Here is a 109940-nt window from a genome sequence, read left to right on the forward strand (position 1 = left end):
TCTTGACGACCATAGAGCGTTGGAACCACCTGATCCCATCCCGAACTCAGCAGTGAAACGATGCATCGCCGATGGTAGTGTGGGGTTTCCCCATGTGAGAGTAGGTCATCGTCAAGATTAAATTCCGAAACCCCAATTGCGTAAGCAGTTGGGGTTTTGTTTTGCCTGCGAGAAAGTTTTTCAGAGACATGGCGAACAAAATTGCACAGTTATTTTCGAAACAGAACACTAGAATAGCCCCTTCTTTTTCGGAGTCAGAGCCTGTATGTCAGAATCGGTTGACACCCCCGGGCTGTCAGATTTACCGCTGGAAGACTTGATAGCCTGTCATGAGTGCGACCTGCTGATGCGCAAGCCGACGCTTGCCCATGGTGAGAAAGCCCTCTGTCCGCGTTGTGGTTATGAGTTGTATGCCCACCGCCATAACGTGGTGCAGCGCAGCCTCGCCCTAGTGATCGCGGCGTTATTACTTTACGTACCGGCAAACTTTTTACCCATCATGCAACTCAATATCCTCGGGCAATCTTCGCAGGATACCGTCTGGAGCGGCGTGGTTGGCCTGTTCAACACCGACATGCAAGGTGTGTCGATCGTCGTCTTCCTCTGCAGTATGGCGATACCGTTGCTCAAGTTGCTGTGCCAGCTGTTTGTATTGCTGACGATTCGTTTCGACGTCGGCCGTAGTTATGGCTTGCTGCTCTATCGTATTTACCACCACCTCAGAGACTGGGGCATGCTTGAGGTCTACCTCATGGGCGTCCTCGTCGCGATTGTCAAATTGGCGGATATGGCGGCGATTACCGTCGGCCTTGGCCTGGCGTGTTTTATCGGTTTGTTGCTCGTACAAGTCTGGCTGGAGGTAGTGATGTCACCGCATCAGATCTGGCAGGCATTATCAGGAGAGGATGCCCATGCGGGCGATTGATGCGGGCATTCTGGTGTGCACCGAGTGCCACGAGCTGAACAGGCAGGAAGCAGACACCGATGAGCAGAACTGCACCCGTTGCGGCGCTCAGGTTCACGCTCGCCGCCCCAACAGCCTGACCCGAACGTGGGCGCTGCTGATTACAGCAGCAATCATCTATATCCCGGCCAATGTCTTGCCGATCATGACGGTCAGCTCTCTGGGCCAGGGTGAGCCGAGCACCATCATGTCCGGAGTGATTGAACTGGTGCAGCACGGCATGATTCCGATCGCGAGTGTGGTGTTCATCGCCAGTATTCTGGTGCCGACTTTCAAACTGGTCGGCATCGCGTTGCTGCTGTTTTCGGTACAACGACGGCAGCCATTGTCGGCCCGTCAGCGCATCTGGATGTACCGTTTCATCGAGTTCATTGGTCGGTGGTCAATGCTCGATATTTTCGTGATCGCCATTCTCGTGGCGGTCGTCAACTTCGGCCGGATTGCCAGCGTCGAAGCCAACATGGGCGCCGTCGCCTTCGCCTCTGTGGTGATTCTGACGATGCTCGCCGCAGTAACTTTCGATCCCCGACTGATTTGGGATAACACGGAGTCGGACGACGACCATGACTGATTTGCCTGTAGCGAAAACCCGACCGGCTTCGAACTGGTCGGCCATTTGGGTGCTGCCTCTGATCGCGCTGATCATTGGCGGCTGGCTCGGTTGGCGTGCCTGGTCGCAAACCGGCATCGAAATTCAGGTGCGCTTCGAGAGTGGCGAAGGTATCCAGGCCAACAAGACTGAGGTGGTCTACAAGGGCATGCCGGTCGGCAAGGTCAAGACGCTCAAACTTGACGATGAAGGCAACTCCAAAGGGGTTATCGCCACCATCGAAATGAACAAGGACGTTGAACAGTATCTGAAAACCAGTACGCGGTTCTGGCTGGTCAAGCCAAGCGTGACCCTGGCCGGTATCACCGGTCTGGAAACATTGGTTTCGGGCAACTACGTGGCGATCAGCCCCGGTGAAGGCGAGCCGGTGCGCAAGTTCAAGGCACTCGCCGAAGAGCCGCCGCTGTCCGACGCCAAGCCGGGCCTGCACCTGACCATCAAGGCTGATCGTCTCGGTTCGTTGAATCGTGGCAGCCCGGTGTTCTACAAGCAGATCAAAGTCGGTCAGGTCAAAAGCTATGTACTGTCCGAAGATCAGAGCACTGTTGAACTGAAAGTCTTCATCGAGCCGACCTACGCCAAACTGGTGCGCAAACACACCCGTTTCTGGAATGCCAGCGGCATCAGTATCGACGCCAATCTGTCCGGGGTAAAAGTGCGCAGCGAATCCCTGGCCAGCATCGTCGCTGGAGGTATCGCGTTCGCCACGCCGGAGAATCGCAAGGACAGCCCGGCGACGGATCCAAGCCTGCCGTTCCGTCTCTATGAAGACTTCGACGCCGCCGCTGCCGGGATCCGGGTCAAGGTCAAGCTCAGCGATTTCGAAGGCCTGCAGGCCGGTCGCACGCCGGTGATGTACAAGGGCATTCAGGTCGGCAATCTGAAAGCGCTGAAGGTCGATCCTGACCTGAACAGCGCTACAGCCGAGCTGACCCTTGATCCGCTGGCCGAAGATTATCTGGTTGAGGGTACGCAGTTCTGGGTGGTCAAACCGTCGATTTCCCTCGCCGGTATCACCGGCCTGGAAGCGCTGGTGAAAGGTAACTACATCGCCGTGCGTCCGGGCGACAAAGGCGCTGCGCCGAAACGCGAATTCGAGGCGCGACCGAAAGCACCGCCGCTGGATCTGCGTTCGCCGGGCCTGCATCTGGTGTTGTTTACCGATTCGCTGGGTTCGATCGATGTCGGCAGTCCGATTCTGTACAAGCAGGTCAAGGTCGGTTCGGTGCAGAGCTACCAGTTCTCCAGAACCAAGAAGCAACTGGTCATCGGCGTGCACATCGAGAAGGAATACGAAAACCTGGTCAACGCCTCCACGCGTTTCTGGAACGTCAGCGGCATTACCCTCACGGGTGGCTTGACCGGCGGCATTCAGGTGAAGAGTGAATCCCTGCAAACGCTGATGGCCGGCGGGATTGCTTTCGAAACGCCGCAGGCCAATGCGCCGCTGAAGAAGCACATCCCACGCTTCCGCCTGTTTGCAGATCACGATGAGGCGAACAAGAAAGGCGCAGTGGTGACGATCAAGGTCGACCGCGCCGACGGTTTGAGCAGCGGCACGCCGGTGCGCTTCAAGGGGCTGGATGTCGGCAAGATTGAAAGCGTCGATCTCACCGACGACATGCAGTCTGTGATCCTCACCGCGCGGATCACCGAAGTGCCGGAGAAGATCGCCCGGGGCGGCAGTCAGTTCTGGGTGGTGAAGCCGGAACTGGGGCTGATCAAGACGCAGAATCTGGAAACGCTGGTTACCGGCAAATACATCGAAGTCCAGCCTGCGGTGAAAAATCTCGGGCCGCAGAAAAACTTCGTTGCTTTGGCTGAAGCGCCGGAAGTCACTAAACAGGAAGCCGGTTTGAATCTGGTCTTGAGCGCTGCACGTCGCGGTTCGCTCAAGCCTGGAGTGCCGGTAACTTACCGTGAAATCACCGTCGGCAAGGTCACCGGTTATGAGTTGGGCCAAACGGCTGACCGAGTGTTGGTGCACATCCTGATCGAGCCGAAGTACGCGCCGCTGGTGCGCAGCGGCAGCCGCTTCTGGAACACCAGCGGCGTGGGCTTCGATTACGGTTTGTTCAAAGGTGTCACGGTGCGCACCGAATCGCTGGAGACGCTGATTCAGGGCGGCATCGCCTTCGCCACACCGGATGGCGAACGCATGGGCAATCCGGCGCGAGCCGAGCAGACGTTCCCGTTGTTCGACAAGTTTGAGGATGAATGGCTGACCTGGGCGCCGAAGATTCCGCTGGGTAAGTAGTGGCGTCTGTCGAATAGCCTGCGCGCGAAGGGGCCAGCCAAATCAACACAAAATCCAGACCATAAAAAAGGGCCGCGATCAGATCGCGGCCCTTTTTTTTGCCTTCAGCTAAAGCCGATCAAACCGCATCCAGCTCCGGCTCGTCCGCTTGCACGTTCAACGTGGCCTTCACCACATCATGGCGACGGATGTATTTCCAGTCCGCCTCATCGATGTAGATCCCCGCCGGGCCGCTGCCGCCTTCCAGGTCGATCGCGACACTGGCGCAGACCTGCGGCTTCACACTCGCCAGGATCGGCACGAAGCCCAGTTGCAGACTGGTCTCCAGCAATGCGGCCTGGTTCTTCTCGTCGATGTCCGCTGCCTCGTCGAGGTAGTACGGCAGGCGCACGCGGCCGGCCAGGTCACGGTCCATCAAGTGCAGCAACAAATACATGTTGGTTAGCGCCTTGATGGTCATGGTCGTGCCGTTGGAGGCCGCGCCGTCGATGTCGGTGTGGATCACCGGCTGACCGTTGACCTTGGTGATCTCAAAGGCCAGTTCGAACAAGTCCTTGAGGCCGAGCTGGTTGTGGTTCGCCGCCACCAGCCGTGCCAGGTATTCCTTGGCCTCTTCGTTCTTGTTGTCCTGCTCGGCGCTTTGGCTGAGGTCGAACACCGACAGGGTTTCGCCTTCTTCGTACTGACCGGCGCTGTGGATGATCTGATCGATGTGCTTGAGCGCTTCCTTGTTCGGCGCGAGGACGATGCGGAAGCTCTGCAGGTTGGAGACCTGACGCTTGTTGATTTCGCGGTTGAACAACGCCAGTTGATGCTCGAGGCTGTCGTAGTCGCTGCGGATGTTGCGCAGGGTGCGTGCGATGTCGGTGACCGCCGCGCGGCGCGCCTTGCCCAGGGTCAGCGCTTCATCGGTGCGGTGCGCGTAAGCGTTGATCAGCAGCGACAGACGGCGCTCCATGTCGTCTTCGCTGTCGAACTTGGCCACGCCTTTGAGGCGCACCTGGGCATACAGCGCTTCGATCTGACCGTCAGCGCGCAGCAAGCCCTGCCAGCTGTCCTGATAGTCGTTGAGCAGCGGCAGCAGGTTGTCCATCGAGTCGTCGACCGGGTCCATGAACGGTGTGCCGAACGGCAGATCCGCCGGCAGCAACTGACGACGACGCAGGGCGTCGTCGAGCGTGCGTTGCTTGGCTTCCATGTCTGCGATCTGGCGGCCGACCAGTTGCAGCTTGGCCGACAGTTGCTGGACGCGTTCGGTGAAGGCATCGCTGGAGCGCTTGAGTTCGTCCTGCGCGGCTTCCATCTGCGCCAGTTGTTCGAGCTTGTCGCTTTCTTCGGCGCTCAGGGTTTGCGTGCGACGGAAATCCTCCAGCGCTTTCTGCGCGTCCAGCACCTGCTGGTACAGCGCTTCGGTCTGGGTCTTGCTCGCGGCGCGGTCGGCAGCCACGGCTTGTTGGGTTTTCAGTTGCTTGAGTTCTTTTTCCAGACGCTCTTTCTGATCGCGCAATGCGGCGCGGTCGGCCAGCGCTTGCAGGGCCGGCGGCTCGATGTGCGAGATGTCGATCGACAGGCCTGGCACTTCGAAACGCTCGCCCTTGAAGCCATCGAGAATCAGCTCGACCGATTTGACCCACTCGCCGTTCTCGTCGAGGGTGATGCCGTGTTCGCCCAGCGGCAGGCTGAACAGCGCGCTGTTGAACAGACGCATCAGGCGTTCGACGTCCTGTTGCGAGAACTCTTCGCGCAGACGAGCGTAGCTGTTGTTGTCGGCATTATCGAGTTGCTGCTTCACCGACTTCAGGCGTTTTTCCAGATCGCGCAGACGCTCTTCGAGATCCTCGGCGCTGAACTGACGCGACTGCGCCAAGGCACCGGCCAGTTCGTCGTGAGCGTCCTTGGCGGCAAGCAATTGTTGCTCGAGCACTTTGACGTCATCGACCAGCGCGAAGCGGTTCTTCAGCACCGACAGCTCGCCGAGCCAGCGCTGGATCCCGGAAATCTCCCGCTCCAGACGCATCAGTTCCTGAGTGCCGCCGCGCTGATCGTTTTGCAGATCGTCCTGCTCGCGACGGTAGTGCTCAGCCTGAATCGTCAGCTCTTCCTTGCGCGCAGTGGCGTAGTCCGACCAGGTGCCGAGCAGGGAATCGAGCAGCGGCGACAGGCGATGCAGTTTGCCGCGCAGCACGTCGCGCTGTTTCACGCCGTTGGCCAGTGCCTCAACCAAAGGGCCGGCGGCAACCAGCGAGTTGTAGTCCTGTTCCATGCGGCGTACATCGCGGAAGGCTTCTTCGCAGGCAGCGATGTAATCGACGCTGCCAGAACGCAGGCTGTGTTCGAAGGCATCGAGGAACAATTGCTTGAGCTTGGCCGCGGTGATTTCGCGCATGTGCAGCAGGTTGATGAACAACGCGCGGAAGGTCTTCAGGCTTTGCTCGCTGGTCGAGCGCAGCGGGATCAGCGTCAGGTCGAGCGGGATCGACGTGTGACCGCCGACCAGCAAACGCCGCAGTTCGTCAGGCTTGAGTTCGTAGGCTTTCAGGCCTTCTTTCTCAAGGTTGCTGAAAAGCTCTTTCTGGCGCAGGCAGGTATCGTTTTTCTGATAATGGGCCAGATCGAGCTTGCCGGCGTAGGCGAAGAACTGATGACCGAAACCACCGCCCGGGCCACGACCGACCACACCAATCACGTGCGGGCCATGTGGCAGATTGACTTCGACGAGGATGTAGCTGGTGTCAGAAGCAAAGTAGAAGCGCCGCGATTGTTCAAGGCTGTACTTGCCGAAACTCATGTCCGACATGCGCGCCAGAATCGGGAACTGCAAGGCGTTGATCGATGCCGATTTGCCGAGGTTGTTCGCGCCGTAAACCGACAGCGGTTCTTCCAGCGGGAACAGGCCGAGGCTGTAACCGGCGGTGTTCAAAAGGGCAAAGCGGCGAATGCCGTAGCGTTCCTGGCTCATGCGTCGGACTCCTGTTCTTCGGCAATGGCGCGGGCCAGTGCGTCTTCTTCGCTTTCTTCTTCAAATTCGCTCAAATCCAATGGATCGTCGGTTTCGAGGAATTTCGCTTCGGCCGCTTCATCGATCAGCACCGGTGCCGGCAGCGGCAGAACGCTGTGCACGCTGGCCGCGAGATCGCGGTCCTGCTGGACCGACAGGCACACGTCGAGGAAACGGTGCATCGGTGGGAGGAAGCGGTACACGCCGTTTTCTTCGCCGGCGAAACCCAGTTGAGTCATGCGGCGCATGATCTTTTCTTCGAGTTCTTCAACGGTCTGCACTTCGGCCTGAATGAACAGGTCGCGGTATTTATCCAGCAGCGACGGCAGTTCTTCACGGCCGAGGCTGCCGCCGTCGAGCACGGCGATCGGGTCGCGGCCCTGATCGGCCAGATGCTCGACGAGGATGAAGGTGAACAGCGCCAGACGCTGGGCGGTCTTGTTCACCGCCGCGGCGGCCATGTCCGGCACGAAGTAATAAAAGCCACGGGTGTCGCAGACCAGTTCAAAGCCCAGCGCCTTGAACAGCGTGCGGTACTGGTCCTGGAAGTTCGACAGCTGGGTGTACAGCTCCGGGTCGCGGCGGCTGACGTGGTAACCCTTGAACAACTCGCGGAAGATCGGCGCCAGTTGCGACAGTTCGGAAAGATCAAGATGCATGGGGGATGCTCGCAGAATTCTCGGCGGCGGTGTCGCTGGCCGAGAGCAGGGCGAAGGAGCGCAGGCTGACCTGATGCTCGTGAGTGTGGTATTCGCGGCGTTCCAGACGCTCGCGCTTGAAGCGTTTTTCCCGCGACAGGCGCGAGAACCAGTAGAGCAATTCGTCGGTCGCGCCGTCCGGTTCCTGCTCCAGCAGCCAGGTCATCAGATCCGGCATCGGCAGGGACTCTTCGCAACGGTCGACCATCTCGCGCACGGTGCGCGGTGCACGTGGGGCATCGCCAGCCTTCTGGGTCTTGTGCGCCTTGGGGAAGCGCGCCGGTTTCGGCTCGAAACGCGCCAGCGCATACACGTACGCTTCGACCTGACTGGCGCTGCCGAGGAAGGTGCTTTGCGGGCGAGTGAACAATGGCATCGCCGCTTGCGGCACGGCGTCGATGCCTTTACGGCGAATCGCCGCCAGGGCCAACGCAGCACCTCGGGTCACGGCGTTGTGCCGGCGTGCTTCTTCACGCAGCGGCAGCAGCAGTTCGCGGGCGTGACGCAGAGTGAGTTGGGCGCTGGTCTGCATTTCGAGAATGCGCGCGTGGGTGCGCAGGAGCATGTCGTCATCGACCAGATGGCCAAGGCGCTGCTGTTCGCTGAGCATTTTCAGCAGCACCGTTTCGACCTTGCGCACGCCCTGTTCGAAGGCGCCGTCGGCGTTGACCAGATCGATCATCGGCTCGACGTATTCGTCCCACGTCGCCAGTACTTCGGCGTAACGCTGACGCAGCGGAATCTGCCGGTCGCTGGTCTTGGCGCGTTCAGCCACGGCGACCAGCGCCTGTTCGTCGTTGTCGAGCTTTTTCAGTACGTCGCGCACGCGCATGTCGAGCAGGCGCAACTGGCGGGCGAGGTCGTTGCCGTCGCGTACGTCGAAGGCGTCCTGGATGTAACCGGCCAGCCGTTCGAGGTGACGCAGGTAGGCTTCGATTTCCAGGCACAGGCCCAGCCGGTGTTCGCGGCGCAGGTAGGCCAGGAAGTCGTGGATCTGCGCGTTCAGCTCGAAACGGTTCGGGCTTTTCGCCACCGGCACCAGTATGTCGAGGCGGATCCACACATCGAGCAGGCTGGTGATGTCCTGCGGCGTGCTGTCGAGTTGTTGGGCGGCCAGTTGCGTGCGCAGTTCGTTGAGGCTCAGGGTGCCTTGGTCGAAGTGCTCGCACAATGGCTCCAGAAGTGCCCAGTGTTCAGCGAGGGCGCGCAAGACGCGCTTGGGTTCGATCATCGGAATGGCCGGCTGGTTGGCAATTAAAAGCGGCGATTGTACTGCATCACAGGCGCGGCGATTCACTCTCGGGACGGGCTGTCGCATTCTTTGCTCAAAGCGCAGCGGCGCGGTGCAGCACAGGCTATCGATCAACAGCAAGCGATCTTGCGCGAAGGGCGGTAGAATCAGCGCACTTTCCGTTATCCACAAGTGGCCGACCTTTGCTTATCGAGTCCCGCCGCCGCGCCTATCTGAACGCCATGCAGGTGGTCAACTGGCTGCCGCGCACCGAACTGCCTTTCGCCGCACCGTCGCGGCCCGAGCTGCTGGAAATGCCTGAGCCTGAGCTTGAGGTCCCGGTTGCACCGGCGCCTCAGGCCCAAGCACCCGGGCAGTCTGCCGCGCATCCGGTGGAGCGGCCGGTCGAGCGGCCGAAAATCGAAGTGCCGCGTCCGTCGCTGGCCAGCACCCGCAACGGCGCGAAACCGGTGGAAGACGTCGACGAGACGCCGGTGGTGGCCAAACCTGCGCCAGTGCCGCCGCCGCGTTTCGCCCTGCAACTGCTGCGCGCCGGGCGCTGCCTGCTGCTGGTCGAGTTACCCACAGGCGAAGCGTTTCAAAGTCGCGATCCCGCCTACCTGCTGCTCAAAGACATGCTGCGCGCCGCCGGTCTGCCCGATGCACCGCAGATCGTCGGCGAACCGGTGCGCTGGCCGTGGCTCAATCGCGGCACCCTGGATCAAGGCCCGGAAGCGGCGCGCGACTTTGTGCAGGGCTTCCTCTCGGTACAGATGGAAGCAGCACCCTGCGCCTGTTTATGGTTGATCGGCTTGCCAGCGGTGAAGTTCGCCGGTGAAGCGGACGCCGAAGCGTTCAATAGTCAATTGCAGATCGAAGGTCTGGGCCTGGCCTGGGCCATTCCCGGTCTGGAACTGTTAATGGAAGAGCCACAGCGCAAGGCTGCTGTGTGGCAAGCCATGCGTCGGCTGATGGCGCGCTGGAAACAATCCGATGAGTGAGGCTGTAACCTTTCGCCCGATGACCGAGGCGGACCTGGACGCTGTGTTGAAGATCGAATACGCCGCGTACAGCCATCCGTGGACCCGCGGGATTTTTCTCGATGGCCTGGGCAAATATCAGATCTGGCTGATGTTCGAAGGGCAGCAGCAGGTCGGGCACGGCGTGGTGCAGATCATTCTTGATGAGGCGCATCTGCTCAATATCACCGTCAAACCGGAAAATCAGGGGCGTGGGTTGGGGCTGACCTTGCTTGAGCATTTGATGTCGCGAGCGTATGCCGCTGAGGCTCGGGAGTGTTTTCTCGAAGTGCGCGACAGCAATACTGCCGCGTTCAAGTTGTATGAGCGTTATGGCTTCAATGAGATTGGCCGGCGTCGCGATTACTATCCGGCGGTGGGTGGACGTGAGGATGCGGTCGTGATGGCCTGTACCCTCATCGACTGATGCCATGTAGGAGCTGCCGAAGGCTGCGATCCTTTGATCTTGTTTTGGATTTTGCAAAAAAAGTCAAAAGATCGCAGCCTTCGGCAGCTCCTACATGGAGCGACTTTCAATCAGCTGATCAGCGCTTGCCATTCAGCGGATCCAGGTCCGCCAGTTCCGCCTCATCCAGCCCGTCACCGCCGCCGATGTCATTTTCCCCGACCTCGCTCAAATCCCAATCCGCCGGATTACCCTCGCCGACTTCCTCGGCATCGCGTGCACCGTCCTCGCGAATCAGCGTTTCCGGGCTCAGGTCATCGTCAGTCGGCTGGTGATCGTCCACCGAGGCCCCGGTCAGACCCGCCTCACGCACCCGCTCAGCCGGCATCAGCTGTTCTCGTTCACGCTCGGGCAGCTCATCACCGATCTTCGCGCTGGGCTCTTCGTCGTCGAAATCCAGCTCGTGCACCGAGCCCATGCGGTCTTCGTTATCATCGATGGGTTCCGGTTGCACCGCATCATAAGGGCGTCGTGAATCAGTCATGGCAAATCCTCATACTGTGGGCCTTACTGAGTGGACTCACCGGGCGCGCGAGAATTCCAACGGAAACACTTTGCGCTGGCGGCGTGACTTCGACGGGTGGTCGTCTATCAAACCTGCGCATCTTTCTGGAGGCCTTAAACATGCACGATCTACAAGACCTGATTGATAACAACGAGCGTTGGGCTGACGCGATCACCAAGGAAGACCCGGACTTCTTCGCCAAACTGGCGCGCCAGCAGACACCGGAATACCTGTGGATCGGCTGCTCCGATGCGCGTGTCCCGGCCAACGAAATCGTCGGCATGCTGCCGGGCGATCTGTTCGTACACCGCAACGTCGCCAATGTCGTGCTGCACACCGACCTCAATTGCCTGTCGGTGATCCAGTACGCCGTCGACGTGCTCAAGGTCAAGCACATCCTCGTCACTGGCCACTACGGCTGCGGCGGTGTGCGTGCGTCGATGCAGGATCGCCAGTTTGGCCTGATCGACGGCTGGCTGCGGTCGATCCGTGATCTGTACTACGAGAAACGCGAAGAGCTGGCCAAGTTGGCGACCGAAGAAGAGCAGGTCGACCGGATGTGTGAACTCAACGTGATCCAGCAAGTGGCCAACGTTGCGCACACCAGCATCATTCAGAACGCCTGGCATCGCGGCCAGCCACTGTCGATACACGGTTGCATCTACGGCATCAAGGACGGTCGCTGGAAAAGTCTGAACACCACCATCAGCGGTTTCGAGCAATTGCCGCCGCAATATCGCTTGCGCCCGGTCGGCGCACCATAACCGCGGCTTTTGCCGTAATCCCGGGTCAGCATTGGCTGGCGCGAGGTTGCTCCGGCAACGATTACAGAGCCGGCGCGGCAGCCGCAGGCAGTGGCGCTTTCAGCTGCTGCAGTTGTTTCTTGACCGCTGGCGTGGCGCACTTGGCGGCGGCCTGTTCGGCACTGAGATCGCGGATCGAGGTGTAGAACAACTCGCACGTGGTGACCTTTTGCGTCACCTGCCATGTTTGCGTGCAACTGTTCAGCGTGGCCTGCGCATTGCTGCCCGGTTCGCTGCCCATCCCGGCCTGCCAGCAAGCCGCGCTCAAATCCTGGCCCATGACTTTCAGGCCTGCGGCGTCAGCCTTGGCCTGGGCATCGTCGCCGGTATAGCTCTTCGGATCAGCGGCGTACCAGATATAGCTCGGATGATTCGAGCCGAGCACCGGCACATTCACCCCTTCGCTCGGACTGATGCTTGCCAGACCCAATACGCCGACCGTCGGCCCATATTGTTCCTTGATCCAGTTGCGCACCGGCGCCCCAAACGCGACCATCGGCAGCGTCGCGCCGCTGGCGGTCTGGCTGAACTGCTTGACCAGCGTGGTCTGGTAGGCCTTGAAGTAGTCGTAGACGTCCTCCAGATCCCCGCCGGCACTGGACGGCGCGGCGATCGGCGCGATGTCGATGATGGTCTGATAAGCCGGCGTCTGCCCGGCAGGGATGCCGTTAGTGGTCAGCAAAGACGCCCAGCGATCGGTGGTGTTCGAACGCAGATAGTCCTGCGCCTGGGTCAGCGAGTAGTCAGGCGGAAAGTGCAGCAACTCGACGCTTTTGCGATTTTCCAGGGCCATGCCCAGCGGCAGGAAAAAATACCAGCTGTAGGTCCATTTGCCCTCGGCATTGAGCTTGCTGGCGCCGGCGTAAGCCAGATCGCCGGCGTCGAGCAACGCCGACAGCGGCTTGTCATAGCCGTCCGGCACTCCGGTGATCTCGGCGTAGAGCTGATCGTTATCGGTTTTCACCAGCACCTTGGCATCGGCGTAGCCATCACGCTGCACGCTCTGGCTCAGGTAATGAGCAACGGTCTGCTCCAGCGTCCAGTTGCGGAAGCAGATCACGCTGCAATTGTTGGGGTAGGCGAAGAGGCGGGTGACGCGCTCTGTGCTGCCCAGTTTCACGTCGACATCGGCGTGAGCGGCGGCGCTTAGCGTCAGTGCAACGAGGGTAAATCCTGCGAGTTTGAACATGCTCAGATCCATTTCAGCGTGGGTTCCCCTCGATTTGGGGGCGCGTCATAGTGGATCAGCGGTGTTTGACAGAAAAGCGGTCGAGTGTGGATTTCATGATTTCCACGCCAGACCTGTGCAAGCGAGCGCTCGCTCCTACAGGCCTGGCTCGTTTGCGCTACGGCATCACCGGCGGCGTATACGCCAATGTGGTCCCCAGCGCCCACAACAACAGCAGCACCAGCGGCGTATGCACCAGCAGTTGCACGAACGAGAAGCCGATCAGATCCCGCGCCTTCAACCCGAGCACGCCCAGCAGCGGCAGCATGTAGAACGGGTTGATCAGGTTCGGCAGGGCTTCGGCGGCGTTGTAGATCTGCACTGCCCAGCCGAGGTGGTATTGCAGGTCATTGGCGACTTGCATCACGTAGGGCGCTTCGATGATCCATTTGCCGCCGCCGGACGGGATGAAAAAGCCGAGAATCGCTGAATAGACGCCCATCAGCAGCGCATAGGTGTCGTGGGAGGCGATGCTGACGAAGAAGGTCGAGATGTGATGCGCGAGGGTTTGCGCATCGGCGCCCTTGACTGTGGTCATCAACGCAGCGATCGAGCCGTACAGCGGGAACTGGATCAACACGCCAGTGGTGGTCGGCACCGCGCGGGCTACCGCATCGAGGAAACTGCGCGGGCGCCAGTGCAGCAGCGCGCCGAGCATGATGAACAGGAAGTTGTAGGTGTTCAGCCCGGAAATCGCGGTGATCGCCGGTTTGGTCGAGAACTCGTGGAACAGCCATCCCGCTGCCAGCAGCACCAGCACAATGATCAGTAACGGGCTGTGTTCCAGCCATTCGCCGGGGCGAGTGCGCGGTTGCAGCGGCGGCAGGTTGAAGGCCGGGTCGATGCCGCAGGCCTCGGCGTCGCGTGCCGAGTTCGGACCGGGCGCAGTGGCGTAGGCGATGATGATCGAGATCACGATCAGCGCCAGCAGCATCACGCCGGACTGCCAGAGGAAAATGGTTTCGGTGAACGGGATCACGCCAGTGATCGACAGGATCGACGGCGGCAGGCTGCCCGGGTTGGCCTGCAACTGTGCGGCCGACGATGACAAGCCCAGCGCCCACACCGCGCCAAGTCCCAGGTATGCCGCAGCGCCGGCGGCGCGGTAATCCATTTTCAGATCGGTGCGGCGGGCGAGGGCGCGCACCAGCAGCCCGCCGAACACCAGCGACAGACCCCAATTGAGCAACGATGCAACCATCGAGATCAACGCCACCCAGGCCACGGCGGAGCGGCCGTTCTTCGGGATGCGTGCCAGTTTGTCGATCAGTTTGACGGCAGGCGGCGAGCTGGCGACGACATAGCCGCCGATTACCACGAAGGCCATTTGCATGGTGAACGGGATCAGGCTCCAGAAGCCGTCTCCGAAGGCCATCGCCGCAGCGGTGGGTTTGGCGCCCATGGCCAGGGTGGCCAGCGCAACGATGATGACGGCCAACGCGGCGAACACCCAGGAGTCGGGAAACCAGCGTTCGGCAAAATTTGAACAGCGCAGGGCAAAGCGCGCGGAGCGGCTATCTTCGATATCAACGGCCACGGGAAGTACCTCGGATTTTTTATGGTTATTTTGGTCTATGGCCACAATCTCAGCATTGACACCGCCTCTGTGGGAGCGGCGAGCTTGCTCGCCAACGCGTCAGGTCAGTCAACAGTGATGCTGAATGTACCGGCCTCTTCGCTCGCTCCCACAGGGATTTATGGTGGTTTGTAAATTGTGCTCCAGCAGACAGGCACTAACAGTAAATCAAGCGCGGCCATTTTGTTGAGCGGGTTTTCGCAAACCGAGACGATGGTCTGACGGGTTGTCGATCCGCGTATTTGCGTAGACCATGGGCGCCTTGGTTTTTGCCGATATCTGAGTTCTTTGTCATGACTGCCACTTCTCCAGCCCGACCGGCGCCGTTCAGCCGTGCCGACTACAAGACCCTCGGCCTTGCGGCGCTCGGTGGGGCGCTGGAAATCTACGATTTCATCATTTTCGTGTTCTTCGCGCTGACCCTGAGCCAGCTGTTTTTCCCGCCGGAAATGCCCGAGTGGCTGCGTTTGCTGCAGAGCTTCGGCATCTTCGTCACCGGTTATCTGGCGCGGCCACTGGGCGGGATTCTGATGGCGCATTTCGCCGACCGGCTGGGCCGCAAAAAGGTTTTCAGCCTGAGCATTCTGATGATGGCGCTGCCTTGCCTGCTGATCGGGATCATGCCGACCTACGCGCAGATCGGCTATTTCGCCCCGTTGCTGTTGCTGGCGCTGCGCATCCTGCAGGGCGCGGCGGTGGGCGGCGAGGTGCCGAGCGCCTGGGTGTTCGTTGCCGAGCATGCGCCTATCGGCCATCGCGGTTACGCACTCGGATTCTTGCAGGCCGGACTGACCTTCGGTTACCTGATCGGCGCACTCACCGCGACTTTCCTTGCGCAGGTGTTCACTCCTGCGGAGATTCTCGATTACGCCTGGCGCTATCCGTTTCTGCTCGGTGGCGTATTCGGCGTGGTGGGCGTTTATCTGCGCCGCTGGCTCAGCGAAACCCCGGTGTTCATGGCCATGGAGGCGCAGCGCGAGGCGCGGGTCGAGCTGCCGTTGCGCACGGTGTTGCGTGAGCATCGTCTGGCCATGTTGCCGGCCATGTTGCTCACCTGCGTGCTGACCTCGGCAGTGGTGGTGTTCGTTGTGATCACCCCGACGATGATGCAGAAAACCTTTGGCATGACTGCCAGCCACACTTTCGGCCTCAGCGCCCTGGGCATCGTTTTCCTGAATATCGGCTGCGTGATCGCCGGGCTGCTGGTCGATCGCATGGGTGCCTGGCGCACGGTCAGGCTTTACAGCCTGTTGCTGCCGCTGGGGATTGGCGTGTTGTATGGCTGTCTGATCCTCGGCGGACATTGGATCGGCATTGCCTATGCAGTCGCCGGTCTTGCCTGCGGAGTCGTCGGTGCGGTGCCTTCGGTGATGGTCGGGCTGTTCCCAGCGCGGATTCGCGTGTCAGGCATTTCCTTCACCTACAACATTGCCTACGCCGCCTGGGCGAGTTTCACACCACTGCTGCTGATCGGTCTGATGCCATGGAGCCCATGGATTTGCGTGATGTTCTGTGCAGTGATGGGTGCGGTGGGGATTCTGACGGCAGCGTATTTCGGTGCGCGCATGCCGCGCACGGGGCCGTGTCAGGCTGCCGGTGCTGCCTGAGCCGAGAGCGCTGGACTATTTTCGACTGACGGGTCTTGCGCTGGCTTTAGAAAAACTCCGCCAGGCCGACGGCTAGGTTGTACGCCGCTTTCAACCCTGCCATCGGTGCTTTCCCATGTTCAATAAACGCTTGAAGCAAGAGCTGGCCGCTCTCCGCGAAGAACTCTCCAGCCTTGTGCAAGTGAAGGAAAGCCTGGAAAGCGAAATGCTCGCGCTGACCCTTGAGCCCGACGGGCGGATTCGTTCGGTCAACCAGAATTTTCTCGATGAAATGCTCTACAAGAGCCAGGACCTGGTCGGCCGGGCAATTGAAGACATCGTCCCGGCTCACGTCAAATCCGACGAATTCCATCAGCGTTTCAAGAACTCGATGAGCCGTGGCGAGCATTTCGCCGGCGCCGTGCGATTGTTGCGCGGCAACGGCGACGAAGCGTGGTTGCGTTCAATCGTACAGCCGGTGCGCTCCTCTGATGGCCGGATCAGGCATATTTCCTTTTACGCCAGTGACCTGACCCGCACCATCGAAGCCTCCCGCGAGCATGAAAACCTGATCGGCGCGCTGGTGCGTTCCACTGCTGTCATCGAATTCGACCTCAACGGCAACGTGCTCAGCGCCAATGATCGCTTCCTCAACGGCATGGGTTACGGCCTGGCACAGATCAAGGGCAAACATCACCGCACGTTCTGCGCCCCGGAAGAGTACAACAGCGCCGAATACCAGAACTTCTGGCGGCGCTTGAACAGCGGCGAATTTGTCGCTGGCCGCTTCAAGCGTATCGACAGCCATGGTCGTACGGTGTGGCTGGAGGCGTCCTACAACCCGGTGGTCGATGCCAACGACAAACTGTACAAAGTGGTTAAGTTCGCCACGGTGATCACCGATCAGGTCAACCGCGAGCAGGCGGTTGCCGACGCGGCCAGCATCGCTTACAGCACCTCGCAACAAACCGACAGCACCGCCCAACGCGGCACCACGGTGGTCACCCAAGCGGTGAACGTGATGCGTGACCTGTCACGGCACATGCAAGCCGCCGGCGAAGGTATCGAGGCGCTGAACGAGCAGTCGCTGGTGATCGGCACGATCGTCAAAACGATCAGCGGCATTGCCGAACAGACCAACCTGCTGGCGCTCAACGCCGCCATCGAAGCCGCCCGGGCCGGCGAACAGGGCCGTGGGTTTGCCGTGGTCGCGGATGAGGTTCGGCAACTGGCCTCGCGCACGAGCCAGGCGACGGACGAAATCGTCGGCGTGGTACGGCAGAACCAGGAAATGGCCCGTAGCGCCGTGGCCCTGATGACCGACGGCAAGCTTCAGGCTGAACAAGGCCTGGCGCTGGCGGCGGAAGCGGGCACGGTGATCGTCGAGATTCAGGACGGTGCGCAGAAAGTGGTGGATGCGGTGGGCCAGTTTGCCAATCAGCTCTCTCACTGATCGACACAGATCAGGTGTGGGGGCGAGCTTGCTCGCGAAGGCGGTATGTCATTCAGCAGTGAATTGACTGATCTGACGCATTCGCGAGCAAGCCCGCTCCCATAAGTCTTTTCGTCAGCGATTATTTACGCGATCGGGGGCTCCAATCGGCTCCTGCGGAGCAGATAGCCGAGCGACGCCCACCGACGCCCGGTTCCCTGAACAAAGCCTAACGCCTGCTTAATCATGGGCCCGCCGTTCTGGTCAGTGCCGCCCGGGCCGACGAACGAGCGTTCGGCGATGGCCGCTGGCATTTCGAAGGACACGCTGGTTTGCACACGCTGCACCATGTCGCGGGCGGGCATTTCCTGATGATTGGTGATGGGGTGGACGGCAGTCGCTGGCGGTCTGATTTACTCCTGCGAAGAGGCCTGCCGCTCGGCAGGCCTTTTTCAATGCAGTGTTTCAATCCCCTACCGCTACGCCCTCGCGCCGGGGATCGGCCCCTCCCGTCAACGTTGCATTGCCCTGCGCGTCCTTCACCCGCACGATCGCTTGGGTGCCGCTGGTCATGTCGATTTCGCTGACGGTATGGCCCTTGTCCTTCAATGTCTTGATCAGCGCCGCGCTGAATTGCCCCTGTTCCAGTTCGGTCGGGCCGTTGCGGCTGCCGAAGTTGGGCAGGTTAATGACGCTTTGCGCGTCGAGGTTCCAGTCGAGCAGACCGATGGTGGTTTTGGCGACGTATTCGATGATTTGCGAACCGCCCGGCGAGCCGACCGTGGCGACGAATTCACCCGTGTTGCGATCAAAGATCAGCGTCGGTGCCATCGACGAGCGCGGGCGTTTGCCGGGTTCGACGCGGTTGGCGACTTTGTGGCCGTTCTCTTCGGGGATGAACGAGAAGTCGGTCATCTGGTTGTTAAGCAGAAATCCCTGAACCATCAGGTGCGACCCGAATGCGGCTTCGATGGTGGTAGTCATCGACACAGCGCCGCCGAGGTCATCCACCGCAACCACTTGCGAGGTCGAGATGCGCAACGGCGAACGGTCCGGCGCGTAGGCCATTTGTACGCCCGGTGGTGTGCCCGGTTTGGCGCTGCCCATGCTGCGCTCGCCGATCAGGCTGGCGCGGCTGGTCAGATAGCCCGGATCGATCAGGCCTTTGACCGGGACCGGGACGAAGTCGGTATCCGCCACGTATTGCGCACGGTCGGCGTAGGCCAGGCGTTCGGCCTCGGCGATCAAATGAACGGCCTGTGGATTCGGTTCGATGCCGGCCGGCTTATTGGTTTTCACTGGTTTAAGCGGGGCCAGCGACAGGCGTGGGTCGCGCGTCTCCAGCGCCTGCAACGTGCCGAGAGTCTGTGCCACCGCGATCCCGCCCGACGACGGCGGCGGCATGCCGCAAACCTGCCAGCGCTTGTAGTCGGTACACAGCGGTGCGCGCTCCTTGGCCTGATAACGCTGCAAATCGTTCAGCGACAGGCTGCCGGGGTTGGCGTGCTGTTGAACCTTGGCGACGATTTCTTCGGCGATCGGGCCTTTGTACAGCGCATCGGCCCCTTCGCTGGCGATGCGTTTGAACACGGCGGCCAATTTCGGGTTCTGCAGGCGCGTGCCCACCGCTTTGACGCTGCCATCCTCATTCAGAAAGTACGCGGCCATATCCGGTGACTGGCGTATCAGTGGATCAACGGTCAGCAGCGAATGCAGGCGCGGGGAAATCGCAAAGCCTTGCTCGGCCAGTTTGATCGCCGGCTCAAACAGCTTCGCCCACGGCAGGCGACCGTGTTGCCGATGCGCCAGCTCCAGCGCGCGCAACACCCCGGGCGTACCGACCGAACGCCCGCCGATCTGTGCTTGCGTAAAGGCCATCGGTTTACCGTCGGCATTCAGAAACAGCTTCTCGGTGGCCCCGGCCGGCGCCGTTTCGCGGCCGTCATAGGTGCGCACCTGTTTGCCGTCCCACAACACGATCATCGCACCGCCACCTATCCCGGAAGACTGCGGCTCAACCAGCGTCAACACCGCCTGCATCGCAATGGCCGCATCAATCGCGGAACCGCCCTGACGCAACATCTCCCGCCCGGCTTCGGCCGCCAGCGGATTGGCTGCGGCAGCCATGTGTTTATTGGCGTGGCGGGTTTGCAGATCAGTGCGGTAGCCGGAAGCAGCTTCTGGTGCTAGTGGCAAGGAAGAAGAGGGTGGGGCGTTGCATGCGGTGAGGGTCAGAGCGCTGACAAGCAGTGTCAGGGCTGGCAGGCGAAAGCGGCTCAAGGGCAAGGTTGGAAACACGTGGGCTCTCCGTCCGTGGGGTAGAAGTCCTGGGGACTTTATCGACCGGGCGGGCGGGGTGCAAACCGGGTGGGGATTGCAGCACTCCCGCTCAGCGGCCGCGCCAATCGATCGGCCGAAAACGATGCCCTTGTGGGAGCGAGCCTGTCCGCGAAAGCGGTAGCTCAGGCGGTGCGATCTTCTCGAGAGTAGTGCAGGGGTAGTGAGTCAAAAATTTATTGCTTGAAGCCCGGCAGACCACGGGTAGAGCGCCAGTCTTTCACAATTTTGGTAATGCCCTCGGCTGTTTGTTGTTTCATATCCTCGGGCCAATAGATGAGGTCAGTGCCCGCTGGGTGCTCACACAGACGTACAAATTCAAACAATAGCGGATCGAGAATCTCGTCTGGGCTTGTGTTGGCTGCAAGAACAGATTGCACAAATATCAAGAATTCTGCTTCGGTGTAGTCGGATATGTTAGTCACGTTCTCAAGTTGAAGTTCCACAGTTCAAATGAAACGGGCGGCAGGGTTCATGTCTTGAACCCAGGTAGTCGATTCGCTTCGCGCCATGCCATGACTGTACGAGCTATTCCGGCAGATGTTGTATCTGCTCCGGGCTCGGGGTAGTAGATCAGATCCATCCCGCTCGGATGTCCTACTATCTTGTTGAAGTGCAGTATCAATGCATCTGCACGGAGATCTGTCGGCGCTATATCTTCCTTTCTTATTTCATCTATGAGATCAATGAAATCCTGCTCGGTATAGTCGGAAAAGCTGCTTTTGATGAATGGGTCGCTCATGGTATGCCCTTATTTACGGTGTACGTCGACATGGTTTTTGGGTGTGTAGACCCATAGGTTATCTACGTTGTAGATATCACCACCTTCGGATATCGGCTCCACATGATGAATCTCATGAGAGATCCTTTTCCCTGCTGCATCACCTAAGCGGGCGCGGGGCGCATTTCCGTTGCGCATACGTCGTAGATTATCTTCGCTGACCTGTTGTGCCACTGCGCTGTCTTTTGAGGCAACGGCCCAAAAAGCCCGCCTAAACGAATCAAAACTAGAATATTCGCTCCCTCTGAGTTTATCGGCGATGCTGGTTGGAATAGGGGCGCCACCCTGAGCTTGAGCATGGTCAAGCCAAATACCGCCCATATCCTCCCCCACCCCCGTAACGATCCCCGGCGTCTGCCTCGCCGGCCTCGAATAAACCACATACAACGACTTCAGCCCGGTGTCCGCCGGGAACACCAGAATACAATCCTCGGCCGCTACATCCTCGCCCGGCAGACCCTCAATCTGGCTATCGGTATTGTCCGGGATCGGGTGGACGAGGATCGGGTCGAGTGCCTCGCCGTGGTCGGGGTAAACCAGCGGAGGCATCGACCCCAGCGGCCCGCGTTGCGGCGTCCAGAGAATGGTGATGCCGTTGAGATTGGCCTCCATGGCGGTCTTGTCGGCGTTCCACTTGACGTTCACCGTGCGTACGGCGTCGTCGCCAGAGGCGCCGGAGTGGATACCGTAGACCCGCACGACGCCTCCGGCATCTCGACGAAACTGGAAGCGCACGCGCGTGGTGGCGCGGCTCATGCGGCGTAGTTCTTCGTCTGTGTGAAGCGTGCCGTCGGCCATTTTGCTTGGCAGCATTCCCAGCACGAACACGCTGGCCGGCCCGCCGGCGCCACGGATGGCCCAGTTCAGGCGCTGTTGCAAAATCCCGCCGCCGGCCAGACGCCCCAAAGCCAGGTCGGCGCCTATTGCCGTCGCGACAGCGGTACTGGCGGAGGGCATGAGCATGGCGCCGGCGACCATGATCTTGCCGAAGTTGCTGGCTGGCTCCTTGGCAGTGCCAGCGTCCGTGCGACACCAGTTGTCTGGCGTGCAGGACTTGGCAAATACCCTGTCGTCGCGAGGCTTGGGCGCAGGCCACTCATCCTTCTCGATATACACCGGCTCCTCCGGCGCTCGAGGTGGCAACCACCCGCCCCATGACGCACCGCCGGAGTCGCGTGCCCATGCCCAGTCTTCGTCGAAAAGAGATTTGAATCGAGGCATGCCAACTCCCTGTATGGCGCTGAATCGAGCCAGGGGAGCTTGTCGGTCGAAGGGCAGTTCGGGGAGAGAGGGATGGGTGCTTGAAGTTATGAAAAATCCAGTTCTTACGTGAGCAAAGCCTGCTTCCTACAGGGCTATCTCAGTCCAGCGGTTTTGCGCCTGGTTCAGGCGAAATTATCGTCGGTCGCGGCTGTAGTCTTTTCGTTTGAATGGCTGATTACGCCGGATTTCTCTTACAGTTTATTCAGGTCGACAGCCTACACGGCGTTGCCTGAGGATGGTTCCTGCAGTTTTTCCAGGATGGATATCAGATGAAGAGGATGAGTCCGTTGCCATTCGATTTTATTTTCAGTCGGCCGCTGTCATGAGCATTTCCAATGAGGATCGTGATTTTCTGGTGGCGCTGGGCAGTCGCATTGCACATTTCCGCACGGTGCACGAGATCACACAGACTCGGTTTGCACGGGCTTTAGGTCTTTCCAGGCAAACCTTTCAGGGCTACGAGGAGGGCACGCGCAGCATGCCGCTCACGACACTGGTGAAGATGGCATTTGCGCTTCGCGTTCCCGTTGAAGACCTGCTCGGGGTTCCCTCGTACATGGAAACGCCCAGACGCAGCTTGACCTCGACGTGGTATCGACGGCTGCAATCCATCAATGAGCTGCCGAAAGTCCAGCAGAAGGTCGTAGCGCAGATGCTCGACGCCCTGATCGCCCAAGCAACGAGCAAGACAAGCAACGAAGAAAGAGAAGTTTGAAGTAACTCAAAGAACGCGGAACCAAGGTGCTACCAACACTTTGGCCCCGCTAACCACAAGCAGCTAAGAAGGAGCTAATTATGGCTAAGGCCGATCATACGTCATCAACCCCCATCACTGAACGCCGGTTGAAAATCGCCGCAGACTTTTACCCGGTCAACATAAAGGATAAACCTCACAGCCCCGCCAAACCGGTGCCCTGGATCAGGCTACGCGGACTGTGGTTAAGGCAGGCGGGATTCGAGGTGAACGAGAACGTCAAAGTGCGAGTGATGAAAGGGTGCCTGGTGATTACAGCGGAATAAGAGTCGCGTCGACTTTTCTCGAGGCATAAAAAAACGGCCTACCTTTCGGTAAGCCGTTTTTAGTACTTGGTGGCTACACAGGCAATTGAACTGGTTATCTAAGCTACTGTATTCATTAGATATTTTTCTGTGGCGATATTAAAGGGATACACCAGGGGATACACGGCGCCGTCTGCTGGGCTGTTTTCGGTGTGTTCAACGTCGACCTAAATCCACCATCGAAGCTGCTCACCTGTCGCCGACGAACGGTACAGGCTCACGTCCAGATCGCCCCAGCGCAAGTCCGTATCGGTTGACAGAGATTGAGTGCTCCCAAATCCTACGCCGGCTTTCGAACGGGTTTTCAGTCTGACCCTGCCGACTCACTATACCGTCTCACTCACAGGAATCAGTGCCGTGTTGGATAAATTGTCAGGGATGCTCAATGGGGCGCTTTTGGTTGTAGTCGTCGTGCTGGAGTTGATAATAATCATTCTTGCCAACGGGCTCCAAGGTGGAATTGAGACGCTGGATCACGTTGGATCTTTCTTGGGAGGCATAGCCGGGCTGATTGCCGCCTCCGTCGCGCTTCTTGGGTTTAATGTCTGGAAACGCCAGATCAGGCACGGAAAGTATCTCGCCCTGATATGGGAGGCGATGGTGGCATTTCACCGCCTCGAATCGCATCTCTCACTTTCTGGAATTAACCTGTTCTTCCGTTTCCAGTCCGATCCCGATGGCCGTTTTACGAAGGCTGTTGCTGACGATCGAATTACCACTGAAACGCTGTTCAAGCTTTTGCGAGAAAGCTGCGAAGCGGTAGACATAGTTGCAGCACGCAACGGCGTTGAGCTCACCGTCATATGCGGTTTTATGAAATCTAGAGTGCTTTCGCTTTACCGTTTTGCCGACGAGTCAGGTTACGTGAATACACCAGCCGGGGTTATCGCGTGGAGTTCCGCAATTTCGGAACTCAACGCACCGGTGACGGCTGAGGCGAACAAGTTGCGAAGTAAACTTGCAAAACTGGAGCAGAAGTTCGGTTGAGGCTGATGCCGCAACTTCTCCGCTCCCATTTTGGTAGGGCAGGTACTACCAGTATTCCGGACAGCATGCCGCTACCGGTCACAGCCTCATTTCCCTGATGACCTTCCGCGGGTCTGCGCCTTGCCTGAGCGCTCGTCGCGCGTCCTTGGTCAGTTGATCGAGCGCCTGCTCCTCGAAGGTAGCCGCCATGGCGCTGGCCTTTCTGATGATCAGCAGCGCCAGCTCGGCGGGGATCTTCACTTTCTCGGTTGGCAGGTAATCGCAATCGATCACAGACACGGCGCTGTCCTCTGGCTTGCGGAATGCTGGCGCTGGACCGGATCGGCGCCAGCGATGATCTGCAGAGTTTATCAGTGCGCAATCGAACTACCGAGAAATCCTCGGTAGTTAGATGCCGCCTGCTCCGGCCTGCTGTCAGGAGGTAAGGCGCCCGCAAGAGACTAGACGAGACCGGAGCGCGTCGGCATGCCGTCACCGCCAGAAGCCGCGAACCACAAGCCCTCCCGGCAACTGATCGGTATCCTGCTGGCCGGAATCCGTCTAATGCCTGTCTAATATTTGGTGGCGCGGCCGGCTCTTGGGCGCTGGCCTGTCCATCTACCGTTCATCCTTGACGGGCGTGATCTTGAATTCTTGACGAGACGGGCGTCGACGGGGCCGCGCGAATCGCCGCAGGCCATGCTATGCGCGGGTTTGTCGTGCCCGGTTGTGGTCTGCCCTAGGGGAAACCGTCAAGACCTGTCCAAAGTTTGGTCAAGGCTCCGTCAAGGATGGTCAAGGATTTTGACATCGCCTGCGCGGTGACAACCCCATCCGTTCTGGACGCCTCGGCTATCGCTGTCAGCATTCAGAGCTGGCCCGGCCTTGATGGCCGTAGCGCCCGTCCACCACCAATCAAAATGCGCCCGGTCAATCCGTCCAAATCCTGTCCAGAATCCGTCAGGGATCTGTCAGGGGTGTGAGACGGTCAACCTCCCCACTTTGACGTGGCCAAGGCGGAACAAGCCCCTGACGCCCGCCGGCCTTTGATTCCGTCTCATGCCTGTCTCACATTCCGTCAAAGCGTGGTCAAAGTAGCCACGGCGCTGGGGCGTGGCAAAAGCACCACACTGTGTTGAGTCCACCACCCGAGATCGCGGCTATTGCGCTCATTCATGGGGTGTTTCCCCAATGGGGGAAAACGTTCACTCCGTCCTGAAGAGCAATATGCCGTTCGGTTCGCAGGTTTCCAGAAAAACCCACTGCTTATGGTGGAAACCATAGTGGAAACCTTCAGGCGCCAGCCATAACTTTGGATAACGGTGACGCCGGGGCGCCAGACCGGGGTTTTACGACTTTGTCGCGAAAGGTCGGCACGGGGGCGACGGTTCGCGCGCAATGGTGGTTGCGAACCAGGTGCGAACCATCGGTGCGAACTTGGTGGCGGCTCCAGTGCCAGGCGCGTACTGATCGTGCGTACCGGGCTGCGTACCAGCGTTGGGAATCTCGCTCCCACAGGGGATATCCGAGTAATGCTCGCTGCCATCAAAGATGATCCAGTTTTGGATCATCTTTCGCGGGCTTCTGGGTGCGTGAAGATCGTGCGTGAAGACGTGCGCGAAGGTTCATTCGGTGACCGGTGGGAGTGGTCACTACTGATGGTCACCGCGAATGGTCACTGGCTGGATGCCTGGCCCAAATGCCGACCTGAGATCAATGCTGCGCGTACTAACTTTTGCTAACAGATGGTGGATACCAGCGTGGATACCGGAAACCATTCGTCAATTCGCCTGAGTCCGCTTTTTGCTGGCTCGGTCTTCTGTGAACATCTGTGACGTGAAATCGATGGCCCCGGCTTTGGACGAATGGAAAAATGACGAATAATTTGATCGCCGCCCGCAACCTCTTCGCTGAGGCTCAGCAGGCCAAGAGCCTGCGGGCGGAGGCAATATCTCTCCGCCTGGCAGTTCGTGCTGTGCTGAGACAGCTCGAGGCGCAGCGAGGCCTTTACCTCGTCCGGATGCTGCAAGTGGATGATGTACTGCAGAGACTCGATTCAACTCATCGAGCGCGTACGGGCCAGCTATTAGGCTGGCCACCAAATGCGCGTTGTTCGCGCTACACCAGCAGCCAATCACAGCCCCACCCAGACGTGGAAACGCATCAATAAACCGTGCAATCGAACCGTTTGGCGTCCATGGTGTAGTTCCATGGAGAGCGCGGCTTATGACTTCCGGTGATCGGCTTCACGATAAAGTTCTGAGTTACGCCCACGCGGAAATCCAAATCATCCTTGCTGGATCGGCGAATCCGCAGTTTCACTTCGATCAGCTGCTCAGGACCCTGGGAGCGTTTGTTCATTGCGAAATCGTTACCCAAGATGAAGCGGACAGTATCCTGACGGAGGCGAAAGTTGCCTTGAGTGTCGCTGTGCAAAATATTGATGACCTGTCACGTCTATCAGCGGTTGCACGCTCGGATGAACCTGACAAAACCTGACATCGCACGACGCGTTCGGGAGCCGACGTGACAATTGTTGACATCTCAGCCTGCTCAAGCCGCACTGTGCTCGTAATTGTTTCCAAGGCCGGTCAGGCCTTTGGCGTGCTGCTCGATTTAGATTCCACTTCGATCACGTCGAATATCGATCCGTCCTTCAGCGTCAGTACCAGCCCTTCGACATAACCCGCGATGTGCTCCGGGAAGGTTGGCCGACCGTCGTCCTTGCTCTCGAAATAACGGAAGGCGCCATCATCGTCGATCTGCCCGACGAGATTATTGCCTTCGTAGAATCGTCCGTTGTAGAAGTGTCCATCGATGTAGGCGTCATTCCCGCGTTGCAGAGCTCGGTAATATCGCTTGGGGGTCATGGTGTGAGCCATAGAGTGTCCTCGGGCAGAGGGTGGAGGAATGGTTACCAACGGTGGTTACCAACGGTGGTTACCACGCTTGGTTACCAACTTGACGAAGGGGCGGTGGGCGACTCAATCCTTGGAGCCGCCCGGTGCTGCAATTGGGTCAGAAGGAGCTGGGGCGAATATCGGTACCGTTTTGCGTACCGGACACCCTGAACTTCTGTACATCCCCGGCGCCGACCTGTGTGGCCGTCTCCTTCACCGGCTGACCGATCTGTAGCGCGCATACGCCGTTACCGTCGTCGTCACCCGCTATACCGATGATGTGACGGCCAGGCTTGACCTGAAACGCCACAATCTCGCCTGTGTCGATACGCGCGGCTTTCCTGCCATCGACCAACACCGTTGCATAGCATCCACCGGACGCCCAAAAACCACTATCTCGACTCACCACCAGCTTGGCGCCGCCCGGAATGTCTGACTGAAACGCAAACGTTCTGGATGCTGGCACTTTCTTCGCCGACGCTTGGTCGACCGGTGTACTGGAGCAGCCGGCCAGCACGCCGGCGGCGATGAACGCGAGAAAAATCCTGTGCATCTGGTTCGTCCTCAAAAGTGAATTGTGACTTTACAACACCACGCCTACATTTTGTCTTCTGCGTAGATCGAGGCTGAGATGATCATTCCGCCCCACCGGCGTTCGCCGATGCAGATCGGTACCGGGTTGCCGCTGGCCGTGGTGTTCTTGGCGCTGCCGAAGGCGTAGGACGGGGCGTTTTCTGGCCCGGCGCTCTGCCTTAGGCCTGAGGCCTGCGGACTGAGCATTTGGATCACGCCGCCGGCGGCGAGGGCTATGCCCGGCGCGAGTGTGGCTCCGTTCGTGAACGGACTGAGCACGATCAGCACCGCCCCCAGCACTGTCTGCAATAGTCCCGCCCGCTTACTCCCATGGATGACTGGGACGATGCGGATCTCGTTTGCTCGCCCCATCCCGAGCTCCTTCTCGCCGATATTGCGCCGGTTTCGAAAAATGGCGAACTCCAGGCCGCGAGCCTTTGCGTCGGCAAGGTATTTGGCAAATCCCGGGTGATTCACGTCTACTGCCTTAACCGCCTCGCGGACATCCCCCGTTGAGAGTTCGTAGAGGTGTTTGCGGCCAAAGAGTTTGCCAGCGCTGCCGCCCAGTAGGATCAAGGTTTTGTTGCCGTAGTCGGTTGCCATTGCCATTTCTTACTCCTGGGCGCCTTGGGCGCTGTGTTTGGGGATTTCCATGCCGAGCTGGCCGGCGAGGATCATGCGGGCGGCCATTGCGTCGTTTCGAATGGCGACCTCGCGGTTTACGTCTGGATTCCAGGCTGAGGTGTGAGTCGATTGGTAGGCCCGGGCTCCCCGATACTCGATGCGCATCAGCTCGGCGGAGATCCTAGCCTCCTCCTCAGTGAAGAACGGCCCCTCGATCTCAACCCGCTCGCCGTCGCGCACGTGCTCTACCGTCCAGACGATGTACCCGCCGATCGTGCCGGGGTCAGTGGTGAAGTCTGTGTCCTTGCACGCTTCCGCGAAGCGTATGTGGTGTGACATGTATTGCCTCCTTCGACGCCGTGGCGCCATTGATGGGCGGATGCCCGGTTGTGTCGCTCCGTGTCGCGACACGTTTTCGTGATTCGCAAAACGTGTCGCGTAATGGGTTACCTACTTGCCGACAATGCTCAGGGTGGGCGGGATCTTTGGGCCGAACGGCGCGCCAGGTGCGAAAGGGTCTGGTCGCAAGTGTGCTGGGCAGTCCCTGATGAAATTGGCAGTCGCGATCTGACAGGCGTTGAACAAAGGGGCGTCGTTCCATTCCTGCCTGCGACGCGCGGCGCTGTCTTCCAGGGAATGGGCGAACACCAATTCCGCCAAACCGTTCACGCCGTCCTTCCTCGCCGCCTCCCGCTCCACGGCGTTCACCGCCAGCAGATCGCACACCCGGTCGAAGCCCAGTCCATCCATCAAGCCTTCGGTGTCCAGCACCAGCGACCGTCCGAACGCGCCCAGCACTTTGCGCACGTCATCCCATTCAGCGCTCCGATGGCCCGAAGACTTCTGCTGAATCTCGTAGATCTTGTTGGCGGTGAAGGGCAGGTAGTGGCGCAGCTTGCTGGCCTCCCGCCGTATGGCTCGGCGCTCGGTTCGGATGTCGTCTGCTCTCTGGCCGAGGATGCGACAGAGCCGGCGGGTGGTGATCAAGCTTGTGCTCTTGCTGGCGCCTGGCTTCTGCGCGATTTCCAGCAGGGCAATGACGATATTGGCCTTCATAGTTTTGTCTCCATGGGCGTGCGGTCGTAATCAGCGCGCAACTCGGCACCAACGCCGCAATAGCGATTGGTGGGCGCGTAGCACGATCGGCAGGCCATGATGTGGTTGAGGTATGCGTCGCGCGCCAGCTGCCATTCGGGCGTGGCCGTGGCGGCGCTTGCGTGCGGCCCAGTGACGAACTGCGGGCGGCGCTCCACATGAGTGACGAGCGCCAGCGACGGACGAGGCGCAGGGCGACGGGGTTTCTCCGGGGCGGTACCCACGATGGTCGGCGGCATGTGATCGAGCAGTTCGGACAAGAGGCTCATTGCGTCACCTCGCCCGGATTACTCACATACACATGTTGCTGTGATTTCAAAAACGGTGGGAACAGTGGGAACAGTGGGAACAACCCAGGGAATTCGCGGCCTCCAGAGGTGTTTTTCTGTTCCCATTCTGTTCCCACTCGGGTTTTTGTGGGAACAGTGATAACCAAAAAGCACAGTCTAGCGGCGCGCTTATATTGGAAAGTGATTGTGTGTTCCCACTTGTTCCCACTCTTTTTATTAGGTGGGAACGGCTGAAAGCCCCGGCCCTGCTGGCTGTTCCCACTGTTCCCACTGTTCCCACCGATTCTAGGTTCCTGTGGATATGGGCAATCGTGGTTTGGAGTAGTGGCGGTCATACAGCACCGCCTTCACCGTCCAAGGCTTCGGGGTCGATCACATACAGCCATGGCGATCCGCCACCAGGGACGCGGTATTTCTTGGCGTGCCGTTTCCGATCAGCGCCGCGCTCGGCAATAGCGCCAGCGCCTTCCAATGCCTTGATAACGCGGCTCAGGCCATACCCGTGCGCCGCCTCGATCAAGGCCGACTTGTTGAACAGGTACAGTTGTTTGCCCCCGGATAACTTCCAGTACCCAGCCCGGTTAAACACCTTGGTGTCTGGCATCTGATCGTTCGCGTCGGAGAATCGGCTGCTGCCGTGCTTGTCGATAAAGTCGATGATGCCGGCCAGGATCTGGCGGTCTTCGGCGTTCCCTCCGCCGACACGGGAAAGCCATTCGCCGTAGAGCAGGCGGCAGTCGGCGAGGGCGGTACCTGGCTCCCACGGGAGCAGTCCGTATGCAATGGCCATCTCGCCAGCCAGCGCGATCACGGCGAACCGGTCAGCGACGCGGCCGGCTTGGGCGTTGTCTTCCACGAACTGGGCGCGAATGCCATCGAAGTCACTGAGCAGGCCGGGTTTATCGTCTGCTGCGACCAGACGCTCCACGAACGCAGGTCCAAGATGTCCATGGTGGGCGCCTACCGCCACGGTGAGCTGCCGATGGAAGTCAGCGCCCTCAAGGCCGTGTAACTCGTCAAAGGCGCGATGTGTGCGGGTGCCGGCGTTCACGTCGACCATGCGGAGTTCGGCGCCAGCATGGGCAGCGTTACCGGATATGGCGGCGTGCTCGGACAGCGACCGCTCGCCGCTGGAGAGCGTGAGGAGGCGCCAGCTCAGTTTCGCCCGGCCTTCACGCTCTCTGGTCATGGTGCCTTTGCCCTGACCATTGGCGAGGGAGTAGGCCATTTCCTGTACCCGCTTGGGGTCGGCGCGCTTGATTTCGTCCAGCGGCAGGATGGTGTCGTTACGACTGGACGCCTCGATCTCAAGCCCGCCCTTGGTCATATCCCAACTGGCGGCGAAAACGCCCGGGTCACCCCACACGGAGGAGCCGATCAGTTGAGCCAGCGACTTGCCGCTCGAGCTATCGCCCACCAGGTGAACACCACCGCCCAGCACGCCGACCAAACTGAGCAACGGGCCAGCCAGCGAGCAGCCGATCGCCAACGTCAGCACGGGATTGCCCGCACATTTGGCTGCCACTTCGGCCTGCCACCGCGCCAGCTCGCCGCGCTGACTGAACAAAACTTGAGCCCTGTTGCTCGCCTGATATCGCACGTTGGCGGTGCCGATTGTTCGCCCGGGTAGCACGAACGCGCCTGACTCGTGCCAGCCCGGCCGGCCGGTGGTAGCGAACACCTCGGCGGGGTGCTGGTCGAGAAGGTACTCCATGAACGTGCCGCGCTTCTTGAGCGCGATGATTACGCCCATGCCGAAGAGTGCCCGGCGAGCGTCCTCGCCGCTCCCGCCGAACACCTCCATGGCGATGATCCATTCCTTGATGCCGCCTTCCGTGACCAGGCGGAGCAGACGCCCTTCGCTGCCGTCGTCGCTGTTGGTCGTGCGCGCCACAACCGTGACGGGGCTGGAGATCCATTCGTCGGTGATCGGGCGGTCGGCGGCGTCGCTCTCCGCGTCGTCCTGATCGGCGGCGGTGCGCTTGAAGCTGTGCCAGTACACCCCGGGGCGCAGCTTGCGGCCGTTCTCGTTGGTTACCCAATGCTCGTACACCGCCCAGCAGGGACGCGCTGGTGCAATTGTGGCGGCTTCCGGCCGAAGGGTGATCACGTTGGCGTCAGGCTTGGCCATTGGCGAGTTTCCAGTTTGCGAGGTCGTTGAAGTCAGTCAGGGATTCAGGTGCGTTGTCTGGCCAGTCAGGGAAAGCGACCTCACCACCCACGGCTGCGGCTGCTGCGTTTGCAGCGGCGCGGCCTGGGTTGCCTTCGGTAAGGCGATCATCGTCGCCAGCTACCACAATTGGCTGGGCTGGGTAGCGCGAGCGGAGACCCATAGCGGCCGGCATCAAGTTGCCCGCGTTCATGGCTGCGGCAACCGCGTATCCGCCGTGCTGATGGAGGCTGGCGCCGGTCGCCCAACCTTCGCAGATACAAAGCACCGCGCCGGGCTGGATGATGCCCAGCGGGGAATAGGTGCCCTTGATCCGCCCGCCAAAGAGAAAGCGCTTGCCGCCGTCCGGTGCGATGCGTTGTAGGTTGACCAGCCGACCGTCGAGGTACAGCGGAACGAGCAATTCAGCCCCGCGCTGGCGCAAGCCGTAGGAGCGAACGCCCTTCGCCACCAGATACGGATGGTCTGGTGATGCCCGGCGCGCGTTGCGCCACAAGTGATTGGCCTTTGCCGCCGCTCGCTCATGGCGCTGGCGCTGTTCCGCTTCGCGCTGGCGCCTGGCCAGTTCAATTCGCTCGCGGATCTGCGCGGCTTCGCGGGCGTCCACCGGCTCGCGGCTACACCAAGTGCTGGTGGTGCCGTCCTTCCAGCTTCCGAAAGCCCCGGATGCGATGTTGTCCAGATACAGCACATACCAACCGTTTTGGCTGCCGGGCTTATCGCTTGGGACTTGAAAGCGGTGAATGGCACCGTCTGGATCTGGAAGCCAATCCAAAGGGCCATAGGCGGCCTGGAGCGCGTCGCGGAAAAGGATCGTCGCTTCTGTCATGCCGCGCCCTCCGGTTCATAGCGCGCCAGCACCACGCCGATCTGCTTAACGACCGCATCCGTTTGCTTGCGGCTATGGGCGTCGGCGGCGCTGTCGCGCAACGTCACCAGATCGCTAAAAGCGCACAGCAACAGCGACCGCCCGTAGTCGTCCATGTGGGCTGGCTCGCTCTCGCGTCCGGTAGCGGCGTGCGGGTCGAACTGAATTACGTCACCCATGGCTGGCGCTCCCTGCGAAGGCGCGGCAGATCCTGCCGTTGTTTAGTGCGTGCCAGTGGGTGAAGTCGTCGATGGAATCGACCAGACACGCCGTGACCTGGGCGTCGGCGCTACGCATAACTACGCGCCCACACTCGGCGTCGGCTTCGGTCAGGAACGGACCGAGCAACGCTTTTGGCGTCTTCGGATGGGTCACATAAAACAGCTCGTTGGCTTTCTTCAGGCAAGCCGATCCCGTCGACGCTGATGCGCCGTTTTGAAGTTTCATGGTCTTAACCCTTTATCGAATCAGCGTTTCGCGCCGAGTGCGCGTCGTTCGTCTGCGTCCGGCGTGCCCGTTCTGCAGCCATAAATCCAAGCCCTTCATTCGCCTTTTTGAGCGCGGCCTTGTCGTCGACCTGGGAAAGCCGCGATCGCGAGCCAACAGCCGACGCCTCGGTGAACTTGCCGATCTCTGCCATGAACCCCATGACTTGCGCCTTGAGCGTCTCCAGCTCCTCGGGGGACGCCTGGCTGGCGCGGTCGATCCACGAAGCGGCGATGTATTTGAGGTGGTCGCCATCAACTCGCTGGGCGTAATTGCTCATGTGTTTCAAGGCGATCAGCGCCAGCGCGCCGCCAGTTGCCCAGCCATCGCTATAACCACCGATCAAGGGAACATCCCAGTACCCGATGCGCCCCATCGGGTCGGTATAGACGGTGTTGCCGACGTAGGGGAGGCGGTGAGCCGGAAGGGTTCTGCGGCGTTTGAACATCATTGGCTGAATCATTGGGACGCCTCCTGTTCGGCGATGACATCACCGAGGAGATCGGCCCAAGCCATGGCTGTGTGCTGTGCGAACACGGCCGTTACGCGGGCCACAAGGATGTGAGTCGAGGGCGAGGCGATCAGCGCCAGCGACATTGCCAGAAGCAACAGAATGTCCTGCGCATCTCGCAAATCGTCGACCACGCCTGTGTTGGTCTGGAGTGTGCCAGTCATGCCGCACCTCCTAGGCTCGACAGGTCGTCACTCAGAAGCTCGAACGACTGCTCGACATCCCCAAGATGCGTTTCCGCCAAGTACACGCCGAGGTTCGACAGGCCGGGAGCGTTCTTCCCATCAGAGTGTTTTTTGTCGTCACGAATGGCGGTCATCAGGGCCAGCATCCAGTCGCTGAACTCGCGGCAGCAATCGAGCTGGAAAATTGCCTCTTGGGCCACCTGCTGGCAGTTGTCGGCTTTCGATCTGGTCGTCATTGCACCCCCCCTTCGCCCATTTCGGCGCGCTTGCCTACCACGCCGTGCGAGGCGCCTAGGTGGCGATGGCGCCAGCAGAAATTACCGCTGAAAGTGCGGATCTGCTCAATATGGCGGGCAATGTCACACGCCAGCTCATTGTCGTAACCACCCATCGCTGGAATCACGAACGTCAGCAGGATTTTCTCCAGCTTCTTGTGCTCTTCGCGGGCGAAATTCATGGAGCACATATCGCGGGCGTCTATAACCGCCTCGCGCAGCACTTCCCCTTCGATAGCATCATGGTCGATGACGCACAGCTGACGACTCATTGCGCACCCCCAACACGACGGGCATTTGTGTGCTGACGTAACCGGTCTTTCTGGCAGTCCTTGCAGTGCGATTGAAGCCCCGTGTTACCTGACTTCCGCATCTTTTTTGGATAGAAGTCGCCTTCCTGTTTCAGGTTGCCGCAACAGGTACATTTGCGCAGCCCCAGCTCGACGGACATCGCGTCGACCGTATCGCCGAGGTTGATCAAGGCGTGATTGCATTTGCCGCAAATCACCGCGAGCGGGTTCTGGTCGCTTTCAGATGGGAGAAAGTGTTGGATCGACGGGTGGCTCCCATAAGCGGCCCCCGTCCTACGCACAAATTCAAATTTCACCTTGCAGCGCGGGCAGGCATTGTCTTCCGGCCAAGCCCGCTCCAGCTCAGCAAAGCTAGGCACGTACTTGCCGGACAGGCGGCTTCCAGTGCGCATAATGGTCATAGCTCGACGCTTGGATCGATAGCTACCGCTGGCACTTCCTTTGCTCAAGGACGCTTCAGCGCTTCCGGGGGACGTGCGCGGTAATGCCCGAATATTGGGGGTGTTTGTATTGACGATCATTTCGACACCTCCCGCGCTTCTAGTTCGCGAGCGATCTCGGAGTGATGGTTGTAGCGCTTCAAGCGAACGGAAAGGGATGAATTTGCGCGGAGTGCGCTCAAGGCCATGCGACGGTGAGCAAATGCGCGGATTTTGGACGGAATGAGGGCGGACATAAGTGGCGCTCCAAGTTCGATATCGGAACTGCCACGGTCCTTCCTACGGGATTGGGTGGCAGCCGTGCGTGGGGTAGGAATACCGGGAAACTTGGAACCCGGCCAGGCCGAAGCCTGCCCACACACGGCCGCCATAACACTTAACTGCGGGCGTAAAAAAAGACGCCAGCAATCGGAATGGGGGCGCCTGTGCGCCAAGTTTTCTGATGGGTTCCTACACCCGGCCATGGATTTTGCCATGACTTGGGGCGAACCATACCGACGGCCGCGACTGCTGGCAAGAATACTTATCGACCGTTCATCGCAGAACATTAGTGGCGCGTTCATGCTGCCGCCTGCCGGCGGGATGCGCCCGTCTTCTCAAGCATGGCCAGAACGTTGCGCCCACGCTTGTGTTCGGAGGCTGGCAGGCTGTAGCGGGTCACCAGGCAGGGCAGGCCCCAATGGTTCGGCACGCGCTCCATCAGGCGGCTGAAGTTCAACCCGTAGCCGTTCGCCAGGCTGCTGATCGTCGAGTGAAGGCAATGGTCGCCCAGGCGCTCGGCCTCGAATCGATTTAGGCTCCGGTCCTGTAGCAAGTGGCCCAGGACGCGACTGATCTTTGTCGGCGCTTTCCCGGTGCTGGTGGTACTATCGGCGTGTGATTTTTCCGGGCTGGCCTTAATGGGTTGGCCTTTTTTTTGTTCGCTCATTTATGCGGCCTCCCCTCGCAGGGCGATGCGCTGACGCACCCATGCCTGGACCTCGGCCAGTACGAAGCCCACCGGCGAGCCGCGCGACTTGCTGTTGCTCAGCGGCACCGGGCGCGGAAAGGTCGGATCGTCTTTGAGGCGTTTGTACACAGTGGGGCGGGCGAGGCCGGTGATGGCCTCAAGGTCCGGCATACGAATCAGGGTGATCGCCGGGTCAAAATTATGCGAGGCAGAGGGTTGGTGCGGTGTGTGAATGGTGTGCATTATGCGCTTCCCGTAATAGCTGTAGATGACGGGAGACACAGTGCTAAGAAATCGCCAGCTAAAAAATTTGCCGGCAGCAACGGATAACCAGGTATCCGTTGCTGAAAAGGTAATAGGTGGGACGGTTATGGGGTTTTTCTGCGGCGCCCACCCTTGCGTGCGTACTCTGGAGCAATGGGCTTAATCCATTCTTTAACTCTTTCCACTGTTTCAGGCAGCGTCTCTGAATAGCCTTCAGCCGCCAGCGCCCTATAGGCGCTTTCAGCCATATCTCCTATTCGAATTTTCCGTTCCGTATCGTCACCCCAAAGTTTAGAAGCAATCGTTCGGGCTCTTTCTATGGTTGAGGCCTTCGCGGCGTGCTGGGCCGCCAGTGGTCTCATTGAGGCAAGCTGTTGGTCATGTCTCGCCAACAGATTCCCTCCGAGTAATACGGAATCAAGCCCGAGCAGGTTGAAGGCGATATCCAAAATTTTCTGTGCCGCTTCTGGATGTTCTTTCACCAAAACTGCGACCTCGGTCAACGTGGTGTCGTAATGCGACGCCGTTTTGCGAGCGTCCTTTTCTCTCTGGGCGCAAGCCAAGTTATGTGATGCCAAGCATTGCAGATCGGCTATGTCCACAGGGTGACTGTGATCGCGATTGACCTTCTTCCTACTCTCGTTGGCTCTGAGCAACTGTCTCATCGCAGGAGTGAGCATTTGTGTATCAATGGGCTTCATTCGTCACTCCAATTAAGCGCGCTTGGAAAAATTACCTTGGATGACGACTCCGCCGGCCAGCCCGTCGAGGTAGTTCGCATACCATTGCATCATTACCGTGCGCTGCGGCAGGTACTTCGCCTTGTTGTAGACCCCCGCGACGCCGGGCTTCTTGTGGGATAGCTGGGCCTCGATGTGGTTTTCATCAAACCCGTTTTCGTTGAGGACCGTCGACGCGATGTGTCGGAACCCGTGCCCGGTCTGGCGCCCCTCGTAACCCATTCGCCGCAGTGCCATCAGGAACACCGTGTCGCTGCGGGGCTTCGTGCGGTCGCTGCGCCCGGGGAAAAGCAGGGGATTGCCACCGGTGTACTTGCGCAACTCTTCCAGCGCCTCGATCGCCTGAGTGGAGAGGGGGACCAGATGCTCCAATCCCTTTTTCCGCCCCTTCCTATTCACCGGGACGGTCCAGATCTTTTTATCAAGATCGAACTCTGACCACTCCGCCTCACGCAGCTCGCTGGGGCGCACGGCAAAAAGGCTCAGCAAGCGCAGGCCGAGGCGGACATCGTGGGCATGTGGATATGCGGCAATCGCGCGGATCAAGCCGGGCAACTCGTCCTGCGTTACGTGGGCGTAGTTCTCGGCCTTGCCTGACTGGAGATACTTCTGCAGGCCTTCCAGCGGATTGTGCGTCGCGCGACCGGTAACCCGGGCCAAGTCGTAAACGTCGCGGCAGTAGGAGCGAACCCGGCTCATTTGCTCAAGGATTCCTTTCTGCTCCATGCCGCGCAGGAACTCCATCCATTCGAGTGGGGTGATATCCACGAACTGGCGCTTGCCGAACACAGGGAAGACATGACGCTCCAGGGCGCCGATGATCCGCTTCGCTGTTCCGGCATCCCAATTGGTCAGGCGTGACGCGTACCACTCCCGCGCCAATGGCTCGAACATCTCGCCGGCGATATCCCGATCTGCCTTTTTGCGAGCCTGTTTCGTGACGATAGGGTTTTTGCCGTCGGCGGCATCGGTGCGTAGTTCGGCAGCTTTCTGCCTGGCGGCCGATCCGCTCACCTCTGGGTAACCGCCGAGCCCGAGCCACGACCATTTGCCGTCTGGCTTCTTGTAACGGAGCTGCCAAGACTTTTGCCCGTCAGGCTTCACGCGAAAATAAAGGCCGCTCCCGTCGAGCTCGCGGTACTCCTTGGCGTCAGGCTCAAGGCCGGCCAATGCGGTATCGGAAAGGGGGCGACGTTTTATCTCGGAGCGCTTCATTTGGGCTTGTATCCCCTCGGTTCAATTATTTGTCGAGGATACACAGAGGGATACACGGAGGGAAGGTATAGAGGGATACAGGGAGAGATAGCCAGAAACAAGAAAGCCCGCACTAGGCGGGCTTCTTGAGGTTGTTTAGAGACTCATAGAGACATCTGTAAACAGGTACTTGGTGGCTACACAGGGACTTGAACCCCGGACCCCAGCATTATGAATGCTATGCTCTAACCAACTGAGCTATGTAGCCAAGTGGCGCGCATTATTCCCCTGAAATGGAAAAGCGTCAAGCGTAAATCCAAAATATTTCTTCTTATTTTCAACCGCTTATCCTCCGGCCCCGAAAATCGGGGCCGGAGAGGGTGTCAGCGCAGGCGGAATCTGGCGGTATTGGCGCTCAAGGCTTCGCTGCCCTGGCTCAACGTGTCCGCCGCAATGTTCACCGCCCGTGCGCCTTCGAGCAAACGAACCGCCGCTTGATCGACTTGCTGGATGTTGCCGCTGACCTCATCGGCGGTGCTCGCCTGCTCCTCAACCGCCGTGGCGATCTGCGCCAGGGTGTCGGTGACGCTCTGCACGGCGCTGGCAATTTCGCCCAGGCGTTCACCGAGGCCGGTGACGGCGGCGGCATCCGATTGCGCCTGGCCGCAGGCGGCTTCCATCAGGCTGACTGCTTCGTTGACCGTGGCGCGCAGGCTATCGACGGTGCCGGCGATCTGTGCGGTGGACGACTGGGTGCGTTGTGACAGGCTGCGCACCTCATCGGCGACCACGGCAAAGCCACGGCCCTGTTCACCGGCACGTGCGGCTTCGATCGCCGCGTTGAGGGCGAGCAGGTTGGTTTGTTCGGCGACGCCGCGAATGGTGTCGACGACCAGTTGAATCTGCTGGCCTTGTTCACTGACCCGGCCCAATGCTGCGGCTGTGTCGTTCAAACGCTGGTTGAGCTGCTGAATGCTCGCCGTGGTGCGCTGGCTGTCGCGGCTGCTGTCGGCAGCAATGCGCCGAGTGTGCTGGGCGCTGCCGGAGGCCTGTTCGCAGCTCTGCGCCACGCCTTGCGAGGTAGCGGCCAGTTGCGTGGCCGCTGCGGCGATCTGGCTGATCTGCAACTGCTGCGCCTCGACTTCGCTGAGCGCGCCGCTGGAATGGTCGTTGAGACTGCGCACGGCGTTGCTCAGTTGCGAGGTCTCGTGATCGACACCGAGCATGCTGCTGCGCAGTTGCACCACGGCCACGTTGAGCGCCGTGCTGATGGCCGCCAACTCGTCGCGGCCGACCACCGGCACTTGCAGGCTCAGGTTGCCGTCGCGCAGGGCTTCGGCGAGCAGGGTGATTCCGCTGGCGCTGCGGCGGATCGAGGCTTGCAGGCAGATGAACAGATACATCGCCGCGAGCAGCAGGCAACCGAAGATGGCTGCGACGAGGATGAACTGACGGATCGCTGAGCTGTGGTAGGCGTCGAGGCGCTGATCCAGCGAAACCAGCGACTGCTGGCGCAGGGCGGCGAGGTCGCTCAGCAGGGCATCAAGGTTGCGTTCGAAGTCGTCCGGTTTGAGCGTGATGCTGCCGCCGAACACGCCGTCGTCGAGTACCTTCAGGCCGCTATCGAGACGTTTCAGGCTGTCATGGTATTGGCTGGCCCAGCTCTGCTGATCTTTCGGCAGGCGTGCTTCGAGCAGCGTGGCGGTTTTGACCAGTTGCTCGCGGGCGTCGCCGATGCGGCTGCGCAGGTCGCGCAACTGCAAGCGACTCTGCAGCGTGAACTGGCCGGAGACCACCGAGGCCTGGCCGACGGCGGCGAGGCGTCCGACCCGCTCGATCAGGTCTGGCGCGTGTTGGGTGGAAATCTGCGTGAGCAAGTAGGTTTCCAGCCACGGTGCGAGGGTCAGGCGATTGTCCATGACGATCTGCTCGCGCAACGCTTGAAGGGCGCTCAGAGCGTTGGTGAAGCGGTCGTAGCCGTCCGGCCACCAACCGACGCTGCTCAGGCTTTTCGAGTCGAGGCTGTTGAGCGCGGTTTGCAGCGCTTGATAGCGCGTCAGCGTCTCGCCTTCGGCTCCTTCTTTTTTCAGTGCCGTGCCCAGGTCCGTGGTGGCTTGCAGCACGGCAGGTTGCACGGCGTCGAAGGCGGCCATGGCCGCCAGGGTGGCTGGCGTCGGTTGCCGGTTGGTTTCCGTGGCGCGCCAGCGGGCGGCACGGTCGCGTTGCGCGGCGAGCAGGTTGTCCAGCGCATCGAGCGCCAGCAACTGACGCACGCCGGCGCGTTCGCCGGCAATCAGATTGAGTTTTTCGCGATAGTCCTGGCCGATCATCAACAGGCTACCGGCCAACGGCAGAATGAACAGCAGAAACAACAATTGGAATTTACGTGCGAAGCCAAATCGCCCCAGCAATTTGATTCCCGGCGAAAGAAAAGTCTGCATGCCCCATGACTCCCCTGGACACCACGCACCATTGGCGTGCATCGCAGTCGTTCGACCTTGATGTTGTGCCCTGCTAAAAGGCCTCGAAAGTTCACTCTCGCCCGCTCTGTAGGCCGGCTCTGTAGCGAAACTTCCCATTGTCGGTCGTCTTTGTAAGGCGGCCGCGTTCAAGCAGAGAAGCAAGGCAAGATTCAGACCATGGCGTTGCGCTATCACCGAGCAGTCGACGACCCGTCAGTTAGTTAGCTGGCTAAGGGGATAGCGCTGGCGCACCGAAAAATGGCACATTGGCGCACCTGCCTGCGGGCATCCCTCTGCTGTCCGGAAATTTCCATGGCTATCAGCAATGTTCAGACCGCCGCTGCCTCGGCGACCGCTGCGCCCCAAAGCAGCCCACTGGTGATGCGCATCATCGGCGCGGTGGCGCTGGCGCATTTGATCAACGACCTGATCCAGTCGGTGCTGCCGTCGATCTATCCGATGCTCAAGGCCAATTACGGCCTGACGTTTACCCAGGTCGGCCTGATTACCTTGACCTTCCAGTTGACCGCGTCGCTGTTGCAGCCGTGGGTCGGTTATCACACTGATCGCCACCCCAAACCGTGGCTGCTGCCGGCGGGCACGGTGTGTACCCTGATCGGCATTCTGATGATGTCTGTGGTGGGCAGCTTCCCGCTGATTCTGCTGGCAGCGGCGCTGATCGGTATTGGCTCGTCGACCTTTCACCCGGAAGCCTCGCGTGTTGCGCGGCTGGCCTCGGGTGGGCGCTTTGGTCTGGCGCAATCGACGTTTCAGGTCGGCGGCAACGCCGGTTCCGCGTTCGGCCCGCTGCTGGCGGCGGCGATCATCATCCCGTTCGGCCAAGGCAACGTGGCGTGGTTTGGCCTGTTCGCGGTGTTTGCGCTGTTCGTGCTGTACCGCATCAGCCGCTGGTACGCCAATCACCTCAACCTGTTCAAACTCAAGGCCGGCCAGGCCGCGACGCACGGCTTGTCGAAGGGCAGGGTGACCAGTGCGCTGGTGGTGCTCGGTCTGCTGGTGTTCTCCAAATACTTCTACATGGCCAGCTTCACCAGCTACTTCACCTTCTACCTGATCGAGAAGTTCGACCTGTCGGTGGCCAGCTCGCAATTGCATCTGTTCCTGTTCTTGGGTGCAGTGGCGGCGGGGACATTCTTCGGCGGGCCGATTGGCGACAAGATCGGGCGTAAGGCAGTGATCTGGTTTTCCATCCTCGGCGTCGCGCCGTTCACTTTGATCCTGCCGCATGTCGATCTGTTCTGGACCAGCATTCTCAGCGTGGTCATCGGCTTTATCTTGGCCTCGGCATTCTCGGCGATCGTGGTCTACGCGCAGGAGCTTGTGCCGGGCAATGTCGGGATGATCGCCGGGATTTTCTTCGGTTTGATGTTCGGTTTCGGCGGGATTGGCGCGGCGCTGCTCGGGCATCTGGCGGATGTGCACGGGATTGAGTACGTGTATTTCCTGTGCTCGTTCCTGCCGTTGTTTGGCGTGTTGGCGATCTTTCTCCCGCGTACCAGAAAGACCTGAGATCAAAAGATCGCAGCCTTCGGCAGCTCCTACATGGGCTTGATGTGCACCTGTAGGAGCTGCCGAAGGCCGCGATCTTTTAACAATTTTCAGGCACAAAAAAGCCGCGTATCAAACGCGGCTTTTTCATGTATGGCTGCTGCTTAGACGTTGAAGCGGAAGTGCATCACGTCGCCGTCCTTGACGATGTATTCCTTGCCTTCCAGACGCCATTTGCCAGCTTCCTTGGCACCGGCTTCGCCCTTGTACTGGATGAAGTCGTTGTAGGCGATCACTTCGGCGCGGATGAAGCCTTTTTCGAAGTCGGTGTGGATCACGCCAGCAGCCTGTGGTGCGGTGGCACCGACCTTGACGGTCCAGGCGCGGACTTCTTCGACACCAGCGGTGAAGTAGGTCTGCAGGTGCAGCATTTCATAGCCGGCGCGGATCACGCGATTCAGGCCCGGTTCTTCCAGGCCCAGGGCCTCAAGGAACATGTCTTTTTCTTCGCCGTCGTCGAGCTCGGCGATTTCCGCTTCGATCTTGTTGCAGACCGGAACGACCATGGCGCCTTCTTCTTCGGCGATGGCCTTGACTACATCCAGGTGCGGATTGTTGTCGAATCCGTCTTCGGCAACGTTGGCAATGTACATGACCGGTTTGGTGGTCAGCAGGTGGAAGCCCTTGATCACGGCTTTTTCATCCGCGCTCATGTTCTTCATCAGGCTGCGCGCCGGCTTGGCTTCGGTGAAGTGCGCAATCAATTGCTCGAGCAGCGCTTTCTGAACCACAGCGTCCTTGTCACCGCCCTTGGCGTTGCGCGCGACTTTCTGCAGTTGCTTCTCGCAGCTGTCGAGGTCGGCGAAGATCAGTTCCAGGTCGATGATTTCGATGTCGCGCTTGGGGTCGACGCTGTTGGAAACGTGAATCACGTTTTCATCTTCAAAGCAGCGCACCACGTGAGCGATGGCGTCGGTTTCGCGGATGTTGGCCAGGAACTTGTTGCCCAGGCCTTCACCTTTCGAGGCACCAGCGACGAGGCCGGCGATGTCGACGAATTCCATGGTGGTCGGCAGGATGCGCTTGGGATTGACGATGGCCGCCAGTGCGTCCAGACGCGGATCCGGCATCGGCACGATGCCGCTGTTCGGCTCGATGGTGCAGAAGGGGAAGTTCTCGGCCGCGATACCGGATTTGGTCAGGGCGTTGAACAGGGTGGACTTGCCGACGTTAGGCAGGCCGACGATGCCGCAATTGAATCCCATGGTGTTTCCCCTCGGGTAAAAGTCAGGCCTTCTGGCTGTGCAGGTTTTTCATCGCGCGGTTCCATTCCCCGGCGAGGATATCCGGCAGCACGCCGAGGGCAAAGTCGATGCTGGCATCGAGTTTTTCCTGTTCGGCGCGTGGCGCACGACCCAGGACGAAATTTGAAACCATACTGGCAACGCCCGGGTGGCCGATGCCAAGCCGCAGACGGTAGAACGTATTCTGATTGCCCAGTTGCGCAATGATGTCGCGCAACCCGTTGTGACCGCCATGGCCGCCGCCCTGCTTGAGCTTGGCAACGCCCGGAGGCAAGTCGAGTTCGTCATGCGCCACGAGGATTTCTTCAGGCTTGATGCGGAAGAAACCGGCGAGTGCCGCCACGGCCTGGCCGCTGCGGTTCATGTAGGTGGTGGGAATCAGCAGACGAACATCCTGACCCTGATGCGAATAGCGCCCGGTCAGGCCGAAATATTTGCGATCGGCCACAAGATTCACATTCTGTGCGTGGGCGATGCGCTCAACAAAAAGGGCCCCTGCGTTATGCCGGGTCTGGTCGTATTCAGCGCCTGGATTTCCCAGGCCAACGATCAGTTTGATGGCAGTCACGATAGGGGCCCTTCCTTTGAGTGGTGAATAACATCGCCGCAATCTGTGACAGCGGCGAAAGTGGACGAAAAGTGCTCATTTACCATGGATGTAAACTCCGCGTTCTCGCCCGCTTTCTCGCTACGTTCCAGTCCGCGATGTTACTTGCTCACTCAGGCTATACAGAGTGAATTACTCTGCTGCGCCTTCTTCGGTAGGTTCTGCAGCAACACGTGGAGCGTGGACGTTGGCAACAGCCTTGTCATCGCCGTGTGCCAGAGCAACGAACTCAACACCTTTAGGAGCTTTGAGGTCCGACAGGTGAATGATGGTGCCGATTTCTGCTTTCGACAGGTCGACTTCGATGAACTCAGGCAGATCTTTTGGCAGGCAGGAAACTTCGATCTCGGCAACAACGTGCGAAACTTCGCCGCCTTTCTTGACTGGAGCTTCTTCGCCAACAAAGTGTACAGGCACGATGGCGGTCAGTTTCTGGCCGGCAACAACGCGTACGAAGTCAGCGTGCATCACGTGGCCTTTGGCCGGGTGACGCTGCAGAGCCTTGATGATGACGTTCTGCTTGGTGCCACCAACGTTCAGCTCGATGATGTGGCTGTAAGCCGCTTCGTTTTCGAGCAGTTTGGCAACTTCTTTGGCCAGCATGCTGATGGATTCAGGGGCTTTGTCGCCACCGTAAACTACAGCTGGAACCAGGCTTGCGAGACGACGCAGGCGGCGGCTCGCACCTTTCCCCAGGTCGGAACGCACTTCAGCATTCAGAGTAAAATCGTTCATTTTGTATCTCCAAAATAGCCATGACCGAGTGGCGTTTGCGACCAGCGCCGAACACGGTATGGGCAAAAAAGCCCCGCCCCGACAGGAATGCCGGGGCGGGGCGCTTTTCGTCAACGAGACATTTCGTGAAGGGCAGGGCCCTTAACGGAACATCGCGCTGATCGATTCTTCATTGCTGATGCGGCGAACCGCTTCGGCAACAACCGGTGCGATATCCAGTTGGCGGATACGTGCACAGGCTTGTGCTGCAGCGGACAGCGGGATGGTGTTAGTGACCACCAGCTCGTCCAGCACGGAATTTTCGATATTCTCGATGGCCCGGCCCGACAGCACAGGGTGTGTGCAGTAGGCAAAGACCTTGGCTGCGCCATGCTCTTTCAGGGCCTTCGCCGCGTGGCACAGGGTGCCGGCGGTATCGACCATGTCATCGACGAGAATACAGGTACGCCCTTCGACATCACCGATGATATGCATCACTTCAGAGTGATTGGCTTTCTCACGGCGTTTGTCGATGATCCCGAGATCGACGCCCAGCGACTTGGCAACAGCCCGTGCACGCACGACGCCGCCAATGTCCGGGGACACAATCATCAGGTTTTCGAAGCGCTGATCTTCAATGTCATCCACCAGAACCGGGGAGCCGTAGATGTTATCTACCGGAATATCGAAGAAGCCCTGAATCTGGTCAGCATGCAGATCAACCGTGAGAACACGGTCGATGCCGACTACGGTAAGCATGTCAGCGACGACTTTCGCGCTGATAGCCACACGTGCGGAACGCGGACGGCGATCCTGACGGGCATAACCAAAATAAGGAATAACAGCAGTGATACGAGTAGCCGAGGACCGGCGGAAGGCATCAGCCATCACTACCAGTTCCATCAGGTTATCGTTGGTCGGAGCGCAGGTCGGCTGAATAATGAAGACGTCTTTACCGCGAACGTTTTCATTGATCTCGGCTGTGATTTCGCCGTCGGAAAACTTGCCGACAGAGATGTCACCGAGAGGGATATGCAGCTGACGTACGACACGCCGAGCCAGATCGGGGTTGGCATTCCCCGTAAAGACCATCATCTTGGACACGCGCAGTACCTAGAGGCTGAGGGTAACCTGGATGAGTAGAGAAAATGGCAGGGGCGGCTGGATTCGAACCAACGCATGGCAGGATCAAAACCTGCTGCCTTACCGCTTGGCGACGCCCCTGTATCTGTTGCTTTCAAGTGCCGGGCACTTGATTCCTTTAGAGCAGACTTTGCAGCTTGCGATGCAACATCGAAACGTTGCTTCCTTTCGCTACAAACCCTGTAAGGGTCTCTGTCAGAAGGGCCGAGACTTTATCAGCTTCAGCTTTGCTTGGGAAGCCCCCAAACACACAACTTCCAGTTCCGGTGAGCTTTGCTTCGGTAAATTTACCTAACAAATCCAATGCGTTACGTACCTCTGGATAACGCCTTGCTACCACCGGCAAGCAGTCATTTCGACTGTTTCCCTCGGGAACGGGGCGCACTTTAATGGGCGGTGTGTTACGTGTCAACAAAGGATCGGAAAAAATTTCTGCCGTACTAACAGCAACTTGCGGCACGAGCACCAGATACCAAGGTTCCTCGGGTTCGACCGGGGTCAGTTTTTCGCCGACGCCCTCGGCAAACGCCGCGTGGCCACGGACGAAAACCGGTACATCGGCACCCAGTGACAAGCCCAGTGCCGCCAGACGATCTTCATCCCAGCCCAGTTGCCACAAATGGTTGAGGCCGAGCAAGGTCGTCGCCGCGTTTGAGCTGCCGCCGCCGATGCCTCCGCCCATGGGCAGCACTTTGTCGATCCAGATGTCGATGCCGAGTGAACTACCGGACTGTTGCTGCAACATCTTCGCCGCGCGCACGATCAGGTTGCTGTCATGGGGCACGCCGGCGAACTTCGTGTGCAATTGGATCGCGCCGTCATCGCGCACGGCGAAGGTGATTTCATCGCCGTAATCGAGGAACTGAAACAGCGTCTGCAATTCGTGATAACCGTCTTCACGGCGACCGAGAATGTGCAGCATCAAGTTGAGTTTTGCTGGCGAGGGCAGGGTGAGGCGTGCAGCGATCATGCGTTATTGCCCCAACTTGCGCGGTTGCCAGGTTTTGATCACCAGCGTCACGTCGAGGTCGGTGCCGTGCAGCTTGATGCGCTCGGGCAGCCAATAACCATTCTGTTCGGTGTAGGCGGTGTATTCGACTTTCCAGCCGTCCTGCTCAAGGCTGGCCAGACGGCTGTCGGCGTCCAGGTTCAGGCGGCTTTTGCTTTCCGGAGCCGGCAGGCCACGAACCCACCAGGCCAGATTCGACACCGGCAATTTCCAGCCCAGTTGCTCTTCGAGCAAGGCTTCAGGCGATTGCGATTCGTAGCGGCCCTGATTGGCGACTTCCAGCGATACCTTGCCCGGACGCCCGGTCAGGCGTGCCGCGCCACGACCCAGCGGACCGGACAGGCGAATGTCGTAGTAGTCCTGGCGCTGCAACCAGAACAACGTGCCACTGCCGGAATCCTTTGGTGCGCGGATGCCGATCTTGCCGTCGATCTGCCAACCATCGAGGCCGGTCAGTTGCTGTTTGTTTGCCGCCCACTGGGCCGGGCTGCCGTGGCCTTCAACTGATTCGCGAGTACCGAAACCCGAGCAGCCGGCGAGCAGGGCAATGAAGCTGAAAACGATAACGTGGCGCAAAAGCATGGTTTAAAGAGTCTCGGATCCGGTCAGGCGCTTGATGGTGCTGCGCAGAATGGTGCTGTCGGGCTGATCCTTGAGGAACTTGCCCCACACTTGTTTGGCTTCGCGTTGATTGCCCTTGGCCCAGAGGACTTCGCCGAGGTGCGCGGCGACTTCGTGGTCGGGGAAACGCTCGAGCGCCTGGCGCAGGTATTTCTCCGCATCGTCCAGATTGCCCAAGCGATAGTTCACCCAGCCGAGGCTGTCGAGTACCGCCGGGTCTTCCGGATTGATCTGGTGCGCCTGCTCGATCAGCGTTTTCGCTTCGGCGTAACGGGTAGTGCGGTCGGACAAGGTGTAGCCCAGCGCATTCAGCGCCATGGCGTTGTCCGGGTCGCGCTTGATGATCAGACGCAGGTCTTTCTCCATTTGCGCCAGATCATTGCGTTTCTCCGCGAGCATGGCGCGGGTGTAAAGCAGATTGAGATCGTCCGGGTATTTCTGCAGCGCTTGTTGCAGAACCTTCCAGGCCTTGTCGTCCTGTTTGTTGGCCGACAGGCTTTCCGATTCGATCAGATACAACTGGATCGCGTAATCCGGTTGCTCGTCACGCTCGGCCGCCAGTTTGCTCTGCGCTTCGGCGGTCTTGCCGTTGCTCATCAGGATATCGGCCTGACGCAGCTGTGCCGGAAGATAGTCATTGCCCGGGCCAACCTGGGCGTATTCGATGAGCGCGCCTTGTGGATCGTTGCGCTCTTCGGCAATCCGGCCGAGGTTCAGATGCGCCGAATCGACATGGCTTTCGCGAGCGATCAGGTCTTCCAGATAACCCTTGGCTTCATCCCACGCCTTGGCTTCCAGGCACACCAACGCCAGCGAGTAACGCAGTTCGTCGTCTTCCGGGTATTGCTGAACGAGGGTGGAAAATTCGACCTTGGCATCGTCCATGCGGTCCTGTTCCACCAGCATGCGCGCATAGGTCAAGCGCAGGCGTTTGTCTTCCGGATACTTCCTGATGCTTTTTTGCAGCAGCGGCAGTGCTTCGTCGCCACGGTTGAGCAGCTGAAGCAGGCGTGCGCGCAGCAAAATCGGTGCGATCTCGCCGTCTTCCGGGGGGGTGTCTTCGAGCAGAGTCAGCGCACCCTGATTGTCGCCGTCCTGCTGCAACAGCAGGGCCTTGCCGAAAACCAGCTGATTGTTGTTCGGATGACGCTGCAGCAAACGGTCGAAACTTTTCATCAGACCGTTGCGGGTTTCCTGATCGGTGTCGGCGGCCGACAGCGCGAGGAAATCGAAATGGGTGTCGCCCTTGCCCTGCAGGACTTTTTCCATGTAGACCATGGAATCGTCGTAGCGCCCGGCGCGGGCCAGTTGCACGGCGGCGGCGCGTTGCGCTTCGAGATCGTCCGGAGCGTTGCGCGCCCAGATCAGCGCGGTGTCGAGGGCCGGTTGATCGGCGCCCAGATATTCGGCGATGCGAAAAGCACGCTCGGAGACGCCCGGATCCTGGGTGTTGATGGCCTGGGTCACGTAGTTATCCAGGGCAATGTCGAAACGATTGCGCTGGCCGGCGAGTTCGGCGCTCAGCAGGCTGAACACGGTTTCCTCGCTGAACGAGCCGTAAACCTTGGGCTTTTCAGGTGCGGGCGTGGTGTCTTCGACCGGTGGGGTGCCGTCCGGCGCAACGGGCGCCATGGCCTGGCAGCCGCTGAGGAAGACAAAAGCGAGGAGCAACGCGGAAGATCTATTCATATAGGAAGAGGACGACTAACCTGCGGTCGGATCATCATGACACAAGCCTTCGGCCAAACATAACCGAGACTCAATTGTGGCCATTATAGGGGCTGACGATTGGGACAATAGTCAGCGGTAGTTGTTCTGAATCTTTCGAAGTAGGACAATTGCCGGCTTCACGTCACCACCAGCGACCTTGAATGGCCTTCCTTGCACTCGGTATTAACCACAAGACTGCTTCAGTAGACGTCCGCGAGCGCGTGGCCTTTACCCCTGAGCAGCTGGTTGAGGCCTTGCAGCAGCTCTGCCGACTGACTGACAGCCGCGAAGCCGCGATCCTCTCCACCTGCAATCGCAGTGAGCTTTATATAGAACAGGATCAGCTCTCGGCCGATGTCGTGCTGCGCTGGCTGGCCGATTATCACCATCTGAGCCTGGACGAGCTGCGCGCCAGTGCCTATGTGCACGAAGACGATGCGGCCGTTCGTCACATGATGCGTGTGGCCTCCGGGCTCGACTCGCTGGTGCTGGGCGAGCCGCAGATTCTCGGCCAGATGAAATCAGCCTACGCCGTGGCCCGCGAGGCCGGCACCATCGGCCCGCTGCTGGGGCGGCTGTTTCAGGCGACTTTCAATGCCGCCAAGCAGGTGCGCACCGATACTGCGATTGGCGAGAACCCGGTGTCGGTGGCTTTCGCTGCGGTGAGCCTGGCCAAGCAGATATTCAGCGACCTGCAACGCAGCCAGGCGCTGTTGATCGGTGCTGGCGAGACCATCACTCTGGTCGCGCGCCATTTGCACGAGTTGGGAGTCAAGCGCATCGTCGTCGCCAACCGTACGCTGGAGCGCGCCAGCCAGTTGGCCGAGCAGTTCGGGGCCCATGCCGTGCTGCTTTCGGACATTCCGGCGGAGCTGGTGCGCAGCGATATCGTCATCAGTTCGACCGCCAGCCAGTTGCCGATCCTCGGCAAGGGCGCGGTGGAAAGTGCGCTGAAGCTGCGCAAGCACAAGCCGATCTTCATGGTCGACATCGCTGTACCGCGGGATATCGAACCGGAAGTCGGCGAACTCGACGACGTTTACCTGTATAGCGTCGACGATCTACACGAAGTGGTCGCCGAGAACCTCAAGAGCCGCCAGGGCGCTGCGCAAGCGGCGGAAGAAATGGTCTCGGTCGGCGCCGACGATTTCATGGTACGCCTGCGCGAACTGGCGGCGGTGGATGTGCTCAAGGCCTATCGTCAACAGAGCGAACGTTTGCGTGACGAGGAATTGCAGAAGGCCCTGCGGCTGCTGGCCAACGGCGGCAACGCCGAAGACGTGCTCGGGCAATTGGCCCGGGGCCTGACCAACAAACTCTTGCATGCGCCCAGCGTGCAGTTGAAAAAGCTGTCTGCCGAAGGCCGCCTCGATGCGCTGGCCATGGCCCAGGAACTCTTTGCCCTTGAGGGCTCACCGGATAGTTTTTCGGATAAAAAACCGCAATGAAAGCGTCACTGCTCAACAAGCTGGACATTCTCCAGGACCGTTTCGAGGAACTGACCGCGCTGCTCGGCGACGGCGAGGTCATTGCCGATCAGGCCAAATTCCGCGCTTATTCCAAGGAATACGCCGAGCTCGAGCCGGTAGTGGCCGCCTATAAAAAACTGCTCGGCGTACAAAGCGATCTTGAAGGCGCGCAGGCGCTGCTCAAGGACAACGACCCGGACATGCGCGAAATGGCCGTGGAAGAAGTCCGCGAAGCCAAGGAGTTGCTGAGTACTCTGGAATCCGACCTGCAGCGCATGCTGCTGCCCAAGGATCCGAACGACGGGCGCAACGTCTTCCTCGAAATCCGCGCCGGCACCGGTGGCGACGAGGCGGCGATCTTCTCCGGCGATCTGTTTCGCATGTACTCGCGTTACGCCGAGCGGCGTGGCTGGCGCGTCGAAATCCTCTCGGAAAACGAAGGCGAACACGGTGGCTATAAAGAAGTCATCGCCCGCATCGAAGGCGACAACGTTTACGGCAAGCTGAAATTCGAGTCCGGTGCACACCGCGTCCAGCGTGTACCCGCCACCGAATCCCAAGGCCGGATCCACACGTCGGCCTGCACCGTGGCGGTGTTGCCCGAGCCGGACGAGCGCGAAGCCATCGAGATCAACCCGACGGATTTGCGTGTCGACACTTACCGTTCCTCCGGGGCCGGTGGTCAGCACGTCAACACCACCGACTCGGCGATCCGCATCACCCACATACCCACCGGCACCGTCGTCGAGTGTCAGGAAGAGCGTTCCCAGCACAAGAACCGCGCCCGGGCGATGGCGTGGCTGTCGGCCAAGCTCAACGATCAGCAGAACGCAGCGGCGGCCAACGCGATTGCCAGTGAGCGTAAATTGCTTGTCGGTTCCGGCGATCGCTCCGAGCGCATCCGCACCTACAACTACGCTCAGGGCCGGGTCACCGACCATCGCGTCAACCTGACGCTGTATTCGCTTGACGAAATTCTTGCCGGTGGCGTCGACGCCGTGATCGAGCCTTTGCTGGCCGAGTACCAGGCTGACCAACTCGCAGCGATAGGTGAATAAATGACCATCATCGCCAGCCTGTTGCGCGCAGCTCAATTGCCGGATTCGCCGACAGCGCGTCTGGACGCCGAATTGCTTCTCGCTGCGGCGCTGGGCAAATCGCGCAGTTTTTTGCACACCTGGCCCGAGCGCATCGTCCCGAGCGAAGCCGCGCTGACCTTTGCCGAGTATTTGCAACGGCGACGTAGCGGTGAACCGGTGGCTTACATTCTTGGCCAGCAGGGCTTTTGGAAGCTCGATCTGGAAGTCGCGCCACACACGCTGATCCCGCGGCCCGACACCGAATTGCTGGTGGAAGCAGCGCTGGAACTGCTGCCGGCCACCCCGGCCAGGGTTCTCGATCTGGGCACCGGCAGCGGCGCGATTGCTCTGGCCCTGGCCAGCGAACGCCCGGCGTGGAAAGTCACCGCCGTGGATCGTGTCCTCGAAGCCGTGGCCCTGGCCGAACGCAATCGCCAGCGTCTGCACCTGAACAACGCTACGGTGCTGAGCAGCCATTGGTTCAGCGCCCTTGAAGGCCAGCGCTTTCAACTGATCATCAGCAACCCGCCGTACATTGCCGCCACCGATCCGCATCTGGTCGAGGGCGATGTACGCTTCGAACCGGCCAGTGCGCTGATCGCCGGTGAAGATGGCCTCGACGATCTGCGCCTGATTGTTGCGCAGGCGCCGGATCATCTTGAAGCCGGCGGCTGGCTGATGCTCGAACATGGCTATGATCAGGCCGAAGCCGTGCGTGATCTGCTGCTCACCCGTGGCTTTGAAGAGGTCCAGAGCCGCACCGATCTGGGCGGCCATCAACGCATCAGTCTGGGGCGCCTGCCGTGCTGAATGATCAGGAATTGCTGCGCTACAGCCGGCAGATTCTGCTGCAACACATCGACATCGACGGGCAGCTGAAACTCAAGGCCAGCCGTGTGCTGATCGTCGGCCTCGGCGGTCTCGGCGCGCCGGTGGCGTTGTATCTGGCGGCGGCGGGTGTCGGCGAATTGCACCTGGCGGATTTCGACACGGTCGATCTGACCAACCTGCAACGGCAGATCATTCACGACACCAACAGTGTCGGCATGTCCAAGGTCGACTCGGCCCTCAAACGCCTGGGCGCGATCAATCCCGAGATTCAACTGGTCGCCCATCGTCGGGCGCTGGACGAGGATTCCCTCGCCGCAGCGGTGGCGGCGGTGGATCTGGTGCTCGATTGTTCGGACAACTTTTCCACGCGCGAGGCGGTTAACGCCGCGTGTGTTGCCGCGTGCAAGCCACTGGTCAGTGGCGCGGCGATTCGTCTGGAAGGGCAGTTGTCGGTGTTCGATCAACGGCGTGCCGAAAGCCCTTGCTACCACTGCCTGTACGGACACGGCAGCGAAGCCGAACTGACCTGCAGCGAGGCCGGCGTGGTCGGGCCGCTGGTCGGGCTGGTCGGCAGCCTGCAGGCACTGGAGGCTCTGAAAGTGCTGGTCGGCTTTGGCGAACCGCTGGTGGGGCGTCTATTGCTGATCGACGCCTTGGGTTCGCGCTTCCGTGAGCTGCGGGTCAAGCGCGATCCGGGCTGCAGCGTGTGTGGCGCGCGCCATGCGTGAAGCGCCGATTGGCGTGTTCGATTCCGGGGTCGGCGGCTTGTCGGTTCTCGCTGAAATTCAGCGCTTGTTGCCCCACGAATCGCTGCTCTACGTCGCCGATTGCGGCCACATTCCTTACGGCGAGAAAACCCCGGAATTCATCCGCCAGCGTTGCAGCGTGATGGCCGGGTTTTTTCGTGAGCAGGGTGCCAAGGCTTTGGTGCTGGCGTGTAATACCGCGACCGTGGCTGGTGTGGCCGATCTGCGTCGCGACTTTCCCGACTGGCCGATTGTCGGCATGGAACCGGCGGTCAAACCGGCCGCAGCGGCCACGCGAAGCGGCGTGGTTGGCGTCCTGGCCACGACCGGCACGTTGCAGAGCGCAAAGTTTGCCGCGTTGCTGGATCGTTTTGCCGCAGACGTAAAAGTCATTACCCAGCCCTGCCCGGGACTGGTCGAGCTGATTGAAAGTGGCGACCTGCACAGCCCCGAGCTGCGGACTTTATTGCAGGGTTACGTCACGCCTCTACTGGCTCACGGCTGCGATACGATCATCCTGGGTTGCACACATTATCCTTTCCTCAAGCCGCTTCTAAGATCGATGATCGCCGATGATGTCAGCCTGATCGATACCGGAGCCGCCGTGGCCCGGCAGCTGCATCGGCTGCTCGCCGAACGTGATCTGCTGGCGCAAGGTATGAACCTGCCCGTGAAGTTCTGGACCAGCGGCGATCCGCAATCGCTCAGAAAAATCCTACCCTTGCTGGGCCAAATTCCGTCGAATGTGCAAAACTTCGACTTGTAAAAAAAATGTGAAATAACTCGAAATAAGCTGAACTTCTGACCAAGCGCAGATTTCTATAGCGACAGCAGCACTAAAAACCAAACGATCGTTCCGGAAAAGGAAGTTTCAAAGTGAAGCGACTATTCTGCTTGGCCGCGATTGCGGCCGCACTAATGGGGCAAAGCATTTCTGCACAAGCCGCTGGCGTTGAATTCGCTGTCGGCGGTACCAGCGATTCGACTATGACGTATCGCTTGGGCATGAATTTCGACTGGGACAAGAGCTGGCTGCAGAGTGACGTGGGTCGCCTGACCGGCTACTGGAGCGGTGCCTACACGTATTGGGAAGGTGACAAGACTTCCAGCAACAACAGCGTGTCGTTCTCGCCTGTATTTGTTTACGAGTTTGCCGGCCAGTCGGTCAAACCGTACATTGAAGCGGGTATCGGCGCGGCGTTTTTCTCCAACACCGAATACGAAAGCAACAAGCTGGGCGGCTCCTTCCAGTTCGAAGACCGCATCGGTTTCGGCCTGCGCTTCAACGGCGGCCACGAAGTCGGCATCCGCGCCACGCACTATTCCAACGCCGGCCTGTCCAGCGACAACGATGGTGTAGAAAGCTACGCGCTGCATTACACAATGCCGCTGTAATCAGTCGCTACGCGCAATCCCATTGTGGGAGCGGGCTTGCTCGCGAATGCGGTGTATCAGTTAGCACATAAGGCGCTGACCCACCACATTCGCGAGCAAGCCCGCTCCCACAGTTGTTTTTTTTGGTGTTCGAAAATCAGCGGTAGACGGTAGATATGCCCCGGCGCTCCTCGATGCACTCCGGCGCGCCCATTTCGAACTCGCGGCAGATCAGCGGGCGACGTTCATAAATCGTGCACATCATGCTGTCGCGATCCAGCGCGGCGCACCAGCCGTCGTCCAGACGCAGCATCACTTCGCCGCCCCATTCATCGGTATCGATAAAGCGATCAGGCACGCCGGTGTCGGTGATCAGCATGACTTCGAGTTGGCAGCAGCACGCCGCGCAGGTCGAACAGGTGACTGCCGGTTCGGCAATTTGGGTGTGGGGGATGGTTTTCATGGCCGCAGTGTAAGGCAGTGATCGCTGTGGGTGTGAGAGCGCTGACGGACGCTCATGGCGCCAGACGTCGCGCCATCAAGTGCAACAGCGGAAACAGCCCCGCCCAGAGCACGCCGATCACGATCAGCGTCTGCATTTCGCCGTAGGGAAATTGCACGCCGGCCAGTTGCCCGCCGCCGTAGTACGACAACGCGCCGCCCACCGCGCCAAGTCCGCTGGCCAGCCACCACGGCCGTGCGCTCCAGGCCAGGCAGTGGCGCAATGTAGTGGCGAGCAGCGCCCACAGCAGCATCAGCCACAACGGAATCAACGGCGCCGCCTCTTCAAAGCGGAACACGCCGAGGTAACGCAAAACGCTGTCGACCGCCGTGCCGACAATCACCACGCACAGAATCAAACGACCTTCCGCCGCCCAACTGCTGATCCAGCGCAGATGAATCACCAGCGCGGCCACTGCCAGCATTAGCCAGAAGCTGTTGCCGCCGAGCACGCAAGCCAGCCAGCCGAGCTGAAACAGCACGGCATTGGCGATTCGCTCACGCATCGAAGCGACCGAGTAGCGGCGCGGTCATCGCCGCCGGTTTGGCCAGCAGCAATTGCGCGGTGCCGATGGTGCGCTCGAGGAATCCGCCTTCGCAGTAACACAGATAAAATTCCCACAGCCGCAGGAAATAATCGTCGTAGCCCAGTTCACTCAAGCGACCGTGGGCGAGGCGAAAGTTCTCGTGCCACAGGCGCAGTGTCTTGGCGTAGTGCAGGCCGAAATCTTCCATGTGCAGCAGGTTCATGTCGGTCTCGCGGCTGACCACATCGAGCATCTTGTGCACCGAGGGCAGCGCGCCTCCGGGGAAAATGTAGCGCTGGATAAAGTCGACGCTGCGCTTGGCCTGTTCGTAGCGTTGCTCGCGAATGGTGATCGCCTGGAGCAGCATCAGGCCATTGCTCTTGAGCAACTGCGCGCATTGCTTGAAATAGGTCGGCAGGAACCGATGGCCGACCGCTTCGATCATCTCGATCGACACCAGTTTGTCGTACTCGCCGCTGAGGTCGCGATAGTCCTTGAGCAGCAGGGTGACGCGATCCTGCAGGCCGAGTTGTTCGATGCGCTTGGCGGTGAACGCGAACTGCTCTTTCGACAGGGTCGTGGTGGTCACGCGGCACCCGTAATGCTGCGCTGCGTAGAGCGCCATGCTGCCCCAACCGGTGCCGATTTCCAGCAGGTGATCGCTGGGCTTGAGCGCGAGTTTCTGACAGATGCGCTCGAGTTTGTTCAGTTGCGCCTGTTCCAGCGTGTCGCTTGGAGAGAGGAACTGGGCGGCGGAATACATCATGGTCGGGTCGAGAAACTGTTCGAACAGTTCATTGCCGAGGTCGTAATGCGCCGAAATATTTTTCTGCGAGCCCTTGCGCGTGTTGCGGTTGAGCCAGTGCAGGCCTTGCACGAACGGCCGGCCGAGACGCGCCAGGCCGCCCTCCATGGCATCGAGCACATCCAGATTGCTGACGAACACACGCACCACAGCCGTCAGGTCCGGCGAACTCCAATAGCCGTGGATGAATGCTTCGCCCGCGCCGATCGAGCCGTTGCTGGCGACCATGCCCCACAGCGCCGGATCAAGCACATGGACTTCGCCGAGCAGGGCGCTGCCCGGGGTGCCGAAGAGCATGTGTTCGCCATCCTCGACGACCATCAATTGTCCGTGTTTGAGCTGGGCCAATTGGCGCAACACGCCACGGCGCAGCAGCGAGCCGGTCAAACCGTTGGTGCTCAAGCGACTGAGCGGCAGGCTAGAGGATTTCATGGTGCGGCTCCTTCGGAGGCACAGTGGCGGTTTGAAAGCTGCCGTCGGCAGCCTGATGAGCGAAAATCGGCGCGCGCTTGCACAGCAGTCGCAGCGCTTGCCAGTAGATCGCCAAAGCGGTTTTTGCAGTCATCCACGGGAAGCGCCGCAGATAGCGGTGCAGGCTGCGACGATCGAGGGATTCGCGGCGCAGATTGAGCGTGGCGTCGAACAGTTTGGCGCTGCCTTGCCAGTCGGCCATGTGCACGCCAAGGGTCTGCGCGGCCGGGCTGAAGCTCATGCGGTATTCGAGGTCGCGGGGCAGAAACGGCGAGACGTGAAATGCCTTGGCCACGGCAAAATGCTGATGAAAATCCTGCAGACTGGTCGGCGCCTGCGCCGGCAGCACATAGTGATAACGCTCGCGCCACGGCGTATTGGTCACTTCACAAACGATCGCCGCCAGTTGCCCGTCGGCTTCGTGGCAATAGAAGAAGCTCACCGGATTGAACGACAGCCCCCAACTGCGCGGCTGAGTCAGCAGGCACACCGCGCCTTGTGGCTCATGACCAATGGCCGCGCCGACCTGTTGGCGCACGGCGTCGATCAGGCGCATGCCCTGGCCGGTGAAGGCTTTCAGGTAATCGGTTTCGCGAAACGAGAACGGCGCAAAACGGCTGCGCCCTGCCAATGGCGACAGGGCCAGCACGGCGTCCTGTTCGCTCAGATCGAGATAGAGCAGGCCAATGCGATAGCGGAATTCATGGCGGCGCGGCGCAAAACGTCGATGGCCGATGAGGCCGCTGTAGAGGGCGCTGTTCACAGGGTTTCACCGAATGCAGCGGCGACGCGTAAACCGCTGACCACGCCATCCTCATGAAAACCGTTGGCCCAGTAGGCGCCGCAATAATGGGTGTGCTGCTCACCGTCGAGTTCGCCCCAACGGTTTTGCGCTGCTGCGGCGTCCAGGGTGTATTGCGGGTGAGCGTAGGTATAGCGGGCCAGCACTTTGTCCGGGCTGATGCCGGCGGTCTGGTTGAGGCTGACGCAGAACGTCGTTTCGCTTTCGATGCCTTGCAGGATATTCATGTTGTAGGTGACTGCCGCGCGGGTATGGCCGGCGCCGCCGAGGCGATAGTTCCAACTGGCCCAGGCGAGTTTACGCGTTGGCAGCAGGCGCGTGTCGGTGTGCAGCACCACGTCGTTGTCGGCGTAGAGCAGGGCGCCGAGGATCGAACGCTCGGCGTCGCTCGGGTTGGCCAGTAACTTCAGAGCCTGATCGCTGTGACAGGCGAACACGACCTTGTCGAAATGTTCGAGGCCGGCCGGGCTGCGAATAATCACGCCGTGCTGGTTGCGCTCGACGCGTTTGACCGGGCAGTTCAGGCGAATCCTCTCGCTGAATGACGCGGTCAGCGGCGCGACGTAGGCACTTGAACCGCCATCAATAACCTGCCACTGCGGCCGATCACTGACCGACAGCAGGCCATGATTCTTGAAAAAGCGCAGGAAAAACTGCAGCGGGAAATTGAGCATTTCGGCCATCGGCATCGACCAGATCGCCGCGCCCATCGGCACGATGTAATGCAGGATAAAGCGCTCGCCGTAGCCGCCAGCCTTGAGGTAATCGTCGAGGGTGGTGTCGGCGGCGATGCGCAGTTCCAGCAGGTCGCGCTGGGCTTCTTTGTTGAAGCGCAGAATGTCGCGCAGCATGCCCCAGAACCCCGGCGACAACAGATTGCTGCGCTGGGCGAACAGGCTGTTGAGGTTATTGCCGTTGTACTCGACGCCGGTGTCCGGGTCGGTTACCGAAAAGCTCATTTCGGTCGGCTTGAACGCCACGCCGAGCTGGTTGAGCAAGCGAATGAAGTTCGGGTACGTCCAGTCGTTGAACACGATGAAACCCGTGTCGATGGCGAACGATTGCCCGGCCACGGTGACCGGCACGGTGTGGGTATGCCCACCGATCCAGTCACTCGCCTCGAAGACGGTGATGTCGTGGCGGCGGCTCAGCAGGTAGGCGCAGGTCAGGCCGGCGATACCGCTGCCAATCACGGCGATTTTCATATCGGATCCTGCTGCGGAGGGTCTTTGCGCACCATGCGTTTGCCGATCGCCAGTTGCGCGCGGGCCGGCAGTTTCGACAGCGGCCACAGCGCGGCCATGAACAGCGCCGGGAAAGCGATTTCCAGCGGACGATCCTTGAGTTTGGCGTAGATGTGCCGCGCGGCTTTATCCACAGGCCAGCTCAGCGGCATCGGGAAATCGTTCTTCTCGGTCAGCGGCGTTTCGACAAAACCCGGGCTGATGATCGTCACTTCAATGCCTTCGTCCGCCAGATCGATACGCAGCGATTCGAACAGGTAACGCAGCCCGGCCTTCGATGCGCCATAGGCTTCGGCCCGTGGCAGCGGCAGGTAAGTCACCGAGCTGGCCATGCCGACCAGATGCGGCGCGGTGCCCTTGCGCAACAGCGGCAGAGCGGCTTCGATGCAGTAGCTGCTGGCGAACAGATTGGTGCGCACCACGTGCTCGATGATCGACGCATCGAACTGACGCGCGTCGACATATTCACAGGTGCCGGCGTTGAGAATCACACTGTCCAGCGAGCCCCAGGCCTCGGTGATCTGCTCACCGATTTCACGCACGGTCTGACTGTTGGTCAGGTCGCCGGGCACTACCAGCACCTGTCCCGGATAACGCTGGGACAAGACTTTCAGCGGCGCGGCCGAGCGCGAGCTGACCGCCAGATGCGCGCCGCTTTTCAGAATGTGTTCACACAATGCTGCACCGATGCCGCTGCTGGCGCCGGTCAACCAATATCGGCGTGGAGGTGTACGACTCATCCCATTCTCCTTTTCAGCCAGGCAATCACCCGGCCCAATATTGGCAAGTGTTCATACAGCAGCGCCCCGGCATCGAAATAATCCCGATGGCGATAAACCTTGTCGCGCCATAGCAGGTGCGAGCACCCGCTGACGCGGATTTCCCGACCCTTGGCCAGGCGCGGATGGCGGTAACTCATGACCCAGCGCAGGTAGCCTTCGCCTTCGCCGATCTGATCGAAACCATGAAAATCGAAACGCAGATCGCTGACGTTGGCGTACAGCTCATTGAAGTAATCGCGCAGTTGCGCCAGGCCCTGAACTTCATGCAGCGGATCGGTGAAATGAATGTCGTCGCTGTACAACTCGCCGAGGCGATGGAGGTTGTCTTTGTTCAACCCGGCAAATTCGCGGGCGAAGCTGCGCAGGAATTCACTCATCGCTGCCGCCGACAGGCTGGCGCGACGGCAGGTTCTTGAACGCCGTCAGCGCCCGCTCGCGTGAGGCGCTGAGGTTGACGATCGGCGCCGGATAATCCGCCCCGCCGAACAGTCCACCGGCGCTCGCCGGATTGTGTACTTCTTTCTTGTTGAGGCCGGCCAGTTCCGGTAACCAGTGCTTGATGAACACACCCTCGCCGTCGAATTTTTCCGACTGGCTCAGCGGGTTGAAAATACGGAAGTACGGCGCCGAGTCGGTGCCGGTCGATGAACTCCACTGCCAGCCGCCGTTGTTGGCCGCCAGGTCGCCATCGATCAGGTGGCGCATGAAAAAGCGTTCGCCCTCGCGCCAGTCGATCAGCAGGTTCTTGGTCAGGAACATCGCCACGACCATGCGCAGGCGATTGTGCATCCAGCCGGTTTCGAGCAATTGGCGCATCGCCGCATCGATGATCGGCAGGCCGGTGCGTGCTTCTTGCCAGGCCTTGAGTTCCTCCGGCGCATCGCGCCAGGCCAGCGCTTCGGTTTCCGGGCGAAAGGCGCGATGCCGCGAGACGCGTGGATAGCCGACCAGAATGTGTTTGTAGAACTCGCGCCACAACAACTCGTTGATCCAGGTCACCGCGCCGACCTTGCCGCTTTCAAACTCGCCCTGATTGCTTTGCAGCGCGCCGTGCAGACACTGGCGTGGCGAGATCACCCCGGCGGCGAGGTAGGCCGACAATTGGCTGGTGCCGGGTTTGGCCGGGAAGTCGCGCTCGCTGCGGTAGTAGTCGATCTGCGCGTCGGTGAAAGTGTCGAGCCGGCGCCGTGCTTCCTGTTCACCCGCTGGCCACAAAGTGCGCAGGAATTGGCTCGGTGTGGCGAAGCCTTTGACCGCTTCGGGAATTGCATCGCTGGCGATATCCAGCGGCGCCTGTTTGCCCGGTGCCTTGACCAGCGCTGGCATCGAGCGGTGCAGGCGTTCGTAGCAGACTTTGCGGAACTGGCTGAACACCTGAAAATAGGTGCCAGTCTTGGTTAGCACCGTGCCGGGTTTGAATAACAACTGATCGAGGTAGCTGTGGAATTCGATGCCCTCGGCCTGCAACGTTTCGGCCACAGCTTCATCGCGACGGCTTTCATGAACGCCGTATTCCTCGTTGACATGCACTGCTTCGATCTTCAATTGCCGACAGAGCTTGAGCAATTCTGCCGGCGCCTCATTCCAGTGCGGCGCGCTGCGAATCAACAAGGGGATATTCAGCGCACCGAGGCTTTGGCTCAATTCGCGCAAGTTACGCAGCCAGAAATCCACTTTGCATGGCGCATCGTCGTGTTCCAGCCACTGCTGCGGGCTCAACAGATAAACCGCCACGGTCGGGCCGCGCGCTGCAGCGGCCGCGAGGGCAGTGTTGTCATGTTGGCGCAAGTCGCTGCGCAGCCAGATCAGTTGCATGTGATTAAACCCATCATCAGATCAATCCGCGCTCGAGCAGCGCCTGGTGTGCCGCAAGCGGATCTTCAGCCAGGAACAGATCGGCGGTTTGAGAGGTGCGTGCCGACAGCTCGTTGTGGTGGATGTGCACCGTGGGGCCGGCAATCACGGTCGGGCAATTGACGTTGGCCAATAGCTTCGGCAACTGCGCCAATTGCATGGCTTTGCTCGAATACAGCAGCACGCCACGGGCTTGCAGATGCTCGACGGTCAGCGCCAGTTCGCCGGCCGGCAACGGCCAGTCGAACACTTGCACCGGGCAATCGGCGCTGCTGATCAGCCACGCGCACAGCCACAGATGCGGCTCCAGCGGCAGGTCGGAATGATTGATCAACAGCAGCGGCGCCGAATGCAGTTGGCGGTTGTTGTGGTAGATGCGTGCACCGAACTTGCTGCGCAGCCAGGAGAAGAAAAACGTCCGCTCCATCTGCGCGCCGAACTGCCCCTGCCAACGCTGTTCGAGCTCGGCCAGCAGCGGCATCAGCAATTGCTCGCACAAGGTACGTGGCGGGTAGAGGGCGATCGCCTGATTGACGCTGTCGTCCAGCGTGCGCTCATTCAGCGCGGTCACCGCCGACAGCAAAGTCTGACGCAGACGCTGCCAATCGTTTTCCACGGTTTCGGTGAAGGCCTGCGGCGCGTCGAGCAGCGGCTTGACCTGGCTGACCGCCACGCCACGATTGAGCCAGGTAAGGATGGCCATGATCCGCTGCACATGTTCAGCGCTGTACAGTCGATGGCCCTTGGGCGTGCGCTGGGGCACCACCAACCCGTAGCGACGTTCCCACGCACGCAGGGTGATGGCGTTGACGCCGGTCTGCCGCGCGACTTCGCGAATCGGCAACCAGCCCTCGTCGAGGGCTTTCTTGAAGTCGGCGCCAAGGTCTTCCCGGGCGCTGCGGTCGGGTTTATCGTTCATTAGATCGCGTTTCGCAGACTGAGGTTTTCCGGATGCGGCTGCAGGTAAACCTGCTGCGCGATGTACGGGTCCGGATGGAGTCGGAAGTGGTGTTTGAGCAGCGTCAACGGCACCACCAGCGGCACGATGCCTTGGCGGTACTGCCCGATGACTTGCTGCATTTCCTGTTTGTCTTCGGCACTCAGCGATTGTTTCAAATATCCGCTGAGGTGCAGCAGCACGTTGCAATGGGTGCCGCGGGTGGCGCATTTCTTCAGTGCGGCCATCAGTTCGCTGAAGTAGCGCGGACCAAGTTCGGCAGGATCGCTGTCGGCCATGTTGCCGAGCAGTTTGCCCAGGGTTTTGTATTGCAGCGGGTTGTGCGCCATCAGCAGGTATTTGTAGCGCGAGTGGAATTCGGTAAGGGCGCGGCGGCTCAGGCCCTCAGCGAGCACTTGCTGCCAGGCGCTGTAGGCGAGCACGCGGGTAATGAAGTTTTCCCGCAGCACCGGATCGTTGAGGCGCCCGGCTTCTTCTACCGGCAAGTCAGGATGTTGGGCACAGAATGCCTGCGCATAGATGCCGCGCCCGCCACCGTTCACCGGGGCGCCGTTGGCGTGATAGACCTTGACCCGTTCCAGCCCGCAGGAGGGCGATTGCTGCATGAAAATGTAGCCGGAAAGATCCTGCTGCTCGCCGGCCATTTTCTCACCGTACTCGGCCAGTGGCCTGGTGACATTGATGGTGCGGTCGACGGTGCCGACGGCCTCGGGTTGCTGCGGGTCGCCTACCAGCCGAATCGGCTCGCGCGGAATGCCCATGCCGATGGCGACCTCAGGGCAGAGCGGGACGAAATCAAAATATTGCGCGAGGGTACGGCTGCATAGCCGCGATTCCTTGTGCCCACCGTTGTAGCGCACTTCTTCGCCCAACAGGCAGGCGCTGATGGCGATCTTCGGCTTGGACAGGGAAGCAGTAGACATGAGCACCTCGAATCTATACCTGTACAGAGAGTTGGATCTGTACAACTTTTCCTCAGCATAGATCGATGGATGTACAAGTCAAATGATTTGTATAAGTTTTTTGTGCGGCGCCTAATCTTTGGGCAGAAATCTACTTCCAGCCGAGTAACCAGTGCTCGCTATCTTTGAGCACCTGCCAATCCAGCCGCTCGCTGCGCTGGGTGAGTACCGCCTGCAACTCGACCTCCAGCACCGTACCTTCCTCGTCGCGGATCAGTTCGGTGACCAGAAAATGTTTTTCGCGGTTTTGCGGGTGGGCTGCTGTCCACTTCGACAGCAGCAATTTGCGCGGATTGATGCGATTCATTGCAGGTGTTCGTGCAAGCGACGTGCAGCCTCCTGCCCGCTGAGCCAGGCGCCTTCAACTCGGCCGGACAGGCACCAGTCGCCGCACGCGTAAAGGCCCAGATCGACGTCCGCCAGCGTCGTCCATTCATGGCCAGTGGCAGGGCGGGCGTAGAGCCAGCGGTGGGCCAGGCTGAAGGTGGGCGCAGGCATGGCGCTGTGCAGCAGCTCGGCGAACGCACCGTGCAGATGCTCGATCACTGCTTCCTTGGGCAGGTCGATGTGCTGCCGGCTCCAGGCGCTGGTTGCATGCAGCACCCACGTGTCGAGCGTGGTCTCGCGCCCGGGTTTGCTGCGGTTGCGCGCCAGCCAGTCGAGCGGGCTGTCCTGCACAAAGCAACCTTCGATCGGCGTGTCGAGTGGGGTTTCGAAGGCAAGGGCGACGGCCCAGGTCGGCTCCATTTTCACCCCGGCAGCGACGCCGGCGAGTTTCGGCGCGGCGGCGAGCAGCGCGGTGGCTTGCGGTGCCGGCGTGGCGATCACCACATGGCTGAAGGGGCCGTGTGTCCCGCCGTCGGCGTCCTGCAAGTGCCAGTGTTCTTCACCCCGGTAGACCTCGGTGATGCGGCAGGCAAACTGCACGTCCAGGCCATCGAGCAGGCCACGGGTGATGGCGCTCATGCGCGGCGTGCCGACCCAGCGGGTCTGCTCGTCCGGCGACATGTTCAGTTGCCCGCCCTGGAATGTGTACAGCTGCGGCGTCCACTCGGCGGCCCAGCCCTGGCTCTGCCAGCGCTGCACCTCGGTGACGAAGCGCCGGTCGCGCGCGGTGAAGTATTGAGCGCCCATGTCCAGCGAGCCAGCGTCGCTGCGCTTGCTCGACATGCGCCCGCCGCTGCCACGGCTTTTATCGAACAGTTGAACGGTATGCCCGGTCTCTGTCAGAGCCTGGGCGGCGGAGAGCCCGGCGATGCCGGTGCCGATGATTGCGATAGGTACAGTCATAGGGGCCTCGTTTACCTTTCTGTACAGACTACGCCGTCGATGAAACCTGTACAATTATGTTTTTTGGTATAACTTCTGCCATTCTCGTTTCGTTAGCTTGGCCTATGGTTAAACAATAGAGCCCGCCCGAAGGAAAAGATCCCTGTTTATAAAAATAGACTAGTGATCCGGGTTAAATGCCACGCGAGGAAGATGTCATGCACATATTGCTGACCGGCGGTACTGGTTTGATCGGACGTCAGCTCTGCCGGCACTGGCTGCAACAGGGCCATCGCCTGACGGTGTGGAGTCGCCGCGCAGAAAAAGTCGCGCAGATCTGCGGCGCCCAAGTGCGCGGGATTGCGCGCCTGGAAGACCTCGGCGAAGAGCCGCTGGATGCGATCATCAATCTTGCCGGCGCGCCGATTGCCGATCGCCCCTGGACCCATCGGCGCAAGGCGTTGCTGTGGAGCAGTCGCATCACGCTGACGGAAACGCTGCTGGCGTGGCTGGAAACTCGTGCGCAGAAACCGTCGCTGCTGATTTCCGGCTCGGCGATCGGCTGGTACGGCGACGGTGGCGAGCGCGAGCTGACAGAGGCGTCGCCGCCTGGCATCGACGACTTCGCCAGCCAGTTGTGCATCGCCTGGGAAGAAACCGCGTTGCGCGCCGAAAACCTTGGCATCCGCGTGGTGCTGGTGCGAACCGGTCTGGTGCTGTCAGCCGAGGGCGGCTTTTTGTCGCGGCTGTTGCTGCCGTTCAAACTCGGGCTGGGCGGGCCTTTGGGCAATGGCCGGCAGTGGATGCCATGGATTCACATCGACGATCAAATCGCCCTGATTGATTTTCTTCTACACCGCAATCAGGCGAGCGGTCCATATAATGCCTGCGCGCCCAAACCTGTGCGCAACCGCGAATTTGCCAAGACGCTGGGTAGTGTGTTGCACCGCCCGGCGTTCATGCCGATGCCGACCCTGGCGCTGAAAGTCATGCTCGGCGAGCTGTCACTGTTACTGCTCGGCGGCCAGCGCGCCACGCCGGCACGCTTGCTGGAAGCGGGGTTCGCTTTCCGCTTTACGGATTTACGCGCGGCTCTGGATGATCTCTCCAGCCGCCTCTGAAATAGGACGTTGCATGACCGATCACGCTTTGCTTCTGGTCAACCTGGGCTCTCCGGCCTCCACCTCGGTGGCCGATGTGCGCAGCTACCTCAATCAATTTCTGATGGACCCGTACGTGATCGACCTGCCATGGCCGCTGCGGCGGCTGCTGGTGTCGTTGATCCTGATCAAGCGCCCCGAGCAATCGGCGCATGCCTACGCCTCGATCTGGTGGGAGAAGGGCTCGCCGCTGGTGGTGCTCAGCCGCCGGCTGCAGGACCAGATGACCCGGACGTGGAAACACGGCCCGGTGGATCTGGCGATGCGTTACGGCGAGCCGTCGATCGAAACCTGTCTGCTGCGGCTGGTGAAAGCCGGGCACAAGAAGATCACTTTGGCGCCGCTGTATCCGCAGTTTGCCGACAGCACCACCACCACTGTGATCGAAGAAGCGCGGCGCGTATTGCGCGAGAAGAAACTCGACGTGCAGTTGTCGATCCTGCAACCGTTCTACGATCAGCCGGAATACATCGAAGCACTGGCCGCCAGCGCGCGCCCTCATCTGCAGCAGGATTACGACCATCTGCTGCTGAGCTTTCACGGCTTGCCGGAGCGGCACCTGACCAAGCTCGATCCGAGCGGCAAGCACTGCCTCAAGGGCGCCGATTGCTGCCAGACGGCCTCGCCGGCGGTGTTGGCCACTTGCTACCGCGCGCAGTGTTTCCGTACCGCCGCCGCCTTCGCCAAGACCATGGGCTTGCCGGACGGCAAATGGTCGGTGTCGTTTCAGTCACGCCTGGGCCGGGCGAAGTGGATCGAGCCGTACACCGAAGCGCGGCTGGATGAACTGGCAAAAAGCGGGGTGAAAAAGATTCTGGTGATGTGCCCGGCGTTCGTCGCCGATTGCATCGAGACGCTGGAAGAGATTGGCGATCGCGGCAAGGAACAGTTCCGCGAAGCGGGGGGCGAGGAGTTGGTGCTGGTGCCGTGTCTGAACGACGACGCGCAATGGGCCAAGGCCTTGGCGACCCTCTGCGAACGAGCGCCGCTGGCCCTCTGAAAGTCAAAAGCTTCGCGAGCAAGCCCGCTCCCACATTCAAATGCGATCAAATGTGGGAGCGGGCTTGCTCGCGAAGGCTGACTGTCAGGCGCTGAAGATCTGAAAGGGTTAGATCAGCGGCTCATCCGCCTTCTTCTGCTTCCAGCCATCATTGCCCGGCAGGATCAGGTTCAGCGCAATCGCCACCACCGCGCACAGCGCGATGCCTTTGAGGCCGAAGTCGTCCGGGCCGGTGCCGGTGCCGACCAGCACGCCGCCGATGCCGAACACCAGTGTCACCGAGACGATCACCAGATTGCGCGCTTCGCCCAGGTCGATCTTGTGGCGGATCAGGGTGTTCATGCCCACCGCCGCAATCGAACCGAACAGCAGGCACAGAATCCCGCCCATCACCGGCACTGGAATGCTCTGCAGCAGGGCGCCGAACTTGCCGATGAACGCCAGACTGATGGCAAAGATCGCCGCCCAGGTCATGATTTTCGGGTTGTAGTTCTTGGTCAGCATCACCGCGCCGGTCACTTCGGCGTAGGTGGTATTGGGCGGACCGCCGAACAGGCCAGCGGCGGTGGTGGCGATGCCGTCACCGAGCAGGGTGCGATGCAGGCCCGGCTTCTTCAGATAATCGCGACCTGTCACGCTACCCACAGCAATCACACCACCGATATGCTCGATGGCCGGAGCCAGCGCCACCGGAACGATGAACAGAATCGCCTGCCAGTTGAACTCCGGCGCAGTGAAATGCGGGATCGCAAACCATGGCGCTGCAGCAATCTTCGCGGTATCAACAACGCCGAAATAGAACGCCATACCAAAACCGACCAATACGCCGGAGATGATCGGCACCAGACGGAAGATGCCTTTGCCGAACACCGCCACGATCAGCGTGGTCAGCAGCGCCGGCATCGAAATCATCATCGCCGTCTGATAATGAATCAGCTCGGTGCCGTCCCCGGTTTTGCCCATTGCCATGTTGGCGGCAATCGGCGCCATGGCCAGGCCGATGGAAATGATCACCGGACCGATCACCACCGGAGGCAGTAATCGGTCAATGAAACCGGTGCCTTTGATCTTCACGGCAAGGCCGAGGAAGGTGTAGACGAAACCGGCCGCCATCACCCCGCCCATGGTCGCGGCGAGGCCGAATTGGCCTTTGGCGAGAATGATCGGTGTGATGAAGGCGAAGCTCGACGCCAGGAAGACCGGCACCTGCCGCCCGGTGACGATCTGGAACAGGATCGTCCCCAGACCCGCGGTGAACAGTGCCACGTTCGGGTCCAGGCCCGTGATCAGTGGCATCAGCACCAACGCGCCGAAAGCCACGAACAGCATCTGCGCGCCGGACAGCACCGTGCGCCAGAGCGGATCGTTGAACTCTTGCTGCATGGTTACGCGTCCTTCTGCTTGGTGCCGAAGATCTTGTCACCGGCGTCGCCAAGCCCAGGGATGATGTAGCCGTGCTCGTTCAGACGTTCATCGATGGACGCGGTATAGATGGTCACATCCGGGTGCGCCTGTTCTACGGCAGCAATGCCTTCCGGCGCGGCGACCAGGACCATGGCGCGGATGTCGCGGCAACCGGCCTTTTTCAGCAGGTCGATGGTGGCAACCATGGAGCTGCCGGTGGCGAGCATCGGGTCGATGATCATCGCCAGGCGTTCGTCGATTTCCGGTACCAGTTTTTCAAGGTAGGTGTGCGCTTGCAGGGTTTCTTCGTTGCGGGCAACGCCCACAGCGGAGACCTTGGCGCCCGGGATCAGGCTGAGCACGCCTTCGAGCATGCCGATACCGGCACGCAGGATCGGCACGACGGTGATCTTCTTGCCGGCGATCTTCTCCACCGACACAGTGCCGCACCAGCCGGCAATGTCGTAGGATTCGAGCGGCAAATCTTTTGTAGCTTCATAGGTCAACAGGGCGCCGACTTCCTGAGCGAGCTCGCGGAAATTCTTGGTGCTGATGTCAGCGCGGCGCATCAGGCCGAGTTTATGACGGATCAGCGGATGGCGGATCTCGAGGATGGGCATGGGAAAAGGCTCCGGCGGCGGGCAAAAAAACCGGCCTAGATTAATCTATCCGTGAGTGATGTCCTATAGGACATTCTGTACGTTAGTCCATAAGAGCTTGATTCGACCTCGCGGGATGCGTACCTTTGCCCGCTTTTCCAATTCCGCCACCCCTGGAGAGCGCCATGTCCGCTGATCTCGAGCATATCCGTCAAATCATGCGAGAGGCTGACTGCCTGTACACCGAGTCTGAAGTAGAGGCAGCCATCGCCCGTGTCGGTGCACAAATCAATGAGCAACTGGCGGACACCAACCCGGTGGTGTTCTGCGTGATGAACGGCGGCCTGATCTTCTCCGGCAAACTGCTGACCCATCTGCAATTCCCGCTGGAAGCGTCCTACCTGCACGCGACCCGTTATCGCAACGAAACCAGCGGCGGCGACCTGTTCTGGAAAGCCAAGCCGGAAGTCTCGTTCATCGACCGCGACGTGCTGATCATCGACGACATCCTCGACGAAGGTCACACCCTGGGCGCGATCATCGACTTCTGCAAACACGCCGGCGCGCGCAAAGTGCACACCGCCGTGCTGATCGACAAGGATCACGACCGCAAGGCGCGCCCTGACCTGAAAGCCGATTTCGTCGGCCTGCCGTGCATCGACCGCTACATCTTCGGTTATGGCATGGACTACAAAGGCTACTGGCGCAATGCCAACGGGATTTACGCCGTTAAAGGCATGTAATCCAAGCCTCGATCCAATGTGGGAGCGGGCTTGCTCGCGAAAGCGGGGTATCAGTCGACATTCATTTTGAATGTCAGGCCGCCTTCGCGAGCTAGCCCGCTCCCACAGTTGTTTTTGTGTGTGCTGATCCTTCCGCGACACCCATGCTAGAGTGCTCGGCCCCGCCCCGGAGTCCTTCATGCGCCTCTTGTCCCGTAGCCTCGCCGCCCTGTTGCTGTCCCTCAGCCTGCCGCTGTCCGCCGCGCCGATGCACAGTCAATTCCTGCCGCCCGATGATCTGACCGTGCGCGATGCCGAGCCCGAGCAGCAACAACTGATGCAAGTCAGCGAGTACTCGGTGGTGGTGGGTGCGCAACGCCAATCCAATCAGCAGCCGATTCCGGTCACGTCATCCTTGTTGATCCGCCTCAAGGGCAAGTCGCTGAACAAAGGCGCAACCATCAATCAGGTATTGGTGAGTTTCGACGGCGAAAGCAAAAGCCTGAAAAAGCCGGCCTACGACGACAAGAGTAAAACCCTGACGCTGTTCTACCCGCTGGCGCAATACCGCGTGGTGATGGATCTGCTGCGCAACGACACGGTGTATGTGCAGTTCCTCAGTTACGCCAACGGCCACATCTGGGCCGATTTGCACACCGGGGCGATTCGTCCGCGTTGAGCCGGGCGACCGGGCAGGGGTAAACTGCCCGCCCCGTGTCATGTCTGCAAGCTGGAGTCGGCAATGCGTAAAGATAAGAAACAAATGATTGGTGACGAGATCGGCGATGAGCAGATCAAGCTGTTCCTCGATTTTGAGCCGGTCGACGCCACTTCACCGTCGCTGCACAAACTGATCAAGGCTTATCGCGGCCTGCGCATCGACGACTTCGAACGTTTTCTGGGGTTTTTCGTCGCGGCCGGTTTTGACGTCGATGGCAAGGACGAGCAGGGCAAGACCTTTGTCGAGCTGATCAAGGATCAGCGTAATGCCGCCGACTACATCGAGCTGATCGACAAGGCTCGCGGCTAGGATCAAAAGCAAGATCAAAAGATCGCAGCGTTCCGCAGCTCCTACACGGGATCGATGTACACCCTGTAGGAGCTGCGGAACGCTGCGATCTTTTGCTTCTCACAGGCATAAAAAACGCCCCGAACGGGGCGTTTTTTATGCAGCGAGATCAAGCGAAGCTTGGCGTCTCGCTGCTTTCCTCAACCAGCTCCAGGGAGATGTTGTTCTGCGTGTTGATCTTGCGATACAGCGCAGCATCGGTTTCCAGAACCTTTTCCCGGGCCGGGAAGATTTCCGCCAGTTTGGCCGCCCATTCGCCGGACGCCTTGCCCGGGAAGCACTTCTCGATCAGCTCGAGCATGATCGAAACGGTCACCGACGCGCCAGGCGATGCGCCGAGCAGGGCGGCGAGGGAGCCGTCTTTGGCGGCGACCAGTTCGGTACCGAACTGCAGAATTCCGCCCTTTTTCGGGTCCTTCTTGATGATCTGCACCCGTTGGCCGGCCACTTCCAGGCGCCAGTCTTCGGCTTTTGCCTGCGGGTAGAAACGGCGCAGGGAATCCAGGCGCTGCTCCATCGATTGCATCACTTCGCTGACCAGGTACTTGGTCAGGTCCATGTTGTTTTTCGCCACCGCCAGCATCGGCCCGATATTGCCGGCACGCACCGACATTGGCAGGTCCATGAAGGAGCCGTGCTTGAGGAACTTGGTGGTGAAACCGGCGTATGGCCCGAACAGCAGGGATTTCTTGCCATCGACCACGCGGGTGTCAAGGTGCGGCACCGACATGGGTGGCGAACCTACGGCGGCCTGGCTGTAGACCTTGGCCTGGTGCTGTTTGACCACTTCCGGGTTATCGCAACGCAGCCACTGGCCACTGATCGGGAAGCCGCCGAAGCCTTTGCTTTCTTCGATGCCCGAAGCCTGCAGCAACGGCAGCGCCGCGCCACCGGCGCCGAGGAAGACGAATTTGGCGTCGACTTCGCGTGTGTTGCCGTTGTTGACGTCCTTGATGCTGACGGTCCAGCCGGCGCCGTTACGCTTGAGGCCCGTCACGCGCTTGCAGTATTTGACTTGGGTATCCGGAGCGCTGGTCAGGTGCTTGAGCAACTGATTGGTCAGGGCGCCGAAGTTGACGTCGGTGCCGTTCATCACGCGGGTGGCGGCGAGGACTTCGTCGGGCGAACGGCCCGGCATCATCAGCGGCATCCACTCGGCCATCTTGCCTTTGTCTTCGGTGTATTCCATGTCGGCAAACGCGTGGTGTCTGCTCAGGACATTGAAGCGTTCCTTGAGGAATGACACACCGCTGTCGCCCTGAACGAAACTCAGGTGCGGCACCGGGCTGATGAATGATTTGCACGAGCCGAACGTGCCTTTCTTGGTCAGGTACGACCAGAACTGCTTCGACACCTCGAACTGAGTGTTGATGTGCACGGCTTTCTTGATGTCGACGCTGCCGTCGGCGGCCTGCGGCGTGTAGTTCAGCTCGCACAGACCGGCATGGCCGGTACCGGCGTTGTTCCATGGGTTGGAACTCTCGGCAGCACCGGAATCCATCAGCTCGACGACTTCCAGCTTGATCGCGGGGTCGAGCTCTTTGAGCAGTACGGCCAGGGTGGCACTCATGATGCCGGCCCCTACCAGAACTACGTCGACTGCTTCGTTATGCGCCATTTAACGCGTCTCCCAAATCTGCAGCACCAAATTGTCGGCATGGCTGCCAGGCGTTCCAGGCAGGTCAGTGGGCCCGGGCTATCCGTGGTCAGGTTGGCCATGTCCGAATCTTCGCAATTTTTCGCAACTTCGACGGATGCGTGCGGCCTGGTTTCAAGCGTTCAATGAACGCATTTTCACACAGGGCTGGCAATTCGACTTATGGCCGAGACATCCGTTTTCGTGCAACCAAATCCGTAGCGGACAGGCTTCAGGCTCCGGTATTCGAGGTATACCCGGTCCTGTGTCGTTGGGCTGTTTCAGACGCCAATGGTGCATGTTCAGACGCAAAACTATTCATTTGCTCGCCACACTCTTGTGAAGTTGTGAAAACCCGTTTTTTTCACGCTCTTTTGAAGACGTGAACCTCAAAAAGGGCTGCCTTGGCCTGGCACCTGCCCGCTAGGGCAAAACAACGCGGTGGCCGAGCGAATGACAGCTCTGCAGATTCGCGAAAAGCGGGTTTTTGCCGGAAGAACAGGCAAGCGCGCCAACTTCACTCGATCTGTGTGGGCGGCTCTCTGTGGGCGATTTTGATGTCAATGCGTGCGCATTGACGCTGTTGCGGGGCCCGATCAGGAGACGTCCTTATAATCGGGGGGAGATTGTAGCGAAGAAATGCGCGCAGTTGCTCGTGTTTAATGACTTTTATTAGGCATCCGGTCAGATGCTCAACTGCACCTGGCCCCGTGCGCGCATTTGTCGCGGTACGACGCGGGCGCTGGCGGGCAGCGGCTGGTTCAACCAGGTCAGGCGAATTTCCTCGATTTCCACCCAGCCGTCACCCATCGGTTGCAGGCTGCACTGCTTGAAGGCCTGGCAATGACCGTTGCGGTCGAGCAGGGCAAAGCTGCGGTGCAGCGGGCGTGGGGCGAACAGCGAGATCAGATAACGCATGGCAGAGTTCCTTGAAGGAGGACTGCTGTGAAGAATGCCGGCGAGGCGTGACGCGGCGGTGTATGGACGATGAAGAATGTGTGACAGGAACCGCTTTGGGCGGGGTTTGTCTGACATTTCAGTATTCACTGTGCGGCGCTGGTTACGCGCCGTGGCCCACCGCTATACTGCCGGCCTGTTTGTGCCTGATTCTGGAGAGAAGAGCATGTTGCAACGCCTGTTGTTCGGTTTGATCACTGTCGCCGGTTTGACCCTGGCCGGCTGCGCCCACAGCCCGCAACAACTGAATCCGGAGCCGAAGCTGACCACGCAACTGCCAGCGGTAGGTCGTGGCCAACCTGTGGTGGTGCGTGTGGTCGATGGTCGCCCGTCGCCAACCCTGGGCACCCGTGGCGGTCTGTATCCGGAAACCAGCGCCATCACTGTGCAGCGCGAGCAGATCCTGCCCAAGCTGCAGGCCCAGGCCGAAGCCGCCGTGCGTCTGCTCGGCTTCACCCCGACCACCAGCGCACCCAACGCGCCGCAGCTGACCGTGACCCTGGCCGAGCTGAAGTACCAGTCGCCGAAAGAGGGCATGTACGTGACCGAAGCCACCATCGGCGCAACCTTCCGCTCCGACGTGCAGAACGCCAACCGCCGCTACAGCGGGCGCTACGGTGCTTCGCTGGACCAGCGCTTCGGCATGGCGCCGAATCAGGAGACCAATACCAAACTGGTCAGCGACGTGTTGAGCGATGCGTTGACGCGTCTGTTCAAGGACCCGACGGTGGGTCAGGTTCTTGCTGAGTAAGCTTTTCGGCAGAGGCAAAAAAGCCCGGGGCCAGTAATGGCCCCGGGCGTTTTCATGCAGATCGATTCCCTGTAGGAGCTGCCGAAGGCTGCGATCTTTTGATCTTAAAACCAACATCAAGAGATCGCAGCCTTCGGCAGCTCCTACACGGGGAGTTTCATTCACGCAGCCTGCGAATAAAAATCGAGCACGCTCACTCCGGTCAGCAAATCGGTCTCAGGCAGGTCCGCATGCTGATGCCCGCCCAGTGCGCAGTACACCAGCCAGTGCCGATCCTGCACGTTGAAAGCAAGGCCGCCGACCAGGCTTTGCTGGTCGTCGTAAGGAGTAATGAGATAAAGGCGATCCTGGTTTTCCGCGTGCAGCATGTCGCATTCCATTCGGGTTTCGAGGCGCGCAGGGTGAAGCATCCACGTGACGATGCCATGACACAGGGCAGCCATCGGTCGATTGTCGGGTTATTTGTCGCAAAGGCTGGGGCAGGGCGGTAGGGTTTGGGTAGAATCCGCGCCGCGGTCGTCGATCTGGCGTCTGCCATACCGGTTTAGTTCGAGGTCTGTGATGTCGCTGCACTTGATGACGCTGTTTACCGCCCATCCCGCCAAGTTGATCAACCTGCTGGCCTTGCTTCTGGCCTTTCCAGGCAGTTGGCTGCTGCACGCAACCCGCCGCCGCGAGCAACGCGCGCAGGCCAGTCTCGCTGCCCAGCGCCAGGCGCAGCCGAATGCCGAGCCGATCCTTGATTGGGCGACGTTGCGCATGAACCGGTTTTTCTATCGTTTTGGTTTTGCCTGTCTGGGCCTGGCACTGATCGTCTCGTGGATCAGCACGCGCTTTTAAAAGCAAAAGATCGTCCGATCGCGGCCCGAGCCTTCGGCAGCTCCTACAGGATGTGCATCATTCCCATGTAGGAGCTGCCGAAGGCTGCGATCTTTTGATCTTGCGGTTGCTTTACAACGGCAACCCAGCCTTGACCCGATACTGATTGCGCACCGGCGTTGCATATTGCAGCACCAGATACGGACGATGCTCGGCGGGGCAGGCATCCAGTCGGCTCTGCCACTCATCCTGCGCCTTGGCCAGTTCGTCAGCCGGGAACACCTCAGCTGCCTTCGGCACATTCAATTGCGGATCGGCATCGGTCCACTGCGCGTACGCCAGGTAATGCACCGGGAACAACCGGTAGCCGCCGAGAATCTGCTTGTCCATCTCGATCGCCAGTTGCTTGGTGTCTTCGAACACCTCGGTAATCGGCGCGGCAAAGTTTACGTGCACCCGGCCCTTGTAGCCGGTGATGCCCTTGGCAATGCTCACGTCATCCTCGCCCGGCGCCTTGGCGTAGGTGCCGGTGGTAGCGCGGATGTACAGTTCGCGGGCCTTGGCCTGGTCGCACGGGTCGTACTCATAACTGATCGACACCGGGGTGACGTTGAGCGAGCGGATCACTTCGCCGAACGGCTCGTCCTTGCGGCTCATGTGGAACATCTTGAGGATCGCCGACTCGGTGCGGTCGTCGCCATCCTTCGCCCGACCTTCAGCCTGCGCGATCCAGATCGAGGCGCAATCGTTGCGGATCGAGTGGTTGATGTACGCCGACAACAGTTGATACGCCGCCATTTTCTCGCGACGGCCGGTGATCGAGCGATGCACGATGAAGCTCTTGTTCAAGCGCATCAGGTCGCTGACAAACGGCTTTTGCAGCAGGTTGTCGCCAATCGCGATGCGCGGCGTCGGCAGGCCGGCGTGGTACACGGCGTAGTTGACGAAGGCCGGGTCCATCACGATATCGCGATGGTTGGCGATGAACAGGTAGGCGCTGCCGGACTTGAATTGCTCGACACCGGTATACGTCACACCGTCGGTGGCGCGTTCGATGGTGTGGTCGACGTAGAACTCGACTTTGTCCTGTAAGGTAGCCACGGAATTCACGTCGGCAAACTCACGACGCAGCCGATGGGCTATAAGAGGTTTGAGCATCCAGCCGAAGGCACCGGCAAAACGCGGGAAGCGGAAGTGGGTGAGGATATCTAGAAACGCCTTGTCGCCGAGCAGCCTTGCCAGTACCGCAGGTACTTCGCTGTCGTCGTAAGGTCGGATGGCATCGAATTCGCCCATCATGCTCTCTTGTTGGAAACGGCTAGGGTAAGTAAAGGGTTTGATCGAAAACCTGCGGGGCATGGTCTGAAAGTAGCCAGACAAAAATAGCCCTGCAAATAGACCGGCGATTATACGCACAAGTCACTGGGGAGACCGCGATGCTGGAAAATGCAGTGTATGAATGTCCTTATTGCGGTGAAGAAGTCGAGACCACGCTGGATCTGTCCGGCGGCGACCAAACGTACATCGAAGACTGCCAGGTGTGCTGTCGTCCGATCACCTTTGTCCTGCAGGTACATGAAGACGAGTGGCATCTGGAAGTCTTCAGCGAAAACGAATGAGGGGCCGCGTATGCAGCGCATCTACGAACCGGCGAACCTGATGGAAGGCGAAATGCTCAAGGGCATGCTCGCCAATGAAGGGATCGAGGCGCACCTGATCGGCCGTGATCTGGTGGGCGGTGCGGGTGAATTGCCGATCTTCGGACTGCTCTGGCTGTCGGTTGAGAACGATCAGGCCGAATACGCCCGCGAGCTGATCACCGCGTACAATGCCGCGCTGCCGCTGCCCGGCGACGAACCGGAAAGCTTCCCCGGGACGCTGGTCTGTTAGGCTGACGTTGGTTTTATCAAGAGTCGTGTTGCCCCATGTGTGGACGTTATGCCCTGTTTCGCTGGAACCGCGACTTCGCGGCCCTGCCAGGTTTTCCCGCCGATCAGCAGGCGCAGTGGAACATTTCCCCCAATGATTCGGTGTTGATGCTGCGTGCCGACGAAGCCGGCGGGCGCACGTTGGCGCGTGCGCGCTGGGGGCTGACGCCGCCGTGGCTGACCGATCTGTCGAAGACCCCGGCTCATGCCCGCGCCGAAACCGTGGCTGAACAGCCAATGTTTCGTGAGGCCTTGCGTCTGCGCCGCTGCCTGCTGCCGGCCAACGGTTTTTACGAATGGCGTGGCACCCAGCGCAAACGCCCCTATTGGCTGACGCCGGGGGAGGGCTCTTCGCTGTTTTTCGCGGCGATCTGGGAAGCGTATCCGGTGCCGGAGCAGGTCTGGCTGAGCGCGGCGGTGATCACTCAGTCGGCGGCGAGTCAGCGGCGGCCGTTGATTCTCGATGAAGCGGGGCAGGCTGCCTGGCTCGATCCCGAAACGCCGCTGCATGTGTTGCAGGGATTGCTCGCCAGTGAACCGGCGGCGCTGCGCGAGCGGGTGTTGGCGAATCTGGTGAATGATCCGAAGTTGAATGGGCCGGAGTGTCTCACCCCGGCGTGATGTAAAAAGCGAAAAGATCGCAGCCTTCGGCAGCTCCTACAGGAAAATGCACATCCCGATGCGGGAGCTGCCGAAGGCTGCGATCTTTTGATCTTGCCCCTAGACCTTGAACTGATTGATCAACCGCCGCTGCTGCTCGGCCAGTTTGGTCAAACCGGCGCTCGCCGAACTCGACTCATCCGCACCGCCCGCCACTTCATTGGCCACCTGACCGATATTGATCACGTTGCGGTTGATGTCATCGGCCACTGCGCTCTGCTCTTCCGCCGCACTGGCAATCTGCGTGTTCATGTCGTTGATCACTGATACCGCCTGCGTGATCGTCTCCAGTGCCTCGGCCGCTTTCGCCGCGTGTTGCACGCTTTCGTCGGTGCGGTTCTGGCTATCTTCCATTACCCGAACCACGTCGCGGGTGCCCTGTTGCAACTGTTGGATCATCGTCTGGATTTCTTCAGTGGCTTTCTGGGTTTTCTGCGCCAGATTGCGCACTTCGTCAGCGACCACGGCAAACCCGCGACCCTGCTCGCCGGCCCGTGCTGCTTCGATCGCCGCGTTGAGCGCGAGCAGGTTGGTCTGTTCGGCGATGCCGCGAATGGCAGTGAGGATGGCGTTGATGTTTTCGCTGTCCTTGGCCAGCGTCTGCACCACGTCGACAGCCTTGCCGATTTCCACTGCCAGCACGCCAATCGAATTCGACGTGTCGCGCACGATCTGCATGCCCTGGCTGGCGGCCTGATCGGCGTGGCTGGCGGCTTGTGCGGCCTGGGTGGCGTTGCGCGCAACGTCCTGGGCGGTGGCGGTCATCTCCTGCACGGCGGTCGCGACTTGATCGATTTCGGCCATTTGTTTCTGCACGCCGATGTTGGTGCGGATGGCAATGTCTGCAGTGTGTTCCGAGGAATCGCTGACGCTCTGCACCGAGGTCACCACCTGGGTGATCATGGCCTGCAACTTGGCGAGGAAGGTGTTGAAGCCTTTGGCAATCGAGCCCAGTTCATCGCTGCGGTCACTGCTCAAGCGACGGGTCAGGTCACCTTCGCCCTGAGCGATGTCATCGAGCATGGCGACCATTTGCTTGAGTGGCCGCGCGATGCCATGTCCGACCAGCCAGATCACCAGCAGGCCGAGACCGGCGATGATCAGGCCGACCATCGCCATGCCGAAGGTGTCGGATTTACGCTGCGCATCGAGGTCGGCCTGCAGGTTTTGCAGATCGGCCATGACGGCGTTGAGCGGCAATTGCAGCATCAGCGTCCAGCGCGCGTCGGTCTGGCCGATGCCGAACGGCAGGTACAACTCGATACGGCCCTTGGCCTGATTGACCGAGTAGGTGACCTCATCGCGCTTGAGGTTGGCGAGGTTGCTGGCCTGTTCGGCATCAAGGATGTCGCTGACTTTTTCACCGAATTTGCTCGAGTCCCTGGTGTAGGCAACGATTCGCCCGTTGCCGCCGACCAGAGCCATTTCACCGGCGCCGCTGTAAAGCTTCTGGTTGGCGGCGAGGAGCATGTCCTGAATGAAGTTCACCGAAAGGTCGGCACCGACAATGCCCTGGAACGCGCCGTTGACCATGATCGGTTCAATGAACGAGGCGAGCATGACGATCTTGTCGCCGACTTTGTACGGTGCCGGGTCGATCACGCAGGGTTTCTTGGTTTCTTTCGAGCACAGGTAGTACTCGCTGGCGCGCACCCCGGTAGAGAGGGTTTTCTGGTCGTCGACATCGGCCAGTTTGTCCACGCCCAGGCTGCCGTCGGTATTGCGAAACCACCACGGTAGAAAGCGGCCGTTGGCGGGATCGATGCCGACCACAGAGCTGCCAACGTAGGCCGCGTCGTTGTGGTCCAGTGCGTTTTTTTCCCAGCCGATGTAGGTGCCGAGAATTTTCGGGTTCTTCTCGACGTTTTCCTTGATCAGGCTGATCAGCTGCTCGCGGCTGACGCTCAGGCGCGGCTGGCCATCGGCGCCGGTTGTACCGAGCAGAGCGTTGAAGCGCACCAGGCCGCCGGCGATCAGCAGCGGCGCTTCGAGCTCGCGCTGGATCTGGCTGACCTGGGTCTGCGCCAGCGAAGTCAGGCGCTGTTCAATGACTAGCTCGAACTGCGCCTGGGTGCGCTGTTGCACCATTTCTTGAGTGCGGCTGCCGGAGAACAACGCGTACAGCACCAGCGCCGCGACCACGCTGAGGACGATGGCGCCGGCCAGGGCGGCGACGGAAAACTGGATCGACTTGAACTTCATGGGAGCTCCGCACGCAAGAGGACAATCTGCGAGGGATTTATCGGCGGGGTGAGCGCGGCCATGAGAGACGTTGGTCGGAATCGCCGCGCGATGTCGCTGATGGATCGGTGCGCGGCGGATTCAATGCGCGTTGAGGAATTTCCAGCGAGTCTTGCGGCCATAGCTGAATGCACGCGCAATGCGTCCGTTGTATCTGGCGCCAATACAATTAGCCGCCTAGGATACGCCTCAGGTTTTCAGGGAGCGTTTGAATGAACAAGACATTGGTTACAAGTGCACTGAGCGCAGCGCTGTTGCTGGCCGGTTGTCAGTCGGTCAACACCACCAGCGGCGGCGCCGTGGGCGTGGAGCGCAAACAGTACATGTTCAGCATGCTGTCCTCGCAAGAGGTCGACCAGATGTACGCGCAGTCGTATCAGAAGACCGTCGGCGAAGCATCGAGCAAAGGTGTGCTGGACAAGACCAGCCCGGAAGCCAAACGCGTGCAGACCATCGCCAATCGCTTGATCGCCCAGGCGCCGACCTTCCGCCCGGACGCGGCGCAGTGGCAATGGGAAGTCAATCTGATCAAGAGCGATGAACTCAACGCCAACTGCGGCCCTGGCGGCAAGATCATTTTCTACACCGGGCTGATCGACAGTCTGAAACTCACCGACGATGAAATTGCTGCAGTCATGGGTCATGAAATCGCCCACGCCCTGCGCGAGCACGGTCGTGAGGCGATGTCGAAGGCCTATGGCATGGAAATGGCCAAGCAGGGCGCCGGCGCCTTGTTCGGTCTGGGGCAGGACAGTCTCGCGCTGGCCGACACCGTGGCCAACTACGGTATGACCTTGCCCAACAGCCGCGCCAACGAAAACGAAGCCGACCTGATCGGCCTGGAACTGGCCGCCCGCGCTGGCTACAACCCGAACGCGGCGATCACCCTGTGGGACAAGATGAGCAAGGCTTCCGAGGGCGCGCCACCGGAGTTCATGAGCACTCACCCGGCGTCGAGCAGCCGCATTGCTGCGTTGCAGGCAGCGATTCCGAAGGTGATGCCGTTGTACGAAAAAGCCCCGAAATCCTGATTATCTTTCAGCGAGGCTGATGGCCTCTTCGCGAGCAAGCCCGCTCCCACACTGGATCTGCTTGAACACATAATCTGTGTTCACTGCCATCTAATGGGGGAGGGGGGTTGCTCCCGAAGAACGGCCACACGGTTTATCGACGTGCGTTGTTAAACCCAGCCGCTGCTCTGCATCGCTTTATAAACCGCGACAATCGCCAGAATCATGAACGCCGAAGCCGCGAGGCGGCGGATCAGGGTCAGCGGCAATTTGTCCGCAGCAAAGTTACCCGCCAGTACCACCGGCACGTTGGCAATCAGCATGCCCACGGTAGTGCCGATAATCACCAGCCACAGTTCCGGATATTGCGCGGCCAGCATCACCGTGGCGATCTGCGTCTTGTCGCCGATTTCCGCGAGAAAGAACGCGATCAGCGTGGTCAGGAACGGCCCGAATTTGCGCGCGGTGCTGGCTTCGTCGTCATCCATTTTGTCTGGAACCAGGGTCCACAGCGCCGTGGCGGCGAAGCTGGCGGCGAGAATCCAGTGCAGAACGGCGTCGGAGAAGAAACTGCCGAACCAGGCACCTACCGCACCGGCTGCTGCGTGGTTGGCCAGCGTCGCGGCGACAATCCCGGCAATGATCGGCCAGGGTTTGCGAAAGCGAGCGGCGAGAATCAGCGCGAGCAGTTGCGTCTTGTCGCCGATTTCGGCCAAGGCAACGATAGCGGTGGGAACGAGTAACGAGTCCAGCATCAGGGATTTCCTAAGGGGCGGGTCGACACGGCTATGACACGTACAGCCTTCCCGCCCCGGGTAAGGTGTGCGTGTCATAGGTCTTGTCAAACCCTGCGATCCGTCTGGTGCGGACGCTTGGGTCGCATACGCCATGATCTGAGGATCAAGTATGTTGACGTATGCCGGACGAGCTTGGCGCTCGTGGGAGACTACTCCCCTAGGACGGAGCGGATTCTGCCTAGGCAAATCCGATTGAGCAAGAACAAATTTTCAACCGCGCTTGGCCCGGTAGATCCGGAAACCATTGCCTTCAGCCTTGATCGCACACACGCCCAGGTGCTCCTCGATCAGCGGCTGATACTTGAGGAAGCTGTTGGCCACAAGACGAAGTTCGCCGCCGTTTTTCAGATGTTTCGCCGCTTTTCGCAACAGATTCTCGGTGGCGAAATAATCGGTGTGCACGCCGACATGGAACGGCGGATTGCTCAGAATTGCGCTCAAACCCATCGGCGCGGCATCGATGCCATCACCGGTCAGCACTTCCGCTTCCAGGCCGTTGGCGGCCAGCGTCAGACGGCTGCTGGCCGCAGCGAATGCGTCGACATCGAGCAAGGTCACCTGATTGTGCGGATAGCGACGTTTCACCGCAGCCCCGAGCACGCCGGCGCCGCAACCGAAATCGAGCAGATGGCCGCTCGGCAGTTTGTCCAGATGCTCCAGCAGCAGGGCGCTGCCGCGATCCAGGCGCCCATGGCTGAACACGCCCGGGAGGCTGATGACTTTCAACGGCCCTTCGGCCAGCGGCAGTTCGTACGTCTGCGCCAGGCTTTCCAGGGATTTCGCTTCAGGCGCATTGGCCACGGTGACTTGCCAGAGCTGGCAGTGACGGGCGCTATCGAGTTTGCGCGGCTTGCCGAACGGATTGAGCTGCTTGGACGCGCCTTCGATGCCGCTGCGTTTTTCCCCGACCAGAAACACCTCGCGCCCGGCCAGACGCGACGCCACGGCGTTGAGGATGTAATCGGTCAGGTCCTTGGATTTGGGCAGGAACACCACAGCGCTGTCGAACTCGCGCTCCGGGACATTCACACCGAACTGGCTGCGGCCCTCGAAACGCGCGTCCAGCGCGGCTTGATCGCCAGCGTGCCAGCACCAGCCGAACGCGTTGGGCAAGCGCCCGAGCAAGTCATCGGCGGGCAGGCCGGCCAACAGCAGCGAACCCTGGAATAACTCGGCCTGACGAAGCAGTACTTCACTGCGCGGATCCATAACTGCTCCTTGAAAAAAAGTGCCGCAGTTTATCAACTGACGACCCGCAGCGCCTCACCGCTGAAGAACGCCCGGGCGTTTTCGCTCAGTTGGCCGACGATGCGCTGGCGGGCTTCGCGGCTGCCCCAGGCGTTATGCGGGGTGACGATCAGGCGCGCAATGTCGTCGGCCAGAAGAGGATTGCCCATTGTGGGCGGCTCGACGCTCAGCACATCCGTCGCCGCGCCGCCGAGGTGCCCGTTGCGCAGCGCGTCGGCCAGCGCCTGCTCATCAATCAGCCCGCCCCGAGCAGTGTTGACCACGAACGCGCCAGGTTTCAGCGAGGCCAGCTCGCGCGCACCGATGAAATGGCGGGTGTGCTCGTTGAGCGGGCAGTGCAGGGTGAGCGCGTCGATCTGTGGCAGCAGTTCATTCAGTGGCAAGCGATCCGGGCGGGCAGGGCGCCCGGGAATCTGCCCGAGCAGCACGCGCATGCCGAACGCTTCGGCCAGCCGCGCCACGGCGCCACCGAGTTCGCCATGGCCGAGCAGGCCGAGGGTTTTGCCTTGCAGCTCAACGATCGGGTAGTCGAGCAGGCAGAACTGTTTCGCCTGTTGCCAGCGGCCTGCGCCCACAGCTTTCTGATAGTCGGCGAGGCGGGTGGCGAGGTTGAGCAACAACATGATTGTGTGTTGCGCCACCGACGGCGTGCCGTAAGCCTGGCAATTGCACACGGTGATGCCGTGGGCGCGGGCGGCAGTGAGGTCGACGTTGTTGGTGCCGGTGGCGCTGATCAGGATCAGTTTCAGCTGCGGGTTGGCGGCCATGGCGGCCGCGTCGATCACCACCTTGTTGGTGATCGCCACACTGGCGCCTTGCACGCGTTCACGGACCTGTTCCGGCAAGGTCTGGGCGAACAGTTGCAAGTCGCTGAAGCATTCACGCAACGGACCGAGATCCAGATCGCCGAGATCCAGTGAAGGGTGATCAAGGAATACCGCGTGCGTGTTCGTCATCAACTGTACCTTTTGTGCTGTGAGCGGAGGGCGTACTCTGCCGAGCCTAACAGATGAAACAATTGGTTACTTGATGCCGAAGTTTTCAAGTGAGAGCGGGCTGCTCGCGAAAGCGGTGGGTCAGTCAGCGCAAAGGTTGAAGGTGACATCGCATTCGCGAGCAAGCCCGCTCCCACAGAAATTGCGTTTACCGGCTGGCAACGATGTGACCGTTTAATTTAAGAGGAGCCCCCAATGTACTGGACCGAGTTCTTGACCGTTGCACTGATCCATCTGCTGGCCGTCGCCAGCCCCGGCCCGGACTTTGCGGTGGTCGTGCGCGAGAGCGTGACCCATGGGCGCCGCGCTGGCACCTGGACGGCCATGGGCGTGGGCACGGCGATTTTCCTGCATGTCGGTTATTCGCTGCTCGGCATCGGTCTGATCGTGTCGCAATCGATTGTGCTGTTCAATGCGCTGAAGTGGGCAGCAGCGGCTTATTTGCTGTACATCGGCTTCAAGGCGTTGCGCGCGCAGCCGGCGAAAACCGTCACCGATGATCTGCACAAGGAAGCCGGCGTGCGCACCGCGCGCGGTGCGTTCACCTCGGGCTTCGTCACCAACGGCCTGAACCCGAAAGCCACGCTGTTTTTTCTCTCGCTGTTCACCGTGGTGATCAATCCGCACACGCCGCTGGCTGTGCAGGCCGGTTACGGGGTGTACCTGGCGGTGGCGACGGCGTTCTGGTTTTGCCTGGTGGCGATGCTGTTCAGCCAACAGCGCGTGCGCGCCGGTTTTGCCCGCATGGGCCACTGGTTCGACCGCACCATGGGCGCGGTGTTGATTGCTCTCGGCGTGAAAATCGCGTTCACCGAAATGCACTGACCGCTAGGCATTTCTTTCTTGTAGGAGCTGACGAGTGCAACGAGGCTGCGATCTTTTGATCTTCTCTTTTCATCAATGAATCAAAAGATCGCAGCCTTCGGCAGCTCCTACAGGTGCCATATTCCATTTTCTTGATACCTCGGATGCTGGCGCAAAGCTAGCATTTGTACGGCTCTGCAAATCATTCCTTTGGCTGATTTGACTGTCATGCAGGCGCACTAGAGTACGAATCTCTCCGCCAACACCGTGCAGTCAGAAAAGGGATTCTTATGTTGCAGACTCGGGTCATTCCGCCGGCCGATGGGGCCTACCAGTATCCATTGCTGATCAAACGGCTGCTGATGTCTGGCGCCCGTTACGAGAAAACCCGCGAAATCATCTACCGCGACCAGCTGCGCTACAGCTATCCGACCTTGATCGAACGCGTTGCGCGGTTGGCCAATGTGCTGACGGCGGCCGGGGTCAAGGCAGGTGACACCGTGGCGGTGATGGACTGGGACAGCCACCGTTACCTGGAATGCATGTTTGCCATTCCGATGATCGGCGCGGTGATTCACACCATCAACGTACGCCTGTCGCCAGAGCAGATTCTTTACACCATGAACCATGCCGAGGACCGCTTCGTGCTGGTCAACAGCGAGTTCGTCGGGCTGTATCAGAGCATCGCGCCGCAGCTGACCACGGTCGAGAAAACGTTACTGCTGACCGATCTTGCGGAGAAAACCGCCGAGCTGCCGAACCTCGTCGGCGAATACGAGCAACTGCTGGCCGCTGCGAGCGCGCAATACGATTTCCAGGATTTCGACGAAAACTCGGTCGCCACCACGTTCTACACCACCGGTACCACCGGCAACCCGAAAGGCGTGTATTTCACCCATCGGCAACTGGTGCTGCACACCATTGGCGTGGCGACGATCATGGGTTCGATCGACAGCGTGCGCTTGCTCGGCACCAGCGACGTCTACATGCCGATCACGCCGATGTTCCACGTTCACGCCTGGGGTTTGCCGTACGTCGCGACCATGCTCGGGCTCAAACAGGTCTATCCGGGGCGTTACGATCCGGAGTATCTGGTGGAGTTGTGGCGCAAGGAGAAGGTCACCTTCTCTCACTGCGTGCCGACCATCCTGCAGATGCTGCTCAACGCCAAAGCCGCCCAGGAAACCGATTTTGCCGGGTGGAAAATCGTCATTGGCGGCAGCGCGCTCAACCGCAGCCTCTACGAAAACGCCAAGTCGCGCGGCATTCAGCTGACGGCCGCATACGGCATGTCGGAAACCGGACCGCTTGTGTCTTGTGCACATCTGAACGATGAATTGATGGCTGGCAGCGAGGACGAGCGCACCACTTACCGGATCAAGGCCGGCGTGCCGGGGCCGTTGGTCGAAGCGGCGATTGTCGACGGCGAGGGCAACTTCCTGCCGGCCGACGGCGAAACCCAGGGCGAGCTGGTGCTGCGCGCGCCGTGGCTGACCGAAGGTTATTTCAATGAACCGCAGAAGGGAGCCGAGCTCTGGGCCGGTGGCTGGCTGCACACCGGCGACGTCGCCACGCTCGACAGCATGGGCGTGATCGATATTCGTGATCGCATCAAGGACGTGATCAAGACCGGCGGCGAGTGGATCTCCTCCCTAGACCTCGAAGACCTCATCAGCCGCCACGCGGCGGTACGCGAAGTAGCAGTGGTGGGCATCGCCGATCCGCAGTGGGGCGAGCGCCCGTTTGCCTTGCTGGTGGTCCGCGAAGGGCATGTAATCGGCGCACGGGAACTGAAGGAACACCTCAAGCCATTCGTCGAGCTGGGGCACCTGAGCAAGTGGGCGATTCCCAGCCAGATCGCCCTTGTTACCGAAATTCCCAAGACCAGTGTCGGCAAGCTCGACAAGAAGCGCATCCGCCTCGACATCACCGAATGGCAAGCCAACAACAGCACCTTCCTTTCGACACTTTGAGTGTCTGCTGGCGCGCCGAAACCGGCGCGCCAGACCCACCAAGCAAGCGCTTGGCTTGTGAAATCGAAAAAATCAGCCATCCTTGCCGTGCCGACTTGTGTCGGACTGGCGAAAGGACTGTTCCAGAGTGGTTGGCGGCTGCAAATCACACTTTAGAGGGATCAAGCACTACCACCCGCTGGCTATAGTCCGCTCAAGGACTTTTTGAAAACGGAGCACACGCACTGAACGGGGCGAGCAACTCTGGAGCGATTTCGGGCAGCCCTGGCGCCCGGTCCTCCACAGCGTTTTTAAAAGTACTCACTGCCATAACAATAATGCACATGGAGTAGCGTCGATGACCTCAGTAAACCAGTTCTGGCGCCGGGCGAAACTGCCTCTGGCGGTCAGCCTTGCCTCCTCGCTCGCCGGACCTGCATTCGGCGTCAGTTTCAACGTCGGTGAAATCGAAGGCCAGTTCGACTCGTCCCTGTCGATCGGTGCCAGTTGGTCTACTCAGAGCCCGAACAAGAACCTCATCGGCGTCAACAACGGCGGCCATGGCCTGTCGCAGACCTCCGATGACGGTCACACCAACTTCAAGAGTGGCGAAACCTTTTCGAAAATCTTCAAGGGCATCCATGACCTTGAATTGAAATACGGCGACACCGGCGTGTTCGTCCGTGGCAAGTACTGGTACGACTTCGAACTGAAGGACGAGAGCCGCCAGTTCAAGGACATCAGCGACAGCAACCGCAAAGAGGGCGCCAAGTCCTCCGGCGGGCAGATCCTCGACGCCTTCGTCTACCACAACTATGCGATTGCCGATCAGCCGGGCTCCGTGCGTCTGGGCAAACAGGTCGTGAGCTGGGGTGAAAGTACCTTCATCGGCGGCGGCATCAACTCGATCAACCCGATCGACGTCTCCGCGTTCCGTCGCCCAGGCGCCGAGATCAAGGAAGGCCTGATTCCGGTCAACATGTTCTACGTGTCGCAGAGCCTCACCGATAACCTCTCGGCCGAAGCGTTCTATCAACTGGAATGGGATCAGACCGTCGTCGACAACTGCGGCACCTTCTTCTCCCAGCCGGACATCGTTGCCGACGGTTGCGACAACAATCTGCGCGTGCTGAACAAACGTTCGCAGATTCCGGCCATTGCTCTGGGGCCATTGGCCAATGCCGGCGTCGATGTGAACCAGGAAGGTGTCCTGGTGCGCCGAGGGCCGGACCGCGACGCACGTGACAGCGGTCAGTGGGGCGCCTCCCTCAAATACATGTTCGAGCCACTCGACACCGAGTTCGGCGCCTACTTCATGAACTACCACAGCCGTGCGCCGATCTTCAGCGCCACCGGCGCACCGCAGTCGGTCTACAACAGTGCCGCCGCGTTGCCGGGGCCGTTCGCCGCGCTCGCGCCGCTGCTGGTGGCGGGCAACTCCAATTACTTCATCGAATATCCTGAAGACATTCGTCTCTACGGTCTGAGCTTCTCCACCACCCTGCCTACCGGTACGGCGTGGAGCGGTGAGATCAGCTACCGTCCGAACGCGCCGGTGCAATTGAACTCCACCGACATCCTGTTTGCCGGCGTACGTCCACTGGGCGGTGCACTGACCAACGCTTCGCTGCTGACCGGCGTGCCGGGTCAGGATCTGCATGGCTACGAGCGCAAGGAAATCACCCAACTGCAAACGACCTTCACGCACTTCTTCGATCAGGTCATGGGCGCCAGCCGTCTGACCCTCGTCGGTGAAGTCGGCGCGACCTACGTCGGTGGCCTGGAAAGCCGTTCCGACAAGCGTTATGGCCGCGATCCGGTCTACGGTCCGGGTGAGTTGCCGGCCACTGGCACAGTCGATACCTGCGCCAACATCCTCAACGCCAGCACCATCAACGGCGCAGGCCCTGGTTCGCCGCAAAACAATCGCAGCCGCAATTGCGACAACGACGGTTTCACCACCTCGATGTCGTGGGGCTACCGTGGTCGTGCCATCTGGGAATACAACGACGTGTTTGCCGGTGTGAACCTCAAGCCGAACGTGGCCTGGTCCCACGACGTCAGCGGTTACTCGCCAGGCCCTGGCGGCAACTTCGAAGAAGGTCGCAAGGCGGTCAGCCTGGGCGTCGATGCCGAATACCAGAACACCTACACCGCGAGCCTGGCTTACACCAATTTCTTCGATGGCAAGTACACCACCGTGGATGACCGCGACTTCGTGGCGCTCAGCTTCGGCGTGAACTTCTAAGCACTGCATTTCAGGACGAACGAATTTATGAAAATAACAAAGAGTCTGTTCCACGCCGGTGTTCTGGGCCTGTCGCTGCTGGCGACCAGCGTCATGGCGGCGGTGCCTGCTGCCGAAGCGGATAAACTGGGCAAGAGCCTGACGCCGATGGGCGCGGAAATGGCGGGTAATGCCGATGGTTCGATCCCGGCCTGGAAACCGCTGCCGAAAAATGCCGGCAGCGTCGACAGCAAGGGCTTCCTGTCCAACCCTTACGCCAGTGAGCAGCCGCTGTTCACCATCACAGCCAAGGATGTCGACAAGTACAAGGACAAGCTTGCCCCGGGCCAGTACGCGATGTTCAAGCGCTACCCGGAAACCTTCAAGATGCCGGTCTATCCGTCCCATCGCGGCGCCACCGTGCCGGATAACGTGTTCGCCGCCATCAAGAAGAACGCCACCAGCACCAACCTGGTGTCCGGCGGCAACGGTCTGGAAAACTTCGATACCGCCGTGCCGTTCCCGATTCCGAAAACCGGTGTGGAAGTGATCTGGAACCACATCACCCGCTATCGTGGCGGCAGCGTGACCCGTCTGGTGACCCAGGCCACGCCGCAACCGAACGGCTCGTACAGCCTGGTCTACTTCCAGGATCAGTTCGTGTTCCGCGACAAGATGAAGGACTACGATCCGGCGAACCCGGGCAACATCCTGTTCTACTTCAAGCAGAAAGTGACCGCGCCGGCGCGTCTGGCCGGTGGCGTTCTGTTGGTGCACGAAACTCTCGATCAGGTGAAAGAGCCGCGTTCGGCATGGGTCTACAACGCCGGTCAGCGCCGCGTGCGTCGTGCACCGCAAGTGTCATATGACGGCCCGGGTACTGCCGCCGACGGCCTGCGTACCTCTGACAACCTCGACATGTACAACGGTGCTCCGGATCGTTACGACTGGAAGCTCGAAGGCAAGAAAGAGATGTACATCGCTTCCGACAGCTACAAGCTCGACGATCCGAAGCTCAAGTACTCGGACATCATCAAGGCCGGTCACATCAACCAGGACCTGGCACGTTACGAGCTGCGCCGCGTCTGGCATGTCGTCGCGACCCTGAAGGAAGGTCAGCGCCATATCTACGCCAAGCGTGACTTCTACATCGACGAGGACACCTGGCAAGCAGCAGTGATCGACCACTACGACGGTCGTGGCCAACTGTGGCGCGTAGCCGAGGCGCATGCCGAGAACTACTACGACAAGCAAGTGCCGTGGTACGCCCTCGAAACCCTCTACGACCTGCAGTCCGGCCGTTACCTGGCACTGGGCATGAAGAACGAAGAGAAGCAGGCGTATGACTTCGGCTTCACCGCCACCACCAGCGACTTCACCCCGGCGGCTCTGCGTCAGGACGGTGTTCGCTAAACCTGCGTAAACCCGAGGCAGCATCCTCGTGAAAACGCCCCGACCGGTTCGGGGCGTTTTTTTTGGCTTTTAACATCGCTTTTTTGTAGGAGCTGCCAAAGGCTGCGATCTTTCGCCTTTGATTTCTGCAGATCAGCATCAAAAGATCGCAGCCTTCGGCAGCTCCTACAGGGAAGGCGGGTGGATGTAGCCTTTTTGTAGCCATTTGTAGCAGCAACCTTCATAACCGGTTCGATTAAGGCTAGGCTGCGGACATCTGCAACGCCGCCAATCGCCTTCGAACAAGAGCCGGCCATGACTGATCTGTCCCCACTTCCGGGTCCCGCAAGCATTACCGTCGCCGCACTGGACGGGCGTTTTTTCCGCCCGCCGCTGCCTGACGGCTATGTTCTGCGACCGCGCCTTTGCCAGCGTCTGCAGGCCGGGCTCGGTGGGCGGTTGCTGTTGGTCAGCGCCCCGGCCGGGTTCGGCAAGAGTTCGCTGGCAGTGGAGTTCTGTCAGAGTCTGCCGGCGCATTGGCAAAGTCTCTGGCTGGGTCTGAGTCCGCGAGACAGCGATCCGGGGCGGTTTCTTGAACGCTTGCTTGAAGGTCTGCAAGACTATTTTCCCGCGTTGGGCGCGGGCGCTCTCGGGCTGTTGAAAATGCGTCAGCGCCATCAGCCGTTTGCCTTCGAAGAGTGGCTCGACGGACTGCTCGATGAGCTGGCGCTGCATCTCGATCCTGCTGCGCCGTTGCTGCTGGTGCTCGACGACTACCACCTCGCCCAAGGGCCAGTGCTGGATCGTTGCCTGCAATTTTTTCTCAATCATCTTCCCGATGGCCTGCTGGTGATGGTCACCAGCCGCCAGCGCCCGGACTGGCATCTGGCGCGTTTGCGCCTGTCGCGGCAGTTGCTTGAGTTGCACGAACAGGATTTGCGCCTGACCCACGACGAAGCACTGACCTTGCTTGATCGCCACAGCAGCTCACTGCGCGGCGAAGCGCTGGAAAACCTGATCCAGCGCAGCGAAGGCTGGGTCGCCGGCCTGCGCTTCTGGCTGCTTGCGGCGTCCGAAGCGGGCAACGATGCCGCGCTGCCGCAAGCGCTGAATGGCGGCGAAGGCCTGATTCGCGACTATCTGCTCGAAGAGGTCATCGATTGCCTGCCCGCCGAAGTGCAATCGTTTCTCTACGAAACCGCCCCGCAGGAACGCTTTTGCAGCGAACTGTGCGACGCCGTCCGCGAAGCCCACGACAGCGCCGAGATCCTGCGCTTTCTGCTTGCCCATCAGGTTTTCCTGGTGCCGCTGGACGAGCACGGCCACTGGTATCGTTATCACCATCTGTTTTCTGACTTGTTGCGCAGCCGGCCGATCGCGCAGGCGATGGTGCCGACCGCCTCCCTGCATTTGCGCGCCTGCCGCTGGTTCAATGCCCAGGGCTTGCTCGACGAAGCGGTGGAGCAGGCCTTGCGCGCCGGGCATCTGGATGTCGCGGCGAACCTGGTACAGAACCTGTCCGAGGAACAACTGCTTGCCGAGCAGAACGTCGGCATGCTGTTGCGCTGGAAAATGGACTTGCCCGACAGCCTGCTGATCAGTACGCCACGGCTGATCGTACTCTACAGCTGGGCACTGGGCCTGGCCTGTCAGCTCGATGCCGCCGAAGAGCTGGCCAGCCATTTGAGCCGCTTCCTGCCGGCGCCTTCTGCTACCGCGCAGAAATCGATGCTGGCGCAATGGCTGGCGCTGAGCGGGATCATTGCCCGCGGGCGCGGCCATCGCGAATTGACGCTGCGCTATTGCAGCGAAGCGTTGGAGAGCCTGCCGGCCAAGCGCTATGGCCAGCGCCTGATGTGCTTGTCGACGCTGTCCAATCTGGCGATCGCCGACGGTGATTTATGGCGCGCCCGTGGCTTGAACCGTGAATCCCTTGAGCTGGCGCAACGGGTGGGCAATCCTTTGTTCGAAGCGCTGGCGCATTACGACCGTGCCCGGGTGTTGCAGTCGCGTGGCGAAATATTGCGAGCGCTTGATGAGGTGCATCAGGGCCTGGAGCGCTTGTGTGGATTGTCGCCGCAACGACTCTACGCCGTGCGCGCGCGGTTGACGCTGTACGAGGGTTTTCTGCTGGCAATGCGTCTGCAGCCTCAGGCTGCACGCGTGCGTCTGCTGGCGGGGATTGGCGAAGCGCGGGCCTGTCGTGACATCAGCGTGCTGATCGGTCACTGCGTGATCGCCCGCCTGGATGGCGCCAGTGGCGAGTTCGCCAAGGCCTTTGCCGAGCTTGCCGAAGCCGAACGCCTGATGCACATCTGGGACGTGCCGCCGATCTACTATCTGGCGATGATCACCCTGGTCAAATGCGAGCTATGGCTGGCCCAGGGCCGCATCGATCTCGCCGAAGCGTGGCTCGCGCGACTGGGTCAGACCTATACCGGCGAACACGCTGCCGCACCGCCAGAGTTTCATCCACAGCTGCCACTGCACGTGGAGCTGCAACAGGCGCTGCTCGATGTGATTCAGGGGCAGTCGATGCTCGCCGAAGGGCGCTTGAACGTGTTGCATGAAAACGGCCAGCTGACCGGGCGCCAGTTGCTCAGTGTGATGGCGTTGACGCAGAAGGTGGCGCTATTGCTGTCGAGCGGACGAGAGCCCGAGGCGCGCAAAACCTTGAATCTGGCGCTGGAAGCCGCTGCAGGCGGTGTCTATCAACCTTTTGATGCACTGCTCAGAAGCCATGCCGACTGGTTGCGAGGGCAATTGCAGGCGCTCACTTGCAACGCGGTCAGCCAGCAATTGCTCACGCATTTTCCAACGGTTGCTCCGCGCCCGAGCGGGGAAAGCTCAGCGACCGAACAACTCAGCAGCCGTGAGTTGGCAGTACTGCGCCTGATTGCTCAGGGCTGTTCGAATCAGGAAATCAGCGAGCAGTTGTTCATTTCCCTGCACACCGTGAAAACCCACGCCAGCCACATCAACAGCAAGCTCGGGGTCGAGCGGCGTACGCAGGCGGTGGCGCGGGCGAAGGCGTTGGGGTTATTGCTTTAGCAACGGTAAAATTTGCCATCGGCCGTTGCCAACGGTGTTTAACCTGCCCAGGATTTTTCCATGACCACGCCCAGCCCTGCGCTTATCCGCGAAACCTTCCCCGTCGGCCCGCTCCAGTGCAACTGCACGATCATCGGCGACCCCATCACAAAAAAAGCCATCGTCGTCGATCCGGGCGGTAACCCTGACCTGATCATGGCGCGCCTCGACGCCCATGGTCTGAAAGTCGTCAGCATCATCCACACCCACGCGCACCTCGACCACTTTCTGGCGTCCGGGCAGATGAAGGAGAAAACCGGTGCGACGCTGCATTTGCACAAGCAAGACCAGTTCCTCTGGGACAACCTGGAGATGCAATGCCAGATGTTCGGCGTGCCTTACACCCCGGTACCGTCGCCGGATCGTTGGCTGAGCGATGACGAAGAACTGGCCTGCGGCTGCGGCGTGGCGCTGCACACGCCGGGACATACACCGGGTTCCATGAGCTTCTGGTTTTCCGAGGCTAAGCTGTTGATAGCCGGCGACACGCTGTTTCGTCGCGGGGTAGGACGCACGGATTTATGGGGCGGCGATCAGGCAACCATCGTGCGTTCGATCAAGCAGCGGCTGTATACGCTGGACGAGGACGCAACCGTGGTGACCGGCCATGGGCCGGACACTCGCTTGGGCGACGAGATGCGTGAGAACCCGTTTGTGCGTGCCTGAATTTTTTGTCACGAGTGCCGGGCGGAATTTTTAGGCATTGTCATGATCCAACGCCCGCACGGGTCCATTCATCGATGGCCGCTGCACCATAGAATGCAAAAAATGTAGGAGCTCTCCATGTTCACCACGCGTCGTTTGATTATTGTCGCTACTGCCGTGGCCGTGCTGTCCGGCTGCGCCTCGCCTAACCCGTATGACAATCAGGGGCAGGCCGACGGTGGCTCGCAAGGCATGAGCAAAACCGCCAAATACGGTGGCCTCGGTGCGCTGGCCGGCGCGCTCGCCGGTGCCGCCATCGGTCACGATAACCGTGGCAAGGGCGCGTTGATCGGCGCCGCCGTCGTCGGTGCCTCCGCGGCCGGCTACGGCTACTACGCCGACCAGCAGGAAAAGAAACTGCGCGCGAGCATGGCCAACACTGGCGTTGAAGTGCAGCGTCAGGGCGATCAGATCAAGCTGATCATGCCGGGCAACATCACTTTCGCCACCGATTCGGCGAACATTGCCCCGAGCTTCTACCAGCCGTTGAACAACCTGGCCAACTCGCTGAAGGAATTCAACCAGAACCAGATTGAAATCGTCGGCTACACCGACAGCACCGGCAGCCGCCAGCACAACATGGACCTGTCCCAGCGTCGTGCGCAGAGCGTGGCGACCTACCTGACGTCGCAAGGCGTCAGCGGCGCCAACCTGTCGGCACGTGGCGCCGGCCCGGATAACCCGATTGCCAGCAACGGTGACGTCAACGGCCGCGCGCAAAACCGCCGGGTTGAAGTCAACCTGAAGGCGATTCCGGGCCAGCAATATGGTGGTCAGCAGCAACAGCCGGGTACGGTGCAGCAGTATCCGTAAGCGATTGCCTGATTGAAGAAATGCCCGATCCTGTGATCGGGCTTTTTTTGTCTGGGCAGTGCCGGCCTCTTCGCGGGCAAGCCCGCTCCCACAGGTATTGGCGGTGGCCACAAAATCTGTGTTCCACACCTGACCTCTGTGGGAGCGGGCTTGCCCGCGAAGAGGCCAGTGTTGTCACCGCAAAATCAGCCGATACAAAAAAGCCCCCGGACAACAGCATTGTCCGGGGGCTTTTTGTTGGGCGCGAACCCTGATTACTTCTTCAAACCATAGTGCTCATCGAGCATGCCCGGTGAATTTGGCGATTTCGGTGCGTAATCACGCGGCGGTTCCTGATCGCGCGGTGGCGTCAGGCGTTCGCGTGGTGCCTGCGCCGCGTCGGCGTGCAGGGCGGCGATCAGGCGCTGGCGGGTCTGCTCGTCCAGGGCCAGACGATTGGCGCCCTCGGCGAGGTGGTCCTGCACTTCCTGATAGCTCTGGGTCAGCTTCTTGACCAGCATCGCGGTGCTGTTGAAGTGGGTGACCACTTCGTTCTGATAACTGTCGAAACGCTCCTGGATATCATCCAGTTGACGCTGCGTACGGCTCGGTGCGGCGTTCGGCGCAACGCGCGCGATCAGGAATCCAATGGCGACACCCACAACCAGGGCAAGAGTCGGTAACAACCAAACTAAGAGCGAGTGTTCCACGAGTCCTTCCTCTATAAACGGCTTTGCTTTACGTTAACGGCTCGAACCTGCGCTGTATACCGCGATTCACTCGCAATAGATCGGCACAGACAATTTGCTAGACGAGTCGACCCGATTCGAGGTCACGGAGTTCCTCCCTTGCTGATGCGCGAAACCCCTGTAGTGATTGACGGCCCGGTGGGTCAACTGGAGTCCCTGTACCTGGATAACGAGCAGCCGCGCGGCATCGCGCTGATCTGCCATCCGAACCCGGTGCAGGGCGGCACCATGCTCAACAAGGTGGTCTCGACCCTGCAGCGCACCGCGCGCGATGCAGGCCTGATCACCTTGCGCTTCAACTATCGCGGCGTCGGCGCCAGCCAGGGCACGCACGACATGGGCACCGGTGAGGTCGACGACGCTCAGGCCGCCGCCACATGGCTGCGCGAAAAACACCCGAACCTGCCGCTGACCCTGTTCGGTTTCTCCTTCGGCGGATTTGTTGCAGCAAGTCTCGGCGGCCGTCTCGAAGCACAGGGCGTGCAGACTCAGCATCTGTTCATGGTTGCCCCGGCGGTGATGCGTCTGGGCGAGCAGGATCAACTGCCGCAGCACGGCGCATTGACCGTGATCCAGCCGGAAACCGACGAAGTCATCGATCCGCAACTGGTCTACCAATGGTCGGAACAACTCCAGCGCCCCCATGAGCTGCTGAAAGTGGCAGAATGCGGACACTTTTTTCACGGCAAGCTGACCGATCTCAAGGATCTGCTGCTGCCGCGTATCTCGAATTGATTGCAGTCTGACAAGCGATTACCCATGACCAACCGTACCCGCATTCTCACCGGCATTACCACCACCGGCACGCCGCACCTGGGCAACTACGCCGGCGCCATCCGCCCGGCAATCCTTGCCAGCCGCGACAGCCAGGCCGATTCGTTCTACTTCCTGGCCGATTACCACGCTTTGATCAAATGCGATGACCCGCTGCGCATCCAGCGCTCGCGTCTGGAAATCGCCGCGACCTGGCTGGCCGGTGGCCTCGATGTCGATCGCGTGACCTTCTACCGCCAGTCCGATATCCCGGAAATCCCCGAGCTGACCTGGCTGCTGACCTGCGTCGCGGCCAAAGGTCTGCTCAACCGTGCGCACGCCTACAAGGCCTCGGTGGACAAGAACGTCGAAACCGGCGAAGACCCGGACGCCGGTATCACCATGGGCCTCTACAGCTACCCGGTGCTGATGGCCGCAGACATCCTGATGTTCAACGCGCACAATGTGCCGGTCGGTCGCGATCAGATTCAGCACGTGGAAATGGCCCGAGACATCGGCCAGCGTTTCAACCACCTCTTCGGCCAAGGCAAAGAATTCTTCACCATGCCCGAAGCGCTGATCGAAGAAAGCGTGGCGACGTTGCCGGGCCTCGACGGTCGCAAGATGTCGAAGAGCTACGACAACACCATCCCGCTGTTCTCCAGCGCCAAGGAGATGAAGGACGCGATCTCGCGGATCGTCACCGACTCCAAGGCCCCGGGCGAAGCCAAGGATCCGGACAACTCGCACTTGTTCACGCTGTTCCAGGCCTTCGCTACCCCGGCGCAGGCTGACGAATTCCGCAGCGAACTGCTCGGTGGTCTGGGTTGGGGCGAGGCGAAGAATCGTCTGTTCCAGTTGCTCGACAGCGATCTGGGCGAGGCGCGCGAGAAATATCACCAGTTGATCGAGCGCCCGGCGGACCTGGAAGACATTCTGCAGATCGGCGCAAAGAAGGCCCGCGCCGTGGCCACGCCGTTCCTCAATGAATTGCGCGAAGCCGTTGGCCTGCGTTCTTTCGTCAATCAGGTTCAGGTCGCCGCGACCACCAAAAAGAAGGCCGCGAAAGCCGCGCGTTTCGTCAGCTTCCGCGAAGCTGACGGCAGCTTCCGTTTCCGTCTGTTGGCGGCTGATGGCGAGCAACTGTTGCTGTCGCGCAACTTCGCTGACGGCAAAACTGCCGGGCAGGTGACCAAGCAGCTGCAGTCCGGTGAGCCGCTGGACGTGCGTACTGAAGAACTGAGCTTCAGCGTCTGGCTGGCGGGTGAGTGCGTCGGCGACAGCCCGGCGTTCGCCGACGCGGCTGCGCGGGACGCGGCCATTGCGGCACTGCGCGTCGCGCTGACTCCAGCTCAGGACTGATCGGCGGCACGACCCGACCAAGGGCCGATTGCCATTCCTGCGGGCCGTCGCTACAGTGACGGCCCGTTTTTGTTGCCTTGCTAACGAATTATGACGCCCCTAGAACGATATCAAGCTGATCTGAAACGCCCGGACTTCTTCCATGACGCCGCGCAGGAAACTGCTGTGCGTCACCTGCAGCGTCTGTACGACGACTTGATCGCCGCCGACCAGAACAAGCCGGGATTTCTCGGCAAGCTGTTTGGCAAAAAGGATCAGGCACCGGTCAAGGGCCTGTATTTCTGGGGCGGCGTCGGTCGCGGCAAGACTTACCTGGTCGACACGTTCTTCGAAGCGCTGCCGTTCAAGGAAAAGACCCGCACCCACTTCCACCGTTTCATGAAGCGTGTGCACGAAGAGATGAAAACCCTCGGCGGCGAGAAAAACCCGCTGACCATCATCGCCAAGCGCTTCGCGACCGAGTCGCGGGTGATCTGCTTCGATGAGTTCTTCGTCTCCGACATCACCGACGCGATGATCCTCGGCACCTTAATGGAAGAGCTGTTCAAGAATGGCGTGACCCTGGTTGCGACCTCGAACATCGTCCCGGACGGTCTGTACAAGGACGGTCTGCAACGTGCGCGTTTCCTGCCTGCCATCGCGCTGATCAAGCAGAACACCGAGATCGTCAACGTCGACAGCGGCGTCGATTATCGTCTGCGTCACCTCGAGCAAGCCGAGCTGTTCCACTATCCGCTCGACGAAGCCGCTCACGAAAGCCTGCGCAAGAGCTTCAAGGCGCTGACACCGGAGTGCACCGCGGCGGTGGAAAATGATGTGCTGATCATCGAAAACCGCGAAATCCGTGCGCTGCGCACTTGCGACGACGTGGCCTGGTTCGACTTCCGCGAACTGTGCGACGGCCCGCGCAGCCAGAACGACTACATCGAACTGGGCAAGATCTTCCACGCCGTGCTGCTCAGCGGCGTCGAGCAGATGAGCGTCACCACCGACGACATCGCCCGGCGCTTCATCAACATGGTCGACGAGTTCTACGACCGCAACGTCAAACTGATCATTTCTGCCGAAGTCGAGCTGAAGGATCTTTACACTGGCGGCCGCCTGACGTTCGAGTTCCAGCGCACGCTGAGCCGACTGCTGGAGATGCAATCTCACGAGTTTCTGTCGCGGGCGCACAAGCCTTAAACAGCCTCGCATTACAAAAAAAGGGCCTGCGATTGCGGGCCCTTTTTTGTACTCGGTTTTTATCCGGCCGCGCGCCAACTGATCGTTCCCACGCTCCGCGTGGGAATGCATCCCGTGACGCTCCGCGTCACTTGCGAAGCGGACGCAGAGCGTCCGATGGCGGCATTCCCACGCAGAGCGTGGGAACGATCATCATGTGTACAGAGGGCTACGCAGCCTGCTGGAACTGCTGCCGATACTGGTTCGGCGACAGTTCGGTGTGCTGGCGGAACAATCGTGCGAAGAAACTCGCATCGTCGTAACCGACCTCATAGCTGATGGTCTTGATGCTCTTGCGCGTGCCGGAGAGCAAACCCTTGGCGGTCTCGATGCGCAGGCGCTGCAAGTAATGCAGTGGCTTGTCGCCGGTGGCGGTCTGGAAGCGGCGCATGAAGTTGCGGATGCTCATTCCATGCTCGCGAGCGACGTCTTCGAAGCGAAACTTGTCGGCGAAATGCTCTTCGAGCCAGTGCTGGATCTGCAGGATGATGACGTCCTGGTGCAGCTTTTGCCCGCCGAAGCCGATACGCCCCGGCGAGTAACTGCGCTGCACCTCGTACAGGATGTCGCGGGCCACGGCCTGCGCTACGTTCGAGCCGCAGAAGCGTTCGATCAGATAGATATAGAGATCGCAGGCTGAGGTGGTGCCGCCGGCACAGTAGAGGTTGTCGGCATCGGTCAGGTGCTTGTCCTGATTCAGATAGACCTTGGGGAAGCGCTCTGCGAAGGCATTGAAGAAGCGCCAATAGGTGGTCGCTTCCTTGCCATTGAGCAGCCCGGCTTCGGCAAGCCAGAACACCCCAGTGGCTTCGCCGCACAACACCGCGCCGCGCGCATGCTGTTCGCGCAGCCACGGCAGGATTTGCGGGTAACGGCCGCACAGCGTATCGAAATCGTCCCAGAACGCCGGGAGGATGATCACATCGGCGTTTTCCAGGCCGCCGTCGACCGGCATGACTACATCGCTGAAGCTTTTCACCGGTTTGCCATCGGGGCTGACCAGGCGCGTTTCGAACGCCGGCGTCAGGCCATGGCCCAGTTGTTTGCCGTAACGCAGGCTGGCCACGTGGAAAAAATCCTTGGCCTGCATGAGGGTGTAAGCGAAAACCCGGTCGATAGCCAGGATGCTGACGCGCCGCAAGGGCGGGGAGACGTGCTTGGACATAATTCAACTTTTGTTTTGTTTTTATAAGGGAAAGTGGCCACCAGACGGCTGGATCGTCTTATTTTTTGTCGGATGTGTCCAGTGTCCCGTAGCAGGAGTCGGGCTTAGTCTCTGAGAGCCTTATCCCTCCAACAACAAAGAAAGGTGCCGCATGATCCCCAGAACCCTGTTCAGTTCCGAGCACGAATTGTTCCGCGACAGCGTACGAACTTTCCTCGAAAAAGAAGCTGTGCCGTATCACGCGCAGTGGGAGAAGCAGGGGTACATCGATCGCGCACTCTGGAACAAAGCGGGGGAGGCCGGGATGCTCTGTTCGCATTTGCCGGAGGAGTACGGCGGGCTGGGCGCGGACTTCCTCTACAGCGCCGTGGTGATTGAAGAGGTCGGGCGTCTCGGGCTGACCGGCATCGGGTTTTCGCTGCATTCGGACATCGTCGCGCCGTACATCCTGCATTACGGCAGCGAGGCGCTGAAGCACAAATACTTGCCTAAACTGGCCTCGGGCGAAGTGGTCACAGCGATTGCCATGACCGAGCCTGGCGCTGGTTCCGACCTGCAAGGCGTGAAAACCACGGCGGTGCTGGACGGTGACGAATATGTGATCAACGGCTCGAAAACCTTCATCACCAACGGCTTCCTGGCTGACCTGGTGATCGTGGTGGCCAAGACCGACCCGAAGGCTGGGGCCAAGGGTACCAGCCTGTTTCTGGTGGAGGCGAATACGCCGGGCTTCGAGAAGGGCAAGCGCCTGGAAAAGGTCGGCATGAAAGCGCAGGACACTTCGGAACTATTCTTCCAGGACGTGCGCGTGCCGAAGGAAAACCTTCTCGGCCAGGCGGGTGCCGGGTTTGCGTATCTGATGCAGGAGTTGCCGCAAGAGCGACTGACCGTGGCCATCGGCGGGCTGGCCTCGGCCGAGGCGGCGCTGCAATGGACGCTGGATTACACCCGTGATCGCAAGGCGTTCGGCAAGGCGATTGCCGATTTCCAGAATACCCGCTTCAAACTGGCCGAAATGGCTACCGAGATTCAGATCGGCCGGGTCTTCGTCGACCGCTGCCTGGAGCTGCACCTGCAGGGCAAACTCGATGTGCCGACAGCGGCGATGGCCAAGTATTGGGGCACCGACCTGCAATGCAAAGTACTCGACGAGTGTGTGCAACTGCATGGCGGTTACGGCTTCATGTGGGAATACCCGGTCGCCCGGGCGTGGGCGGATGCACGGGTACAGCGGATTTATGCCGGCACCAACGAAATCATGAAGGAGATTATTGCGCGGTCGCTCTGAGAGGCATGATCGTTCCCACGCTCTGCGTGGCAATGCCGCCGGGGACGCTCCGCGTTCCGCTGTGGATGTGACGCGGAGCGTCACGGGAAAAATTCCCACGCGGAGCGTGGGAACGATCAGACGGGACGGTTGGGCGGTGGGTCAAGGCGCGGGATTCGGATGATCCTTGTGAATCGCCTCAATCCCGGCCAGCACTTCATCAGACAGTTTCAGATCAAAACTGGCAATGTTGCTGTCCAGCTGTTCCAGCGTCGTCGCGCCGATGATGTTGCTGGTGACGAAGGGTTGCTGGGTCACAAAGGCCAGGGCCATTTGCGCCGGATCCAGACCATGTTCACGGGCCAGCGCAACGTAACGGCTGCACGCCGCCTCCGATTGTGGGTTGAAATAGCGGCTGAAGCGGCTGTAGAGACTCAGGCGGCCTTTCGGTGGCCGGGCGCCGCCTTCGTACTTGCCGGAAAGAAAGCCGAACGCCAGCGGCGAATAGGCCAGCAGGCCGCACTGTTCGCGAATGGCGATTTCCGCCAGCCCCACTTCGAAGCTGCGATTGAGCAGGTTGTACGGGTTCTGGATCGACACCGCACGCGGCCAGCCACGGGCTTCGGCCAGCGCGAGAAAACGCATGGTGCCCCACGGCGTCTCGTTGGACAGGCCGATGTGGCGGATTTTGCCGGCCTTCACCTGCTCGTCAAGAGCCTCGAGGGTATCTTCGAGTGGGGTCAGGTTGGCTTCGATCTTGTGCTTGTAGCCCAACTGGCCGAAAAAATTGGTGCTGCGCTCCGGCCAGTGCAACTGGTACAGGTCGATGTAATCGGTCTGCAGGCGCTTGAGGCTGCCGTCCAGCGCTTCAGTGATGTGCTGGCGGTTGTGGCGCAGGTTTTTATCGCGGATGTAGTCGATGGTGTTGCCGGGGCCGGCGATCTTGCTGGCAAGGATCCAGTTGGCACGGTCGCCGCGACTCTTGAAGTAATTGCCGATGTAGCGCTCGGTAGTGGCGTAGGTTTCGGCTTTTGGCGGTACCGGGTACATCTCGGCGGTGTCGATGAAATTGATCCCGGCTTCCTTGGCCCGCTCGATCTGGGCGAAGGCTTCAGCTTCAGTGTTTTGCTCGCCCCAGGTCATGGTGCCGAGGCAGATTGCGCTCACGTTCAGGTCGGTACGGCCTAGCTGGCGATAGTCCATCGGGTGCTCCTTGGGCAAAACAATCATAAAAGCAGGTTGAAAAAATTTTCGCAATCTGCATAATTGCCGACCTCTTTCTGCAGTGGAAGTGATGCGCCGCCGCCGAAGAATCTTGCCGTTGAACGGACGCGCCGACCCGAGCCCCCGAAAGCGTCTGTATCCGGCTGCCTTTGACTTGTCAAAGTACGCACTATTCAGTAAGATCCGCCGTCTTATTTACAGGCGGCCCCTGAGGCTATAAAGAATGAAAACTTTTACTGCTAAACCGGAAACAGTAAAGCGCGACTGGTTTGTCGTCGACGCTGCTGGTCAGACCCTGGGTCGTCTGGCCACCGAAATCGCGAGCCGTCTGCGTGGCAAGCACAAGCCTGAGTACACTCCTCACGTTGACACCGGCGACTACATCGTCGTCATCAACGCCGAGCAGATCCGTGTTACCGGCGCTAAAACCACTGACAAAATGTACTACTCCCACTCCGGTTTCCCGGGCGGCATCAAGTCGATCAACTTTGAAAAGCTGATCGCCAAAGCCCCTGAGCGCGTGATCGAGACCGCGGTTAAAGGCATGCTGCCTAAAAACCCACTGGGTCGCGACATGTACCGTAAGCTGAAAGTCTATGCGGGCGCTGCACACCCTCATACTGCTCAGCAGCCCCAAGAACTGAAGATTTAACGGAATAGTTCATTATGTCGGCGACTCAAAATTACGGCACTGGCCGTCGCAAGACCGCAACCGCACGCGTTTTCCTGCGTCCGGGTACTGGTAACATCTCCATCAACAACCGTTCGCTGGATAACTTCTTCGGCCGCGAAACTGCCCGCATGGTAGTTCGTCAGCCGCTGGAGCTGACCGAGACTGTCGAGAAGTTCGACATCTACGTCACCGTGATCGGCGGTGGTGTAAGTGGTCAGGCTGGCGCAATCCGCCACGGCATCACTCGTGCTCTGATGGACTACGACGAAACCCTGCGTAGCGCTCTGCGCAAAGCTGGCTTCGTTACCCGCGACGCCCGTGAAGTTGAACGTAAGAAAGTGGGTCTGCGTAAAGCGCGTAAGCGTCCGCAGTACTCGAAGCGTTAATTCCGCTTCCACGTTCAAAAAAGAACGCCCGCCTCCTCACGGAAGCGGGCGTTTTTTTATGCCTGCGATTTATCAAAGAATTGCGTTGTGACAACTTGCCACAGCCGTAGACCCCCTATACTCCAAGGCTTAAGGGGCTTAGCCCCAGGGAATTAACCTTGTCAGAATTGGGGGTTTTCATTACCATTCGGGCAAAATTTTTATAAGTAACATTTGATTTATTTAGTAGACGCCTGATTTAACAGGCCAAAAAAGCTGATGGGAGAGGACTGAATGAGCAATGACGGCGTGAATGCAGGCCGGCGTCGCTTCTTGGTGGCAGCCACATCCGTGGTGGGTGCTGCAGGAGCGGTGGGGGCTGCGGTCCCGTTCGTGGGGTCATGGTTTCCCAGTGCCAAGGCAAAAGCTGCCGGTGCACCGGTGAAAGTGAATGTCAGCAAAATCGAGCCAGGCCAGCAGATGATTGCTGAGTGGCGCGGCCAGCCGGTATTCATTGTCCGCCGTACTGAGGAAATCCTGGGGAATCTCAAGAAGATCGAGGGCCAGCTCTCTGATCCGACTTCCAAAAACTCCACACAACCCACTTATGTCGACCCTGAAGTACGCTCGATCAAGCCGGAAATTCTGCTGCTGATCGGGATCTGTACCCACCTGGGTTGCTCACCGACCTTCCGTCCCGAAGTGGCACCTGCTGATCTGGGCAAAGACTGGGTAGGCGGTTATTTCTGCCCTTGTCACGGTTCCCACTACGATCTGGCTGGCCGCGTCTACAAGTCGCAACCTGCGCCCTTGAACCTGCCAGTTCCCCCGCATTCCTATGAGACTGATGACCTGATTGTCATTGGCGTCGATACGGAGAAAGCGTGATGAGCAAGTTCATGGACTGGGTTGATGCGCGCTTTCCCGCGACCAAAATGTGGGAAGACCATCTCAGCAAGTATTACGCTCCAAAAAACTTCAACTTCTTCTATTTCTTCGGTTCCCTGGCGCTGCTGGTGCTGGTCAATCAGATCGTCACCGGTGTCTGGCTGACCATGAGCTACACGCCGTCGGCAGAAGAGGCTTTCGCTTCCGTCGAATACATCATGCGCGACGTCGAGTACGGCTCGATCCTGCGTCTGCTGCACTCGACTGGCGCCTCGGCGTTCTTCATTGTTGTGTACCTGCACATGTTCCGTGGCTTGCTCTACGGTTCGTATCAAAAGCCGCGCGAGCTGGTCTGGGTGTTCGGCATGCTGATTTACCTGGCGCTGATGGCCGAAGCATTCATGGGTTACCTGCTGCCGTGGGGCCAGATGTCCTACTGGGGTGCCCAAGTGATCATCTCGCTGTTCGGTGCGATTCCGCTGATCGGCGATGACCTGACCCAGTGGATTCGTGGTGACTACCTGATTTCCGGAATCACCCTGAACCGCTTTTTCGCCTTGCACGTTGTTGCGCTGCCGATCGTGATCCTTGGTCTGGTGGTGCTGCACATTCTGGCGCTGCACGAAGTGGGTTCGAACAACCCTGACGGCGTTGATATCAAGAAGCACAAAGACGAAAACGGTATTCCCCTGGACGGCATCGCATTCCACCCGTACTACACGGTGAAGGATATTGTCGGCGTCGTGGTGTTCCTGTTCATTTTCTGCTTCATTGTGTTCTTCTTCCCGGAAATGGGCGGCTACTTCCTCGAAAAGCCTAACTTCGAGCCGGCTAACCCGTTCAAGACTCCTGAGCATATTGCTCCGGTCTGGTACTTCACACCGTTCTACGCAATCCTGCGCGCGGTGCCGGACAAACTCATGGGCGTAATTGCCATGGGCGCGGCCATTGCGGTGCTCTTCGTGCTGCCGTGGCTGGATCGCAGTCCGGTCAAGTCGATGCGCTACAAGGGCTGGCTGAGCAAGATCTGGCTGGTGGTGTTCTGCATTTCCTTCGTGATCCTGGGTGTGCTCGGTGTGCTTGCGCCGACGCCGGGGCGCACGTTGCTGTCGCAGGTCTGCACCTTCCTGTACTTCGCCTACTTCATTCTGATGCCGTTCTACACCCGGCTCGAGAAGACCAAACCGGTTCCGGAAAGGGTGACTGGCTGATGAAAAAGTTATTTTTTGCTCTGATTTTTGCTGCGCTGCCTGCCCTGTCTTTTGCCGCCGGGGGGCATGGTCCGGAACTGGAAAGTGTCGATATCGACGTCTCCGACAAAGCTGCCCTGCAGGATGGTGCGCGGACCTTTGCCAACTATTGCATGGGTTGCCACAGCGCCAAGTTCCAGCGTTACGAGCGCGTTGCCGATGACCTCGGCATACCGCACGAATTGATGCTGGAGAAGCTTGTATTCACGGGCGCCAAGATCGGTGACCACATGAACATCGGCATGCAGCCGGCCGACGCGAAAACGTGGTTTGGCGCGGCGCCGCCGGATCTGACCCTCGTAGCACGCGTGCGCGGCACCGACTGGCTCTACGGTTACCTGAAGTCGTTCTACGAAGATCCGGCGCGTCCTTGGGGCGTCAACAACAAGGTCTTCCCGAACGTCGGCATGCCGAACGTACTGGTTGGCCTGCAGGGTCGCCAGGTTGTCGGCTGCAAGCAGGTGCAGATCGTCGAGGACGGCAAGAAGCAATACGATCCACTGACCGGCACGCCGCTGACTCATGAAGCGTGCGATCAGTTGACCATCGTGCCCAAGTCCGGTGCTCTGAACGAAGAGCAGTTCGATGAGAAGGTCAAGAATCTGGTAACCTTCCTGGCTTACTCGGCTAACCCGGTTAAGCTGCAACATCAGCGCATCGGTACTTATGTCTTGCTGTACCTGGCGTTCTTCTTCGTGTTCGCCTACCTGCTCAAGCGTGAATACTGGAAAGACGTGCACTGATACGCTTCAAGCATTGCTGTTAATCGCGCGCGCCCAAGGGCGCCTCCGCTAAAGCAGGGTCTGCTCGGTCAGACCCTGCAGGAGGTGCCCTCTGGGCGCGCGCGTTTTTCCGGTTCCGACAAATTCAACAAGCGAGGAGGATCGCCATGGGCGTGACCAATCGGTTGGCCTGTTACTCCGACCCCGCCGACCACTATTCCCACCGAGTGCGCATCGTGCTTGCAGAGAAGGGTGTCAGCGCCGAAATCATTTACGTGGAAGCCGGCCGGCAGCCGCCTAAACTGATTGAGGTGAACCCTTACGGCAGTCTGCCGACGCTGGTCGATCGTGACCTGGCGTTGTGGGAGTCGACCGTGGTGATGGAGTATCTGGATGAGCGTTACCCGCATCCGCCGCTGATGCCGGTTTATCCGGTGGCGCGAGCCAACAGCCGTCTGCTGATTCACAGGATTCAGCGTGACTGGTGCGGACTGGTGGATCTGATTCTGGATCCCAAGAGCAAAGAGGCCGCACGGGTCGTGGCGCGCAAGGAATTGCGCGAAAGCCTGACCGGCGTTTCGCCGCTGTTCGCCGACAAGCCGTTCTTCCTCAGTGAGGAACAAAGTCTGGTGGATTGCTGCCTATTACCCATACTCTGGCGTTTGCCGATTCTGGGTATTGAACTGCCGCGGCCGGCCAAGCCGCTGCTTGATTATATGGAGCGTCAGTTTGCGCGTGAGGCTTTCCAGGCGAGTCTGTCTGGTGTCGAACGCGATATGCGCTAAGGCTTAAGGAGCCGCTATGAACTCCAGTCGACCTTATCTGGTCCGCGCGCTCTACGAGTGGATTGTGGATAACGATTGCACACCGCACATGCTGGTCAACTCCGAGTACCCGGCGGTGCAGGTGCCGCAGGGTTTTGCCAGCGACGGCCAGATCGTCCTGAACATCTCGCCGAGTGCCGTGCGTCATCTGCACATGGACAACGACGTGGTGACATTCGAAGGCCGCTTCGGCGGTGTTCCGCACAGCCTCTATGTGCCGATCAGCGCGATTCTGGGTATCTACGCCCGGGAGAACGGCCAGGGGATGGTGTTTGACCTCGAGTTGCCGATGGATGACGAGGAAGACATTGATCCGGATGACGACTCGCCGCCTCCGGGCAGCGAGCCGCCGCGCCCAAGTGGCCGGCCGAGTTTGAAAGTTGTGAAATAAAAAAAGGCGATCCGGTTGGATCGCCTTTTTTGTGTCTGCTTTGGCCGGGTAGGAGCTGCCGAAGGCTGTTTTTAGAAGCACAAGATCAAGAGATCGCAGCCTCGTTGCACTCGTCAGCTCCTACACAGCTCCTGCGTAATCAGGTCAGTCGATGTATTCGAACAGTTTCACGATTTTCTGCACACCGGACACGCCCTGAACCAGGTTGGTCGCCTGATTGGCTTCCTGTTTGGTCAGCAGGCCCAGCAGATAGACGATGCCGTTTTCGGTCACGACTTTGATGCGCGAGCCAGGGATGCTGGCGTCAGTGAGCATCTGCGTCTTGATCTTGGTGGTCAGCCACGCGTCGTTCTGGCGAGCGAGCAGGGAGGACGGTTGCAGCACTTGCAGTTCGTTATGCACCTTCTTTACGCGCTGGACGTTGGCGGCGGCCTGTTCGGCCTTGGCCTTGAGGTCTTCGCGTGGCGTCTGGCCGGCAAGCAATACCACGCCGTTGAAGCTGGTGATGACAATGTGCGAGTCGTTGTCCAGAGCCGGGTCGGCCTTGGCGATGTTCACGCCTGCTTTGGTTTCGATCAGCGAATCGTCGATCTTGCTGCCAAAGGTGCGCGTGCCACGGTCGTCTTCGATCGGCGCTTCACGGCTGGCATTCACCACCGAGGTGCAGCCGCTGATGCCGAGGCACAAGGTCAAGGCCAGAAGGCCAAGGCGATTAGGGGTCATTCTTCACTCCCGAACAGTTGGCTGTCGATCAGATCGCAAAGGCAATGGATCGCCAGCAAGTGGACTTCCTGAATACGTGCAGTGACGTTGGCCGGTACGCGAATCTCCACGTCCTCGGGCAACAGCAGCGACGCCATGCCGCCGCCATCGCGTCCGGTCAAAGCTACGACAATCATTTCGCGATCATGTGCGGCCTGGATCGCTTGAATAATGTTCGCCGAGTTGCCGCTGGTCGAAATCGCCAGCAACACATCGCCCGGCTGACCGAGCGCGCGGATCTGTTTGGAGAACACTTCGTTGTAGCTGTAATCGTTGGCGATCGAAGTGATCGTAGAAGTGTCGGTGGTCAGCGCAATCGCCGGCAGGCTCGGGCGTTCGCGCTCGAAGCGGTTGAGCAGTTCCGAGGAAAAATGCTGGGCGTCGCCGGCCGAGCCACCGTTGCCACAAGAGAGCATTTTGCCTTCGTTGAGCAGGGCGTTGACCATGATCTGGCTGGCTTGCTCGATGTGCGGTGCAAGTACGTCCATCGCCTGTTGCTTGGTGTCGATACTGGCCTGGAAAAGCTGGCGAATTCGGGATTGCATGTCCATCTGTGTGACCTTAAGTGGCGCGGCTGTTCGGCACGTGAATGTGCAGCCCGCAAAGCAAAGAGCAAAATGTGTCGGACGAAAACGGGGCAGGGTGCAGGCGATCAACTGTCGAAAGCATTCTGCAACCAGTTCAGCTGATTCGGGCGGCTGTCGATCGCCACCACATCGAAGCGGCAGGGGGAATTGGCCCAACGCGACTCGCGCTGAAGAAAATACTGTGCTGCAAAGATCAGTTTCTGCTGCTTGCGCTCGTCGATACTGGCGAGCGCGCCACCCCATTGAGTGTTTTTTCTGTAGCGAACTTCAACGAATACTACTGTATCGCCATCAAGCATGACCAGATCAAGCTCGCCGCGTTTGCATAACCAGTTTTGCGCCAGCAGGCGCAGCCCCTGTTGTTGCAGATGTTCGAGCGCCTGGCGCTCGGCATCCTTGCCGCTTTGCGAGCGTGACCTGTCGGGCATCAGCGTGGGGTGTCCGGCAGACGCTGCACCTGACCGCTGACAAACTGCGCCCACGGCAGCTGGCGCACAACGCGCTGGGTCTGGGTCATGCCAAGGCTGCCCGACTGACCTTCGATGCGGCTGTCCGGCAGGGCTTTGAGTTGACCCAGGCGCGGTGCCAGGCGATAGGCATCGGCGCCCATGGCGTAGAGGCGACCGAGGCTGCCGTTGGCTTGCGGCCATTGCGCAGCGACTTGCTGGCGCAGCGGATCGCTGGTTTCCAGCAGCCAGGGTGTTTCGCAGAAGCGAATGCCGTTCATGTCGTTGTACTGGTTGACGTCGCCGCTGGCACTGTACACATGGGAAGTCGCGTAGACCGGAACATCACCGGCGTACTGGAAGTTCAGGGTCGGCTTGATCTGCTGGGCCTGTTGCGGTGTGGCGGCCAGGAAAATGAATTCGATGTCCTGGCGGCGTGAAGGCTGGGCTGCGACGTTGGTACCAGCAACGTTCTGCAGGCTCTTGGCGCGGGCTTCGCTCTGACGCAACTGGAACATGTCGGCAATCTGCTGCGCCAGTTGCACCGGCTGATCAACTCGCTCGGTGGCAACGATGCTGCCGCCATTGGCCTGCCAGTCCTGGCTGAAGGCGCGCAGCACGCGATCACCCCATTCGCCTTTCGGCACCATGATCGCGGCGCGATGCAAGCCATCGGCACGGGCGCGGCGCGAGACTTCCCGAGCTTCGTCTTCAGCAGCGAGACCGAACTGGAACAATTGCGCCGGGCCTTGCTCGCCTTCGCTGTAGTTCAGCGCCAGGGTGGTGATCGGCAATTGCGGACGGGTGCTTAATTGCTTGACCAGTGGTTTTTCCAGCGGGCCGACCACCAGCTGCACGCCGTCAGCCTGAGCCTTGCGATAGAACTCGTCCATCGAGGTCAGTTTCGAGCTGTCGTAAAACTC

115 protein-coding genes, 2 tRNA genes, 1 rRNA gene, 4 pseudogenes and 1 riboswitch (1 of these 123 running past the window's edge) are annotated in these 109940 nt (G+C 60.0%); of the genes and pseudogenes, 51 read left to right on the forward strand and 71 right to left on the reverse strand.

The genetic code is table 11. The features are described from left to right. The first annotated feature begins 1 nt into the window (after position 1). From rrf to ACP7D9_RS26080, 4 genes are all read left to right on the forward strand, one after another. Positions 2–117 (forward strand): 5S ribosomal RNA (gene rrf / locus ACP7D9_RS26065). A gap of 148 nt (positions 118–265) precedes the next feature. Beyond that, positions 266–925 (forward strand): paraquat-inducible protein A, encoded by a 660-nt coding sequence (locus tag ACP7D9_RS26070; RefSeq protein ID WP_101162251.1) that lies wholly within the window; start codon positions 266–268, stop codon positions 923–925. After that, on the forward strand, positions 912–1535 hold the full coding sequence (locus ACP7D9_RS26075; protein ID WP_101161810.1) for a paraquat-inducible protein A: 624 nt from the start codon (positions 912–914) through the stop codon (positions 1533–1535). Before ACP7D9_RS26070 ends, ACP7D9_RS26075 begins: the two co-directional genes overlap by 14 nt. Continuing rightward, positions 1528–3831 (forward strand): MlaD family protein, encoded by a 2304-nt coding sequence (locus tag ACP7D9_RS26080; RefSeq protein WP_426160038.1) that lies wholly within the window; start codon positions 1528–1530, stop codon positions 3829–3831. The genes ACP7D9_RS26075 and ACP7D9_RS26080 overlap by 8 nt, the downstream gene beginning before the upstream one ends. Positions 3832–3949: 118 nt before the next feature. Here the strand turns inward: ACP7D9_RS26080 and mksF are convergent, their stop codons facing one another. From mksF to mksB, 3 genes are read right to left on the reverse strand one after another with little or no spacing between them, the layout of a single operon-like run. Next, positions 3950–6790 carry an Mks condensin complex protein MksF gene (gene mksF / locus ACP7D9_RS26085; RefSeq protein WP_101161814.1) on the reverse strand — a complete coding sequence of 947 codons (2841 nt, stop codon included), beginning with the start codon at positions 6788–6790 and terminating at the stop codon, positions 3950–3952. Beyond that, positions 6787–7488 carry an Mks condensin complex protein MksE gene (gene mksE, locus ACP7D9_RS26090; RefSeq protein WP_203419496.1) on the reverse strand — a complete coding sequence of 234 codons (702 nt, stop codon included), beginning with the start codon at positions 7486–7488 and terminating at the stop codon, positions 6787–6789. The genes mksF and mksE overlap by 4 nt, the downstream gene beginning before the upstream one ends. Further along, a complete protein-coding gene (mksB, locus tag ACP7D9_RS26095; protein WP_178081233.1) occupies positions 7478–8758 on the reverse strand; it encodes an Mks condensin complex protein MksB in 1281 nt (426 codons plus the stop codon). Before mksB ends, mksE begins: the two co-directional genes overlap by 11 nt. A gap of 242 nt (positions 8759–9000) precedes the next feature. Between mksB and ACP7D9_RS26100 the strand changes: the two genes are divergently transcribed. After that, positions 9001–9759: an energy transducer TonB gene (locus ACP7D9_RS26100; protein WP_426160133.1), complete on the forward strand. Its 759-nt coding sequence runs from the start codon at positions 9001–9003 to the stop codon at positions 9757–9759. Next, positions 9752–10204, forward strand: a complete 453-nt coding sequence (rimI, locus tag ACP7D9_RS26105) for a ribosomal protein S18-alanine N-acetyltransferase (protein WP_101161820.1) — start codon at positions 9752–9754, stop codon at positions 10202–10204. The genes ACP7D9_RS26100 and rimI overlap by 8 nt, the downstream gene beginning before the upstream one ends. 118 nt (positions 10205–10322) lie before the next feature. Here rimI and ACP7D9_RS26110 read toward each other — a convergent pair whose 3' ends face one another. After that, positions 10323–10727, reverse strand: a complete 405-nt coding sequence (locus ACP7D9_RS26110; RefSeq protein ID WP_426160039.1) for a serine kinase/phosphatase — start codon at positions 10725–10727, stop codon at positions 10323–10325. Positions 10728–10867: 140 nt separating this feature from the next. Between ACP7D9_RS26110 and can the strand changes: the two genes are divergently transcribed. After that, a complete protein-coding gene (gene can / locus ACP7D9_RS26115) occupies positions 10868–11512 on the forward strand; it encodes a carbonate dehydratase (protein WP_039761245.1) in 645 nt (214 codons plus the stop codon). Positions 11513–11573: 61 nt separating this feature from the next. Here can and ACP7D9_RS26120 read toward each other — a convergent pair whose 3' ends face one another. Next, positions 11574–12740: a hypothetical protein gene (locus ACP7D9_RS26120; RefSeq protein WP_426160040.1), complete on the reverse strand. Its 1167-nt coding sequence runs from the start codon at positions 12738–12740 to the stop codon at positions 11574–11576. Positions 12741–12897: 157 nt separating this feature from the next. Further along, positions 12898–14316 (reverse strand): short-chain fatty acid transporter, encoded by a 1419-nt coding sequence (locus ACP7D9_RS26125; protein ID WP_426160041.1) that lies wholly within the window; start codon positions 14314–14316, stop codon positions 12898–12900. 332 nt (positions 14317–14648) lie between these two features. Here ACP7D9_RS26125 and ACP7D9_RS26130 point away from each other — a divergent pair, with 332 nt between their 5' ends. The 4 genes and pseudogenes from ACP7D9_RS26130 to ACP7D9_RS26145 all read left to right on the forward strand — a co-directional run. Further along, positions 14649–15962 carry an MFS transporter gene (locus ACP7D9_RS26130; RefSeq protein WP_426160042.1) on the forward strand — a complete coding sequence of 438 codons (1314 nt, stop codon included), beginning with the start codon at positions 14649–14651 and terminating at the stop codon, positions 15960–15962. 205 nt (positions 15963–16167) lie between these two features. After that, positions 16168–16854, forward strand: a pseudogene (locus ACP7D9_RS26135) (PAS domain-containing protein); the annotation flags it as partial. 102 nt (positions 16855–16956) lie between these two features. Then, a pseudogene (locus tag ACP7D9_RS26140) lies at positions 16957–17394 on the forward strand (methyl-accepting chemotaxis protein); the annotation flags it as partial. A gap of 242 nt (positions 17395–17636) precedes the next feature. Next, a pseudogene (locus ACP7D9_RS26145) lies at positions 17637–17768 on the forward strand (flavin reductase); the annotation flags it as partial. A gap of 70 nt (positions 17769–17838) precedes the next feature. On the opposite strand, the gene ggt reads toward ACP7D9_RS26145, so the two are convergent. The 4 genes from ggt to ACP7D9_RS26165 all read right to left on the reverse strand — a co-directional run bounded on the left by ggt (position 17839) and on the right by ACP7D9_RS26165 (position 21607). Continuing rightward, a complete protein-coding gene (gene ggt, locus ACP7D9_RS26150; protein WP_426160043.1) occupies positions 17839–19671 on the reverse strand; it encodes a gamma-glutamyltransferase in 1833 nt (610 codons plus the stop codon). Between the two features lie 215 nt (positions 19672–19886). After that, positions 19887–20135 (reverse strand): bacteriocin immunity protein, encoded by a 249-nt coding sequence (locus tag ACP7D9_RS26155; RefSeq protein WP_426160044.1) that lies wholly within the window; start codon positions 20133–20135, stop codon positions 19887–19889. Between the two features lie 47 nt (positions 20136–20182). Further along, positions 20183–20452 carry a bacteriocin immunity protein gene (locus tag ACP7D9_RS26160; RefSeq protein WP_130888171.1) on the reverse strand — a complete coding sequence of 90 codons (270 nt, stop codon included), beginning with the start codon at positions 20450–20452 and terminating at the stop codon, positions 20183–20185. Between the two features lie 9 nt (positions 20453–20461). After that, complete coding sequence (locus tag ACP7D9_RS26165) at positions 20462–21607, reverse strand: S-type pyocin domain-containing protein (protein ID WP_426160045.1); 1146 nt, start codon at positions 21605–21607, stop codon at positions 20462–20464. Between the two features lie 469 nt (positions 21608–22076). Between ACP7D9_RS26165 and ACP7D9_RS26170 the strand changes: the two genes are divergently transcribed. The 3 genes from ACP7D9_RS26170 (at position 22077) to ACP7D9_RS26180 (ending at position 23800) form a co-directional block, all read left to right on the forward strand. Continuing rightward, positions 22077–22469, forward strand: a complete 393-nt coding sequence (locus ACP7D9_RS26170) for a helix-turn-helix domain-containing protein (RefSeq protein ID WP_426160046.1) — start codon at positions 22077–22079, stop codon at positions 22467–22469. 80 nt (positions 22470–22549) lie between these two features. Then, positions 22550–22774 carry a SymE family type I addiction module toxin gene (locus tag ACP7D9_RS26175; RefSeq protein WP_426160047.1) on the forward strand — a complete coding sequence of 75 codons (225 nt, stop codon included), beginning with the start codon at positions 22550–22552 and terminating at the stop codon, positions 22772–22774. A 396-nt stretch (positions 22775–23170) separates the two neighbouring features. After that, positions 23171–23800 carry a hypothetical protein gene (locus ACP7D9_RS26180; protein WP_426160048.1) on the forward strand — a complete coding sequence of 210 codons (630 nt, stop codon included), beginning with the start codon at positions 23171–23173 and terminating at the stop codon, positions 23798–23800. A gap of 78 nt (positions 23801–23878) precedes the next feature. Here the strand turns inward: ACP7D9_RS26180 and ACP7D9_RS26185 are convergent, their stop codons facing one another. After that, positions 23879–24079, reverse strand: coding sequence for a hypothetical protein (locus tag ACP7D9_RS26185; RefSeq protein ID WP_101161837.1), 201 nt, complete (start codon positions 24077–24079; stop codon positions 23879–23881). Positions 24080–25311: 1232 nt separating this feature from the next. On the opposite strand from ACP7D9_RS26185, the gene ACP7D9_RS26190 reads away from it, so the two are divergent. Continuing rightward, the gene (locus ACP7D9_RS26190; RefSeq protein ID WP_157830925.1) at positions 25312–25521 is read left to right on the forward strand and encodes a hypothetical protein; all 210 of its coding nucleotides are present in this window, start codon (positions 25312–25314) and stop codon (positions 25519–25521) included. Positions 25522–25942: 421 nt separating this feature from the next. Here ACP7D9_RS26190 and ACP7D9_RS26195 read toward each other — a convergent pair whose 3' ends face one another. From ACP7D9_RS26195 to ACP7D9_RS26300, 22 genes are all read right to left on the reverse strand, one after another. After that, a complete protein-coding gene (locus ACP7D9_RS26195) occupies positions 25943–26140 on the reverse strand; it encodes a hypothetical protein (protein WP_157830926.1) in 198 nt (65 codons plus the stop codon). Positions 26141–26370: 230 nt separating this feature from the next. Then, complete coding sequence (locus ACP7D9_RS26200; protein ID WP_157830927.1) at positions 26371–26649, reverse strand: hypothetical protein; 279 nt, start codon at positions 26647–26649, stop codon at positions 26371–26373. Between the two features lie 148 nt (positions 26650–26797). After that, complete coding sequence (locus ACP7D9_RS26205) at positions 26798–27232, reverse strand: hypothetical protein (RefSeq protein WP_426160049.1); 435 nt, start codon at positions 27230–27232, stop codon at positions 26798–26800. A gap of 44 nt (positions 27233–27276) precedes the next feature. Next, a complete protein-coding gene (locus ACP7D9_RS26210; protein WP_426160050.1) occupies positions 27277–27861 on the reverse strand; it encodes a tail assembly protein in 585 nt (194 codons plus the stop codon). Between the two features lie 3 nt (positions 27862–27864). Further along, positions 27865–28215, reverse strand: coding sequence for a hypothetical protein (locus ACP7D9_RS26215; RefSeq protein WP_258603628.1), 351 nt, complete (start codon positions 28213–28215; stop codon positions 27865–27867). A gap of 111 nt (positions 28216–28326) precedes the next feature. After that, entirely contained in the window at positions 28327–28932 is a 606-nt protein-coding gene (locus ACP7D9_RS26220) for a hypothetical protein (RefSeq protein ID WP_426160051.1), read from the reverse strand. Then, positions 28929–29240 carry a hypothetical protein gene (locus ACP7D9_RS26225; protein ID WP_426160052.1) on the reverse strand — a complete coding sequence of 104 codons (312 nt, stop codon included), beginning with the start codon at positions 29238–29240 and terminating at the stop codon, positions 28929–28931. Before ACP7D9_RS26225 ends, ACP7D9_RS26220 begins: the two co-directional genes overlap by 4 nt. A 352-nt stretch (positions 29241–29592) precedes the next feature. Then, complete coding sequence (locus tag ACP7D9_RS26230; RefSeq protein WP_426160053.1) at positions 29593–31392, reverse strand: DUF927 domain-containing protein; 1800 nt, start codon at positions 31390–31392, stop codon at positions 29593–29595. After that, entirely contained in the window at positions 31379–32260 is an 882-nt protein-coding gene (locus ACP7D9_RS26235; RefSeq protein ID WP_258603623.1) for a toprim domain-containing protein, read from the reverse strand. The genes ACP7D9_RS26230 and ACP7D9_RS26235 overlap by 14 nt, the downstream gene beginning before the upstream one ends. Further along, positions 32257–32478 carry a hypothetical protein gene (locus ACP7D9_RS26240; protein ID WP_258603621.1) on the reverse strand — a complete coding sequence of 74 codons (222 nt, stop codon included), beginning with the start codon at positions 32476–32478 and terminating at the stop codon, positions 32257–32259. Before ACP7D9_RS26240 ends, ACP7D9_RS26235 begins: the two co-directional genes overlap by 4 nt. Continuing rightward, complete coding sequence (locus tag ACP7D9_RS26245; protein ID WP_426160054.1) at positions 32471–32746, reverse strand: hypothetical protein; 276 nt, start codon at positions 32744–32746, stop codon at positions 32471–32473. Before ACP7D9_RS26245 ends, ACP7D9_RS26240 begins: the two co-directional genes overlap by 8 nt. A 4-nt stretch (positions 32747–32750) precedes the next feature. Next, complete coding sequence (locus ACP7D9_RS26250) at positions 32751–33248, reverse strand: hypothetical protein (protein WP_426160055.1); 498 nt, start codon at positions 33246–33248, stop codon at positions 32751–32753. Then, positions 33245–33460, reverse strand: a complete 216-nt coding sequence (locus ACP7D9_RS26255) for a hypothetical protein (protein WP_426160056.1) — start codon at positions 33458–33460, stop codon at positions 33245–33247. The genes ACP7D9_RS26250 and ACP7D9_RS26255 overlap by 4 nt, the downstream gene beginning before the upstream one ends. Next, a complete protein-coding gene (locus ACP7D9_RS26260) occupies positions 33457–33717 on the reverse strand; it encodes a hypothetical protein (protein ID WP_426160057.1) in 261 nt (86 codons plus the stop codon). The genes ACP7D9_RS26255 and ACP7D9_RS26260 overlap by 4 nt, the downstream gene beginning before the upstream one ends. Continuing rightward, positions 33714–34028 (reverse strand): hypothetical protein, encoded by a 315-nt coding sequence (locus ACP7D9_RS26265; RefSeq protein WP_426160058.1) that lies wholly within the window; start codon positions 34026–34028, stop codon positions 33714–33716. Before ACP7D9_RS26265 ends, ACP7D9_RS26260 begins: the two co-directional genes overlap by 4 nt. Continuing rightward, positions 34025–34588, reverse strand: coding sequence for a hypothetical protein (locus ACP7D9_RS26270; RefSeq protein WP_258603612.1), 564 nt, complete (start codon positions 34586–34588; stop codon positions 34025–34027). Before ACP7D9_RS26270 ends, ACP7D9_RS26265 begins: the two co-directional genes overlap by 4 nt. A gap of 478 nt (positions 34589–35066) precedes the next feature. Then, a complete protein-coding gene (locus tag ACP7D9_RS26275; protein ID WP_426160059.1) occupies positions 35067–35435 on the reverse strand; it encodes a hypothetical protein in 369 nt (122 codons plus the stop codon). Beyond that, positions 35436–35699: a helix-turn-helix transcriptional regulator gene (locus ACP7D9_RS26280; RefSeq protein ID WP_426160060.1), complete on the reverse strand. Its 264-nt coding sequence runs from the start codon at positions 35697–35699 to the stop codon at positions 35436–35438. A 125-nt stretch (positions 35700–35824) separates the two neighbouring features. After that, positions 35825–36421 (reverse strand): hypothetical protein, encoded by a 597-nt coding sequence (locus ACP7D9_RS26285; RefSeq protein WP_426160061.1) that lies wholly within the window; start codon positions 36419–36421, stop codon positions 35825–35827. Between the two features lie 12 nt (positions 36422–36433). Beyond that, entirely contained in the window at positions 36434–37675 is a 1242-nt protein-coding gene (locus ACP7D9_RS26290) for a tyrosine-type recombinase/integrase (RefSeq protein WP_426160062.1), read from the reverse strand. Between the two features lie 170 nt (positions 37676–37845). Next, positions 37846–37922 (reverse strand) — tRNA-Met (locus ACP7D9_RS26295). A 115-nt stretch (positions 37923–38037) separates the two neighbouring features. Next, positions 38038–40095 (reverse strand): methyl-accepting chemotaxis protein, encoded by a 2058-nt coding sequence (locus tag ACP7D9_RS26300; protein ID WP_426160063.1) that lies wholly within the window; start codon positions 40093–40095, stop codon positions 38038–38040. 333 nt (positions 40096–40428) lie between these two features. Here ACP7D9_RS26300 and ACP7D9_RS26305 point away from each other — a divergent pair, with 333 nt between their 5' ends. Further along, positions 40429–41646 (forward strand): MFS transporter, encoded by a 1218-nt coding sequence (locus tag ACP7D9_RS26305; RefSeq protein WP_426160064.1) that lies wholly within the window; start codon positions 40429–40431, stop codon positions 41644–41646. Between the two features lie 143 nt (positions 41647–41789). Here ACP7D9_RS26305 and ychF read toward each other — a convergent pair whose 3' ends face one another. The 8 genes from ychF to ACP7D9_RS26345 form a co-directional block, all read right to left on the reverse strand. Beyond that, complete coding sequence (ychF, locus tag ACP7D9_RS26310; protein WP_101161886.1) at positions 41790–42890, reverse strand: redox-regulated ATPase YchF; 1101 nt, start codon at positions 42888–42890, stop codon at positions 41790–41792. A 22-nt stretch (positions 42891–42912) separates the two neighbouring features. Then, complete coding sequence (gene pth, locus ACP7D9_RS26315) at positions 42913–43497, reverse strand: aminoacyl-tRNA hydrolase (RefSeq protein ID WP_008079560.1); 585 nt, start codon at positions 43495–43497, stop codon at positions 42913–42915. Positions 43498–43668: 171 nt separating this feature from the next. Next, positions 43669–44271, reverse strand: a complete 603-nt coding sequence (locus tag ACP7D9_RS26320; RefSeq protein WP_039761263.1) for a 50S ribosomal protein L25/general stress protein Ctc — start codon at positions 44269–44271, stop codon at positions 43669–43671. Between the two features lie 141 nt (positions 44272–44412). Next, positions 44413–45354 (reverse strand): ribose-phosphate pyrophosphokinase, encoded by a 942-nt coding sequence (locus ACP7D9_RS26325; protein WP_003171603.1) that lies wholly within the window; start codon positions 45352–45354, stop codon positions 44413–44415. A gap of 45 nt (positions 45355–45399) precedes the next feature. Then, positions 45400–45474 (reverse strand) — tRNA-Gln (locus ACP7D9_RS26330). Positions 45475–45511: 37 nt separating this feature from the next. After that, entirely contained in the window at positions 45512–46360 is an 849-nt protein-coding gene (ispE, locus tag ACP7D9_RS26335) for a 4-(cytidine 5'-diphospho)-2-C-methyl-D-erythritol kinase (protein ID WP_426160134.1), read from the reverse strand. 6 nt (positions 46361–46366) lie between these two features. Continuing rightward, positions 46367–46984 carry a lipoprotein insertase outer membrane protein LolB gene (lolB, locus tag ACP7D9_RS26340; protein WP_016773207.1) on the reverse strand — a complete coding sequence of 206 codons (618 nt, stop codon included), beginning with the start codon at positions 46982–46984 and terminating at the stop codon, positions 46367–46369. 3 nt (positions 46985–46987) lie between these two features. After that, positions 46988–48712: a tetratricopeptide repeat protein gene (locus ACP7D9_RS26345; protein ID WP_426160065.1), complete on the reverse strand. Its 1725-nt coding sequence runs from the start codon at positions 48710–48712 to the stop codon at positions 46988–46990. Between the two features lie 182 nt (positions 48713–48894). Between ACP7D9_RS26345 and hemA the strand changes: the two genes are divergently transcribed. The 6 genes from hemA (at position 48895) to ACP7D9_RS26375 (ending at position 54253) form a co-directional block, all read left to right on the forward strand. Next, positions 48895–50181, forward strand: a complete 1287-nt coding sequence (gene hemA, locus ACP7D9_RS26350) for a glutamyl-tRNA reductase (RefSeq protein ID WP_016773209.1) — start codon at positions 48895–48897, stop codon at positions 50179–50181. Beyond that, positions 50178–51260 (forward strand): peptide chain release factor 1, encoded by a 1083-nt coding sequence (gene prfA, locus ACP7D9_RS26355; RefSeq protein WP_426160066.1) that lies wholly within the window; start codon positions 50178–50180, stop codon positions 51258–51260. Before hemA ends, prfA begins: the two co-directional genes overlap by 4 nt. Next, positions 51261–52091 carry a peptide chain release factor N(5)-glutamine methyltransferase gene (gene prmC, locus ACP7D9_RS26360; protein WP_426160067.1) on the forward strand — a complete coding sequence of 277 codons (831 nt, stop codon included), beginning with the start codon at positions 51261–51263 and terminating at the stop codon, positions 52089–52091. Continuing rightward, the gene (locus ACP7D9_RS26365; RefSeq protein WP_426160068.1) at positions 52085–52840 is read left to right on the forward strand and encodes a molybdopterin-synthase adenylyltransferase MoeB; all 756 of its coding nucleotides are present in this window, start codon (positions 52085–52087) and stop codon (positions 52838–52840) included. The genes prmC and ACP7D9_RS26365 overlap by 7 nt, the downstream gene beginning before the upstream one ends. Beyond that, a complete protein-coding gene (murI, locus tag ACP7D9_RS26370; RefSeq protein ID WP_397479593.1) occupies positions 52833–53624 on the forward strand; it encodes a glutamate racemase in 792 nt (263 codons plus the stop codon). Before ACP7D9_RS26365 ends, murI begins: the two co-directional genes overlap by 8 nt. 110 nt (positions 53625–53734) lie before the next feature. Beyond that, the gene (locus ACP7D9_RS26375) at positions 53735–54253 is read left to right on the forward strand and encodes an acyloxyacyl hydrolase (RefSeq protein WP_101161901.1); all 519 of its coding nucleotides are present in this window, start codon (positions 53735–53737) and stop codon (positions 54251–54253) included. 136 nt (positions 54254–54389) lie between these two features. Here ACP7D9_RS26375 and ACP7D9_RS26380 read toward each other — a convergent pair whose 3' ends face one another. The 12 genes from ACP7D9_RS26380 to ACP7D9_RS26435 all read right to left on the reverse strand — a co-directional run bounded on the left by ACP7D9_RS26380 (position 54390) and on the right by ACP7D9_RS26435 (position 64428). Beyond that, on the reverse strand, positions 54390–54695 hold the full coding sequence (locus tag ACP7D9_RS26380) for a YkgJ family cysteine cluster protein (RefSeq protein ID WP_101161902.1): 306 nt from the start codon (positions 54693–54695) through the stop codon (positions 54390–54392). A gap of 52 nt (positions 54696–54747) precedes the next feature. Continuing rightward, the gene (locus ACP7D9_RS26385) at positions 54748–55239 is read right to left on the reverse strand and encodes a DUF2878 domain-containing protein (protein WP_426160069.1); all 492 of its coding nucleotides are present in this window, start codon (positions 55237–55239) and stop codon (positions 54748–54750) included. Then, positions 55232–56497, reverse strand: a complete 1266-nt coding sequence (locus tag ACP7D9_RS26390; RefSeq protein WP_426160070.1) for a class I SAM-dependent methyltransferase — start codon at positions 56495–56497, stop codon at positions 55232–55234. The genes ACP7D9_RS26385 and ACP7D9_RS26390 overlap by 8 nt, the downstream gene beginning before the upstream one ends. Next, on the reverse strand, positions 56484–57299 hold the full coding sequence (locus ACP7D9_RS26395) for a DUF1365 domain-containing protein (RefSeq protein WP_313000688.1): 816 nt from the start codon (positions 57297–57299) through the stop codon (positions 56484–56486). Before ACP7D9_RS26395 ends, ACP7D9_RS26390 begins: the two co-directional genes overlap by 14 nt. Next, positions 57296–58543, reverse strand: coding sequence for an NAD(P)/FAD-dependent oxidoreductase (locus ACP7D9_RS26400; RefSeq protein ID WP_426160071.1), 1248 nt, complete (start codon positions 58541–58543; stop codon positions 57296–57298). The genes ACP7D9_RS26395 and ACP7D9_RS26400 overlap by 4 nt, the downstream gene beginning before the upstream one ends. Then, a complete protein-coding gene (locus tag ACP7D9_RS26405) occupies positions 58540–59322 on the reverse strand; it encodes an SDR family NAD(P)-dependent oxidoreductase (RefSeq protein ID WP_101161909.1) in 783 nt (260 codons plus the stop codon). Before ACP7D9_RS26405 ends, ACP7D9_RS26400 begins: the two co-directional genes overlap by 4 nt. Next, positions 59319–59741 carry a nuclear transport factor 2 family protein gene (locus tag ACP7D9_RS26410; protein WP_397479597.1) on the reverse strand — a complete coding sequence of 141 codons (423 nt, stop codon included), beginning with the start codon at positions 59739–59741 and terminating at the stop codon, positions 59319–59321. The genes ACP7D9_RS26405 and ACP7D9_RS26410 overlap by 4 nt, the downstream gene beginning before the upstream one ends. Beyond that, positions 59734–61179, reverse strand: a complete 1446-nt coding sequence (phrB, locus tag ACP7D9_RS26415) for a deoxyribodipyrimidine photo-lyase (RefSeq protein ID WP_426160072.1) — start codon at positions 61177–61179, stop codon at positions 59734–59736. The genes ACP7D9_RS26410 and phrB overlap by 8 nt, the downstream gene beginning before the upstream one ends. Before the next feature lie 16 nt (positions 61180–61195). Then, positions 61196–62137 (reverse strand): MerR family transcriptional regulator, encoded by a 942-nt coding sequence (locus ACP7D9_RS26420; protein ID WP_426160073.1) that lies wholly within the window; start codon positions 62135–62137, stop codon positions 61196–61198. Then, complete coding sequence (locus ACP7D9_RS26425) at positions 62137–63099, reverse strand: YbgA family protein (protein ID WP_426160074.1); 963 nt, start codon at positions 63097–63099, stop codon at positions 62137–62139. Before ACP7D9_RS26425 ends, ACP7D9_RS26420 begins: the two co-directional genes overlap by 1 nt. Before the next feature lie 130 nt (positions 63100–63229). Next, entirely contained in the window at positions 63230–63445 is a 216-nt protein-coding gene (locus tag ACP7D9_RS26430) for a TIGR02450 family Trp-rich protein (protein ID WP_076564097.1), read from the reverse strand. After that, a complete protein-coding gene (locus ACP7D9_RS26435) occupies positions 63442–64428 on the reverse strand; it encodes an NAD(P)/FAD-dependent oxidoreductase (protein WP_313000699.1) in 987 nt (328 codons plus the stop codon). The genes ACP7D9_RS26430 and ACP7D9_RS26435 overlap by 4 nt, the downstream gene beginning before the upstream one ends. Positions 64429–64625: 197 nt before the next feature. Between ACP7D9_RS26435 and ACP7D9_RS26440 the strand changes: the two genes are divergently transcribed. Both ACP7D9_RS26440 and hemH read left to right on the forward strand, forming a co-directional pair. Then, positions 64626–65528, forward strand: coding sequence for a TIGR01777 family oxidoreductase (locus ACP7D9_RS26440; RefSeq protein ID WP_426160075.1), 903 nt, complete (start codon positions 64626–64628; stop codon positions 65526–65528). A gap of 13 nt (positions 65529–65541) precedes the next feature. Beyond that, on the forward strand, positions 65542–66567 hold the full coding sequence (gene hemH / locus ACP7D9_RS26445; protein ID WP_426160076.1) for a ferrochelatase: 1026 nt from the start codon (positions 65542–65544) through the stop codon (positions 66565–66567). A 108-nt stretch (positions 66568–66675) separates the two neighbouring features. On the opposite strand, the gene ACP7D9_RS26450 is transcribed toward hemH, so the two are convergent. Both ACP7D9_RS26450 and upp read right to left on the reverse strand, forming a co-directional pair. Next, positions 66676–67950 (reverse strand): uracil-xanthine permease family protein, encoded by a 1275-nt coding sequence (locus tag ACP7D9_RS26450; protein ID WP_426160077.1) that lies wholly within the window; start codon positions 67948–67950, stop codon positions 66676–66678. Between the two features lie 2 nt (positions 67951–67952). Next, positions 67953–68591, reverse strand: a complete 639-nt coding sequence (gene upp / locus ACP7D9_RS26455) for a uracil phosphoribosyltransferase (protein ID WP_024014279.1) — start codon at positions 68589–68591, stop codon at positions 67953–67955. A 164-nt stretch (positions 68592–68755) separates the two neighbouring features. On the opposite strand from upp, the gene ACP7D9_RS26460 reads away from it, so the two are divergent. From ACP7D9_RS26460 to ACP7D9_RS26470, 3 genes are all read left to right on the forward strand, one after another. Then, entirely contained in the window at positions 68756–69313 is a 558-nt protein-coding gene (locus ACP7D9_RS26460; protein ID WP_426160078.1) for a hypoxanthine-guanine phosphoribosyltransferase, read from the forward strand. Between the two features lie 178 nt (positions 69314–69491). Next, complete coding sequence (locus ACP7D9_RS26465) at positions 69492–69971, forward strand: hypothetical protein (protein WP_101161920.1); 480 nt, start codon at positions 69492–69494, stop codon at positions 69969–69971. Between the two features lie 63 nt (positions 69972–70034). After that, a complete protein-coding gene (locus ACP7D9_RS26470; protein WP_426160079.1) occupies positions 70035–70322 on the forward strand; it encodes a PA4642 family protein in 288 nt (95 codons plus the stop codon). A 148-nt stretch (positions 70323–70470) separates the two neighbouring features. On the opposite strand, the gene mqo is transcribed toward ACP7D9_RS26470, so the two are convergent. Continuing rightward, entirely contained in the window at positions 70471–71979 is a 1509-nt protein-coding gene (gene mqo / locus ACP7D9_RS26475; protein WP_426160080.1) for a malate dehydrogenase (quinone), read from the reverse strand. 702 nt (positions 71980–72681) lie between these two features. Next, positions 72682–72915 (reverse strand): hypothetical protein, encoded by a 234-nt coding sequence (locus tag ACP7D9_RS26480; protein WP_039761314.1) that lies wholly within the window; start codon positions 72913–72915, stop codon positions 72682–72684. A gap of 205 nt (positions 72916–73120) precedes the next feature. Here ACP7D9_RS26480 and ACP7D9_RS26485 point away from each other — a divergent pair, with 205 nt between their 5' ends. Next, positions 73121–73705, forward strand: coding sequence for a YajG family lipoprotein (locus tag ACP7D9_RS26485; RefSeq protein ID WP_042609724.1), 585 nt, complete (start codon positions 73121–73123; stop codon positions 73703–73705). 161 nt (positions 73706–73866) lie between these two features. Here ACP7D9_RS26485 and ACP7D9_RS26490 read toward each other — a convergent pair whose 3' ends face one another. Continuing rightward, entirely contained in the window at positions 73867–74073 is a 207-nt protein-coding gene (locus tag ACP7D9_RS26490; protein WP_101161924.1) for a hypothetical protein, read from the reverse strand. A 193-nt stretch (positions 74074–74266) separates the two neighbouring features. On the opposite strand from ACP7D9_RS26490, the gene ACP7D9_RS26495 reads away from it, so the two are divergent. Continuing rightward, the gene (locus ACP7D9_RS26495) at positions 74267–74545 is read left to right on the forward strand and encodes a hypothetical protein (RefSeq protein ID WP_039761318.1); all 279 of its coding nucleotides are present in this window, start codon (positions 74267–74269) and stop codon (positions 74543–74545) included. 111 nt (positions 74546–74656) lie between these two features. On the opposite strand, the gene ACP7D9_RS26500 is transcribed toward ACP7D9_RS26495, so the two are convergent. Then, the gene (locus ACP7D9_RS26500) at positions 74657–75820 is read right to left on the reverse strand and encodes a 1-acyl-sn-glycerol-3-phosphate acyltransferase (RefSeq protein WP_426160081.1); all 1164 of its coding nucleotides are present in this window, start codon (positions 75818–75820) and stop codon (positions 74657–74659) included. A 140-nt stretch (positions 75821–75960) separates the two neighbouring features. Here ACP7D9_RS26500 and ACP7D9_RS26505 point away from each other — a divergent pair, with 140 nt between their 5' ends. From ACP7D9_RS26505 to ACP7D9_RS26515, 3 genes are read left to right on the forward strand one after another with little or no spacing between them, the layout of a single operon-like run. Next, the gene (locus tag ACP7D9_RS26505; RefSeq protein WP_101161926.1) at positions 75961–76143 is read left to right on the forward strand and encodes a CPXCG motif-containing cysteine-rich protein; all 183 of its coding nucleotides are present in this window, start codon (positions 75961–75963) and stop codon (positions 76141–76143) included. A gap of 10 nt (positions 76144–76153) precedes the next feature. Further along, complete coding sequence (locus ACP7D9_RS26510; RefSeq protein WP_101161927.1) at positions 76154–76414, forward strand: putative signal transducing protein; 261 nt, start codon at positions 76154–76156, stop codon at positions 76412–76414. 35 nt (positions 76415–76449) lie between these two features. Beyond that, on the forward strand, positions 76450–77073 hold the full coding sequence (locus tag ACP7D9_RS26515) for an SOS response-associated peptidase (RefSeq protein ID WP_426160082.1): 624 nt from the start codon (positions 76450–76452) through the stop codon (positions 77071–77073). 99 nt (positions 77074–77172) lie between these two features. Here the strand turns inward: ACP7D9_RS26515 and ACP7D9_RS26520 are convergent, their stop codons facing one another. Continuing rightward, the gene (locus ACP7D9_RS26520; RefSeq protein WP_371918396.1) at positions 77173–78015 is read right to left on the reverse strand and encodes a methyl-accepting chemotaxis protein; all 843 of its coding nucleotides are present in this window, start codon (positions 78013–78015) and stop codon (positions 77173–77175) included. A 12-nt stretch (positions 78016–78027) separates the two neighbouring features. Then, a pseudogene (locus tag ACP7D9_RS26525) lies at positions 78028–79314 on the reverse strand (HAMP domain-containing protein); the annotation flags it as partial. A gap of 251 nt (positions 79315–79565) precedes the next feature. On the opposite strand from ACP7D9_RS26525, the gene ACP7D9_RS26530 reads away from it, so the two are divergent. Continuing rightward, on the forward strand, positions 79566–80384 hold the full coding sequence (locus ACP7D9_RS26530; protein WP_039761327.1) for a M48 family metallopeptidase: 819 nt from the start codon (positions 79566–79568) through the stop codon (positions 80382–80384). Between the two features lie 149 nt (positions 80385–80533). On the opposite strand, the gene ACP7D9_RS26535 is transcribed toward ACP7D9_RS26530, so the two are convergent. From ACP7D9_RS26535 to ACP7D9_RS26545, 3 genes are all read right to left on the reverse strand, one after another. Continuing rightward, positions 80534–81118, reverse strand: coding sequence for a TMEM165/GDT1 family protein (locus ACP7D9_RS26535; RefSeq protein WP_042609731.1), 585 nt, complete (start codon positions 81116–81118; stop codon positions 80534–80536). Positions 81119–81206: 88 nt separating this feature from the next. Beyond that, a riboswitch (yybP-ykoY riboswitch) is annotated at positions 81207–81331 on the reverse strand. 39 nt (positions 81332–81370) lie between these two features. Then, positions 81371–82369, reverse strand: a complete 999-nt coding sequence (locus ACP7D9_RS26540; protein ID WP_056790248.1) for a class I SAM-dependent methyltransferase — start codon at positions 82367–82369, stop codon at positions 81371–81373. 32 nt (positions 82370–82401) lie between these two features. Beyond that, positions 82402–83364, reverse strand: coding sequence for a 2-hydroxyacid dehydrogenase (locus tag ACP7D9_RS26545; protein ID WP_426160083.1), 963 nt, complete (start codon positions 83362–83364; stop codon positions 82402–82404). Positions 83365–83598: 234 nt separating this feature from the next. Here ACP7D9_RS26545 and ACP7D9_RS26550 point away from each other — a divergent pair, with 234 nt between their 5' ends. The 7 genes from ACP7D9_RS26550 (at position 83599) to ACP7D9_RS26580 (ending at position 94386) form a co-directional block, all read left to right on the forward strand. Continuing rightward, positions 83599–84228, forward strand: a complete 630-nt coding sequence (locus ACP7D9_RS26550; protein ID WP_101161934.1) for a LysE family translocator — start codon at positions 83599–83601, stop codon at positions 84226–84228. A gap of 269 nt (positions 84229–84497) precedes the next feature. Then, positions 84498–86180 (forward strand): fatty acid--CoA ligase, encoded by a 1683-nt coding sequence (locus ACP7D9_RS26555; RefSeq protein ID WP_101161935.1) that lies wholly within the window; start codon positions 84498–84500, stop codon positions 86178–86180. 337 nt (positions 86181–86517) lie between these two features. Further along, positions 86518–88407, forward strand: coding sequence for a DUF1302 domain-containing protein (locus ACP7D9_RS26560; protein ID WP_426160084.1), 1890 nt, complete (start codon positions 86518–86520; stop codon positions 88405–88407). A gap of 27 nt (positions 88408–88434) precedes the next feature. Further along, on the forward strand, positions 88435–89799 hold the full coding sequence (locus ACP7D9_RS26565; protein WP_101161938.1) for a DUF1329 domain-containing protein: 1365 nt from the start codon (positions 88435–88437) through the stop codon (positions 89797–89799). 294 nt (positions 89800–90093) lie between these two features. Further along, positions 90094–92829 carry a LuxR C-terminal-related transcriptional regulator gene (locus tag ACP7D9_RS26570; protein ID WP_426160085.1) on the forward strand — a complete coding sequence of 912 codons (2736 nt, stop codon included), beginning with the start codon at positions 90094–90096 and terminating at the stop codon, positions 92827–92829. 60 nt (positions 92830–92889) lie between these two features. Continuing rightward, positions 92890–93534 carry an MBL fold metallo-hydrolase gene (locus ACP7D9_RS26575; RefSeq protein WP_426160086.1) on the forward strand — a complete coding sequence of 215 codons (645 nt, stop codon included), beginning with the start codon at positions 92890–92892 and terminating at the stop codon, positions 93532–93534. A 117-nt stretch (positions 93535–93651) separates the two neighbouring features. Beyond that, a complete protein-coding gene (locus tag ACP7D9_RS26580) occupies positions 93652–94386 on the forward strand; it encodes an OmpA family protein (protein ID WP_041479972.1) in 735 nt (244 codons plus the stop codon). 254 nt (positions 94387–94640) lie between these two features. On the opposite strand, the gene ACP7D9_RS26585 is transcribed toward ACP7D9_RS26580, so the two are convergent. Then, entirely contained in the window at positions 94641–95075 is a 435-nt protein-coding gene (locus tag ACP7D9_RS26585; protein ID WP_016773251.1) for a YhcB family protein, read from the reverse strand. Between the two features lie 144 nt (positions 95076–95219). Here ACP7D9_RS26585 and ACP7D9_RS26590 point away from each other — a divergent pair, with 144 nt between their 5' ends. The 3 genes from ACP7D9_RS26590 to zapE all read left to right on the forward strand — a co-directional run bounded on the left by ACP7D9_RS26590 (position 95220) and on the right by zapE (position 98414). Continuing rightward, complete coding sequence (locus tag ACP7D9_RS26590; protein WP_313000733.1) at positions 95220–95849, forward strand: alpha/beta hydrolase; 630 nt, start codon at positions 95220–95222, stop codon at positions 95847–95849. A gap of 24 nt (positions 95850–95873) precedes the next feature. Then, on the forward strand, positions 95874–97229 hold the full coding sequence (locus ACP7D9_RS26595; protein WP_426160087.1) for a tryptophan--tRNA ligase: 1356 nt from the start codon (positions 95874–95876) through the stop codon (positions 97227–97229). 90 nt (positions 97230–97319) lie between these two features. Next, on the forward strand, positions 97320–98414 hold the full coding sequence (zapE, locus tag ACP7D9_RS26600) for a cell division protein ZapE (RefSeq protein WP_042609744.1): 1095 nt from the start codon (positions 97320–97322) through the stop codon (positions 98412–98414). Positions 98415–98622: 208 nt separating this feature from the next. Here the strand turns inward: zapE and ACP7D9_RS26605 are convergent, their stop codons facing one another. Next, positions 98623–99519 carry a GlxA family transcriptional regulator gene (locus tag ACP7D9_RS26605; protein ID WP_178081235.1) on the reverse strand — a complete coding sequence of 299 codons (897 nt, stop codon included), beginning with the start codon at positions 99517–99519 and terminating at the stop codon, positions 98623–98625. A 250-nt stretch (positions 99520–99769) separates the two neighbouring features. On the opposite strand from ACP7D9_RS26605, the gene ACP7D9_RS26610 reads away from it, so the two are divergent. Then, positions 99770–100906, forward strand: a complete 1137-nt coding sequence (locus ACP7D9_RS26610; RefSeq protein WP_426160088.1) for an acyl-CoA dehydrogenase family protein — start codon at positions 99770–99772, stop codon at positions 100904–100906. Positions 100907–101047: 141 nt separating this feature from the next. Here ACP7D9_RS26610 and ACP7D9_RS26615 read toward each other — a convergent pair whose 3' ends face one another. Then, positions 101048–102088 carry an NADP(H)-dependent aldo-keto reductase gene (locus tag ACP7D9_RS26615; RefSeq protein WP_426160089.1) on the reverse strand — a complete coding sequence of 347 codons (1041 nt, stop codon included), beginning with the start codon at positions 102086–102088 and terminating at the stop codon, positions 101048–101050. A 244-nt stretch (positions 102089–102332) separates the two neighbouring features. Here ACP7D9_RS26615 and rplM point away from each other — a divergent pair, with 244 nt between their 5' ends. The 7 genes from rplM (at position 102333) to ACP7D9_RS26650 (ending at position 107222) form a co-directional block, all read left to right on the forward strand. Next, positions 102333–102761, forward strand: coding sequence for a 50S ribosomal protein L13 (rplM, locus tag ACP7D9_RS26620; RefSeq protein ID WP_003228062.1), 429 nt, complete (start codon positions 102333–102335; stop codon positions 102759–102761). 14 nt (positions 102762–102775) lie between these two features. Beyond that, complete coding sequence (gene rpsI, locus ACP7D9_RS26625) at positions 102776–103168, forward strand: 30S ribosomal protein S9 (RefSeq protein WP_003228056.1); 393 nt, start codon at positions 102776–102778, stop codon at positions 103166–103168. A 273-nt stretch (positions 103169–103441) separates the two neighbouring features. After that, complete coding sequence (gene petA / locus ACP7D9_RS26630; RefSeq protein WP_007917031.1) at positions 103442–104035, forward strand: ubiquinol-cytochrome c reductase iron-sulfur subunit; 594 nt, start codon at positions 103442–103444, stop codon at positions 104033–104035. Next, entirely contained in the window at positions 104035–105246 is a 1212-nt protein-coding gene (locus ACP7D9_RS26635) for a cytochrome b (protein ID WP_101161950.1), read from the forward strand. The genes petA and ACP7D9_RS26635 overlap by 1 nt, the downstream gene beginning before the upstream one ends. Beyond that, positions 105246–106028 carry a cytochrome c1 gene (locus tag ACP7D9_RS26640; RefSeq protein WP_101161951.1) on the forward strand — a complete coding sequence of 261 codons (783 nt, stop codon included), beginning with the start codon at positions 105246–105248 and terminating at the stop codon, positions 106026–106028. The genes ACP7D9_RS26635 and ACP7D9_RS26640 overlap by 1 nt, the downstream gene beginning before the upstream one ends. 146 nt (positions 106029–106174) lie before the next feature. After that, entirely contained in the window at positions 106175–106792 is a 618-nt protein-coding gene (locus ACP7D9_RS26645; protein ID WP_007961620.1) for a glutathione S-transferase N-terminal domain-containing protein, read from the forward strand. A 16-nt stretch (positions 106793–106808) separates the two neighbouring features. Next, positions 106809–107222 carry a ClpXP protease specificity-enhancing factor gene (locus ACP7D9_RS26650; RefSeq protein ID WP_016773263.1) on the forward strand — a complete coding sequence of 138 codons (414 nt, stop codon included), beginning with the start codon at positions 106809–106811 and terminating at the stop codon, positions 107220–107222. A 144-nt stretch (positions 107223–107366) separates the two neighbouring features. Here ACP7D9_RS26650 and ACP7D9_RS26655 read toward each other — a convergent pair whose 3' ends face one another. The 4 genes from ACP7D9_RS26655 to ACP7D9_RS26670 form a co-directional block, all read right to left on the reverse strand. Further along, positions 107367–107945 carry a BON domain-containing protein gene (locus tag ACP7D9_RS26655; RefSeq protein ID WP_101161952.1) on the reverse strand — a complete coding sequence of 193 codons (579 nt, stop codon included), beginning with the start codon at positions 107943–107945 and terminating at the stop codon, positions 107367–107369. Continuing rightward, positions 107942–108535: a phosphoheptose isomerase gene (locus ACP7D9_RS26660; RefSeq protein ID WP_008082788.1), complete on the reverse strand. Its 594-nt coding sequence runs from the start codon at positions 108533–108535 to the stop codon at positions 107942–107944. The genes ACP7D9_RS26655 and ACP7D9_RS26660 overlap by 4 nt, the downstream gene beginning before the upstream one ends. Positions 108536–108636: 101 nt before the next feature. Beyond that, a complete protein-coding gene (locus tag ACP7D9_RS26665; RefSeq protein ID WP_206421585.1) occupies positions 108637–108999 on the reverse strand; it encodes a YraN family protein in 363 nt (120 codons plus the stop codon). Next, on the reverse strand, positions 108999–109940 hold the 3' portion of the coding sequence (locus ACP7D9_RS26670) for a penicillin-binding protein activator (RefSeq protein WP_426160090.1). The gene runs 870 nt beyond the window's last position; the window shows 942 of its 1812 coding nt (coding positions 871–1812); its start codon lies beyond the right edge, outside the window; the stop codon is at positions 108999–109001. Before ACP7D9_RS26670 ends, ACP7D9_RS26665 begins: the two co-directional genes overlap by 1 nt.

This window comes from Pseudomonas sp. TSRC2-2, assembly GCF_049897785.1.
GTDB lineage: Bacteria > Pseudomonadota > Gammaproteobacteria > Pseudomonadales > Pseudomonadaceae > Aquipseudomonas.

Bases quoted from the DNA above. Each gene is read 5' to 3' on its own strand.
- ACP7D9_RS26070 (WP_101162251.1), top strand. From the start codon at position 266: ATGTCAGAATCGGTTGACACCCCCGGGCTGTCAGATTTACCGCTGGAA.
- ACP7D9_RS26075 (WP_101161810.1), top strand. From the start codon at position 912: ATGCGGGCGATTGATGCGGGCATTCTGGTGTGCACCGAGTGCCACGAG.
- ACP7D9_RS26080 (WP_426160038.1), top strand. From the start codon at position 1,528: ATGACTGATTTGCCTGTAGCGAAAACCCGACCGGCTTCGAACTGGTCG.
- mksF (WP_101161814.1), bottom strand. From the start codon at position 6,790: ATGAGCCAGGAACGCTACGGCATTCGCCGCTTTGCCCTTTTGAACACC.
- mksE (WP_203419496.1), bottom strand. From the start codon at position 7,488: ATGCATCTTGATCTTTCCGAACTGTCGCAACTGGCGCCGATCTTCCGC.
- mksB (WP_178081233.1), bottom strand. From the start codon at position 8,758: ATGATCGAACCCAAGCGCGTCTTGCGCGCCCTCGCTGAACACTGGGCA.
- ACP7D9_RS26100 (WP_426160133.1), top strand. From the start codon at position 9,001: ATGCAGGTGGTCAACTGGCTGCCGCGCACCGAACTGCCTTTCGCCGCA.
- rimI (WP_101161820.1), top strand. From the start codon at position 9,752: ATGAGTGAGGCTGTAACCTTTCGCCCGATGACCGAGGCGGACCTGGAC.
- ACP7D9_RS26110 (WP_426160039.1), bottom strand. From the start codon at position 10,727: ATGACTGATTCACGACGCCCTTATGATGCGGTGCAACCGGAACCCATC.
- can (WP_039761245.1), top strand. From the start codon at position 10,868: ATGCACGATCTACAAGACCTGATTGATAACAACGAGCGTTGGGCTGAC.
- ACP7D9_RS26120 (WP_426160040.1), bottom strand. From the start codon at position 12,740: ATGTTCAAACTCGCAGGATTTACCCTCGTTGCACTGACGCTAAGCGCC.
- ACP7D9_RS26130 (WP_426160042.1), top strand. From the start codon at position 14,649: ATGACTGCCACTTCTCCAGCCCGACCGGCGCCGTTCAGCCGTGCCGAC.
- ACP7D9_RS26160 (WP_130888171.1), bottom strand. From the start codon at position 20,452: ATGAGCGACCCATTCATCAAAAGCAGCTTTTCCGACTATACCGAGCAG.
- ACP7D9_RS26170 (WP_426160046.1), top strand. From the start codon at position 22,077: ATGAGCATTTCCAATGAGGATCGTGATTTTCTGGTGGCGCTGGGCAGT.
- ACP7D9_RS26175 (WP_426160047.1), top strand. From the start codon at position 22,550: ATGGCTAAGGCCGATCATACGTCATCAACCCCCATCACTGAACGCCGG.
- ACP7D9_RS26190 (WP_157830925.1), top strand. From the start codon at position 25,312: ATGCTCGCTGCCATCAAAGATGATCCAGTTTTGGATCATCTTTCGCGG.
- ACP7D9_RS26195 (WP_157830926.1), bottom strand. From the start codon at position 26,140: ATGAACAAACGCTCCCAGGGTCCTGAGCAGCTGATCGAAGTGAAACTG.
- ACP7D9_RS26200 (WP_157830927.1), bottom strand. From the start codon at position 26,649: ATGACCCCCAAGCGATATTACCGAGCTCTGCAACGCGGGAATGACGCC.
- ACP7D9_RS26205 (WP_426160049.1), bottom strand. From the start codon at position 27,232: ATGCACAGGATTTTTCTCGCGTTCATCGCCGCCGGCGTGCTGGCCGGC.
- ACP7D9_RS26210 (WP_426160050.1), bottom strand. From the start codon at position 27,861: ATGGCAATGGCAACCGACTACGGCAACAAAACCTTGATCCTACTGGGC.
- ACP7D9_RS26215 (WP_258603628.1), bottom strand. From the start codon at position 28,215: ATGTCACACCACATACGCTTCGCGGAAGCGTGCAAGGACACAGACTTC.
- ACP7D9_RS26220 (WP_426160051.1), bottom strand. From the start codon at position 28,932: ATGAAGGCCAATATCGTCATTGCCCTGCTGGAAATCGCGCAGAAGCCA.
- ACP7D9_RS26225 (WP_426160052.1), bottom strand. From the start codon at position 29,240: ATGAGCCTCTTGTCCGAACTGCTCGATCACATGCCGCCGACCATCGTG.
- ACP7D9_RS26230 (WP_426160053.1), bottom strand. From the start codon at position 31,392: ATGGCCAAGCCTGACGCCAACGTGATCACCCTTCGGCCGGAAGCCGCC.
- ACP7D9_RS26235 (WP_258603623.1), bottom strand. From the start codon at position 32,260: ATGACAGAAGCGACGATCCTTTTCCGCGACGCGCTCCAGGCCGCCTAT.
- ACP7D9_RS26240 (WP_258603621.1), bottom strand. From the start codon at position 32,478: ATGGGTGACGTAATTCAGTTCGACCCGCACGCCGCTACCGGACGCGAG.
- ACP7D9_RS26245 (WP_426160054.1), bottom strand. From the start codon at position 32,746: ATGAAACTTCAAAACGGCGCATCAGCGTCGACGGGATCGGCTTGCCTG.
- ACP7D9_RS26250 (WP_426160055.1), bottom strand. From the start codon at position 33,248: ATGATTCAGCCAATGATGTTCAAACGCCGCAGAACCCTTCCGGCTCAC.
- ACP7D9_RS26255 (WP_426160056.1), bottom strand. From the start codon at position 33,460: ATGACTGGCACACTCCAGACCAACACAGGCGTGGTCGACGATTTGCGA.
- ACP7D9_RS26260 (WP_426160057.1), bottom strand. From the start codon at position 33,717: ATGACGACCAGATCGAAAGCCGACAACTGCCAGCAGGTGGCCCAAGAG.
- ACP7D9_RS26265 (WP_426160058.1), bottom strand. From the start codon at position 34,028: ATGAGTCGTCAGCTGTGCGTCATCGACCATGATGCTATCGAAGGGGAA.
- ACP7D9_RS26270 (WP_258603612.1), bottom strand. From the start codon at position 34,588: ATGATCGTCAATACAAACACCCCCAATATTCGGGCATTACCGCGCACG.
- ACP7D9_RS26275 (WP_426160059.1), bottom strand. From the start codon at position 35,435: ATGAGCGAACAAAAAAAAGGCCAACCCATTAAGGCCAGCCCGGAAAAA.
- ACP7D9_RS26280 (WP_426160060.1), bottom strand. From the start codon at position 35,699: ATGCACACCATTCACACACCGCACCAACCCTCTGCCTCGCATAATTTT.
- ACP7D9_RS26285 (WP_426160061.1), bottom strand. From the start codon at position 36,421: ATGAAGCCCATTGATACACAAATGCTCACTCCTGCGATGAGACAGTTG.
- ACP7D9_RS26290 (WP_426160062.1), bottom strand. From the start codon at position 37,675: ATGAAGCGCTCCGAGATAAAACGTCGCCCCCTTTCCGATACCGCATTG.
- ACP7D9_RS26300 (WP_426160063.1), bottom strand. From the start codon at position 40,095: ATGCAGACTTTTCTTTCGCCGGGAATCAAATTGCTGGGGCGATTTGGC.
- ACP7D9_RS26305 (WP_426160064.1), top strand. From the start codon at position 40,429: ATGGCTATCAGCAATGTTCAGACCGCCGCTGCCTCGGCGACCGCTGCG.
- ychF (WP_101161886.1), bottom strand. From the start codon at position 42,890: ATGGGATTCAATTGCGGCATCGTCGGCCTGCCTAACGTCGGCAAGTCC.
- ACP7D9_RS26320 (WP_039761263.1), bottom strand. From the start codon at position 44,271: ATGAACGATTTTACTCTGAATGCTGAAGTGCGTTCCGACCTGGGGAAA.
- lolB (WP_016773207.1), bottom strand. From the start codon at position 46,984: ATGCTTTTGCGCCACGTTATCGTTTTCAGCTTCATTGCCCTGCTCGCC.
- ACP7D9_RS26345 (WP_426160065.1), bottom strand. From the start codon at position 48,712: ATGAATAGATCTTCCGCGTTGCTCCTCGCTTTTGTCTTCCTCAGCGGC.
- hemA (WP_016773209.1), top strand. From the start codon at position 48,895: ATGGCCTTCCTTGCACTCGGTATTAACCACAAGACTGCTTCAGTAGAC.
- prfA (WP_426160066.1), top strand. From the start codon at position 50,178: ATGAAAGCGTCACTGCTCAACAAGCTGGACATTCTCCAGGACCGTTTC.
- prmC (WP_426160067.1), top strand. From the start codon at position 51,261: ATGACCATCATCGCCAGCCTGTTGCGCGCAGCTCAATTGCCGGATTCG.
- murI (WP_397479593.1), top strand. From the start codon at position 52,833: ATGCGTGAAGCGCCGATTGGCGTGTTCGATTCCGGGGTCGGCGGCTTG.
- ACP7D9_RS26380 (WP_101161902.1), bottom strand. From the start codon at position 54,695: ATGAAAACCATCCCCCACACCCAAATTGCCGAACCGGCAGTCACCTGT.
- ACP7D9_RS26385 (WP_426160069.1), bottom strand. From the start codon at position 55,239: ATGCGTGAGCGAATCGCCAATGCCGTGCTGTTTCAGCTCGGCTGGCTG.
- ACP7D9_RS26390 (WP_426160070.1), bottom strand. From the start codon at position 56,497: ATGAAATCCTCTAGCCTGCCGCTCAGTCGCTTGAGCACCAACGGTTTG.
- ACP7D9_RS26400 (WP_426160071.1), bottom strand. From the start codon at position 58,543: ATGAAAATCGCCGTGATTGGCAGCGGTATCGCCGGCCTGACCTGCGCC.
- ACP7D9_RS26405 (WP_101161909.1), bottom strand. From the start codon at position 59,322: ATGAGTCGTACACCTCCACGCCGATATTGGTTGACCGGCGCCAGCAGC.
- ACP7D9_RS26410 (WP_397479597.1), bottom strand. From the start codon at position 59,741: ATGAGTGAATTCCTGCGCAGCTTCGCCCGCGAATTTGCCGGGTTGAAC.
- phrB (WP_426160072.1), bottom strand. From the start codon at position 61,179: ATGCAACTGATCTGGCTGCGCAGCGACTTGCGCCAACATGACAACACT.
- ACP7D9_RS26420 (WP_426160073.1), bottom strand. From the start codon at position 62,137: ATGAACGATAAACCCGACCGCAGCGCCCGGGAAGACCTTGGCGCCGAC.
- ACP7D9_RS26425 (WP_426160074.1), bottom strand. From the start codon at position 63,099: ATGTCTACTGCTTCCCTGTCCAAGCCGAAGATCGCCATCAGCGCCTGC.
- ACP7D9_RS26430 (WP_076564097.1), bottom strand. From the start codon at position 63,445: ATGAATCGCATCAATCCGCGCAAATTGCTGCTGTCGAAGTGGACAGCA.
- ACP7D9_RS26435 (WP_313000699.1), bottom strand. From the start codon at position 64,428: ATGACTGTACCTATCGCAATCATCGGCACCGGCATCGCCGGGCTCTCC.
- ACP7D9_RS26440 (WP_426160075.1), top strand. From the start codon at position 64,626: ATGCACATATTGCTGACCGGCGGTACTGGTTTGATCGGACGTCAGCTC.
- hemH (WP_426160076.1), top strand. From the start codon at position 65,542: ATGACCGATCACGCTTTGCTTCTGGTCAACCTGGGCTCTCCGGCCTCC.
- ACP7D9_RS26450 (WP_426160077.1), bottom strand. From the start codon at position 67,950: ATGCAGCAAGAGTTCAACGATCCGCTCTGGCGCACGGTGCTGTCCGGC.
- upp (WP_024014279.1), bottom strand. From the start codon at position 68,591: ATGCCCATCCTCGAGATCCGCCATCCGCTGATCCGTCATAAACTCGGC.
- ACP7D9_RS26460 (WP_426160078.1), top strand. From the start codon at position 68,756: ATGTCCGCTGATCTCGAGCATATCCGTCAAATCATGCGAGAGGCTGAC.
- ACP7D9_RS26465 (WP_101161920.1), top strand. From the start codon at position 69,492: ATGCGCCTCTTGTCCCGTAGCCTCGCCGCCCTGTTGCTGTCCCTCAGC.
- ACP7D9_RS26470 (WP_426160079.1), top strand. From the start codon at position 70,035: ATGCGTAAAGATAAGAAACAAATGATTGGTGACGAGATCGGCGATGAG.
- mqo (WP_426160080.1), bottom strand. From the start codon at position 71,979: ATGGCGCATAACGAAGCAGTCGACGTAGTTCTGGTAGGGGCCGGCATC.
- ACP7D9_RS26480 (WP_039761314.1), bottom strand. From the start codon at position 72,915: ATGCGTTATCTGATCTCGCTGTTCGCCCCACGCCCGCTGCACCGCAGC.
- ACP7D9_RS26485 (WP_042609724.1), top strand. From the start codon at position 73,121: ATGTTGCAACGCCTGTTGTTCGGTTTGATCACTGTCGCCGGTTTGACC.
- ACP7D9_RS26490 (WP_101161924.1), bottom strand. From the start codon at position 74,073: ATGCTGCACGCGGAAAACCAGGATCGCCTTTATCTCATTACTCCTTAC.
- ACP7D9_RS26495 (WP_039761318.1), top strand. From the start codon at position 74,267: ATGTCGCTGCACTTGATGACGCTGTTTACCGCCCATCCCGCCAAGTTG.
- ACP7D9_RS26500 (WP_426160081.1), bottom strand. From the start codon at position 75,820: ATGGGCGAATTCGATGCCATCCGACCTTACGACGACAGCGAAGTACCT.
- ACP7D9_RS26505 (WP_101161926.1), top strand. From the start codon at position 75,961: ATGCTGGAAAATGCAGTGTATGAATGTCCTTATTGCGGTGAAGAAGTC.
- ACP7D9_RS26510 (WP_101161927.1), top strand. From the start codon at position 76,154: ATGCAGCGCATCTACGAACCGGCGAACCTGATGGAAGGCGAAATGCTC.
- ACP7D9_RS26515 (WP_426160082.1), top strand. From the start codon at position 76,450: ATGTGTGGACGTTATGCCCTGTTTCGCTGGAACCGCGACTTCGCGGCC.
- ACP7D9_RS26520 (WP_371918396.1), bottom strand. From the start codon at position 78,015: ATGATCACCCAGGTGGTGACCTCGGTGCAGAGCGTCAGCGATTCCTCG.
- ACP7D9_RS26530 (WP_039761327.1), top strand. From the start codon at position 79,566: ATGAACAAGACATTGGTTACAAGTGCACTGAGCGCAGCGCTGTTGCTG.
- ACP7D9_RS26535 (WP_042609731.1), bottom strand. From the start codon at position 81,118: ATGCTGGACTCGTTACTCGTTCCCACCGCTATCGTTGCCTTGGCCGAA.
- ACP7D9_RS26540 (WP_056790248.1), bottom strand. From the start codon at position 82,369: ATGGATCCGCGCAGTGAAGTACTGCTTCGTCAGGCCGAGTTATTCCAG.
- ACP7D9_RS26545 (WP_426160083.1), bottom strand. From the start codon at position 83,364: ATGACGAACACGCACGCGGTATTCCTTGATCACCCTTCACTGGATCTC.
- ACP7D9_RS26550 (WP_101161934.1), top strand. From the start codon at position 83,599: ATGTACTGGACCGAGTTCTTGACCGTTGCACTGATCCATCTGCTGGCC.
- ACP7D9_RS26555 (WP_101161935.1), top strand. From the start codon at position 84,498: ATGTTGCAGACTCGGGTCATTCCGCCGGCCGATGGGGCCTACCAGTAT.
- ACP7D9_RS26560 (WP_426160084.1), top strand. From the start codon at position 86,518: ATGACCTCAGTAAACCAGTTCTGGCGCCGGGCGAAACTGCCTCTGGCG.
- ACP7D9_RS26565 (WP_101161938.1), top strand. From the start codon at position 88,435: ATGAAAATAACAAAGAGTCTGTTCCACGCCGGTGTTCTGGGCCTGTCG.
- ACP7D9_RS26570 (WP_426160085.1), top strand. From the start codon at position 90,094: ATGACTGATCTGTCCCCACTTCCGGGTCCCGCAAGCATTACCGTCGCC.
- ACP7D9_RS26575 (WP_426160086.1), top strand. From the start codon at position 92,890: ATGACCACGCCCAGCCCTGCGCTTATCCGCGAAACCTTCCCCGTCGGC.
- ACP7D9_RS26580 (WP_041479972.1), top strand. From the start codon at position 93,652: ATGTTCACCACGCGTCGTTTGATTATTGTCGCTACTGCCGTGGCCGTG.
- ACP7D9_RS26590 (WP_313000733.1), top strand. From the start codon at position 95,220: ATGCGCGAAACCCCTGTAGTGATTGACGGCCCGGTGGGTCAACTGGAG.
- ACP7D9_RS26595 (WP_426160087.1), top strand. From the start codon at position 95,874: ATGACCAACCGTACCCGCATTCTCACCGGCATTACCACCACCGGCACG.
- zapE (WP_042609744.1), top strand. From the start codon at position 97,320: ATGACGCCCCTAGAACGATATCAAGCTGATCTGAAACGCCCGGACTTC.
- ACP7D9_RS26610 (WP_426160088.1), top strand. From the start codon at position 99,770: ATGATCCCCAGAACCCTGTTCAGTTCCGAGCACGAATTGTTCCGCGAC.
- ACP7D9_RS26615 (WP_426160089.1), bottom strand. From the start codon at position 102,088: ATGGACTATCGCCAGCTAGGCCGTACCGACCTGAACGTGAGCGCAATC.
- rplM (WP_003228062.1), top strand. From the start codon at position 102,333: ATGAAAACTTTTACTGCTAAACCGGAAACAGTAAAGCGCGACTGGTTT.
- rpsI (WP_003228056.1), top strand. From the start codon at position 102,776: ATGTCGGCGACTCAAAATTACGGCACTGGCCGTCGCAAGACCGCAACC.
- petA (WP_007917031.1), top strand. From the start codon at position 103,442: ATGAGCAATGACGGCGTGAATGCAGGCCGGCGTCGCTTCTTGGTGGCA.
- ACP7D9_RS26635 (WP_101161950.1), top strand. From the start codon at position 104,035: ATGAGCAAGTTCATGGACTGGGTTGATGCGCGCTTTCCCGCGACCAAA.
- ACP7D9_RS26640 (WP_101161951.1), top strand. From the start codon at position 105,246: ATGAAAAAGTTATTTTTTGCTCTGATTTTTGCTGCGCTGCCTGCCCTG.
- ACP7D9_RS26645 (WP_007961620.1), top strand. From the start codon at position 106,175: ATGGGCGTGACCAATCGGTTGGCCTGTTACTCCGACCCCGCCGACCAC.
- ACP7D9_RS26650 (WP_016773263.1), top strand. From the start codon at position 106,809: ATGAACTCCAGTCGACCTTATCTGGTCCGCGCGCTCTACGAGTGGATT.
- ACP7D9_RS26655 (WP_101161952.1), bottom strand. From the start codon at position 107,945: ATGACCCCTAATCGCCTTGGCCTTCTGGCCTTGACCTTGTGCCTCGGC.
- ACP7D9_RS26660 (WP_008082788.1), bottom strand. From the start codon at position 108,535: ATGGACATGCAATCCCGAATTCGCCAGCTTTTCCAGGCCAGTATCGAC.
- ACP7D9_RS26665 (WP_206421585.1), bottom strand. From the start codon at position 108,999: ATGCCCGACAGGTCACGCTCGCAAAGCGGCAAGGATGCCGAGCGCCAG.